The 112,330-nt window shown below is 67.0% G+C and carries 110 protein-coding genes and 7 tRNA genes (2 of these 117 cut by a window edge); 67 read left to right on the top strand and 50 right to left on the bottom strand.

What is annotated here, in order from left to right:
• Window positions 1-1,132: the 3' portion of an Asp-tRNA(Asn)/Glu-tRNA(Gln) amidotransferase subunit GatA gene (gene gatA, locus BSP_RS13010; protein ID WP_152950596.1), read on the top strand. The gene continues 347 nt to the left of window position 1, outside the view; the window shows 1,132 of its 1,479 coding nt (coding positions 348-1,479); the start codon falls outside the window, past its left edge; its stop codon occupies window positions 1,130-1,132.
• Window positions 1,133-1,197: 65 nt separating this feature from the next.
• Here the strand turns inward: gatA and BSP_RS13005 are convergent, their stop codons facing one another.
• Window positions 1,198-1,533 (bottom strand): hypothetical protein, encoded by a 336-nt coding sequence (locus BSP_RS13005; protein WP_227975967.1) that lies wholly within the window; start codon window positions 1,531-1,533, stop codon window positions 1,198-1,200.
• A gap of 97 nt (window positions 1,534-1,630) precedes the next feature.
• On the opposite strand from BSP_RS13005, the gene gatB reads away from it, so the two are divergent.
• Window positions 1,631-3,133, top strand: a complete 1,503-nt coding sequence (gene gatB / locus BSP_RS13000) for an Asp-tRNA(Asn)/Glu-tRNA(Gln) amidotransferase subunit GatB (RefSeq protein ID WP_054766106.1) — start codon at window positions 1,631-1,633, stop codon at window positions 3,131-3,133.
• A gap of 101 nt (window positions 3,134-3,234) precedes the next feature.
• Here gatB and BSP_RS12995 read toward each other — a convergent pair whose 3' ends face one another.
• Window positions 3,235-3,822: an RcnB family protein gene (locus tag BSP_RS12995; RefSeq protein ID WP_054766105.1), complete on the bottom strand. Its 588-nt coding sequence runs from the start codon at window positions 3,820-3,822 to the stop codon at window positions 3,235-3,237.
• A gap of 176 nt (window positions 3,823-3,998) precedes the next feature.
• Between BSP_RS12995 and BSP_RS12990 the strand changes: the two genes are divergently transcribed.
• Together BSP_RS12990 and BSP_RS12985 are read left to right on the top strand one after the other, a co-directional pair.
• A complete protein-coding gene (locus BSP_RS12990) occupies window positions 3,999-4,724 on the top strand; it encodes a glutathione S-transferase N-terminal domain-containing protein (RefSeq protein ID WP_152950595.1) in 726 nt (241 codons plus the stop codon).
• 172 nt (window positions 4,725-4,896) lie between these two features.
• A complete protein-coding gene (locus BSP_RS12985) occupies window positions 4,897-5,208 on the top strand; it encodes a sel1 repeat family protein (protein WP_152950594.1) in 312 nt (103 codons plus the stop codon).
• Window positions 5,209-5,227: 19 nt separating this feature from the next.
• On the opposite strand, the gene BSP_RS12980 is transcribed toward BSP_RS12985, so the two are convergent.
• Window positions 5,228-5,989, bottom strand: coding sequence for a polysaccharide biosynthesis/export family protein (locus BSP_RS12980; RefSeq protein WP_152950593.1), 762 nt, complete (start codon window positions 5,987-5,989; stop codon window positions 5,228-5,230).
• A gap of 121 nt (window positions 5,990-6,110) precedes the next feature.
• On the opposite strand from BSP_RS12980, the gene BSP_RS12975 reads away from it, so the two are divergent.
• Together BSP_RS12975 and BSP_RS12970 are read left to right on the top strand one after the other, a co-directional pair.
• Entirely contained in the window at window positions 6,111-7,550 is a 1,440-nt protein-coding gene (locus BSP_RS12975; protein ID WP_054766986.1) for a Wzz/FepE/Etk N-terminal domain-containing protein, read from the top strand.
• Window positions 7,551-7,615: 65 nt separating this feature from the next.
• A complete protein-coding gene (locus BSP_RS12970; RefSeq protein WP_152950592.1) occupies window positions 7,616-8,317 on the top strand; it encodes a hfsB in 702 nt (233 codons plus the stop codon).
• On the opposite strand, the gene BSP_RS12965 is transcribed toward BSP_RS12970, so the two are convergent.
• Genes BSP_RS12965 through BSP_RS12950 form a run of 4 tightly spaced genes read right to left on the bottom strand, consistent with a single transcriptional unit; the run spans window position 8,314 to window position 13,143 of the window.
• The gene (locus BSP_RS12965; RefSeq protein ID WP_152950591.1) at window positions 8,314-9,243 is read right to left on the bottom strand and encodes a glycosyltransferase; all 930 of its coding nucleotides are present in this window, start codon (window positions 9,241-9,243) and stop codon (window positions 8,314-8,316) included. The genes BSP_RS12970 and BSP_RS12965 overlap by 4 nt on opposite strands.
• Window positions 9,243-10,184, bottom strand: a complete 942-nt coding sequence (locus tag BSP_RS12960) for a glycosyltransferase (protein ID WP_152950590.1) — start codon at window positions 10,182-10,184, stop codon at window positions 9,243-9,245. The genes BSP_RS12965 and BSP_RS12960 overlap by 1 nt, the downstream gene beginning before the upstream one ends.
• Window positions 10,181-11,641 (bottom strand): lipopolysaccharide biosynthesis protein, encoded by a 1,461-nt coding sequence (locus BSP_RS12955; RefSeq protein WP_370513360.1) that lies wholly within the window; start codon window positions 11,639-11,641, stop codon window positions 10,181-10,183. Before BSP_RS12955 ends, BSP_RS12960 begins: the two co-directional genes overlap by 4 nt.
• Window positions 11,638-13,143, bottom strand: a complete 1,506-nt coding sequence (locus BSP_RS12950) for an exopolysaccharide biosynthesis polyprenyl glycosylphosphotransferase (RefSeq protein WP_152950589.1) — start codon at window positions 13,141-13,143, stop codon at window positions 11,638-11,640. Before BSP_RS12950 ends, BSP_RS12955 begins: the two co-directional genes overlap by 4 nt.
• Before the next feature lie 123 nt (window positions 13,144-13,266).
• Here BSP_RS12950 and BSP_RS12945 point away from each other — a divergent pair.
• Window positions 13,267-13,358 (top strand) — tRNA-Ser (locus BSP_RS12945).
• A gap of 63 nt (window positions 13,359-13,421) precedes the next feature.
• Here the strand turns inward: BSP_RS12945 and BSP_RS12940 are convergent.
• The 5 genes from BSP_RS12940 to BSP_RS12920 all read right to left on the bottom strand — a co-directional run bounded on the left by BSP_RS12940 (window position 13,422) and on the right by BSP_RS12920 (window position 20,915).
• Window positions 13,422-14,210, bottom strand: coding sequence for a phosphatase PAP2 family protein (locus BSP_RS12940; protein ID WP_152950588.1), 789 nt, complete (start codon window positions 14,208-14,210; stop codon window positions 13,422-13,424).
• A gap of 20 nt (window positions 14,211-14,230) precedes the next feature.
• Window positions 14,231-15,802 (bottom strand): alkaline phosphatase, encoded by a 1,572-nt coding sequence (locus BSP_RS12935; RefSeq protein ID WP_152950587.1) that lies wholly within the window; start codon window positions 15,800-15,802, stop codon window positions 14,231-14,233.
• Entirely contained in the window at window positions 15,799-17,109 is a 1,311-nt protein-coding gene (locus tag BSP_RS12930; protein WP_227975966.1) for a serine/threonine protein phosphatase, read from the bottom strand. The genes BSP_RS12935 and BSP_RS12930 overlap by 4 nt, the downstream gene beginning before the upstream one ends.
• Window positions 17,110-17,170: 61 nt before the next feature.
• Window positions 17,171-19,396, bottom strand: a complete 2,226-nt coding sequence (locus BSP_RS12925; RefSeq protein WP_152950586.1) for a TonB-dependent receptor — start codon at window positions 19,394-19,396, stop codon at window positions 17,171-17,173.
• A 268-nt stretch (window positions 19,397-19,664) separates the two neighbouring features.
• The gene (locus BSP_RS12920) at window positions 19,665-20,915 is read right to left on the bottom strand and encodes a TetR/AcrR family transcriptional regulator (protein WP_152950585.1); all 1,251 of its coding nucleotides are present in this window, start codon (window positions 20,913-20,915) and stop codon (window positions 19,665-19,667) included.
• Between the two features lie 252 nt (window positions 20,916-21,167).
• Between BSP_RS12920 and BSP_RS12915 the strand changes: the two genes are divergently transcribed.
• Window positions 21,168-21,605 carry a DUF2231 domain-containing protein gene (locus BSP_RS12915; RefSeq protein WP_152950584.1) on the top strand — a complete coding sequence of 146 codons (438 nt, stop codon included), beginning with the start codon at window positions 21,168-21,170 and terminating at the stop codon, window positions 21,603-21,605.
• Window positions 21,602-22,891 (top strand): sorbosone dehydrogenase family protein, encoded by a 1,290-nt coding sequence (locus BSP_RS12910; protein WP_152950583.1) that lies wholly within the window; start codon window positions 21,602-21,604, stop codon window positions 22,889-22,891. The genes BSP_RS12915 and BSP_RS12910 overlap by 4 nt, the downstream gene beginning before the upstream one ends.
• Before the next feature lie 21 nt (window positions 22,892-22,912).
• On the opposite strand, the gene BSP_RS12905 is transcribed toward BSP_RS12910, so the two are convergent.
• From BSP_RS12905 to BSP_RS12890, 4 genes are all read right to left on the bottom strand, one after another.
• Window positions 22,913-23,518: a biliverdin-producing heme oxygenase gene (locus BSP_RS12905; RefSeq protein WP_152950582.1), complete on the bottom strand. Its 606-nt coding sequence runs from the start codon at window positions 23,516-23,518 to the stop codon at window positions 22,913-22,915.
• Between the two features lie 65 nt (window positions 23,519-23,583).
• A complete protein-coding gene (locus BSP_RS12900) occupies window positions 23,584-24,750 on the bottom strand; it encodes a glutathionylspermidine synthase family protein (protein ID WP_152950581.1) in 1,167 nt (388 codons plus the stop codon).
• Window positions 24,751-24,753: 3 nt separating this feature from the next.
• Complete coding sequence (locus BSP_RS12895; protein ID WP_152950580.1) at window positions 24,754-25,509, bottom strand: PspA/IM30 family protein; 756 nt, start codon at window positions 25,507-25,509, stop codon at window positions 24,754-24,756.
• Between the two features lie 16 nt (window positions 25,510-25,525).
• Window positions 25,526-26,230, bottom strand: a complete 705-nt coding sequence (locus tag BSP_RS12890; protein ID WP_325100314.1) for a YjfI family protein — start codon at window positions 26,228-26,230, stop codon at window positions 25,526-25,528.
• A gap of 113 nt (window positions 26,231-26,343) precedes the next feature.
• Between BSP_RS12890 and BSP_RS12885 the strand changes: the two genes are divergently transcribed.
• From BSP_RS12885 to BSP_RS12850, 8 genes are all read left to right on the top strand, one after another.
• Window positions 26,344-26,991 carry a DUF2491 family protein gene (locus BSP_RS12885; RefSeq protein WP_054766085.1) on the top strand — a complete coding sequence of 216 codons (648 nt, stop codon included), beginning with the start codon at window positions 26,344-26,346 and terminating at the stop codon, window positions 26,989-26,991.
• A gap of 27 nt (window positions 26,992-27,018) precedes the next feature.
• The gene (locus BSP_RS12880; protein WP_054766084.1) at window positions 27,019-27,432 is read left to right on the top strand and encodes a DUF350 domain-containing protein; all 414 of its coding nucleotides are present in this window, start codon (window positions 27,019-27,021) and stop codon (window positions 27,430-27,432) included.
• Window positions 27,433-27,437: 5 nt separating this feature from the next.
• The gene (locus BSP_RS12875; RefSeq protein WP_054766985.1) at window positions 27,438-28,064 is read left to right on the top strand and encodes a DUF1190 domain-containing protein; all 627 of its coding nucleotides are present in this window, start codon (window positions 27,438-27,440) and stop codon (window positions 28,062-28,064) included.
• A 179-nt stretch (window positions 28,065-28,243) separates the two neighbouring features.
• Window positions 28,244-31,003: a TonB-dependent receptor gene (locus BSP_RS12870; protein ID WP_152950578.1), complete on the top strand. Its 2,760-nt coding sequence runs from the start codon at window positions 28,244-28,246 to the stop codon at window positions 31,001-31,003.
• Window positions 31,004-31,154: 151 nt separating this feature from the next.
• On the top strand, window positions 31,155-31,673 hold the full coding sequence (locus BSP_RS12865) for an RNA polymerase sigma factor (RefSeq protein WP_224760962.1): 519 nt from the start codon (window positions 31,155-31,157) through the stop codon (window positions 31,671-31,673).
• A gap of 84 nt (window positions 31,674-31,757) precedes the next feature.
• Entirely contained in the window at window positions 31,758-32,765 is a 1,008-nt protein-coding gene (locus BSP_RS12860) for a FecR domain-containing protein (protein WP_152950577.1), read from the top strand.
• Between the two features lie 80 nt (window positions 32,766-32,845).
• Entirely contained in the window at window positions 32,846-35,821 is a 2,976-nt protein-coding gene (locus BSP_RS12855) for a TonB-dependent receptor (protein ID WP_227975965.1), read from the top strand.
• Window positions 35,822-35,860: 39 nt separating this feature from the next.
• Window positions 35,861-37,687: a Ca2+-dependent phosphoinositide-specific phospholipase C gene (locus BSP_RS12850; RefSeq protein ID WP_054766080.1), complete on the top strand. Its 1,827-nt coding sequence runs from the start codon at window positions 35,861-35,863 to the stop codon at window positions 37,685-37,687.
• 129 nt (window positions 37,688-37,816) lie between these two features.
• Here the strand turns inward: BSP_RS12850 and BSP_RS12845 are convergent.
• The 7 genes from BSP_RS12845 to BSP_RS12815 form a co-directional block, all read right to left on the bottom strand.
• Window positions 37,817-37,906: transfer RNA gene (locus BSP_RS12845), tRNA-Ser, on the bottom strand.
• Window positions 37,907-37,993: 87 nt separating this feature from the next.
• Window positions 37,994-38,890 carry an NAD regulator gene (locus BSP_RS12840; protein WP_227976115.1) on the bottom strand — a complete coding sequence of 299 codons (897 nt, stop codon included), beginning with the start codon at window positions 38,888-38,890 and terminating at the stop codon, window positions 37,994-37,996.
• A gap of 55 nt (window positions 38,891-38,945) precedes the next feature.
• Complete coding sequence (locus BSP_RS12835; protein WP_054766983.1) at window positions 38,946-39,539, bottom strand: YfbR-like 5'-deoxynucleotidase; 594 nt, start codon at window positions 39,537-39,539, stop codon at window positions 38,946-38,948.
• Window positions 39,540-39,683: 144 nt separating this feature from the next.
• A complete protein-coding gene (locus tag BSP_RS12830) occupies window positions 39,684-40,496 on the bottom strand; it encodes a methyltransferase type 11 (protein ID WP_152950576.1) in 813 nt (270 codons plus the stop codon).
• Window positions 40,497-40,553: 57 nt separating this feature from the next.
• Window positions 40,554-41,414 (bottom strand): MoxR family ATPase, encoded by an 861-nt coding sequence (locus BSP_RS12825; RefSeq protein WP_152950575.1) that lies wholly within the window; start codon window positions 41,412-41,414, stop codon window positions 40,554-40,556.
• 64 nt (window positions 41,415-41,478) lie between these two features.
• Window positions 41,479-41,676 carry a hypothetical protein gene (locus BSP_RS12820; protein ID WP_054766076.1) on the bottom strand — a complete coding sequence of 66 codons (198 nt, stop codon included), beginning with the start codon at window positions 41,674-41,676 and terminating at the stop codon, window positions 41,479-41,481.
• Between the two features lie 11 nt (window positions 41,677-41,687).
• On the bottom strand, window positions 41,688-42,125 hold the full coding sequence (locus tag BSP_RS12815; RefSeq protein WP_054766075.1) for a hypothetical protein: 438 nt from the start codon (window positions 42,123-42,125) through the stop codon (window positions 41,688-41,690).
• Between the two features lie 157 nt (window positions 42,126-42,282).
• Here BSP_RS12815 and flbT point away from each other — a divergent pair, with 157 nt between their 5' ends.
• Together flbT and flaF are read left to right on the top strand one after the other, a co-directional pair.
• Window positions 42,283-42,705 carry a flagellar biosynthesis repressor FlbT gene (flbT, locus tag BSP_RS12810; protein ID WP_152950574.1) on the top strand — a complete coding sequence of 141 codons (423 nt, stop codon included), beginning with the start codon at window positions 42,283-42,285 and terminating at the stop codon, window positions 42,703-42,705.
• Window positions 42,665-43,030 carry a flagellar biosynthesis regulator FlaF gene (gene flaF, locus BSP_RS12805; protein ID WP_152950573.1) on the top strand — a complete coding sequence of 122 codons (366 nt, stop codon included), beginning with the start codon at window positions 42,665-42,667 and terminating at the stop codon, window positions 43,028-43,030. The genes flbT and flaF overlap by 41 nt, the downstream gene beginning before the upstream one ends.
• Before the next feature lie 245 nt (window positions 43,031-43,275).
• Here flaF and BSP_RS12800 read toward each other — a convergent pair whose 3' ends face one another.
• The 7 genes from BSP_RS12800 to BSP_RS12770 all read right to left on the bottom strand — a co-directional run bounded on the left by BSP_RS12800 (window position 43,276) and on the right by BSP_RS12770 (window position 49,306).
• A complete protein-coding gene (locus tag BSP_RS12800; protein WP_152950572.1) occupies window positions 43,276-43,914 on the bottom strand; it encodes an exopolysaccharide biosynthesis protein in 639 nt (212 codons plus the stop codon).
• A 101-nt stretch (window positions 43,915-44,015) separates the two neighbouring features.
• Window positions 44,016-44,204, bottom strand: a complete 189-nt coding sequence (locus tag BSP_RS12795) for a DUF3008 family protein (protein ID WP_152950571.1) — start codon at window positions 44,202-44,204, stop codon at window positions 44,016-44,018.
• Between the two features lie 29 nt (window positions 44,205-44,233).
• Window positions 44,234-45,397 (bottom strand): isovaleryl-CoA dehydrogenase, encoded by a 1,164-nt coding sequence (locus tag BSP_RS12790; RefSeq protein ID WP_054766071.1) that lies wholly within the window; start codon window positions 45,395-45,397, stop codon window positions 44,234-44,236.
• An 81-nt stretch (window positions 45,398-45,478) separates the two neighbouring features.
• On the bottom strand, window positions 45,479-47,320 hold the full coding sequence (locus BSP_RS12785) for a lysozyme (RefSeq protein WP_152950570.1): 1,842 nt from the start codon (window positions 47,318-47,320) through the stop codon (window positions 45,479-45,481).
• A gap of 69 nt (window positions 47,321-47,389) precedes the next feature.
• On the bottom strand, window positions 47,390-48,808 hold the full coding sequence (gene mgtE / locus BSP_RS12780; RefSeq protein WP_054766068.1) for a magnesium transporter: 1,419 nt from the start codon (window positions 48,806-48,808) through the stop codon (window positions 47,390-47,392).
• Window positions 48,809-48,873: 65 nt separating this feature from the next.
• Window positions 48,874-48,958: transfer RNA gene (locus tag BSP_RS12775), tRNA-Leu, on the bottom strand.
• Between the two features lie 96 nt (window positions 48,959-49,054).
• The gene (locus BSP_RS12770; protein ID WP_054766067.1) at window positions 49,055-49,306 is read right to left on the bottom strand and encodes a FliM/FliN family flagellar motor switch protein; all 252 of its coding nucleotides are present in this window, start codon (window positions 49,304-49,306) and stop codon (window positions 49,055-49,057) included.
• Between the two features lie 65 nt (window positions 49,307-49,371).
• On the opposite strand from BSP_RS12770, the gene lipB reads away from it, so the two are divergent.
• The 4 genes from lipB to BSP_RS12750 all read left to right on the top strand — a co-directional run bounded on the left by lipB (window position 49,372) and on the right by BSP_RS12750 (window position 52,918).
• On the top strand, window positions 49,372-50,088 hold the full coding sequence (gene lipB, locus BSP_RS12765; RefSeq protein WP_152950569.1) for a lipoyl(octanoyl) transferase LipB: 717 nt from the start codon (window positions 49,372-49,374) through the stop codon (window positions 50,086-50,088).
• 126 nt (window positions 50,089-50,214) lie between these two features.
• Entirely contained in the window at window positions 50,215-51,699 is a 1,485-nt protein-coding gene (locus BSP_RS12760) for a hypothetical protein (protein ID WP_152950568.1), read from the top strand.
• A 74-nt stretch (window positions 51,700-51,773) separates the two neighbouring features.
• Window positions 51,774-52,274: a peptide-methionine (R)-S-oxide reductase MsrB gene (gene msrB / locus BSP_RS12755; protein ID WP_152950567.1), complete on the top strand. Its 501-nt coding sequence runs from the start codon at window positions 51,774-51,776 to the stop codon at window positions 52,272-52,274.
• 47 nt (window positions 52,275-52,321) lie between these two features.
• Window positions 52,322-52,918: a hypothetical protein gene (locus tag BSP_RS12750; protein ID WP_227975964.1), complete on the top strand. Its 597-nt coding sequence runs from the start codon at window positions 52,322-52,324 to the stop codon at window positions 52,916-52,918.
• A gap of 61 nt (window positions 52,919-52,979) precedes the next feature.
• On the opposite strand, the gene BSP_RS12745 is transcribed toward BSP_RS12750, so the two are convergent.
• Window positions 52,980-53,054, bottom strand: a tRNA-Thr gene (locus tag BSP_RS12745).
• A gap of 110 nt (window positions 53,055-53,164) precedes the next feature.
• Here BSP_RS12745 and BSP_RS12740 point away from each other — a divergent pair.
• From BSP_RS12740 to BSP_RS12675, 14 genes are all read left to right on the top strand, one after another.
• Window positions 53,165-53,362, top strand: a complete 198-nt coding sequence (locus tag BSP_RS12740) for a hypothetical protein (protein WP_054766063.1) — start codon at window positions 53,165-53,167, stop codon at window positions 53,360-53,362.
• Between the two features lie 103 nt (window positions 53,363-53,465).
• Complete coding sequence (murA, locus tag BSP_RS12735) at window positions 53,466-54,758, top strand: UDP-N-acetylglucosamine 1-carboxyvinyltransferase (RefSeq protein WP_152950566.1); 1,293 nt, start codon at window positions 53,466-53,468, stop codon at window positions 54,756-54,758.
• Window positions 54,758-55,243, top strand: a complete 486-nt coding sequence (locus BSP_RS12730) for a DUF2948 family protein (protein ID WP_054766061.1) — start codon at window positions 54,758-54,760, stop codon at window positions 55,241-55,243. Before murA ends, BSP_RS12730 begins: the two co-directional genes overlap by 1 nt.
• Window positions 55,240-55,707, top strand: a complete 468-nt coding sequence (locus BSP_RS12725; protein ID WP_054766060.1) for a UPF0262 family protein — start codon at window positions 55,240-55,242, stop codon at window positions 55,705-55,707. The genes BSP_RS12730 and BSP_RS12725 overlap by 4 nt, the downstream gene beginning before the upstream one ends.
• 103 nt (window positions 55,708-55,810) lie before the next feature.
• Window positions 55,811-56,029, top strand: a complete 219-nt coding sequence (infA, locus tag BSP_RS12720; RefSeq protein ID WP_008261544.1) for a translation initiation factor IF-1 — start codon at window positions 55,811-55,813, stop codon at window positions 56,027-56,029.
• Window positions 56,030-56,046: 17 nt separating this feature from the next.
• Window positions 56,047-56,628: a nucleoside triphosphate pyrophosphatase gene (locus BSP_RS12715; RefSeq protein WP_054766059.1), complete on the top strand. Its 582-nt coding sequence runs from the start codon at window positions 56,047-56,049 to the stop codon at window positions 56,626-56,628.
• Window positions 56,625-57,656: a ribonuclease E/G gene (locus BSP_RS12710; RefSeq protein WP_152950565.1), complete on the top strand. Its 1,032-nt coding sequence runs from the start codon at window positions 56,625-56,627 to the stop codon at window positions 57,654-57,656. Before BSP_RS12715 ends, BSP_RS12710 begins: the two co-directional genes overlap by 4 nt.
• 3 nt (window positions 57,657-57,659) lie before the next feature.
• Entirely contained in the window at window positions 57,660-57,824 is a 165-nt protein-coding gene (locus BSP_RS12705; RefSeq protein ID WP_082382714.1) for a DNA gyrase inhibitor YacG, read from the top strand.
• Between the two features lie 63 nt (window positions 57,825-57,887).
• Window positions 57,888-57,963, top strand: a tRNA-Phe gene (locus BSP_RS12700).
• Between the two features lie 536 nt (window positions 57,964-58,499).
• A complete protein-coding gene (exbB, locus tag BSP_RS12695; RefSeq protein ID WP_152950564.1) occupies window positions 58,500-59,393 on the top strand; it encodes a tonB-system energizer ExbB in 894 nt (297 codons plus the stop codon).
• Between the two features lie 5 nt (window positions 59,394-59,398).
• A complete protein-coding gene (locus BSP_RS12690; RefSeq protein WP_054766056.1) occupies window positions 59,399-59,833 on the top strand; it encodes a biopolymer transporter ExbD in 435 nt (144 codons plus the stop codon).
• 14 nt (window positions 59,834-59,847) lie between these two features.
• Window positions 59,848-60,561, top strand: coding sequence for an energy transducer TonB (locus tag BSP_RS16535; protein ID WP_054766055.1), 714 nt, complete (start codon window positions 59,848-59,850; stop codon window positions 60,559-60,561).
• A 137-nt stretch (window positions 60,562-60,698) separates the two neighbouring features.
• Window positions 60,699-60,775, top strand: a tRNA-His gene (locus tag BSP_RS12680).
• Between the two features lie 110 nt (window positions 60,776-60,885).
• A complete protein-coding gene (locus tag BSP_RS12675; protein WP_054766054.1) occupies window positions 60,886-61,872 on the top strand; it encodes an aldo/keto reductase in 987 nt (328 codons plus the stop codon).
• 78 nt (window positions 61,873-61,950) lie between these two features.
• Here BSP_RS12675 and BSP_RS12670 read toward each other — a convergent pair whose 3' ends face one another.
• On the bottom strand, window positions 61,951-62,373 hold the full coding sequence (locus BSP_RS12670; protein WP_054766053.1) for a DUF2147 domain-containing protein: 423 nt from the start codon (window positions 62,371-62,373) through the stop codon (window positions 61,951-61,953).
• 175 nt (window positions 62,374-62,548) lie between these two features.
• A complete protein-coding gene (gene ligA, locus BSP_RS12665) occupies window positions 62,549-64,882 on the bottom strand; it encodes an NAD-dependent DNA ligase LigA (protein ID WP_054766052.1) in 2,334 nt (777 codons plus the stop codon).
• 117 nt (window positions 64,883-64,999) lie between these two features.
• Between ligA and BSP_RS12660 the strand changes: the two genes are divergently transcribed.
• The 15 genes from BSP_RS12660 (at window position 65,000) to gspM (ending at window position 81,623) form a co-directional block, all read left to right on the top strand.
• A complete protein-coding gene (locus BSP_RS12660) occupies window positions 65,000-65,968 on the top strand; it encodes a M20/M25/M40 family metallo-hydrolase (RefSeq protein ID WP_152950563.1) in 969 nt (322 codons plus the stop codon).
• Window positions 65,968-66,483, top strand: coding sequence for a hypothetical protein (locus tag BSP_RS12655; protein WP_054766050.1), 516 nt, complete (start codon window positions 65,968-65,970; stop codon window positions 66,481-66,483). The genes BSP_RS12660 and BSP_RS12655 overlap by 1 nt, the downstream gene beginning before the upstream one ends.
• A gap of 475 nt (window positions 66,484-66,958) precedes the next feature.
• Complete coding sequence (locus BSP_RS12650; RefSeq protein WP_227975963.1) at window positions 66,959-68,476, top strand: hypothetical protein; 1,518 nt, start codon at window positions 66,959-66,961, stop codon at window positions 68,474-68,476.
• 78 nt (window positions 68,477-68,554) lie between these two features.
• Entirely contained in the window at window positions 68,555-71,197 is a 2,643-nt protein-coding gene (locus BSP_RS12645) for a TonB-dependent receptor domain-containing protein (protein WP_054766980.1), read from the top strand.
• A gap of 189 nt (window positions 71,198-71,386) precedes the next feature.
• Window positions 71,387-72,238 (top strand): type II secretion system protein N, encoded by an 852-nt coding sequence (locus BSP_RS12640; protein WP_054766979.1) that lies wholly within the window; start codon window positions 71,387-71,389, stop codon window positions 72,236-72,238.
• Window positions 72,235-74,388 (top strand): type II secretion system secretin GspD, encoded by a 2,154-nt coding sequence (gene gspD / locus BSP_RS12635; RefSeq protein WP_054766048.1) that lies wholly within the window; start codon window positions 72,235-72,237, stop codon window positions 74,386-74,388. The genes BSP_RS12640 and gspD overlap by 4 nt, the downstream gene beginning before the upstream one ends.
• Before the next feature lie 4 nt (window positions 74,389-74,392).
• Window positions 74,393-75,889, top strand: a complete 1,497-nt coding sequence (gene gspE / locus BSP_RS12630; protein WP_152950562.1) for a type II secretion system ATPase GspE — start codon at window positions 74,393-74,395, stop codon at window positions 75,887-75,889.
• Window positions 75,889-77,106, top strand: coding sequence for a type II secretion system inner membrane protein GspF (gene gspF, locus BSP_RS12625; RefSeq protein WP_152950561.1), 1,218 nt, complete (start codon window positions 75,889-75,891; stop codon window positions 77,104-77,106). Before gspE ends, gspF begins: the two co-directional genes overlap by 1 nt.
• A gap of 13 nt (window positions 77,107-77,119) precedes the next feature.
• On the top strand, window positions 77,120-77,569 hold the full coding sequence (gene gspG / locus BSP_RS12620) for a type II secretion system major pseudopilin GspG (RefSeq protein ID WP_054766045.1): 450 nt from the start codon (window positions 77,120-77,122) through the stop codon (window positions 77,567-77,569).
• Window positions 77,538-78,086, top strand: coding sequence for a GspH/FimT family pseudopilin (locus tag BSP_RS12615; protein ID WP_370513359.1), 549 nt, complete (start codon window positions 77,538-77,540; stop codon window positions 78,084-78,086). Before gspG ends, BSP_RS12615 begins: the two co-directional genes overlap by 32 nt.
• On the top strand, window positions 78,079-78,459 hold the full coding sequence (gspI, locus tag BSP_RS12610; RefSeq protein ID WP_152950560.1) for a type II secretion system minor pseudopilin GspI: 381 nt from the start codon (window positions 78,079-78,081) through the stop codon (window positions 78,457-78,459). Before BSP_RS12615 ends, gspI begins: the two co-directional genes overlap by 8 nt.
• A 5-nt stretch (window positions 78,460-78,464) precedes the next feature.
• Window positions 78,465-79,064 (top strand): type II secretion system minor pseudopilin GspJ, encoded by a 600-nt coding sequence (gene gspJ, locus BSP_RS12605; RefSeq protein WP_224760955.1) that lies wholly within the window; start codon window positions 78,465-78,467, stop codon window positions 79,062-79,064.
• A 26-nt stretch (window positions 79,065-79,090) separates the two neighbouring features.
• Window positions 79,091-80,047: a type II secretion system minor pseudopilin GspK gene (gspK, locus tag BSP_RS12600; RefSeq protein ID WP_255478918.1), complete on the top strand. Its 957-nt coding sequence runs from the start codon at window positions 79,091-79,093 to the stop codon at window positions 80,045-80,047.
• The gene (gspL, locus tag BSP_RS12595; protein ID WP_152950557.1) at window positions 80,044-81,153 is read left to right on the top strand and encodes a type II secretion system protein GspL; all 1,110 of its coding nucleotides are present in this window, start codon (window positions 80,044-80,046) and stop codon (window positions 81,151-81,153) included. The genes gspK and gspL overlap by 4 nt, the downstream gene beginning before the upstream one ends.
• Window positions 81,150-81,623, top strand: a complete 474-nt coding sequence (gene gspM, locus BSP_RS12590; protein ID WP_054766039.1) for a type II secretion system protein GspM — start codon at window positions 81,150-81,152, stop codon at window positions 81,621-81,623. The genes gspL and gspM overlap by 4 nt, the downstream gene beginning before the upstream one ends.
• 26 nt (window positions 81,624-81,649) lie before the next feature.
• Here gspM and BSP_RS12585 read toward each other — a convergent pair whose 3' ends face one another.
• From BSP_RS12585 to BSP_RS12575, 3 genes are all read right to left on the bottom strand, one after another.
• Complete coding sequence (locus BSP_RS12585) at window positions 81,650-82,648, bottom strand: SMP-30/gluconolactonase/LRE family protein (protein ID WP_227975962.1); 999 nt, start codon at window positions 82,646-82,648, stop codon at window positions 81,650-81,652.
• Between the two features lie 73 nt (window positions 82,649-82,721).
• Window positions 82,722-82,797: transfer RNA gene (locus BSP_RS12580), tRNA-Thr, on the bottom strand.
• A 71-nt stretch (window positions 82,798-82,868) separates the two neighbouring features.
• Window positions 82,869-83,306 carry an HIT family protein gene (locus tag BSP_RS12575; protein WP_054766038.1) on the bottom strand — a complete coding sequence of 146 codons (438 nt, stop codon included), beginning with the start codon at window positions 83,304-83,306 and terminating at the stop codon, window positions 82,869-82,871.
• A gap of 115 nt (window positions 83,307-83,421) precedes the next feature.
• Here BSP_RS12575 and BSP_RS12570 point away from each other — a divergent pair, with 115 nt between their 5' ends.
• Complete coding sequence (locus tag BSP_RS12570; RefSeq protein ID WP_152951147.1) at window positions 83,422-83,778, top strand: phage holin family protein; 357 nt, start codon at window positions 83,422-83,424, stop codon at window positions 83,776-83,778.
• 21 nt (window positions 83,779-83,799) lie between these two features.
• Here the strand turns inward: BSP_RS12570 and BSP_RS12565 are convergent, their stop codons facing one another.
• Window positions 83,800-84,888 carry an ABC transporter ATP-binding protein gene (locus tag BSP_RS12565; RefSeq protein ID WP_152950556.1) on the bottom strand — a complete coding sequence of 363 codons (1,089 nt, stop codon included), beginning with the start codon at window positions 84,886-84,888 and terminating at the stop codon, window positions 83,800-83,802.
• A gap of 177 nt (window positions 84,889-85,065) precedes the next feature.
• Between BSP_RS12565 and BSP_RS12560 the strand changes: the two genes are divergently transcribed.
• The gene (locus BSP_RS12560) at window positions 85,066-87,687 is read left to right on the top strand and encodes a TonB-dependent receptor domain-containing protein (protein WP_152950555.1); all 2,622 of its coding nucleotides are present in this window, start codon (window positions 85,066-85,068) and stop codon (window positions 87,685-87,687) included.
• 65 nt (window positions 87,688-87,752) lie between these two features.
• The gene (locus tag BSP_RS12555) at window positions 87,753-88,100 is read left to right on the top strand and encodes an ArsC family reductase (protein WP_054766034.1); all 348 of its coding nucleotides are present in this window, start codon (window positions 87,753-87,755) and stop codon (window positions 88,098-88,100) included.
• Here BSP_RS12555 and BSP_RS12550 read toward each other — a convergent pair.
• Window positions 88,093-88,923, bottom strand: a complete 831-nt coding sequence (locus BSP_RS12550) for an endonuclease/exonuclease/phosphatase family protein (protein WP_191554106.1) — start codon at window positions 88,921-88,923, stop codon at window positions 88,093-88,095. The two genes, BSP_RS12555 and BSP_RS12550, sit on opposite strands and share 8 nt — an antisense overlap.
• A 13-nt stretch (window positions 88,924-88,936) precedes the next feature.
• A complete protein-coding gene (locus BSP_RS12545) occupies window positions 88,937-89,176 on the bottom strand; it encodes a DUF2188 domain-containing protein (RefSeq protein WP_054766033.1) in 240 nt (79 codons plus the stop codon).
• Between the two features lie 185 nt (window positions 89,177-89,361).
• Between BSP_RS12545 and BSP_RS12540 the strand changes: the two genes are divergently transcribed.
• The 9 genes from BSP_RS12540 (at window position 89,362) to BSP_RS12500 (ending at window position 96,830) form a co-directional block, all read left to right on the top strand.
• Complete coding sequence (locus BSP_RS12540; protein ID WP_054766032.1) at window positions 89,362-89,757, top strand: DUF6249 domain-containing protein; 396 nt, start codon at window positions 89,362-89,364, stop codon at window positions 89,755-89,757.
• A gap of 21 nt (window positions 89,758-89,778) precedes the next feature.
• Window positions 89,779-90,333 (top strand): RNA polymerase sigma factor, encoded by a 555-nt coding sequence (locus BSP_RS12535; protein ID WP_152950553.1) that lies wholly within the window; start codon window positions 89,779-89,781, stop codon window positions 90,331-90,333.
• The gene (locus BSP_RS12530) at window positions 90,323-90,724 is read left to right on the top strand and encodes a hypothetical protein (RefSeq protein WP_054766030.1); all 402 of its coding nucleotides are present in this window, start codon (window positions 90,323-90,325) and stop codon (window positions 90,722-90,724) included. Before BSP_RS12535 ends, BSP_RS12530 begins: the two co-directional genes overlap by 11 nt.
• A gap of 57 nt (window positions 90,725-90,781) precedes the next feature.
• On the top strand, window positions 90,782-91,618 hold the full coding sequence (panB, locus tag BSP_RS12525; protein WP_054766029.1) for a 3-methyl-2-oxobutanoate hydroxymethyltransferase: 837 nt from the start codon (window positions 90,782-90,784) through the stop codon (window positions 91,616-91,618).
• Window positions 91,619-91,697: 79 nt separating this feature from the next.
• Window positions 91,698-92,432: a tetratricopeptide repeat protein gene (locus BSP_RS12520; RefSeq protein WP_054766028.1), complete on the top strand. Its 735-nt coding sequence runs from the start codon at window positions 91,698-91,700 to the stop codon at window positions 92,430-92,432.
• A gap of 23 nt (window positions 92,433-92,455) precedes the next feature.
• Window positions 92,456-93,835: a PQQ-binding-like beta-propeller repeat protein gene (locus BSP_RS12515; protein WP_054766027.1), complete on the top strand. Its 1,380-nt coding sequence runs from the start codon at window positions 92,456-92,458 to the stop codon at window positions 93,833-93,835.
• 31 nt (window positions 93,836-93,866) lie between these two features.
• On the top strand, window positions 93,867-95,486 hold the full coding sequence (gene der, locus BSP_RS12510; protein ID WP_054766026.1) for a ribosome biogenesis GTPase Der: 1,620 nt from the start codon (window positions 93,867-93,869) through the stop codon (window positions 95,484-95,486).
• Between the two features lie 4 nt (window positions 95,487-95,490).
• A complete protein-coding gene (locus tag BSP_RS12505; RefSeq protein ID WP_054766025.1) occupies window positions 95,491-95,982 on the top strand; it encodes an NUDIX hydrolase in 492 nt (163 codons plus the stop codon).
• 221 nt (window positions 95,983-96,203) lie between these two features.
• Complete coding sequence (locus tag BSP_RS12500) at window positions 96,204-96,830, top strand: isoprenylcysteine carboxylmethyltransferase family protein (RefSeq protein ID WP_054766024.1); 627 nt, start codon at window positions 96,204-96,206, stop codon at window positions 96,828-96,830.
• 37 nt (window positions 96,831-96,867) lie between these two features.
• Here BSP_RS12500 and BSP_RS12495 read toward each other — a convergent pair whose 3' ends face one another.
• From BSP_RS12495 to rpsF, 11 genes are all read right to left on the bottom strand, one after another.
• Window positions 96,868-97,620, bottom strand: coding sequence for an SDR family NAD(P)-dependent oxidoreductase (locus BSP_RS12495; RefSeq protein WP_152950552.1), 753 nt, complete (start codon window positions 97,618-97,620; stop codon window positions 96,868-96,870).
• 88 nt (window positions 97,621-97,708) lie between these two features.
• A complete protein-coding gene (locus tag BSP_RS12490) occupies window positions 97,709-98,023 on the bottom strand; it encodes a hypothetical protein (protein WP_152950551.1) in 315 nt (104 codons plus the stop codon).
• A 9-nt stretch (window positions 98,024-98,032) separates the two neighbouring features.
• Complete coding sequence (purF, locus tag BSP_RS12485; protein ID WP_152950550.1) at window positions 98,033-99,538, bottom strand: amidophosphoribosyltransferase; 1,506 nt, start codon at window positions 99,536-99,538, stop codon at window positions 98,033-98,035.
• A gap of 27 nt (window positions 99,539-99,565) precedes the next feature.
• Complete coding sequence (locus BSP_RS12480) at window positions 99,566-100,162, bottom strand: CvpA family protein (RefSeq protein ID WP_054766020.1); 597 nt, start codon at window positions 100,160-100,162, stop codon at window positions 99,566-99,568.
• A 28-nt stretch (window positions 100,163-100,190) separates the two neighbouring features.
• Window positions 100,191-101,570: a DNA repair protein RadA gene (gene radA, locus BSP_RS12475; protein ID WP_152950549.1), complete on the bottom strand. Its 1,380-nt coding sequence runs from the start codon at window positions 101,568-101,570 to the stop codon at window positions 100,191-100,193.
• Between the two features lie 93 nt (window positions 101,571-101,663).
• Window positions 101,664-102,695: an alanine racemase gene (alr, locus tag BSP_RS12470; protein WP_152950548.1), complete on the bottom strand. Its 1,032-nt coding sequence runs from the start codon at window positions 102,693-102,695 to the stop codon at window positions 101,664-101,666.
• Between the two features lie 39 nt (window positions 102,696-102,734).
• Window positions 102,735-104,225 carry a replicative DNA helicase gene (locus tag BSP_RS12465; protein WP_054766017.1) on the bottom strand — a complete coding sequence of 497 codons (1,491 nt, stop codon included), beginning with the start codon at window positions 104,223-104,225 and terminating at the stop codon, window positions 102,735-102,737.
• A 160-nt stretch (window positions 104,226-104,385) separates the two neighbouring features.
• Entirely contained in the window at window positions 104,386-106,860 is a 2,475-nt protein-coding gene (locus BSP_RS12460) for a TonB-dependent siderophore receptor (RefSeq protein WP_152950547.1), read from the bottom strand.
• A 346-nt stretch (window positions 106,861-107,206) separates the two neighbouring features.
• Entirely contained in the window at window positions 107,207-107,791 is a 585-nt protein-coding gene (rplI, locus tag BSP_RS12455; protein WP_054766015.1) for a 50S ribosomal protein L9, read from the bottom strand.
• Window position 107,792: 1 nt separating this feature from the next.
• The gene (rpsR, locus tag BSP_RS12450; RefSeq protein WP_054766014.1) at window positions 107,793-108,071 is read right to left on the bottom strand and encodes a 30S ribosomal protein S18; all 279 of its coding nucleotides are present in this window, start codon (window positions 108,069-108,071) and stop codon (window positions 107,793-107,795) included.
• Between the two features lie 12 nt (window positions 108,072-108,083).
• Window positions 108,084-108,473, bottom strand: a complete 390-nt coding sequence (gene rpsF, locus BSP_RS12445) for a 30S ribosomal protein S6 (protein ID WP_054766976.1) — start codon at window positions 108,471-108,473, stop codon at window positions 108,084-108,086.
• Window positions 108,474-108,759: 286 nt separating this feature from the next.
• Between rpsF and BSP_RS12440 the strand changes: the two genes are divergently transcribed.
• The 3 genes from BSP_RS12440 to BSP_RS12430 all read left to right on the top strand — a co-directional run.
• Window positions 108,760-110,352 carry a carboxyl transferase domain-containing protein gene (locus tag BSP_RS12440; RefSeq protein WP_152950546.1) on the top strand — a complete coding sequence of 531 codons (1,593 nt, stop codon included), beginning with the start codon at window positions 108,760-108,762 and terminating at the stop codon, window positions 110,350-110,352.
• Between the two features lie 233 nt (window positions 110,353-110,585).
• A complete protein-coding gene (locus tag BSP_RS12435) occupies window positions 110,586-111,803 on the top strand; it encodes a hypothetical protein (protein ID WP_152950545.1) in 1,218 nt (405 codons plus the stop codon).
• Between the two features lie 107 nt (window positions 111,804-111,910).
• Window positions 111,911-112,330: the 5' portion of an enoyl-CoA hydratase-related protein gene (locus BSP_RS12430; protein WP_152950544.1), read on the top strand. It continues 480 nt past the right edge of the window; 420 of the gene's 900 nt are visible here — the first part of the coding sequence; it begins with the start codon at window positions 111,911-111,913; the stop codon falls past the right edge of the window.

Genomic DNA, 112,330 nt, shown 5'->3' with positions numbered 1-112,330 from the left:
GGTCATGCTGGGCAAGCTGAACATGGACGAGTTCGCCATGGGCTCGTCCAACGAGACCTCGGCCTTCGGTCCGGTCAAGAACCCGTGGAAATCGACCGGCTCCAACGCCGATCTGACGCCGGGCGGATCCTCGGGCGGTTCGGCCTCGGCCGTGGCCGCCGACCTGTGCCTGGCCGCCACCGCCTCCGACACCGGCGGCTCGATCCGCCAGCCCGCCGCCTTCACCGGCACGGTCGGGATCAAGCCCACCTATGGCCGCGCCAGCCGCTTCGGCATGGTGGCCTTCGCCAGTTCGCTGGACCAGGCGGGACCGATCACCAAGACGGTCGAGGATGCGGCCCTGCTACTGCAATCCATGTGCTCGTTCGACGCCAAGGATTCGACCAGCCTTGACGTCGCGACCCCCGACTGGACCCAGTCCGTCGGCCAGTCGGTCAAGGGCCTGCGCATCGGCGTGCCACGCGAATATGTCGTGGACGGCATGCCCGCCGAGATCCAGGCCCTGTGGGACCAAGGCGTGGCCTGGCTGAAGGACGCCGGCTGCGAGATCGTGGACATCAGCCTGCCGCACACCAAATACGCCCTGCCGACCTATTATATCGTGGCGCCGGCCGAGGCCTCGTCCAACCTGGCCCGTTATGACGGCATGCGGTTCGGGCACCGGGCGGATGACTTCAAGTCCCTGGACGACCTCTACGCCGCCTCGCGCGCCGAGGGCTTCGGCAAGGAGGTCCAGCGTCGCCTGACCATCGGCGCCTATGTGCTGTCGGCCGGCTTCTACGACGCCTACTACGTCAAGGCGCTGAAGGTCCGTCGCCGCATAGCCGAGGACTTCGACAATGTCTGGGGCCGGGTGGACGCCATCCTGACCCCCTCGACCCCGTCGGCCGCCTTCGCCCTGGGGGACAAGCAGATCGACCCCCTGACCATGTATCTGAACGACGTCTTCACGGTGACGACCAACCTGGCCGGCCTGCCGGGCCTCTCGGTCCCCGCCGGCGTCGATTCCAACGGCCTTCCGCTCGGCCTCCAGGTTATCGGCAAGGCCCTGGACGAGGCCACGGTCTTCCAGGTCGGCGCGGCGCTGGAACGGGCGGCGGGCTTCACGGCCAAGCCGGGCCAGTGGTGGTGAACTGATCTTCCCCCTCTCGCGGAGAGAGAGGGAGGGGCCGGTGATCAGGCCGGCCCCTGATGTCTTCAGGCTTCCGGCAGCGCCTTCAGGTCGGCGTCAATGGCCGCGATCTTCTCGTCGGTGATGGCTCCCTGGGAGTAGGGGGCGACCTGGCGCAGGGTCATGCCCTTGAACTGGCCGTAGGCGGGATGCTTGTCCATGCCGGGCAGGTGCTTTTCCAGCACGGCCTTGGTCGCCGGATCGTTCACCAGGGCCTCGATCGGGCTGTCGATGGTCGGATGGGCGTGATGCTCGGCATGAGCATGGTCTTGGGCCGGGGCCGGAGCCGGCGCGGTCTGCGCCGAGGCGGCGCCGATCAGCAGCAGGGAGGCCGCAGCGGCGGCGAACAGGGTCTTGGACATGGGATTCTCCATTGAGGCGACCGAAGTTGAGCGCGATTTCGCGACACCCTCAAGACAGCCTCTTTCTCGCCGCCGCCTAGGGCGCTAGGACGACCCCATGACCGACACTGTTCCGAACCCGAAAACCATCAAGGGCCGCACCGGCGATTGGGAAATCGTCATGGGGCTGGAGATCCACGCCCAGGTGGCCTCCAAGGCCAAGCTCTTCTCCGGCGCCGCCGTCGGCTTCGGCGCGGGGCCGAACGAACAGGTCTCGCTGGTGGACGCCGGCTTCCCCGGCATGCTGCCGACCCTGAACAAGCACTGCGTCGAACAGGCGGTGAAGACCGGTCTGGGCCTGCGTGCGCAGATCAACAAGCGCAGCCAGTTCGACCGCAAGAACTACTTCTACCCCGACCTGCCGACGGGCTATCAGATCAGCCAGCTCTATTACCCCATCGTCGGCGAAGGCGTGGTCGAGGTGGAGGCCGAGGACGGCAGCTTCTTCAACGTCGGCATCGAGCGGCTGCACCTTGAGCAGGATGCGGGCAAGCTGATCCACGACCTGTCGCCGACCGAGAGCTATGTCGACCTGAACCGGGCCGGCACGGCCCTGATGGAGATCGTCTCGCGGCCTGACCTGCGCACGCCGGAAGAGGCGGTCGCCTACGTCAAGAAGATCCGGACCATCCTGGTCTATCTAGGCACCTGCGACGGCGACATGGAGAAGGGCAACCTCCGCGCCGACGTGAACGTCTCGGTCTGCCGCGCCGGCAACTATGAGAAGTTCAAGGCCACGGGCGACTTCAGCTTCCTGGGCACGCGCTGCGAGATCAAGAACGTCAACTCGTTCCGCTTCATCTCCCAGGCGATCCAGTACGAGGCGCGCCGCCAGATCGAGATCCTCGAGGACGGCGGTTCGATCATTCAGGAAACCCGCCTGTTCGATCCGGTGAAGGGCGAAACGCGGTCGATGCGCTCCAAGGAAGAGGCGCAGGACTACCGCTACTTCCCCGACCCCGACCTGCTGCCGCTGGACCTGGAAGAGGCCTGGATCGCCGAGATCAAGGCGTCTCTGCCCGAACTGCCGGACGACAAGCGCAAACGTCTGATGAGCCAGTACGGCCTGTCCCAGTACGACGCCATCGTGCTGATCTCGGAACAGGCCAAGGCCGACTATTTCGAGGCCGCCGCTCAGGGTCGCGACGCCAAGCTGGTCGCCAACTGGGTGACGAACGAGGTGTCGGCGCGTCTGGCCGCCGACGGCAAGGACTTCAGCGAGAACCCGCTGCCGGCCGCCCATGTGGCCCAGCTGGTCGAACTGATCGAGACCAACGTCATCTCCTCCAAGATCGCCAAGGAGGTGTTCGACCACGTCTGGAACGGCGAAGGCTCGCCGGCCGAGGTGGTGGAGAAGCACGGCCTGAAGCAGGTGACCGACACCGGCGCCATCGAGAAGGCGATCGACGAGATCATCGCCGCCAATCCGGACAAGGCCGCCGCCGTCGCCGAGAAGCCACAGGCCCTCGGCTGGTTCGTCGGCCAAGTCATGAAGGCCACGGGCGGCAAGGCCAATCCGGCCGCCGTCAACGACATACTGAAGGCCAAGCTGGGGCTTTGACCTCCCGGCCCCGCCCCCGTTTGACGAAACCTCTGAAAAAGGCCCGGAGATCGCTCTCCGGGCCTTCTTCATTCGGACGGCGTCTTCAGGCCCGTGTCGGATCAATAGACGTTCGAAAGGACGCTGGCGATCAGACCCGTCGCGACGGCGACCAGCAGAATGTCGCTGCCGGCATGGACGTAGCGATAGCCGTGCGGCGCCGGACGCAGGCCGTAGAAATAGGGGTCGCGAACATAGTAGGTCCGATACTGGGGCGGCAGATAGGCGCCGGTCCGCCACCGATAGCCGTAGTGGCGCGGCTCGACGCGGTAGTAGCCGTAGCTGGGGGCGTACCAGTAGCCCGACCGAGGCCCGTTGTAGCCGCGGAACTCGGACCGACCTCGCCACCAGTCGCGATTGTTGCGGTCCCAGCGGTCGTTACGCCAGTCGCGACGATCATCCCGGCGTTCGACGCGATAATCGCGGCGGTCATCGCGGCGATCGTGGCGGTATTCCTGGCGATCCCGGTATTCGCCCTGACGCCAGTCACGTCGATCGTCGCGGCGTTCGTTGCGATAGTCGCGGCGGTCGTCCCGGCGGTCTTGGCGATATTCGCGCCGGTCGTCGCGGCTCTGCGCCTGGGCCATCATCGGAACGGCGGTAGCGGAGAGGGCGAGGGCGACGACGGCGGCCTTGGTGAGGCGTTTCATCAGCGTGCTCCAATCTGGGCCTTCCGCCGAGAGGACGAAAGCACCCGTTAATGACGTCAAAGTCCGGCTTTGCGTCTGAACGCCTCCTGAATGACCGTGTCAGGATTAATCGAGCGTACGTTGCGCAGGCGAGGCCGCCGACCCAGATGTCCGCAAGGCTCAATGGAGATCGTCTAATGAACGCGCCGATCCAGCTCTGGTACTGGCCCACCCCCAATGGGTGGAAGGTCTCCATCGCGCTGGAGGAGATGGGCCTGGCCTATGAGGTCAGGCCGGTGAACATCGGCGTCGGCGAACAGTTCGAGCCGGCCTTCCAGGCGATCAGCCCCAACGGTCGGATGCCGGCCATCGTCGATCCGGACGGGCCCGGCGGCGCGCCGATCTCGATTTTCGAATCCGGCGCCATCCTCCAGTACCTGGGAAACAAGTCGGGCCTCTTCTATCCGACCGACATGCGGGCGCGGGTAGAGGTCGATCAATGGCTGTTCTGGCAGGTCGGCGGCCTCGGGCCGATGGCCGGACAGACCCACCATTTCCGCCAGTATGCTCCGGCCATGATCAAGGATCAGCGCCAGATCGCCTACGGCGTCCGGCGCTATACGAACGAGACCCATCGTCTCTATGGCGTCATGGACCGCCGCCTGCGGGATCGGGACTATCTGGCCGGAGACTATTCCATCGCCGACATGGCCGCCTGGCCCTGGATACTGCCCAGTCTCCAAGGTCAGGATCTGGCCGAGTTCCCCCGTCTGGCGGCGTGGCTTGAGCGGGTCGGCGCCCGGCCGGCTGTCAGGGCGGGCAGGGCGGTGCTGGAAGACCGGCGCGGAAACGCCGGCGGGTCTGGAAAGGCGGCCGAAGCGGCGCGGGCTATCCTCTTCGGCCAGCGGGCGCGCACCGCGTAAACGACAGGTTTCCGAACGATTTCGGATTTATGAATCGAACCTGGAGTATTCATTCTCGCTTTACTGAAAAGTTCTGCACGAGCTTTCGGCGTTAACTTTAACTTCAAACCAGCGGTATTTGATGCGTCATCAGAGACGGACCCAGAAGGGCGTTCGTTCAGGAGATGTGGTGATGCAAGCGCAAGAAATGGCGCACGACCTGGCGGCCGGCGCGCAGACGGATGAACTGCCCCTGCCGACTGCCGACATGTCGGGCGACGAGCTGTTCAAGCTGGGCATGATGTATTCGGCCGGATCGGGCGGCTGTCCGATGGACCGGGTCTCGGCCCACATGATCTTCAACCTGGCGGCCATGAAGGGTTCGATCGAGGCGCGCGTTTACCGCCGCGAGATGAGCCAGGAGATGGATCGCGAAGAGATCGCCGAGGCCCAGAAGGCGGCGCGCCGTTACATCGACACCGGCGTGGTTCGTCTGGTCGCCTGACCGCAGAGACGGTTACGCCTCAGAAGCTGGCGTAACCCGCGCCGTTCGAGCCGTTGATCGAATAGCTGAAGCCGATCGGCATGGCCGAGCGCACCTGGGTGAAGAAGGCGGCGAGTTCGCCAAGGGTCGAACGCGGCACGAAGATGATGTCGCCGCGCCTCAGGGCGACGACCTCGCCCCGCCGGGGACGCAGATCGATCACCCGCATCATGCGCGCACCGCCAGGGCCGCGCCGGATCAGGGCCGCCCGTTCCGCCTTGCCTGTGGGCAGCAGGCCGCCTGCCTGAATGACGGCCTGGTGCGCGTCCAGGTCTCCGACCATTTCGATCACCCCCGGCGTGCGGACCTCGCCATCCACCCAGACCCGAATGGGCCCGGCCTGGCGCAGGGTCACCTCCACCGTCGGGCGCAGCAGTTGCGACCCATAGGCCGCAGACACCGCCTGTTCCAGCTCAGAGAGACTCCGATCCGCCGCCATGACCTGACCGATCAGGGGCAGGGCGACGCGGCCGTCCGGTCCGACCTTCAGCGTTCGCGTCAGTTCGGCGGCGGTGGGCAGGGCCACCTCGATCTCATCGCCGGGATAAAGCAGATATTCTGGCTCTTCGTCGGTCCAGTCGGCGAAGGGGATGTTGGGAAAATCCCCGCGGCTGGAAGGCTGGATCCTTTGCGCGCGGTCGCTGGGGCGGGGCATTCGGCCCGCAGCCCCGCCGCCGCATGCCGCCAGGGTGGCGGCGGCCGATCCGAGGGCCAGCAGGAACAGTCGGCGATCTGACGTCATGGAATCGGTTGGTCCGCCGGGAAAGAGGATGGATCACAGCCTCGCCCCTTATGGGTAACCGATGGTTAACGCCGGTCAGCGAAAGGTGGCGTCGATCAAGAGTTTCCTGGATTCGCTCGCCATGCGTTCGACGGCCTATGTCACGACCCGACCGCGCTACGGCGTGCTGGACGTCGTCGGACTGCTGTTCCGCGAACTGCTCTTGATGGTCGTCGTCTTCCTGCTGATCTTCGCCTTGGGAGCCGCCGCCGTCTTCACCTTGAAGAAGACCTATACGGCCCAGGGCGCCGTCTTCGCAGGCGTCGGCCAGGAATATGTCTATCAACCCCGTGTGGGCACGGCCGAACGGGGGCAGGCGCCGCAGGGCGACGAGGTGGCGAACTCCGAAGCGGCCATCCTCAGTTCGGGCCAGGTGCGCCAGCGCGTCATCGACGCCTTGGGCCCCCAGGTCATTTTGGGCAGGGCGCCCAAGGGCGCGCCGGAAAAGTCGAAGGCGGCGGCCAGCAAGGTGCTGGGCTCCAGCCTGCACGTCGCGACGGCGCCGGGCAGCGCGGTCATCCGCGTCAGCTACAAGGCGGATGATCCTCAGCAGGCGGCTCGCATCCTGAACAGCGTGATCGATCAGTATCTGGCCTATCGTCGCGAAGTCTTTCAGGACAAGACCCCGGCCATCGCCAGCCAGCGCCTTGCGTTTGAAGAGGATCTGAACGCTGCGGACCGGGCCTATGAGCAGTTTCTGACGTCGAACGACATCGGCGACTTCGCCGCCGCAAAGGCCACCTTGGCCGCGACCTATCAGACGACCTTCGCCGACCGGATGGCGACGCAGAGCCAGTTGAACCAGACCAGCCAGAGGCTGAGCACCTTGGTGGCGCAGCAGGCCAATACGCCGGCCGAGGTCGCCCTGCAGCAGGATCTGAATATCTCGGCCCAGGATCAGGTGCTGCAACTGCGCACAGAACGTCAGCAGCTGCTGTCGCGCTATCAACCCGACGCCCAGCCGGTGAAGGACATCGAGGCGCGGATCGCCCAACTGCAAGCCTATGTCGCCAGCGGGACGGCGGTCGGGCCTAAGGAGGTTCGTACCGGACCCAACCCGGTCTGGACCGAGCTGGAGACGACCCGAATCAACACCCAGGCCGACCGTGACGCCCTGGCGGCCCGGTTGGCGGCGCTGGATCGGCAGCTCTCGGACATCCGGTCGCGGCAGGCGCGGCTGACGGCTCTGGAGTCCGAGAATGCGACCCTGGCGGGCAATCGCGAGGTCCTGACCGCCAATATCCGCGAGTTCCAGCAGCGCGAAAGCCAGAGCCGAGCGGACAACGCCCTGGTGGCGGCCGGCGCCGACAACGTCACCGTCATCGAGCGGGCCCAGCCGCCGGCGACCGGCAAGAGCCTGAAGGCGCCGGCCCTGGCCGCCGTTTTCCTGTTCGCCGCCTTCACCGCCCTGTGCATCGGCCTGCTGAGGATTTTCACGCGGCGGGGATTTTCGACGCCCGACTCGGTGCGCCGTACTCTGGACGTGCCGGTCCTGGCGGTCGCCCCCGCCAAGGCGCACTAGGTCGGTGGGGCTTGGGCGGGCGGCCATGATACTGTGGCGCGTGGTGGAGCGCGCGTAGCGATTCGATGGTCGATCTGACGTCCGAAATGGCCGGTCTGTGGGCGGCGCTGGGGCCGGCCCCGGCGCATCGCGCCCGGGTGATCCAGTTCGCCGCCGCCACGACCGGCGAAGGCGTCTCGACGGTCACGCGCGAATACGCCCGGCTGGCCGCCGTGCGGGCGCGAAAGCCGGTCTGGTTGGTGGACGGCGATCTGGCGCAGCAAGGGCAGCTTGAAGCTATCGCCGCCGAACCGGACCGGTTCGGGCAGCTGGGCAAGCCGGCCCAGGCCTCGCCCGATGGCTCCAGCTTCTTCGCGGTCACGCCGGCGCCGACGGGGCGGGACGGCAAGCCGGTTCCGCCGGCGCGCCTGCTGACCGCGCGGCCCTGCCTGGGCGGACGGCTGTGGACGACGCGGTTTCACATGGAGGCCCTGCGCTCGGGGCACCGCATCGAGGCGGTGGGAGAGCCGCGCTACTGGGACGCCCTGAGGCCGCACGCCGACACCATCGTCATCGACAGCCCGGCGGCGGACCGCAACGACATGGCGATCATCCTGGCGCCCTTCGTCGACATGACGGTTCTGGTGGTCGCGGCGGGCGGGGCGAGCGCGAGCGCGCCGGTGATCCTGCGCGACGAGATCGAGGCTGTCGGCGGTCGTATCGCCGGGGTGGTCATGAACCGTTCGACCTATAAGCCGCCAAAATTCCTGTCCCGGCTGGCGGGCTAAGCGGCTTTGCGAAGCATGGCCGCGCCGTAGAGCTTTGGCTCGAACCCTTTTGTCCAGAAGACCTTGCCCAGGCCGCGCGCCATGCGGTCCAGGGTCTCGGCGCGGGCGGGGCGGCGGAGCAGGGCGAGGATCAGGGAGGCGAGGCCCCAGACGGCGGTTTGGGCGGCGCCGATCAGCATCCAGCGGGCGACGTCGGGCCAGTCGCGGCGGGCGGCGGCCATCTGGCTGGGGCTCTGGCCATAGGCGAAGGCGCGCAGCAGGGCGTAGTTCAGGGTGGCGCGGTCGGGGGGGGCGAACTCGTCCACCCAGGCGTCGGCGGCCCAGCCGAAGCGGCCGCCGCGCGCCTGCAGGGCGGTGAAGAGGCGGTCGTCCTCGCCGCCGGTCTCGTTCATGGCCGTGTCGAAAGGGGCGTCGCCGGGCAGGGCCGTGGCGCGGACCATCAGACTGTTGCCGCAGCCGTGGATCTGGTCCGTCAGGCCGGTCTGGGTCGGGCCGTCGCGGCCGAAGAAGCGCTCCAGATAGGCGGTGGTCCAGCCCGTGCCCTGGGGTACGCGGCCCCGGATCGGGCCGAACAGGACGTCGGCGCCGGTCTGGGCCTGGGCCTGCAACAGGGCGGCCAGCCAGCCGGGGGAGGCGGCCTCGTCGTCGTCGAGAAAGGCGATCAGGGGGGCGTCGGTGGCGGCCAGACCGACATTGCGGGCGGTGGCGACGCCGGGGACGGGGGCGTGGGCGTAGATCAAGGGAACCGGCGCCTCGGCTCGCAGCCGCTCCACCACCGCCGAGGCCGAACCGTCGGGATCATTGTCGGCGACGACCACGGCGGCGATCCGGTCCAGCGACCCGACCTGGGCGAAGACCGAGCGCAGGGCGCGCTCCAGCATGGCGGGGCGGCGCAGGGTGGGGATGAGGACGGCGACGTCCCGCATCAGATCGCGTCCGCATAGACGGCCGCCCGGTACAGGCGCAGGGCGAAGGCGCGGGTGCGGGTCGGCAACAGAGGCGACAGGGCCGCGCCCCTGGCCATGCGGCGGATCAGGGGCAGGGACGGCAGGCGTTTCAGGGCGCGGGCGGCCTTGTAGCTGGGGTAGGTCTGGACGATCTCGGGGTGCAGGGCGACGACGCGGGCGAAGTTGGCGGCGCCCTGGTCGAACTTGCGCGCCAGGTCCGGCACAGTGTCCAGGCCCATATGGGTGGCGGGATTGTCGATGTGGACCACCTGGAACCGGCGGGCGACCCGCATGGCCCATTCGACGTCCTCCCACCCCCAGCCGGTGAAGCCGGGGTCAAAGGATTCGACGGCGAAGACGTCGCGACGCACCAAAAGATTGGAGGTGTAGACGTATTTCTCGGGCGTTCTGGCGCGCTCGGCGGCGCGAACGCACTCGCTGGCGCTGGACAGGGAGCGGTGGACGGCGAAGCGACGGTCGCGCGGCGCCTGTTTCAGCGAAAAGCCGCCGAAGGCCACGGCCGGGTCGTCGCGCGCGATCAGCTCGATCCAGGTCTGGAGAAAGCGCGGGCTGTCGGGCTTCATGTCGCTGTCGAGGAACAGCCAGGAGCCGGCGCGGGCGGCGATGGTCAGCCGGTTGCGCCCCCGCGCCCGGCCTTCATTGGCGGACAAGGTGACGAGGCGGGCGGGCAGGGCCAGGGCGTCCAGCGTCGCCTTCAGCCGGGCGGTCAGAGCGGCGTCGCCCGTGCCGTCGTCCAGCAGGATCAGTTCGACCCGGCCGGCGATGGCGGCGCCTTCCGTATCCAGCCGGCGCAGCAGGGGCTCCGGATCGTCGCCCAGGAAGGGGATCAGCACAGACAGTTCGGGCCGGGCGCCGACCCAGCCGGAGTTGTCGTGGATATCGGCGCGGGAGCCGCTCATGTCGTCGCGCTCCGTCGGGCCTTGATCAGTCGGTTCAGCACGTCGCGCACCCCTGCGGCGTTCAGCGTCAGCGCCAGGGCCGCATAGACCAGTCCGCCGACGCTCGCGTCCAGCATCAGTTCGATGAAACCGCCCAGCGGCGGAAGGCGCCAGACCACCAGGGCCATGCCGGTCGAGGCCAGGCCGCAACGGATCAGGGCCTCCCACGGAATGGGCAGGGCGATGGCGCGGCGGCTGATCAGCAGACAGGCGACCAGGCCTATGGCGAAGCTGAGGGCCGTGGCGACGGCGGCGCCCAGCACGCCGAGACGAGGGATCAGGATCAGGTTCAGCCCGATGTTGGCGACGGCGGGGACGGCCATGGTGACCAGCAGCAGGCCGGTCTTCTTGCCCAGGGTGAAGCCGAAACCGAAATAATAGGCGATCAGGCCGGACAGAAAGGCCGAGGCCGCGATCCATGGCGTGACGAGGGTCGCGGCGACGCGCAGCTCGGGGCCGATCATCAGCTCGGCCAGGGGGCGGGCCACCAGGGCCAGGCCGACGGCGGCGGGCAGTCCGATCAGGATCAGGGTCGAACCCTGTTCCAGCGCCGTCTGGCGCAGGGCCTCGCGGCCGCCGCGCTCCAGCGCCATGACCATGGCCGGCGCGCCTGCCGCGCCCAGCCAGATGAACATCACATCCAGGGTGCGGTTCGCCAGACTGTAGCTGGCGTGATAGGCGCCGACCGCCGCCGCATCCAGGAAGGCCGCCAACAGGAACCGGTCGGTCGAGGCCAGGAGCAGGGCCAGGGTCAGCGACGCGGCGATGGGATAGCCGTAGGCGGCGTAGGCCTTCAGCCGCGCGCGATCCACGGTTCCGCCAGCCGACTGGCGCAGCTCGCCCGGCAGGATGAAGGGCAGGGCGAACAGGGGGGCGATCATCAGCCCCAGCATGGGAGAAGCGGCGCCCGCGCCGGCCAGGGCGAACCCGGCCCCGACCAGAAAGCCCAGGACGGCGACGGCCATGTCGACGGTTGCGGCCTTGGACACCTCGCCGGCCGCGCGATACCGCTCCTGCGCCAGCTTGGCCAGGTTGCGGATGGGCGCTCCGGCCAAGCCGAAGGCCAGGGCCAGTTTGAAGGCCGGGCTTAGGGGCAGAAGCCAGACGACGAGGGCGGCGACGGGCGTGAAGACGGCGATGACGGCGAAGGATGTGCGGTACAGGCTGGCGAAATGGGTCGCCAGGCCGCCCGGCGTGCGCTCGGCCGCCCAGAAGCGGGCCATGGCCGCCTCCAGCCAGCTGAAGCTGACGGTATGGGCCAAACTGATGACAGAAAAGGCCAGGGCGTAGCGGCCGAAATCCTCGGGGCTGAGCAGGCGGGTGAAGACGACGATGGTCAGGAAGCCGACCACGCCCTGAACGATCTGGGCCGGCAGATAGCCCCAGACGCCGCGCCAGAACATGCGTTTCTCGCTCACCTGACGGCGGTCCGGTCGCCCAGCAGAACGGGCACGGTGATCAGGAGAATCCACAGGTCCAGCCAGAAGGACTGGCGCTGGATATAGTCGATGTCCAGCTCGACCCTGCGGCGCACCTCGGCCTCGGTGTGAACTGGGCCGCGCGAGCCCTTGACGGCGGCCCAGCCGGTAATGCCGGGCTTGATGCGGTGACGATGGGCGTATTCGGCCACGAGAAGGGCGGATTCGGTCTCGCCGGTCTTCATGCCGATGGCGTGGGGCCGGGGACCGACCAGAGACATTTCGCCGGACAGGACGTTGAAGATTTGGGGCAGCTCATCCAGGCTGGTGGCGCGGATGAAGCGGCCGACGCGGGTGACGCGGTCGTCGTCGGCGGCCACCTGGCGGCTTGCGGTGGGGTCGGCGGCGGCATGGCGCATCGAGCGGAACTTCCACACCACTATGGTCTCCTGGTTGAAGCCGTGTCGCCGCTGGCGGAAGAAGATCGGCCCAGGACTGTCCAGACGCACCGCCAGGGCGATCAGCATCATCAGAGGCGCCGAGGCGATCAGGGCCACGCCGCCGATCACCAGATCCTGAAGCCGTTTGACGAAGGCCCGGCGCTCGTCGCTGGGCGTGCTGCCGAGCGGCGCCAGGCGGCCCCCGGCCAGCCGCTTCAGCGCATCGTCGCGGCCGGCTTCGGAATCGACCAGGATGGCCAAGGGCGTGGGGAGAGTCTCCAGCCGACGGGCCAAGTCGCGCCCGCGCGGCCCGGCCTCAGGGTCGATGGCCAGTACGATATGATCGACATAGGGCAGCATCCGGTGGCTCAGCAGGGCGTCGGCCCGGCCCAGCACGGGCACTCCGGCCAGCCGGCTGGGCGAACGCGCCAGCCGATCGTCGAACACGCCCAGGACGTTCAGGTCCCGCCGCTCCAGCGCGCGTTCGATCAGGGCCTGGGCGTTTCGGGTGGCTCCCACGATGACGATGTTGGGCGACAGGGCGCCCTGGCGGCGCCAACGCCCGACCAGGATCAGCCACAGACCGTGCAGACCGGTCAGGGCCGCCGCCGCCGTCAGGCCCCAGGGGATGACCGGACCCAGGCCGTCGCCTTGCAGCGCCCAGCCAACAGTCACGGCGGCCGCGATCGCCAGGGCCAGGGCCGCGAGCACCGCCGCCAGATGGACCAGGGGCGACCGCTCCGGCTCGAATCGATACAGGTCCAGGCCCCGCAGCAGGGCCAGAACCGCCGTCACTCCGACGGCGAGGGGCAGGACAGCGCCGACCGGCAGGGTTCGCAGATCGATCGACTCCAGCGCCCACAGGACGAGCGCCGCCAGGCCGACGGCGACCGTCACGTCGAGGGCCCGAAACCAGTGGGCGGCCAGGCGCACGCTGGAGCGACGGCGCGCGTTCAGCCAGACCTCGGGCCGGAACGGACCCCGCTGGGCGCGCGCCTCGCCCGCGTCGCCCGGCGGCGTCGCGGCGGCGGTCGCGGCGAGAGAGGAGGCGCAGTCAGGCATGGATATCCGTGGCGTCGTACAGCCGCCACCCTGCACGCTCGGCCCTCTATGTGACGTTAACATCGTCGTTTCGCGCGAAGCGGATTGCACGACGCATCAGGCTCCGCTATCGAGCCCTTCGCTGGAGACGTGGCCGAGTGGCTGAAGGCAACGGTTTGCTAAATCGTCGTACCCCGTAAGGGGTACCGAGGGTTCGAATCCCTCCGTCTCCGCCACCTCCTTGGAAGCATGAGTGAAACGGAAGCTCGCCCCGGAGCTGTTCGCCTGCGTCCAGTCCGTCAACGCGCCGCTTCTAGACGCGCCGTCTCCAGTTCATCGCGGGCTATGCTGAAGTCGGCCTGGAAGGCGGGATTCGCCTTCAGGACGGCGACTAGGGCGGCGCCGACCAGGCGGCCGGCCTCGACGTCGCTGGCGTAGTGGACGCCGCAGATCATTCGGCTGTCGCCATAGGCCAGGCCGCGGGCCAGGACGGCGTCGGCGCGGTCCGGCGCCATTTCGGCCAGGATCAGGGCCCAGGCCCAGCCCAGTGCGGCGTGGCCGGAGGGGTAGGAGCCGCTGTTAGCCAGCCAGGGCTCGGGCGGGAAACAGGTTTCGGCCGGTTCCGCGACGAAGGGGCGAGGGCGGAAGAAGCCGCGTTTGGCGGGGGTCTGGATGGTCTCCAGATCCCCCAGCATCCGGCCCAGGAGCCGGGTCACGGTCGGCATGCGCGTGGGGTCGAACCGGATGCCCAGGGCTTCGTCAAAGACGCGCGGGGCGGTCGGCGTCTCGATCTCATTGTCGGCGCGGGCCTGATACCAGCGGGGCGTGTCCTTCAAGGCGCGGGTGGCGCGGTACCGGTCGACGTCATCCTGATCGCGCAGCGACCCCGCCTCCGGCGGGGGCGGCAGGAAACGAGAGGCGTCAGGGGCCGCGCCTGCGGTCAGATAACCCTTCGGGTGATCGCGGAAGCCGGTCCAGAAGGTCGGGGCGGGAGAGGGGCTGGAGGCGCATCCGGCCAGCGCGATCAACGGGGCGAGCGCCAGGGCCGCCGCGACGGCGCGGCCGCGCAGGGACAGGATTCGAATCATGAAATCAACTCTGGACGGGATCAGGCCGGCTGGGCCCCGGGGCGGCCGTCCTCGACGACCCAGCGCTTCAGGGTGGAGACCGACGCCTTGGGATCGCGCACGTCGCTGATCGCCTGATAGCGGGTGATCATCCGCTCCGGAGTGATGTCCATCGCCATATAGCCGCGCACGCGGCTTTCGAAGAAGCGGATGTGCGGATTGGCCGGCATGGCCGCCATCAGCCCCTCATAGGGCGGGCCGCCGGAGGTGATGGAGGTGCCCACGAACTCGGTCGCCACCACCGGCGAGGTCTCGTCGCGGCTGTCCAGCAGGACGTCATTGGTCCAGAAGGAGTGATAGTCGCCGGACAGAACCACGGGATTGCGCGGCTTCAGCTGATGCAGGGCCTGGGTCATCCGGTCGCGGGCGGCGGGGAAGCCGTCCCAGGTGTCGGTCCAGTAGCGGGTCTCGCCATTGGGGTTTTCGAACCGGAGCCCGGCCATGACCAGGTCCTGGCCCAGGATGGTCCAGCGCGCGTCGCCGCCCCCGAGACCGTCGTACAGCCAGCGTTCCTGTTCGAAACCCAGGAAGGTGCGCGACGGGTCGATGCGGTCCAGGCACAGGCTGTCGGGGACGATCTGCCCCTTGGCCCCGCCTTCGTCGACGCAGGCCCCGCGCGACCGATACTGGCGTCCGTCCAGCATGAAGAACTCGGCCAAACGGCCGTAGCGGACCCGTTTGTGGATCGGCATCTGAAGGCGGCGGTCAAGCCGCGTGCGACGGATCGGCATGGCTTCATAGAAGGCCTGATAGCCGGCGGCGCGGCGGCGCAGGAAGTCGTCGGGCCGCCCGCCCTCGTCGGGCCAGACGCCGGAATAGTTGTTCAGCACCTCATGGTCGTCCCAGGTCACCAGACAGGGAGCGGCGGCGTGAAGACGTTGAAGGTCCGGATCGGTGCGGTGCAGGGCGTAGCGGTTGCGATAGCCGGCCAGGGTGGTGGCGTCCTCAAAGCCGTAGTGTCGCACCACATTGGCCGCTCGCGCGCCGGTGCGGGTGTATTCATAGATATAGTCGCCGAGGAACAGGGTCAGGTCCGGCGCCTCGTCGGCCATATGGCCATAGGCGCTGAAATAGCCGACCTCCCAGTTCGAACAGGAGGCCACGGCCAGTTTCAGCCGATCCACCTCGGCGTGGGGCGCCGGCGCCGTGCGCGCCAGGCCGACGGGGCTGCGCTGACCGGCGGCGGTGAAACGGTACCAATAGGGGCGGCCGGGAAGCAGGCCCTGGACCTCGACATGGACCGAATGGGCCTCGGCGGGCTGGGCCGTGGTCCGGCCCGCAGCGACGATGCGCTTGAAACCTTCGTCGGCGGCGACCTCCCAAAGAACCTCCATCGGATCGCCCAGCCCGCCCATGCCGTCCGGCGCTATGGGATCGGCGGCCAGGCGGGTCCACAGGACGAAGCCGTCCGGCCAAGGGTCGCCGCTGGCGACGCCCAGGGGGAACAGATCGGCGGCGCCCGCCTGGGCCCGGCCGAACCGGAGGACGACCGGCGCGGCGACCAGCCCCCCGATCAGGGCGCGGCGCGACAGTGGATCGTTCAGGCCGATCATCGCCCGGCCTCGTCGGCGCCGGGGCCGAAGCGGGTGCGGAAATCTTCCAGGCGGATGACGAAGTCGTCGGCGGCGACGAAGGCGTCGTCCGTCATTTGGGGCTGTTCATTGGGCTTGTAGCGACGGGCGTATTCGGCCTGGTCGGACGCATAGACCCCATAGTAGGTCGAATAGGTGCGGACTCGCACGGTCGGGACATCGCCGCCCATGTCGAAGATCATCAGCCGCAGCCAGCCGTCGCCGATCCCCGGCGCGCGGCCCGGCGCCAGGCCGGCGTCGAGCGCCGTCTGATTGCGGTCCTGATAGTCGGACAGAAGCTGATAGACGGCGCCGCCCTGTCGATTCAGGTCGGTGCGGAAGGCCTGGCCGTTATGATGGCCGCTCAGGACCATGAAGATCTGCGGATTGCGGCTGATCAGCTTGTCCCACACCCCCTGGGCGCTGTTGTCGAAGGGGTCGAGGGCGTTCAGATCGACGACCGGATGGGCGCGGCGCTGGCCGGTCTTGTCGATGAAGTCGTGGGTGGTGATCAGGGTCGGCAGGCCGGGATGGGCGTGGATGACCGTCTCCGCCCATTTCAGGCTGGCGTCGGACGGCGCCATCTGCAGGCCGATGTGCAGGAAGCGATAACCGCCCGCCTCGAAGACCTGGGCGCTGTCGGCGCCGTCGTCATGAGAGGCCACATACCAGGGCCGGTCCTTGAAATATTTCGAGGTCGCGCCGAAGGCCTGGGTGAAGGCGGTCAGGCCGCCGATGTGGATCATGCCCAGACGACGCAGGTCGCCCGGCGGCACCGTCAGATCCTGGGGCCACTGCTCGTCCCACCATTGGCCGTCATAGTCGTGGTTGCCTGACACGACAGAGAAGGGCAGGACGCCGTCGATCCGGTCGTAGGCGGCGATGGCCGCCGGGATTTCGACATTCCGCACGCCGTCCGCCCAGGCCGCGACGCCCGCGCCTGCCGGCGCTGGGCGAGGGCGGAAGCCCCGGGCCGCATGGTCCGGGTCGATGTCGATGATCGGGTGCTGCCAGACATCGCCCACGGCGGTCGCGAAGACGATGTCGCCGCCGCGCGACACGGCGTTGTCAGCGATGAATTGAAGCTGCTGATCCATCAGGTCGCGGGCGTCGAAGGCGAAGCCCTCCGCACGCTGATGGGTGAAGTCGACGTAGTTCTGAGTGTCGGGAATGACGGCGATGGTGAACCGCTGCGGCGCCGGTTCGGCCATGACGGCTCCGGCGGTCAAGGCGGTTAAGGCGGCGAGGGCGGCGGCGGTCCCGCCCAGACGTTTCCAGGGGAATTGCAAGGCGTGTCTCTCCCAACGAAGAAGGGCGGGCTTCGGCCGACCGACCGAAGCCCGCAAGGCGTCAGTACCGATAGCTCAGGCGCACGCCCCAGGTGCGGGGCGGGTTCGGCGAACCGGTCGAGGCCGAGATGAAGCGGTTGCGCGACTCCTCGGAATAGTCGTCCGTCAGATTGTTCACATAGACGCCCAGGGCGTAGTTCCCGTCCATCGGCCGCACCGTCAGGCCGGCGTTGACCAGCCAGAAGGAGTCGATGATCGAGTTGGCCGAGGTGCTGAACTTCTCGTCACGGAAGGCGTAGTTGGTCTGGGCCTCCACGCCCCAGTCGCCCATCCGCCAGTCATAGGCGATCGAACCCTTGTAGTCCCATTTGGGGAAGGGCAGACGTTCGCCGGCCCGGTCGCTGTAGACGATGGTGTTGTACTCGCCCGTCACCTTGTCGCGCGCCGCCTCGGTGGCGGTGGCGTTGACGAAGAAGAACTCGTCGTATTCGCCGTACTTGTAGGCGAGGGCCTGGGTGACGGTCAGATTGGGGAGGGGACGCCAGACGGCCTCGATCTCTGCGCCCTGGATGTGGGACTTGGGCACGTTGATCATACGGCCCACGCGGCCCGTGCGGGTGTAGAGGATGCCCTGCAGCTGCTGATCGCGATAGTCGTAGTAGAAGGCGGCGGCGTTGAACTGAAGCTTGCGCTGGAAGAAGCTGGACTTCAGCCCGGTCTCATAGGCGATCAGCTCCTCGAACTTGAAGGGTTCCAACTGGTCCGGCAGGCCGCTGTTGTAAGTGGTGAAACCGCCCGACTTCACGCCACGCGAAACATTGGCGTAGGTCAGTATGTCGTCGCTAAGGGTGTATTCGACGCCCAGTTTGCCGGTCCACTCGCCCATCTCTTGCGACTTGGAGGTGGTGGCCCGGACGGACGGGGTGGGGGCCAGGACCTCGGTCTTGAAGTTGTTCAGTTCGCGGGTTTCATCCTCATAGCGCAGGCCGCCGACCAGGGTCAGGCGGTCGGTCAGGCGATAGTCCACATTGCCGAATACGCCGGTGGTCTCGACCTTCTGGCCGTAGGTGGTGCTCATCCAGAAGGCCAGGCTCTTGGCTTCGGAGAAGTCCGAATAGAAGCCGCCGTCCACGGATTCATTGGCGTGATAAACGCCGGCCAGCCATTGGATCCGACCGCCGGCCGGCGAGGCCAGGCGGACCTCCTGGGACGAGGTGTCGATGTCGTTGAAGAAGAAGGTGCCCGCCTCATTCGACGCGGTGGCGTCCCAGTCGTTGAACTCCTTGCGGTCGAAGGTCTCATAGCTGGCGATGGCGGTCAGGGTGGCCCAGTTCAGATCCTGGTTCAGCCGCAGGCTGACGCCCTTGCCCTCATTGTCCCGGAAGGGCTTGGCGTTGGGCGAGGCGCCGATCAACTGAGCGAAATAGGGCGAGATGCCCCAGCCGGTGATGCGGTGATCGGTGTCGATCGGATAGACCCGCCCGCCGCCGGCGGTGAAGGGGGTGGTGATCAGACGCAGGCCCCGCCCGTCGGACTCGTCGCGGCTGTAGTGCAGGTTCAGATCGACGTCGGTCTGGGCCGAGGGACGCCAGGTCAGGCGCAGGCGCGCGGCCTTGGTGTCCTTGTCGCCCAGGCTCTCGCCGGTGTCGCGATTATACTGCCAGGCCCCGCCCGATTCAGCCGCGACCGAAAGGCGGGCGGTCAGGGTATCGACGACGGGGCCGGAGACATAGGCTTCCATCTTGGCCGCGTCATAGCTGCCGTAGCTCAGGTTCAGACCTGCGGCGACATGGTCGGTCGGGGCGTTGGTGATGACGCTGACCGCGCCGCCCGTCGTGTTGCGGCCGTAAAGCGTGCCCTGTGGGCCACGCAGCACCTCGATACGGGCGATGTCGTACAGCAGCCCTTGGGTCATCACGCCGTAAGGATAGGCGACTTCGTCCACATAGATGCCGACGGTCGAGGTGTTGTTGGCGGCGTAGTCGGTCAGGCCGACGCCGCGGATGCGGAACTGGGGCTGGCCGCCGCCCAGCTGGCTGTCCACCTCCAGGCTGGGCACGGTGTTTTCCAGATCGTTCACGGTCTGGATGTTGCGGTCGTCCAGCGTTTCGCCGGACACCACGGTCAGGGCCACGGCGACCTTCTGCGACGATTCGGAGCGACGCTGGGCCGTGACGATGACGTCATCGACCGAGGCCGTTTGAGAGGCGGTTTGGGTTTGGGCGGAGGCGGGCAGGGCCGCCGCCGTGAGGACGGCGACCGAGGCGCCGAGAAGAAGACGTTGCATGTTGACCATCCATCGGGCGACGCGCGGGGCCCCCACCCTCGCGTGTCGATGTGTTGCTGAAGGTCGTCGAACAGCCGTTTGGTCGCCTCCTGATCGAAGCGGGCCCTGACCCTGGGGAGAAGTCCGGCCGCATCGTCGCGTGGAAAAACAACTGTTCGACAACGATGCGGCATTAGATTGCGCGCGCAATGCTTTTATGAAGCTTGTTAGAACTGTTCTTGTCAGCCCTCGTCAGGGCTGGGCGTGCACGACGATAACGTGTGTTCTGTCACGTGCGACGCGCAACCAGCCGGGTTGCGGCCGTCTTGAGCGCCGCCTCGTCGAGGGGCTCTCCGGTCGCCCGAGCGGTCAGGGCGGCGGCCTTGATCCAGAGGGCGAACCGCGTCGCCGCCAGCCGATTGAGATCGAAGTCGGCCGGCCAGACGCCGGCCTGATTGTAATAGGTGCCTCCGCCTTCGGGACCGCGCAGCAACATGGCCAGGTCACGCAGCGCGGGGTCGCGCCGCGCCTCCATGCACACGCCCGCGATCAGCCTGGCGTATCGGACGTAGAAGCCCTCTGCCTGGGGCGTGATGGCGACTGTCGGCGCCATGAGCCGCGCCCAACGCTCCAGGTCCGCCGACGCCGGGTCGCCTTCTGGACGTTGACCGGCCAGATACAGCGGCATGTCACGGAAGACGCTGTGCCAGACCGCATCCAGGACGAAGCGGCGCATGTCGGGCCAGTGATAGGCGATGGTCGAGGTTGAGGTCCCCGCCACGGCGCTCACGGACCGGTTGGTCAGGGCGCCCAGACCCCGCTCCAGTATCTGATCCGCCGCGATATGCAGAAGCTTCAGCTTCATGGAGTCCGGCTCCAGTCCGGCTGCCGGCGCCTGGGGTATGATCAGGGTTTCCCTGTGCCAGAGGGTCGCGGTCGCCGGCCTTTCAGTCTCGCCGAAGGCGCGGTCGACGAGGCCGCCCAGACCTTCGGACGCGATCACCTCATAGTCTGCGCGTTCGCCCAGGGCTCCGGCGTAGAACTGCTCCATCGTGGTCCAGGCCACGATGATGGAGGCGAAATCGACCAGCCGGGGATCAGCCGCCAGATAGTCGGCCCACGCCGTCTCCCGCATCGCGGCCCAGCGCCGAATGAGATCGCGACGCTCGGCGCAGGCGTCTCCGTCGATCAACAGCGCCTCCCAGATCCGCGCGAAACCGGCGCTGTCGGAGGCGCGCAGGCGCAGATAGTGCCGCAACAAGGCCAGAAGGGCGTCTCGGCTGGGCGGCAGGCCGGCGACGGGGGCGAAGAAGGCGGCGTGAAAGGCCGCGTCCTGCCGCAGCGCCTCTTCTCCCACCGCCTGGATCAGCCCGGCCTTCGATCCGAAGAGGTTGACGATGACCGTCGTGCTCTTGCCGACAGCGTGGGCGAGGTCGCGCATCGTGAGGCTGTCGAGCCCGTTGGCCGCCGCCTGGGCGATGGCGGCCTCGATGATCTGAAGGGCGTCGGCGGCCCGGCCGGGCGCTTGGACTTGAGACATAGGTTTCAATGAAGTCTCGAGGATGAGCTGTCGAGTGCGCGGCGCGACGTTCGGGGAAGACGGCCTTGTCTTCAGCGACGAAGCGTCGCGGACCGAGCGCGGCTTAATCTCGGATTGTGTAGCGGAGATGATGGCGGCGGCGACAGCCTTTCCGCCCAGGGCCGCGCTCCCTCGATGATCTGATGAAACCAAATTCCTCGACGGAGGATTGGGCTCGGACAGACGAAGGCTGGACGAGGAGATTGAAGGTCGATGATCGCCGCCACAGGGTCGGAGCGCCCCGCCCATAATCCACTCCACGCCATACTGCTGTGTTTTCCGATCGCCCTGTTCACCTCGGCCCTGATCAGCGACATCGCCTATCTGCGGACCGCCGAGATGCAGTGGTCGAATTTTTCGGCCTGGCTGATTGTCGGCGCCCTGGTTTTCGGCGGCGTCGCAGGACTGTGGGCGATCGTCCAACTGGTTCTGGCCTGGCGCACCCCTCAGCGGCTGGCAACCCTGACTTATGTCGTCGCCTTGGCCTTGGCTTGGCTCTGCGGCCTGATCAACGCCTTCAAGCACAGCCAGGACGCATGGAGCTCGGTCGGGGCCCTGGGCCTGACTCTGTCCATCCTGTCCACCCTCTTCGTCCTTGTCGCAGGGTGGTTCGCCTATAGCGCCGCGCCGGTTCGGGGAATTGCACGATGATCAGACACCTTCTCGGCGCGACCGCCGTGCTCCTGGCCCTGACGGCTTGCAGCCGCAGCGATCCCAACCTCAGACAGACCGGTCCCAATCCCGATCTACCGGCCCAAAACCAGACCCTGATTCCACCGATGAAGATCGCCGAGCCCGTGGGCTGGAACGGCGACCGGCCCGCCGTGCCCGCCGGCTTCGCCATCACGCCCCTGGCGACCGACCTGAAGATTCCGCGCCAGATTCTTGTTCTGCCGAACGGGGACATTCTGGTGGCGGAAGGGTCGGGCGGCCATGCGCCCAAGCTGCGTCCCAAGGACGTCATCGCCGGCCTCATCAAGGCCAAGGGCAAGAGCAGCGTGAAGGGCGGGGATCGGATCACCCTGCTGCGCGACGCCGACGGAGACGGACAGGCCGAACTGCGCACGACCTTCATCGACAATCTGGATGCGCCCTATGGCCTGGCCTTCGTCGACGGCGCCCTCTACGTCGCCGAGCAGGGCGCCTTGCTGCGCTTTCCCTATGAGCCTGGACAGACGCGGATCACAGCGCCCGGCGCGGTCCTGACCGAGCTTCCCTCGGCCATCAACCACCATTGGACCAAGTCCCTGACCTCCAGCGCCGACGGCCAGACCCTTTACGTCGGCATCGGATCCAACAGCAATGTCGGCGAGCGCGGCATGGCGGTGGAGCAGGATCGCGCCGTGGTCTGGGCGATCGACCGGCAGACCGGCACCCACCGGATACTCGCCAGCGGCATTCGCAATCCGACGGCCCTGGCGATCGAGCCGACCACCAGCGCTCTCTGGGCCGTGGTCAATGAGCGCGACGAGTTGGGCCCGCAACTGGCTCCCGACTATCTGACCTCCGTGCGGCCCGGCGCCTTCTACGGCTGGCCCTACAGCTATTGGGGGCAGAACGTCGATCCGCGCGCCCATCCGCAGCGGCCGGACAAGGTGGCCGAGGCGGTCAAGCCCGACTACGCCCTGGGATCCCATGTCGCGGCCCTGGGCCTGAGCTTCACCACCAACGGTGGTTTCGGCGGCGCCTTCAGCCAGGGCGCCTTCATCGGCGAGCACGGCAGTTGGAACCGTCAGGACCTGTCCGGCTACAAGGTGATCTGGGCGCCGTTCAACGCCGGTCGTCCGGCGGGCCAGCCCGTCGATTTCGCTACGGGCTTCATCAAGGACGGCAAGGCGAGGGGACGGCCGGTCGGCGTCACCTTCGACCCTCAACGTCGCATCCTGCTGATCGCCGACGATCTGTCGAACACCGTCTGGCGGGTCGCGCCGCAATAAGGCGGAGACGGTCGGCGGGGTTCAGGCCGCCGCCGACCGATCCGGTCCGAAATGCGCCTCCACCAGGGCGCGCACGCGGGCGAAGGCGGCCGCGGCGCCGGCCGTCGCCCGAGCCTCTTGAGCCTGCGTCATCTCCGCCGCGTCCAGGGCGGCGGTGAAGCTGCGCCAGTGGTTGGCGCGACCGTCCGGCGAGGCGGCCAGATGCCGGGCGCCGAACGCCTCTGACAAGCCCAGGCCGGCCGCCGCCTTCAGCAAGAACGCCGCGCCCAGGTTCGATCCCTCCGCCACATAGAGCCAGCCCAGCGCCGTGGGAATGTCGGCGATCTGATCCTCAAACACGGGGTTGTCAGACTCGACGCCAGGTTCGGCCTCCAGGTCGGCAAGGTCTGCGATCACCGCGTCGTACCTTCGCCGCGCCGCCAGATCCGGGATCAGGGCCGTCAGAGCCTCGTTCTGATAGAGGGCCGCCACGTCGCGGTGGAACAGCTGCTGAATTCGCAGAAACTCCGCATATCGCGCGCGACTTTCGAAGGGGTGAGCGGCCATGACGGCGTCGTCCAGGCCCTGATGCACGCCCTGCGTCGCCGCCTTCAGTCGTTTGGCTCGGCTCTTTTCAGCTTCGATCATCAGCAGCTGCCATCCAGGCGTGGGTCTGAGAGTGGTGCGAGCCGATCGCTGTTTCCGGTTGAGCCTCAGTCACGGATGAAGTGCGGGACAAAGCGTGAGGTGTCGCGGGTGATCCGGCCCACATCCTCGCGCAGGCTCATGCCCGCCGGTTCGTCGCCGACGACCCAGGAGCCGACGATGACGTGGGCGTCGTCGAACCGGGGCGTGTCGTGCAGGGCCTGACGGATGAAACGGCCCTGGCCGTAGCCGCCGTCCACGACCGTCTCCGCGCTGACGCCCTGGTCGATCAGTTCGACATTGGCGCCCTCGCGGGAAAACAGCGGCTTGCGGACGTAGGAGTCCCCGAGAGCAGCCTGCGCCGGACCGCCCTCGAAATAGGCCTCCAGCAGATTGGGATGGCCTTTGTGGCGTTCCCACAGCAGGGGCAGGATCGCCTTGTTGGACAGAATGCTCTTCCAGGCGGGTTCAAGCACCCTGACGTCGGCGGTCGGCAGGGGGGCGGCGTAGTCGTCGCGCAGCATCTGCTCCCAGGGATACAGCTTGAACATAGCCTGGATGATCCAGTTCTCATGGTCGACGAAACGGCCGTCGGCGTTCAGGCCGATCTGGTCGATGGCGACGAACTGGGGCTCAAGCCCGGCCTGCTGGGCCAGGTCTTCGAGGAAGCGCACCGTCTGGCGATCCTCCACGAAATCGGCGTCCGACGAGAAATGGACGAAGCCGCCGTTCGGGAAGATGGCGCGGAAGCGGGCGACCAGTTTTTCGTGCAGGCTGTTAAACTGGTCGGCCTCGGCGGGCAGGACGCCGGCCCGGATCTGATCCTCCAGCCACAGCCACTGGAACGCCGCCGTCTCATAGACGCTGGTCGGGGTGTCGGCGTTGTATTCGTACAGCTTGGCCGGTCCCCGGCCGTCATAGGCGAAGTCGAAGCGGCCGTAGAGGGACGGATCCCCGCGCGTCCAGCTGGCGGCCACATAGTCCCGCATGGGTTCGGGGATATCCAACTGCTCCATCAGCCGCTCGGACTGGACGGCCTCCTTCACCAGCTCCAGGCAGAGGCCGTGCAGTTCGGCGGTCGGCGCCTCGATCCCGTCCTCGACCTCCTCCATGGAGAAGGCGTAGGCCGCCGTCTCGTCCCAGTAGATTTCGCCGTTGATGTGGCGCCAGGTGAAGCCCAGGCGCTCGGCCGTGGCTTCCCAGTCGGGGCGGGGATCGAAGCGCAGACGCTCCATGGATCAGGCCGGGTCCTTGTCGGGCGTGGCCACGCCTGGGGCGGATTGGCCGATGCGGGGCGTGACCACGGTCACTTCCGGCTGGCTGAGGCGGGCCAAAACGTCGTCGGCCGACGAATGACCGGGCAGGATGCCGGCCTCGCGCAGCTTGGCGTCCAGATCAGCGCCGGTGCGGCGATCTTCCAGGGCCTGGCTGGCGTTCAGCTTTTCTTCCTGGATGGCCTGGCGCTGCTTGATCCGTTGCAGACTGTCCGCCGCCGAGCCGATGCGCGAGTGGGCGCCGGCCGAGTTCAGGGCGACCGAGGTCTGGGCCCGCTGGACCGAGTCATTGACCTTGACGATGTCGATCTCGCGACGGAGCGTCTCGATCTTCTGGTCGGTGGCGGCGATGGCGGTGCGCAGACGCGTCTCGGCCGTCTTCATGTCCTCGATCAACGGGCTGCGGCTGTTGATCTCGACCTCCAGCTCGGCGATGCGGGCGGCGACCTCGCGGGCCAGATCGGTCTTGCCTTGAGCCAGGGCGGTGCGGGCCGAGCTTTCGTACTTGGCGATCTGGTCGCGGAAGCTGGCCATCTCGTTTTCGGCCATGCGGCGACGCGCCACCAGGCCGGCCAGGTCGTCGCGCGCCTTGCCCTGGGCGTTGTCGGCGTCGCGGATTTCCTGATCGAGAATCTTCAGGGCGTTGGCGTCGACGACGCCCTGGGCCGCATCATGGGCCGTGCCGCGGAACAGGGCGGAGAGTTTTCTGAGCATGGACATGGTCGGGTCTTTCGGATCAGGCGGCTTCGGCGCCGAAGGTTTCGCGCAGTTCGGTGGCGTCGATCGCATTCTCGGCCAGGGTGCGCAGTTCGATCAGTATGGTCTGGAGCGTCGTCTTGCACGACAGCTCGCCCATCAACTCATACACGTCCTCGCCGCCGACGTTGGTGATGGCGAAGTTCGACAGGGGCACCACCCGCTGGGCCTTCAGGAGAAACTCGTTGAAGGCATGGCGATCGGTCTGTTCCGACACCGGCCACAGCAGGACCGAACAGACGATCTGGGCGCCCCCGACGCTGAGATAGACCGGCAGGTCGCCATATTCATGCATGGTGGCCAGCAGTACGGGGTCCGCCCCCTCCAGCACGCGCAGGGTCATTTCGCCCTCGCGCACCAGGGGGGACTGGTCCAGCGCCGCCTTGATGGCGGGCACGGTCCAGGGGGTTTCGATCACGGCGTCCATCTGATGGTCGTCTCCAGGGGTGAAGGAATCGGAAGTGGGGATCCGGCGGCGCCCGGCAAGCTCCGGGCCGCGGGTGGAGTCCGTGACGATGGCGCGGACGGCGGCCTTGACGTCGTCGCGCGCGGCCTCCGGCACCCAGAGCTCCAGCTTGACGAGGCCCGCTTCCCGGCGCGCCTGTCGCCACGCGCGAATGCGGTCGTTGGCGGCGGAAGAGTGCGGGGTGCGGCTGGGCATGGCGTTACATGAAACGTGTAACATGAACGCTTGACAGGATGCAAGATCGGGCTGAGGTTGCGCGTATGAACCGCTTCGTTCCGTCGCTCTTGCGTCCGAGGCTCGCCCTTGGCGTCCATGGGGCCTAGATAGTCGCCATGTTCAAGAAACTCTTCGGATCGTCGAACAAGGCTGAGCCCGCATCGAAGCTGGCGGCGGTGCGCAACATCACCGTGGGTCGGACCGTGTCGCTGGACCCGTTGGCCTGGCGGCGGCTGGGCGAAGAGACCCGTTTCGCACTGGATCGCGACGTGCTCGACATCTCGGCTCAGGGGCTGATCAGTCTGGAAAGCGGCCAGTTCGTCCATCGCTTCTACACCGACGACCACGTCATGCTTCAGGCCATGAGTGACGACGAGGCGGGGCTGGAGAACTATGATTTCAGCCTGTTCGTGCCCTGGACCTCGGCCTATCCGCCGGGAGAGCGGGAACGGCGGGTCTGGCGCGACCGGCTGTCGGCGCCGGTCTTCCACGGGGCGGCCGAGGACCTGCCCGACTATCCGCGGTTCTGGTTCTCCGAGAGCGACGCGATCCAGCCGCCGGTCACCCTGTGGGAGACCATCTGGGACGACCGGGCCGCAACCAAACCCTACGCCAAAATCTTCCAGACCTGCATGCTTTATGCACGCGAACTGGCGGGCGGGCGCGAACTGATGATCGCCCTGGAGCAGCAGCCCGAGGGCGGCGAGACGACGCACGAAATCATGATCGGCATTCCGCTGGAAATGGCCGAGTTCCGCGCCTGAGGGCGTGTTTGAAGAGGGGAAGACCGAATGTTCGACTGGTTCCTGTTTCAGCAGGGGGCGATCGCCTTCCTGATCGCCTTCGCCGTGGCGGGCGGCTTCACCCTGGCGTTCAAGCTGGTCTACCAGTGGGTCACGCCGTACCACGAGCATACGCTGATCCGGCAGGGCAATACGGCCGCCGCCATTGCGTTGGGCGGCGCCCTGATCGGCTATGTCCTGCCGCTGGCTTCCGCCTTGTCGCATACGGTCAGTCTGATGGAGTTCGCCGCCTGGGCCCTGCTGGCCGGGGTGATCCAGATCGTGGTCTTCGTCACCATCAGCCGCCTGGCCTTCCGCAATCTGGTGGCCCGGATCGAGGCGGGCGAGATCGCGGCGGCGGTGTACCTCGCCTCAGTCTCGATCTGTGTCGGCCTGCTGAACGCCGCCTGCATGACGTCGTGACCGCCATGACCGATCGCAAGCCGGAAGCCGACCTGCCCCAGACCAAGACCCTGCGCCAACTGAAACGGTCGCGCGCCCTGCATATCGGCGGCCTGATGGCCACTGCGAGCTTCTCGCTGGCCGCCTGCGACGCGCCGGACGCGCCGGCGCCTCGCGCCGCAGCAGAACCGGCCTTGGCCTACGCCTCCCTGGATGAATGCCGTGCGGCGGACGTCATACCGGACGCGCAGTGCGACGCCGCCCTGGCCAAGGCGCAGGAGGATGCCGCCCGCACAGCCCCCCGCTACGCCACGCGCGAGGAGTGCGAGGGCCAGTGGGGCCCGTCGCAGTGCCAGCCGAGCAATCAGGGCGGCGGGTCGTTCTTCACCCCGCTGCTGGCCGGCTTCGTCATCGGCCAGATGCTGGACGGCGGGCGCTACTACGGGGGCGGCCCGCTGTATCGAGACCGCGAGGATCGATATGTGAACGGATACGGCGGCGGCTATGCCTATCGCGACTACCGGACCGGTCGGATGGTGACGACGCGCGAAAACGGAGATGTCGTGAAGCAGGCGCCGACGCGGGTACAGAGCCGGACCACGGTCGTCTCGCGCGGCGGCTTCGGCGGCGGGGGGCGCAGTTTCGGCGGCTGAACTCGTCCCTTCGCCAGAATCGGACGACGGCCCGCAGGTTGCGCCTGCAGGCCGTTTTGCTTGTGTGAGAAGGTCGAACGCGACAGGGCCGTGAAGTTTGAATGAAAAGGCCTGTCACACATTGAGGGGGCCTGAGAGCCCGTCGTTGAAGCGCCTAGAACTCACTGGGGGCTACTCACATGAAGAACCGAATTCTGGGCACGACGGCCTTCGCCGTGGTCGCTGCAACGCCGTTCGTCGCCTTGGCGCAGACCGCCGAACCGGCCGCCGTCGCGAGCCAGGCCACAGCCACTCTGGACGAGATCGTCGTCACCGGCTCCTATCGCCGCAGCCTTGAAGAGGCGGTCGACATCAAGCGCAAGACGGTCGGCTTCTCGGACTCCATCGTCGCCACCGACGTCGCCAACTTCCCCGAACAGAACCTGGCCGAGGCACTGCAGCGCATCCCAGGCGTCACCATCGAACGCAACCGCGGCCTGGGCCAGCGCGTCAACGTGCGCGGCCTGCCCAGCGATTTCACCTTCGTCAGCATCAACGGCCTGGCCACCGCCTCGGGCAGCGGCGGTCGTGACGTCGAGTTCGACATCTTCGCCTCGGAAATCATCCAGCAGGTGACGGTCCAGAAGTCGCCGCGCGCCGCCGATGAAGAAGGCGGCATCGCCGGTTCGGTCAATATCTCGACCGCCCGTCCGTTCGATTACGCCGGTCGCCGGGTCGTCGGTTCGGTGGAGGGCGCCTACAACTCCATCTCCGAAGAGATCGATCCCAAGATCGCCTTCCTGGCCAGCGACACCTGGGGCGACTTCGGGGCCCTGGTGTCCTTCTCGACGGCCCGCCGCACCAACCGCACCGACTCGGAATCGGGCATCAACTTCCGCCCGATGTCGCGCTTCCTGGCGACCTCGACCGGCGCCCGGGGGACCCAGGCGGCGGCGGTTCTGCTGCGAGACGCCGGCATCGCCATTCCGAACCGGTCCGACACCAATGTCACCAACCGGATCATCTTCCAGGACAAGGTCGGCGACCGCGCCTATCTGAACACCCAGGATCAGTGGGGCGGCACCGTCTCTCTGCAGTATCGCCCGTCGTCGAACTTCAGCCTGGCCTTCGACGCCATGGTCGGCAGTTACGACACGACCGAGGACGAGTATGATGCGGCTGCCTATTCGGCCTCCAGCCGCTCGACCCTGGAGACCATCCACGAGTTCGACAAGACCACCCTGGCCGACTACGGCATGGTGGTGCTGCGCGACGTCTCCTACACCGCGACCCAGCACGAGATGCTCAGCAAGGAGCGTATCAACGAAACCGACTACCAGCAGTTCGGAACCGAGCTGCACTGGAGCGGCGACAGCTGGAAACTGCACGCCATCGCCGGCTATTCCGGCGCCGAGAAGACCCTGGACTACGCCAATCTGAAGCACGTGGCCTATGCGCCGTCGCGGACGCGTTGGACGGCCGAAGGCGGCGAGACGATCCAGAGCGTCAACCCGGCCTCGATCGACATGTACAACTCGCCTTCGCGCTATCTGTTCGAGGCCTATGAGACCACCTACGAAGAGATCAACGACGACAAGTACGCCGCCCAGATCGACTTCACCCAGTACGTCGACTTCAGCTTCTTCCCGGCGCTGAAAAGCGTCCAGGTCGGCGCGCGCTATACGGACAAGTCCAAGGAGCGCCAGTACGGTTCGCTGAACATCCAGGGCTCCGGTGCAGGCAAGGTCGACTATGTGGGGCGCCCGATGTCGCAGAGCGAACTGACGCCGATCGGCGATCTGGTGCCCGGCGGCGACTACAGCATCCGCGACCTGAACTGGAGCCAGGTCTCGAACGACTACGCCCGTCGCACCTTCCGCTATGACGGCTTCTTCACTCCCTTCAACGTCGGCGACTACTACGAGGTGACGGAAGAGGTTCTGGCCGCCTACGCCATGGCTGACCTGGAGTTCGCCCTGGGACCGGTGCCGGTCGCCGTCAACGGCGGCGCCCGCTACATCGACACCTCGATCACCTCTTCGGGCTATCACCAGATTCAAACGCCGACCGGCGGCACCACCTATACGCCGGAGCCGGTGTCCAGCGACGGCAGCTACGACAAGGTCCTGCCCAGCCTGAACATCACGGCCGACCTGACCGACAGCCTGATCTTCCGCGCCGCAGCATCCGAGACCCTGATCCGTCCGGCCCTGACGGACCTGGCCTACAAGCGCACGGCCAGCTGGAACTCGTTCCGCTTCACCGACGGCAACCCCAACCTGAAGCCGACCTACGCCAAACAGTGGGAAGCCGGTCTGGAACAGTATCTGGGCGACGGCGGCCTGCTGGCGGTCTCCTACTTCTGGAAGGAGATCGAGGGCGTGGTGCGCCAGGCCCTGACCGGCACGGTGCCGAACGTCACCAAGTACAACGCCAACGGCACGATCGACGGCGTCTACACCTTCGACGTCTACCAGCCGATCAACGAGCCCGGCTCCTACGAGGTCAGCGGCGTGGAGCTGGTCGCCGTCGTGCCCTTCGGCCAGTTCTTCTCGCCGCTGGAAGGCTTCGGGATCAACGCCAACTACACGGCGCTGGACAGCTCGCTGACCGGCTCCTCGACTCTTGGCATCCCGACGCCGCCCATTGGTCTGGCCGACAACACCTACAACGTCACCCTGTTCTACGAGAACGACAAGCTGCAGGCCCGCGCCTCCTACAACTACAAGGACGAGTATGTCGAAGCCATCGGCTACGAGATGTACCCGATCACGCGCGAGGGCTATGGCCAGGTCGATCTGTCGGCCAGCTACCGCGTGACCGACAGCCTCCAGATCAATGTGGAAGGCATCAACGTCACGGACGAGGCGACCAAGGGATACACGATGGATCCCTCCTTCCCGACCATGTACGAAAAGTCGGGACGCCGTATCAACTTCGGCCTGCGGATGGAGTTCTGATCCATTCCCACAAGCGAACCTCATGTCGAAAGCGGGGGGCGACCGACGTCGTCCTTCGCCTTCCCCGGCCCAACCCGCCGGGACAGAGGCCGGCGCGACGCCCCTTCCGCGAGGAGGGGGCGTCTTCGCTTAGTCGCGTCTGAGTGTCCAGGTGAGCGGGGCGACCATGTCGCTTGATCAGGTCTTCGCCGGCCTGCGGCGCGATCTCATGGCCTATGTCCAGCGCCGCGGCCTGTCGGCCGAGGACGCGGAGGACGTGGCCCAGGAAGCCTTCACGCGTTTCCACCGCGCGGGCCACGATCTGACGGGACCGGACGCCCGCCCCCTGTTGTTCGTCATCGCCCGAAACCTTCAGGCGGATCGGTGGAAGGCCGCCGGTCGGACGGGGGTTCGGGGCACGGACGACATCCACGCCCTCGACGCTTCGCCGCGCGCCGTGGCGAGCGAGGCGCCTGCCGCCGACCAGCAGCTGATCGGCCGAGAGAATCTGGCTGCGGCCGCCCGCGTCATCCGCGCCCTGCCGCCGCGAACCCGAGACGCCTTTCTATTGCACCGGTTCGAGGACCAGACCTACGTCCAGATCGCCAAACGTCTGGGCGTGTCGGTCAGCATGGTCGAAAAACACATTGCCGAAGCTCTCCGTCAGCTGAAGATTTCACGCGATGGCTGAGGGGTTCGCTGAAACTGTCGTTGTGAGTCTTGAAGGCGTCGGCGCCCCATCCCCCCGCCGCGTCCCGGAGCGTTCTGTTTGCGCATGATCCAGCGCCTGACATCCCTGTTTGATCGTCGGCCGCTGACCGCCGAATCCTGGCTGGCGCGCATGCGACGGCCGGACGTCTCCGCGCGCGACCAGGCGGCCTTCCTCGAATGGCTGGAGGCGGACGACGCTCATCTGGACCAGTACGAGGCTGCGAAGAGCGGTCTGGCGGAACTCTCGCCGTTGGGCGATGTCTTTGCGCCCGATCTGGCGCGTCTGCGGGGACGACGGACTGTCGTGTCCCAGAGACGTCTGCTGATCGCCGGCGGGCTGGCCACAGGCGCGGTGGCGGCGGTGGCCGCCGTCGCTCTGGTCCTGCCCGGCGCTGGCCAGGAGCCCGCCGTCGCGGCCGGTCGTGTTTACGCCAGCGCGCCGGGCCAGATCACGGATGTGACGCTGGAAGACGGGTCGCGCGTCACCCTGGATTCCGGCACGCGGATCCAGGTCGCCTATGGCCGCGACGCCCGCCGGGTGACCCTGATGCAGGGCGCGGCCTATTTCGACGTCGCCCACAATGCCGAACGACCCTTCCAGGTCGCGGTCGAGGATCGCTACGTCATCGTGACAGGGACGCGGTTCGCGGCGGCGTTGAGAAACGACCAGGCGGAGGTGTCGTTGCTGGAGGGACGGGTCGCCGTCGGGCGGACCGACGTCGGCCGCGCCCGCGCGCTGGAGCGCGCCGTCGCCCTGGCTCCGGGGCAGCAGGCCGTCTTCAAACGGGGCGTCAACCGCGTCAGTCTTCGTCGGATCGACGTCGAGGCGGCCACCGCCTGGCGCGAGCGCAGACTGGTCTTCCACGATGCGCCCCTGTCGGTCGTGGTCGAAGAGGCGGGGCGCTACGCAGGCGCGCCTCTGGTGATCGCCGACCCCGCCCTCGCCGAGATGCGCGTGACGGCGGTTTTGCCCCTGACGGACGAGGCGAAACTGATCGACCGGCTGGACGCCCTGTTGCCGATCTCGATCGAACGTGGCGAAGACGGCCGGGTCCTGATCCGCGCCGAATAGGTCTATCGCAGAGCTGTCACGCAAGCGCGCTAAGCGTTGCGTCTTCGTTGTTCGCTATCCTGTCTCAAGGCGCCGTTCGCTTGAAACCGCCCGCACGATCGACGCCGTTCGATGCGCTACGGGGAGGCGTCGCCGCCGCCGCTCTGGCGATCGTCGCCCTCGGCGGCTGGGCCCCGGCCGCCCGGGCGCAGGATCGCGCGCAGGTTTTCGACATCCCCGCCCAGGACGCGCGTCGCGCCTTGGTGCAGCTCTGTGTTTCGGCGGGCTGTGACCTGGCCTTTCTGACGCCCATGGGCGAGGCGCGGCGCACGCGAGCGGTTCGCGGGCAAATGTCCTGGCGCGCTGCGGCAGACCAGATGCTCCAAGGCACCGGCTTGCGGCACCGTTTCATCGGCGACCGGGGCCTGCGGGTCTGGATGGAAGCCCAAAAGCCCGCCGAGATCCCGGCCGTTCCCGCCGCAGAGCTGGAGTCGATCACGGTCGTGGCGCGGCTGTCGGAGCAGATCGAGGAATCCTTGCGACGCAAGGCGGCGGCGGACGTCATCCTGGACAGCGCGTCCGCGACCCGGATCGGCGAACTTCCGGCCGCGAATCTGGCCGAGGCCTTGCAGCGGGTCCCCGGCGTGGCCATCGAACGCGAGGTGGGCGAGGGGCAGTTCGTCAGCGTTCGGGGGCTGGGGCCGCTGTTCCAGTCGGTGACCCTGAACGGAGCGCCGGTCGCCTTCAACGAGAACATCCGCAACTCGACCCAGAGCGGTCGGCAGTTCCGCTTCCGCGCCCTGTCGGCCGATCTCCTGGCGGGGGCTCAGCTCACCAAGTCGGCGACGCCCGATCTGATCGAGGGCGGGATCGGCTCCAACATCGACATCGAGACGATCGGCGGCCTGGACGGCGATCCCTTCCTGAGCCTCAGGGCGGGCGCCTCCGTCGAGGCGCGAACGGGCCGGCCGGAAACAGACGTCTCCCTCGCGGGCCGGTTCGTGTCCGAAGGCGGCGCATGGGGTTTGGTCGGCGGCCTGTCCCAGGAGGGGCGGTCGGTCCTCTACGACCGTTTTCAGGTGGGACGCTATACGCCGGTCGTCGTCGAGGGGCAGCCGGCGGTCGCCCCCAACGATGTGAGGACGACGGTCGAGCACGAGGATCGGCTGAGGCGAAGCCTCTTCCTAGGTGGAGAGTGGCGGGCCTCCCCTTCACTCAGGCTGCGGTTCGACAGCCTCGTCTCCACCTTCGACAACACCATTCGCGAGGACCGGATCGCCTATGGGCTCGGCGCCCTTCTGGAGACGCCCGGCGCCATGGCCACGGTCACGGACGGCGTGGTCACGGCCGGCTCGATCCGGGCGGGCGTGATCGACAACAACACGGAGTTCTCCGCCCAGGCGCACCTGAACATCGTGGTGTCGGGCAGGGCGGATGTGGTGCTGGGCGATTGGAGCCTGACGCCGCGTTTCAGCCTGTCCCGCGCACGATCAAAGCTGGATACGCCGCTGGAGAGGATCTCCTTCCGTTCGTTACAGGCCCCCGCCTATGTGTTCGATGTCAGCGGAGCGGCGAGCGGGCGAAAGGCCGTGCTGCTGACTACCGATCTCGACCTGTCCGACCCGACCGGCTTCGCCTTCAAGCGTTTGGGCGTTCGCGCCATCGAATCCGTCGACGAGGACCTGACGGGCCTCCTCGATCTGCGGCGTCCCGTGTCCGTCGATCTCGGCAGGACGGTCCTGACCGAAATCGCCTTCGGCGCCCAGATCAGCGATCGGTCCCGCGATTACCAGAGACGCGACCGTGAGGCCGCGCTTCGGCCGGGCGCCGTTATCACCCCCGAGTTTCTCGGATTTCGCGTGGCCGACGACGTGTTCGATTCCCTGATCGACCGGCATCCGGGATCCTGGATCGCCGCCGACTTCGACCGGTTTCAGCAGGCCTTTCACATCCCCCGGGAAAGCGAGGAGTTGGCGGTCGGGCCCGACGCCCTGGCTCCCACGGGCGCCGACCTGCAGAACTCCTATCGCGTCGGCGAGCGTGTCGGGGCTCTTTACGGGCGAACGGATTTCGAGGGAGAGGCGGGCGGCGCCCCCTTCTCGGGCAATCTGGGTCTTCGTCTGGTGACGACGCGCACGGCGGTGGACGGCGCCTTTCTGAACGCCGGCGACAGCGGCAGCGCCGCCATTCGGCCGGTCTCCAAGCTGGGGACCGACACCGCCCTGCTGCCCAGTTTCAACATCGCCTTCGATCTGGATCGGGGCCGGCGCCTGCGGCTGGCGGCGTCCCGCACGATGACGCGGCCCTCGCTGGCGGACCTGCGCCTGGCGACCGTGCCCGCCAGCTCCCTTGTCTCGAACATCTATGAGCGCGGGCAGGCAGAGATCGACGCCCCGTCGCCCGGCTCGATCTTCACCGGGGTCGGCGGCAACCCGGATCTCAGCCCCTATATGTCGACCAATCTCGACGCCTCGTATGAGTGGAGCTTTCCGCAAGGCGCGCTCAGCCTCGCCGTCTTCCACAAAAGCATCGACGACTTCATCGGCCTGGTGGACGCGCCCGAGATGCTGGTGTTCGAGACCCGCGCCGGTCCCCTGGTGCGGGCCGAGGTGATGATGTCGCGGCCGGCCAATCTGGGGCGCGCGATCAGCCGGGGCGTGGAGGTGGGGCTTCACCGGCGGCTTCCCTCCGGCTTCGGCCTGTGGGCCAGCGGCACCTTCACCGACGGCCACGGGCCGGGCGGACGCAGCCTGGCGGGGGTGTCGCGCTTCGCCTATTCCATCAACCCCTTCTTCGAGCGCGGGCCGGTCGTGATCGGCCTGTCCTGGTCCTGGCGGTCCGCCTTCCGGTCCGAGGCGGACATGCAGGGGGGAGGGGTGGCCGACTTCACCGTCGGCCCCGCCGGCTATCTGGACGCTCAGGCCTCGTTCGAGATCGGGTCCGGCGGCACCCTGGTCGTCGCCGCCTCCAACCTGACCGATACGACCGACCTCGCCTACGAATACGACACGCGGCGCCTGCTCCAGCTGGGCCGCGTCGGCCCCAGCCTGACCGCCAGCCTGCGCTGGTCGCTGTGATCCCTTTTCCCTTCTGCCTGTGACTTCCGAGGATTTTCGATGCTCAATCTGATGGCGGCCCTTATGGCCGGCTCCGCTCTGGCGGGCGCGGCGCCGGCCTGCGACCTGACCGCAGCCGATCTACGCGCGGCCGGCGGCGACCCCTGCGCCCCGGCCTGGATGGATCGCAATCTGGGCATGAACGATCTGACGGCGGTGGGCACCCACAACAGCTACAAGCTGCCGATCCCCTCCGCCGAACTTCAGGCCATGATCGCCGTCAATCCCGGCGCCGTGGCTCTGGACTATTCGCATCGCCCCCTGACGGAACAGCTGGAAGCCGGGGCGCGCCAGATCGAGATCGACGTGCTGAACGATCCGCAGGGCGGGCGCTACGCCCATCCCCTGTCGGCCCTGGGACGGCCGGGCCAGGGCGCGCCGGTCAGCGCCGCCTTCGCGGAAGCCATGGCCCGGCCGGGCTTCAAGACCCTGCACATGCCCGACGTCGACTTCCGCAGCACCTGCCTGACCTTTGTGGCCTGTCTGACGGAGATCCGCGACTGGTCGCGCGCCCATTCGGACCATGCCCCCATTCTGATCATGCTGAACGCCAAGACGGGCGGCCCGGCCATGCCCGGCGGAACGACGCCGCTGGATTTCGACGCCGCCGCCTGGGACGCCCTGGACGCCGAGGTGCGGTCGGTGTTCGACGCCGATCACCTGATCACGCCCGACCGGGTCCAGGGGCGTCACGCCACCCTGCGTGAAGGGGTTCTGGCCGGAGGCTGGCCGCGGCTGGGCGCGGCGCGCGGCAAGGTCTTCTTCGCCCTGGATGAAGGCCCCGAGAAGGTCGCCGCCTATCGCGGCGCGCGGCGTTCGCTGGAAGGTCGGATCTTCTTCGTCAACACCGACGAGACCTCGCCGGCAGCGGCCTATCTGACGTTGAACGACCCGGTGGCCGATCAGGCGCGCATTCGCGCCGCCGTTCGCGCCGGCTTCATCGTCCGCACCCGCGCCGACGCCGACACCCGGGAGGCGCGCACGAGCGACGTCTCCATGCGCAGCGCCGCCTTCGCCAGCGGAGCGCAATATGTGTCTACCGACTATATGACGCCGGATCCGCGCTTCCCCGCCTATGAGGTGCGGCTGACCGGGGGCGCGGCGGCTGTCTGCAATCTGCTGCGGACTGAAAAGCGGTGCGACGGGCTCGCCGTGGAGCTGACCGACGAAGGGGCGGCGCGCGGCTATCTGGCGCCGACGGACCGCCCGGATCTGACCCAGGTGCTGGCTCCGCCGCCCCCGCCGGGTTCGCCCCGCGCCGTCGCCGACCAGGGCGTATTCCGTGAGACCCGCGCCCTGCAGGGCACGCCGCGCTGGGCGCTGGCGACCTCGGACGTGTCGGGCGAGATCTATGACGACTTCGCAGAGGCCCTGGGCGTGCGACTGACGCCGGACGCCGCGCCCGTGCTGACCGCCCTTCTGAACCGGGCGGGCAATGACCGATCCGTCGTGGGCGACGCCAAGACCCACTGGGGCACGAAACGGCCCTATATCGGCACGGACCAGCCGATCTGCGAAGCCAAGACCGACCATCTGGCCGGCAATCCCGACTATCCGTCCGGCCATTCGGCCCACGGCGCCCATGTGGCCATGATCCTGGCCGAACTGGCCCCCCAGCGCGCGAACGAACTGTACGCCCGCGGCCGCGCCTACGCCGAGAGCCGCTACATCTGCGGATCACACAGCTACAGCGCCGTCGAGGCCGGCCTACTGTCGGGCATGATCATCTATGGGGCCGAACAACGCTCCGACGTCTTCCGTCGCGACATGGAGGCCGCCCGGGCCGAGGTCCAGGCGGCGCTCGCTCGCTCAGGTCAGGTGCAGTAGGGGACACAGCTCCGCCGGTCGAAAGTCCGGCGGAGTCTCTGGAATTAGAGATCGAAGCGACGCGCGTTCGGCAGGAAAGCCGTCAGTTTTCGGGGGTGCGTCCGGCTTGGCCTGGAGGCGGCAGGATGATGGCGGAGAGGGTGGGATTCGAACCCACGGTACCCTTCCAGGCACGCCGCATTTCGAGTGCGGTACATTCGACCACTCTGCCACCTCTCCGCGGCGCATCAGTCGCTTGGTCGAGCGAGCGGCTTCTCTAATGGCAGAGCGGCGGCGCCGCAAGCTGTCTGTGAAAGAAATCCGAACCTATCTTTGCGCCGGCAGCGACAGTCCGGGCGCGGCGCCGGTTTCCGGGTCCAGGCCCTTGAATCGAAACAGCTCGGCGGGGCGGCCGCCCGTGGCCGACGACATCCGGCCGGTGGGCTCGACCAGGCCTGCCCGCTCCACAGCGCGGCGGAAGTTCTGCTTGTGCAGGGTGAGGCCGGAGACGGCCTCGGCGGCCGCCTGAAGCTCGGAAAGGGTGAAGGACTCAGGCGTCAGGTCGAACAGGACGGGCCGATACTTCAGCTTGCTGCGCAGCCGACCAAGGCCCGTGGCGAGAATGCGCCGGTGGTCGGAGCCCATGACGGCGCCGGGGAGGGGCGGGACGTCGTGCGGCGTCTGTCGGGCGTCGCGCCAAGCCTCCGCAACCAGGCGCGCCTCATAAAGAAGTTCGTAGCGCTCCAGAACGCGCTCCTCATTCCAGCGATGATCCGGCGTCAGGGCGAAGAGGGCCCGGGCGCGGCCCAGGCGGCGTTCATCCGCCCCGGCCCAGCGAAAAAGGGCGTCGATCACCGAGCCATGCAGAGTCGATCGGCCGCAACGCCGATCCTCCCAGGGGAAGATGTCGAAGACGGGGGTCCATTGGGCGTCATGGGCCGGCGGAGCGGCGGCTTCCGAGGTCAGGGCCAGATAGCCGACCGACACCTCGCGCATCTGGTCGGGGCCGGGCGCTGCGCGGGGCGAGGCGCGGCCCGCGTCGCCGAAGGTGTAGAGCTGTTCGACGAAGCCGAGCCGGAACCCCGTCTGATCGGTCACGAAGTCGCGCAGCGCGCGCTCAAAGGTGCGGTCCCGCGCCGGGTCGAAAGGCCCGAACGGCAGGGCGCGGACGCCGTCTTCCGTCTGGGTGGTCAGGACCACGGCACGACGGTCCTTCAGCGTCATGACGACGGCCGACAGACCGATTCGCACGCCTTGATCCGTCGGCCCAGTCACAGCTCTATTCCGTGTGCCAGGCGTCGTCGGCGGGCAGAAGGCCCACGGCCTTGGCCAGCACCTGGTACCGCTCCAGATAGCGCGCCTGGGCGAGAGAGGCCGGCAGGGGCTCGATGGTCAGGCTGTATCCGGGCGGGGGCGCGCCGAAGAAGCCGAGCGATTCCTTCTCGCTGAAACCCGCCAACTGCGTCGCCTCGAAATAGGCGCAGGCCTTGTCCGCCTTCTTGATCAGGGTCTTGATCGTTTGGGGCGTCTTGGGCGGCAGGCCGTAGCGGACGTGGATGGCGGCTTCCAGCCGCGCCTCGAAATCCTTGTAGCCGGAGCCCAGGGCCGCCTTGAACGGCGAGATCATGTCGCCGATGACATATTCGGAGGCGTCGTGCAGCAGGGCGGCGAGGCGCCATTTGGGATCCAGCCCCGGCTTGATGTGGGCGGCGATCTCCTCGACCACGACGCTGTGCTGGGCCACCGAAAAAGCGTGCTCGCCGATGGTCTGGCCGTTCCACCGCGCAACCCGGGCCAGGCCGTGGGCGATGTCCTCGATCTCAATGTCAAAAGGAGAGGGGTCGAGCAGATCCAGGCGTCGGCCCGACAGCATGCGCTGCCAGGCGCGGACTTCGGTCTTCTTCTTGGGGCGCTCGGCCAAATCGTCGATCCTGCTCGCTGGTGGGCTGGTCAGGTGACGCAAAGCGCCGTCAGGATCAAGGCGTCCGGCCGTCGGCGCTTGTTTTCGGCGTGGATTTCAGTCTCCGACGTTCAGGGCGACCAGATCCTTGGCCGTTTCGAACACCCGGTCGTGCCGTGACTTGGAGCGAACCGTCGCGATGACGAGCGGGCCGCCAGCGGGCCCACGCGCCTCGAAGCCGACCTGACGCCATGCGCCCGCCGGCACGTCGTCGTCCGCCAGGATGAAGCTGGCCCGCGTGGCGTCCCCTGGCGCCTGAGTGCGAATCTGGGTGGTTTCGCCGTTAGAGTCGATCTTGACGCTGCTCTTTTCGGTGCGGACGCCTTCGCCGTCCTTGGACTGGATGTTGATGCCCGCGATGCGAACGCTCGCGCTGTCGCCCCGGGTCTCGATCTGAAGCCCCGGAAGCTTGACCGAGGCGTCATCGCCCTTGGCCTGGATGTTCACGCCGGGCGCGGCGACAGTGGCCTCTTCCGTACCGTTTTCCGTCTGGCGGGCGTCGATACGCATCGCCGCCTGGGGCATGTCCGACGAGACGCGGCGTTCATATTCGCGCAGCACGTCCTCGGCGGACCGATCTTCAAGCTTGACCAGATAGAGCACCACCTCGGCGCCGCGGGGGCCGCCGTAGGTGCAGGCGGCCCCGCCCGGGTCAGCAAAGCCCTTGCGCGTCAGCACGCCCAGCGTTTCGGGGCATTTCAGACCTTCGACGACCTTGAGCACGCCGGGCTCTACGTCGTTGGAGGCGCTGGTCGTGGTGGTCTTGGTGATCCGAACCGCGTTTTCGCCGTCACAGGCGACCAGGCCTGCACCGAGCCCGACGATCGCCACGCCGGCGGTCAGCAAACGATACGGGAGTGTAACGCTCATGGTCTCTATTTTTGAGCCATCGAAGAGAGTGGTCCAGTGAAATCGCGGTAATGCCGCTCAGCCGCCCGGGCGCGCGCCGTCTCTGCGGCCCAGGAAGGCCAGGCGTTCGAACAGGTGAATGTCCTGCTCGTTCTTGAGCAGGGCGCCGTGCAGGGGCGGGATCAGCTTGTTGGGCGTCTTTTCGCGCAGGGTTTCCGCGTCAATGTCTTCGACCAGCAGCAGCTTCAGCCAATCCAGCAGTTCGGAGGTGGAGGGCTTCTTCTTCAGGCCGGGCGTGTCGCGGATCTCGTAGAAGGTCTTCAACGCCTCCGAGACCAGGCGCGGTTTGATGCCCGGAAAATGGACGTCGACGATGGCCGCCAGGGTCTCGGCGTCGGGAAAGCGGATATAGTGGAAGAAGCAGCGGCGCAGGAAGGCGTCCGGCAGCTCCTTCTCATTGTTCGAGGTGATGATGACGATGGGCCGGACCTCGGCGCGGATCGTCTCGTCGATCTCCTGAACATAGAACTCCATCCGGTCGAGTTCCTGCAACAGGTCGTTGGGGAATTCGATGTCCGCCTTGTCGATCTCGTCGATCAGCAGGACGGGGCGCGTCGGGGATGTGAAAGCCTCCCACAACTTGCCCTTCTTCAGATAGTTGCGGACGTCCTGAACCCGCGCCTCGCCGAGCTGGCTGTCGCGCAGCCGGCTGACGGCGTCGTACTCATAGAGTCCGTTATGGGCCTTGGTGGTCGATTTGACGTGCCAGGTGATCAGGGGCGCATCGAAGGCCTTGGCGACCTCATAGGCCAGCACGGTCTTGCCCGTTCCCGGTTCGCCCTTGATCAGCAGCGGACGTTCCAAGGCCACGGCCGCATTGACGGCGACCTTCAGGTCGGCCGTTGCGATATAGCGATCAGTGCCTTCAAACCGGCTCATGAAAAAACCCGCCTCGTGAGTGCCACGAAGCGGGTTAGCCGATCGGCAATCGCCTGAACAGCGATCAGGTGATATGTTTTGGCGAGATGGGATCGCTGGCGGGGAAGGTCTCTTCCACGCTCTCGTCGATCAGCGCCTCCTCGCGCCCTTCTTCCGGATTTACGCGGTGTTCCAACTGGTCGGGCTTGCCTTCGCGCGGTTCGACCCTTTTGGCGTGGGGTGTGTCCGTCGAGGCGTCTTGTTTAGCGTTCGCGTCCTGCATGTGCGCTCCTTTCAGGATTCTTGCGTGCGGGCGTCGTCGGCGCCGTAGCCGAGCTGTTCGATATCGTCGTCGTCGAGGCGTCGCGCCTCCCAGTGCGCCGCACTGGCCTGGGCGCCGCGCTCATTTTCCATCAGGCCCGAGTAGACCAGTTCGACTTCGCCCTCGGCCGCCAGATCATTGCTGTCGGCGTCGGACTGATTGACCTTTTCGCCGTCCATGCCGAGCAGGGCGTCCGCCTCGCGCTCGATCCCGTCCAGGGCCAGTTGATCGTCGATGTCGAGGTCGTCCTCGTCGAAGGCGTCTTCGTCCGCATCGCCGTCGGCCTGGGTGACGTCAAGAATTTGGTCAGCCTCATCCAGCAGAAGGTCGCCTTCGCCTTCATCGTCCAGATGGGTTTCGTCAAAGACCTCGGCCTGTCCCTGATCGTCCTGATAGTCCATGTCGGGCATGGTCGCCTCCTGTCTGGTGACGAAACGTCGCCCCGAGGCAGGTGTTCCGCGCAGGCTGGGAACAAGGGATGATTAACCCTCAGCCTTTAAGGTTTCGAATCGTTAGGGGCGGTCCATCTTCGATCGGTTCCGACCTGCTGAAGGAGTTCGGTCGTCAATGGCTTTGAAACTGTCGTTGAAACCCGGCGAAAAATTCGTGTTGAACGGCGCGGTGGTTCAAAACGGCGACCGTCGCGGCGTTCTCATCCTGCAAAACCGCGCCAGTGTTTTGCGTGAAAAGGACATCATGCAGGCCGATGAGGTCACGACCCCTGCGCGCCGCATCTATTTCCCGATCATGATGATGTATCTGGACGAGGCGTCGGCGTCGAAATTCTACGACGAGATGGCCCTCCGCATCACCGAATTCATGGGGGCGACCAAGAACCCGGACGTCTTGGCCGAATGTGTCGCCGCCTCGCGCTATGTGCTGCAACGCGAATACTATAAGGCCTTGATGGCCGCCCGTAAGATTGTCGATTACGAAGAGAAGGTGCTCAATGTCGCTTCAGGCGTACGCAGCGGCGGCGACGCGGGCTGAGACGCCGCGCGACCTGGAATACCGCCTGTTCGGTCAGGTCACGCGCGCCCTGGTCCAGGCGTCCAAGTCTGATGAGCGTGATCTGGCCACCCGGATTGACGCCTTGGATTGGAATCGCCGTCTTTGGTCGGCCCTGGCGGCGGACTGCGGCGATTCCGCCAATGCCCTGCCTCAGGCCGTGCGCGCCCAGATCATCTCGCTGAGCCTGTTCGTCAATCGCCACTCTTCACTGGTCATGCGCGGAGAGGAGTCGTTCGAGGATCTGATCGACATCAATCGCATGATGATGCAGGGCCTGGCGCCGGGCGCGCAGCAGGCGGCCTGACGGCTGACTTCACGAAATCGCGAAGCCTATTGGCGCAAAGCCTTGAGGCGTCTTACCTTTCGAGTCCCTGTTCAACAGTCGAAAGGAGGTGATCCAGTGTCTCATTGTCATCAATCGCGTGCGGTGGCCGCGACCCTGGTCCTCGTCGGAGGCCTGGCCTGATCCTTTCGGGCTGAGTTGCGGTCCGGCCGTTCGCGGTCAGACAATGAAGGGCCGTCGCGGCGACGCGGCGGCCCTTTTGTCGTTCAGGGCAGAACGCCCGAGAACCATCCGGCCGCGTGATGGGCGATCTCTGACACCGTGTGCCAGATGAGGAACAGGTACAGACCGCAGGCCCCGGTCGCCAGTGCGCCCAGAAGAATGGCCACACCGTCTCTCTGCATCATGCCCAGGGCGAAGAAGACCAAGGCGATGCCCGGCAGGGCGTCTCCGAACGGGATCGGCAGGGCCATGATCAGCGCCAGCAGGACGCAGACGAGGCCCGTGATGGTATCCGCGACTTCGCCTGTCAAAAGGGGGAGGCGCGGCTGGGTCAGGTTTTCGACATAGCGCACCGTCTTCATGATCCGCGACACCCCGGCGCGATAGGCGGGACGGCTGATCGAGGTGCGCAGCGCCCAGCGCGGCAACCAGATCGAACTGCGCTGAAAGGCCAGTTCCAGCGCCATCAGGATGATGGGTACGGCGAACACCGCCTTGCCGCCCGGCGGCCACGGCAGCAGGGCCAGCATCGACAGGATCAGTATCATGGCCCCGAAGCCCCGTTCGCCGAAAGCGGCGACCAGCTCTTCCAGCTTCAGTTTGGGGTCGTCGCCTTCGCCCAGTTCCTCGATCACGTCGGAGAAGAGCCGCAGGTCGTCGTTCGGCTTGTCTTGGGCGGGCATCAGCGGCGGGCTCGGCGAAAGGAGTTCGCCCATTTAGGCGCACAGAGGTTTCACCGCCACTTACGGAACGGCAACAATGCCGAAGAATCGCGCCGAACCGGCTATTTCTTGGCCGCGTGTTCGGGTTTGCCCTTGCGTTTGGTGTGGGCGAAGTCTTCCAGCTGTTTTTCCGTCATGGACTCGGCCATGGACTTGGACGCGCCCTTCAGCTCCGACTTGGGCGTGTCGCCGCGCTTGGCCGACAGGGCGGCGCCGGCGGCCTTCTGCTGGGCTGCGGATTTTGCGGGCATGGGTGTCTCCTTCCGTCCGAAAGAAGCCGTCAGCCGCCCAGCAGTTCCCGACCGATGAGGAAGCGACGGATCTCGTTGGTGCCGGCGCCGATGTCATAGAGTTTGGCGTCTCGGACCAGACGTTCGACAGGCCACTCCTTGGTGTAGCCCGCGCCGCCCAGGGCCTGAACGGCCTCAAGCGTGACCTTCACGGCGTTTTCGGACGCCAGCAGAATGGCGCCCGCAGCGTCATAGCGGGTGGTCAGGCCGGCGTCGCAGGCGCGGGCCACCGAATAAACGTAGGCCCGGGCGCTGTTCAGGGCGACGTACATGTCGGCCACCTTGCCCTGCATCAGCTGGAAGCTGCCGATCGGCTTGCCGAACTGTTTGCGGTCGCGGACATAGGGCAGGACCACGTCCAGGGCGGCCTGCATGATGCCCAGTGGGCCGGCGGCGAGGACTGCGCGCTCATAGTCCAGGCCGCTCATCAGCACGCCGGCGCCGCCGCCGACCGGGCCCATGACGTTCTCCTCGGGCACTTCGCAGTCCTCGAACACCAGTTCGGCGGTGTCGGAGCCGCGCATGCCCATCTTGTCCAGCTTCTTGGAGACGCTGAACCCCTTCATGCCCTTTTCGATGAGAAAGGCGGTCACCCCGCCGTTGCCGTCGCCCGTGCGGGCATAGACCACCAGGGTCTCGGCGTGGGGGGCGTTGGTGATCCAGAATTTGGTCCCGTTCAGGACGTAGCGGTCGCCCCGCTTTTCGGCCCGGGTGCGCATGGACATGACGTCCGAGCCGGAACCGGCCTCGGACATGGCGAGCGATCCGACGTGTTCGCCGCTGATCAGCTTGGGCAGATATTTCTGTTTCTGCTCAGGCGTGCCCCAGCGGCGGATCTGGTTGACGCACAGATTGGAGTGGGCGCCGTAGCTGAGGCCGATCGAGGCCGAGGCGCGCGACACCTCCTCCATCGCCACCACATGTTCCAGATAGCCCAGGCCCAGGCCGCCGAACTCTTCCTCGACCGTGATGCCGTGCAGGCCCAGTTCGCCCATCTCGGGCCAGAGTTCGCGGCGGAAGCTGTTCGTTTCGTCGATCTCGGCGGCCAGGGGCGCCAGGCGATCCGCCGCCCAACGCGCGGTGGTGTCGCGAATGGCGTCCGCGTTCTCGCCGAGGCCGAATTCCATGGATTGGGGTGCGAAGGGAATGCTCATGCCCTTGGGCGTAGCATCGCGCACGGCCTTTCGCAAAGCGTAGGATGACCTGTCCGTTTCAGCCTGTGACGATTCCGTCCGTCAGGCCGTCGGATCCGTCGGGCGGCCCCAGCGCTGAAACAGATTGTAGCCCGACACCCCGACGCAGGCCAAGGCGATGATCGCCAGAACCCAGCCGATGACGGCGGTCTCGCCCCCCGTCGAGTTCGACGCCTGTCGGAAGGCCGCCATGGCCGCGCCGAAGGCCAGCATGCCTATGCCGCCCATCACCAGGAAGGTCGCGGTTTCGCTCCAGTCGAACCGTTTGTCGGGCGTCGCCTCCTGGTCGATCGACGGATGCAGGCCGTCCTCCGGTTGGACCTCCGCGTCGAACAGGGCGGTCTGATCGAGGTCGGTGAATCCCGTCGCATCGGTCGCGGCGTGGGGAGGCGGAGCGGCCTCCAAACGCCCCGCCGACGCCTGCTCGCTGTCCGGCTCGGCGGGCGGCTCGGTCGGGGCGATCAAGAACATGGGCACCTGAACCGTCTGTTCCTCCACGTCGGGCGCATCGGCGGATGCCAGGGTCGGCGTGGGGCTCGGGGCGTTGGACGGCTCGAAGGCGGGCTGATCGACGGAGGCCGCTTCCGCCTCGGCGGCCGGCGCCGCCACAGCCTCCTCCGGAAGGCTCACGCCGTCGTCGTTCGCCGGCTCCGCTTCTGCGGCAAGGGTCTCAAGCGGGACGGGCGTCAGCGCCGCCGGGACGGCTGAGGCGGAGGCCGCCGGGGGCGACGGGGGGGGCGAGGAGAGGAGGGCGAGCGGTCCGGTCACCCGAATCGCGTAGGGAGAATAGAAGACGGCCGCGCTGGGCGCCGGGCGGGCGGCAGGGGACGCTGAAGCCGGCTCCGATGAGGCAGGCTCGGGTTCGTCCGACGCTGTGGGCTGTTCGAGGGCCGGAGCGACGAATTCTCCTGCGTCGGCCTCGACCGGGGGCTCGCTTGTTTCCGCCTCACCATCTGAAGATTCGGCAGGCCTAGGCACGGCCCTGGCCTCTTCGGGTTCCGCCTCGACGGCCGGCTCGTCCAGAAGAAGCGCAACAGAGGATTCGGCAGGGGGCGAGGCGGAGTCTGCGCACGGCTTGCCCGCATCGACCAAAGGTTCGACCGTCGTCACCGGCTCGGCTTCCACCGGTTGAGCTTCGCCGTTCGCCATGGGGGTTTCGGCGTCCTGGCTCGCAGGTGCGTCCGCGGCGTCGTCTGCAGGATGAGACGCCTGATCGGGACCTTCGTCGACCTCTTCATCCGCTTGCTTGAGATCCGACTCGTTCAGCAGGGCGGATATTGCGCTTTCCCACGTCATGGGCTCCGACGCGTCATGGGCCGGAAAAGGCGCGACATCGACCGCGTCGAAACCGATCGAACCGGCCGCCTCCGTCGTCTCCAAGATCGTCGCCGTCGCCGGGGGCAGGGGAGCGGACAGCAGATCGGCAAGGGAGACCGGGGCGTCCGGATTGGCGACGAACAGGGCCCGTTCGGTCGCGCGGCGACGCGGGGGCGACAAGGGGCCGCCGTCGTCGATCCAGGCGGCCAGGGCTTCGGCCGCAGCCTGGGTCTCACCCGCGTTCAGTCGCCTCAAGACCTCGGAGGAGCGGAAGCGATCCACCCCGATGGAGAAGACGAAACTGGCGAGGGCGTCGTACTGGTGCTGGTTCAGCGGCGCCTGGACTTCGTCGATCGCCTTGACGACAGGCAGCAGGTCGTACTGCAACAGCAGTTCAGCATCGACTTCCGAAACGGTCAGCCCCTCGCGGGCGGACGCCGTATGGCCGTAACCGATCATCCAGCGGCCATCGTCGCGCTGGATCGCCCGAGGGCGGAAACCCTCGAAGCTCTTGATCAGAATGACACCCTCGCGGGAGATCTTGGTCGGTTTCAACGTGTCTGACACAGGTGTTGCCCCAAAGCGAGACGACGGCTCGGCCCTGAGCCGTCCCGCAGCAAGCCTGGGGCCAAGCGTTTACAACAGAACGATCGTCGCAAGACCCAGGAATATGAGGAAGCCGAAGAAATCGGTCGTGGCGGTCACGAAAACCGCCGAGGAGACGGCGGGGTCGAACTTCAGCTTCGACAGGGTCAGGGGCGTCAGAACCCCGATACAGGCCGCGACCAGCAGGTTCAGGATCATGGCGGCGGCGATGACGACGCCGATCTTCCAGTCCTCATCTCGGAACCAGATCCCCGCGGCGACGCCGATCAGGGGCGCCAGGATCAGGCCGTTGGCCAGGCCCACGACCAGTTCGCGGAAAAACGTGCGGGTGGCGTTGGCGGAGTTCAGTTCGCGGGTCGCGAGGGCGCGGACAGTGACGGTCAGAGCCTGGGTGCCTGCATTGCCGCCGATGGCCGAGACGATGGGCATCAGGACCGCCAGGGCCACAATTTGTTGGATCGTGCCCTCGAACAGGCCGATCACGCTGGCGCCCAGGGCGGCGGTCGCCAGGTTGATGGCCAGCCAGGGCACGCGGCCGCGCACGATCTCGGTCACGGACGAGCCGCGATCCTCGTCGGAGACACCGGCCAGACGCAGGATGTCCTCGCGGTTCTCTTCCTGAATGATGTTGACGATGTCATCGACAGTGATCTGGCCGACCAACCGGCCGGCCGCGTCCACGACCGGCGCCGAGATCAGATGGTATTTTTCGAAGATGTAGGCGACCTCTTCCTGGTCCTGATCGACCGCGATCTCATTGATCGGCTCCATCAGGTCGGACAGGGCGGCGCTGCGGGGGGCGCGCAACAGGCCGCTAATCGGCACCCCGCCGACGGGGCGGTTCAGCGGATCGACCACATAGATGTCGAAGAACAGCTCCGGCAGGTCGTCGCCCTGTTTGCGGATATGGTCGATGGTGTCGCCCACGCTCCAGAACTGGGGCGCCGCCATCACCTCGCGCTGCATCAGGCGGCCGGCGGACTCTTCCTCATAGCCCAGGCTGCTCTCGATCGCGGCGCGGTCGACGTCGGGCATGGCGGCCAGGACGCGTTCGCGCTGGTCGTCTTCCAGATCCTCGACCACGGCGGCGGCGTCGTCGGAATCCAGTTCCTGTAGGGCCTCGGCCAGGGTGCCGTGCGGCACCCGCTCCAGCACTTCTTCCCGAATCCCGTCGTCCAGCTCCGGCAGGGTCTCGGCCAACAGTTCCGGCGGCAGCCACAGCACCACGACCGCGCGGTGCTCAGCCGTCAGGAAGCCCATCAGATCGGCGACGTCGGCGGGGTGCAGATCCTCCAGCAGCGACCGCAGTCGCATGCCGTCGCCGTCGTCGGCGGCGTCCACGACTTTTTCGACGAATTGGGGCGTGAGGACATAGTCCTCGTCCAGGGCGGCGTGGTCTTCGGTTTCAGGCGCTTCGGCTGGAGCAAAGGCGGTGTCCGTGGTGCTCACGTGGTCGCCTCCCTTGGTAGAATGTCCAGCCGTAGTTAGCCGATGAATCGCCCTGTTTAGCCAGATGGTGCGGTCGAGAAGACTCGAACTTCCACGGGTTGCCCCACAGCGACCTCAACGCTGCGCGTCTACCAATTCCGCCACGACCGCTCGCATCGGAGCGGCGGCGAATAGACGAAGCCGCTGGAAAAGGAAAGTCTCTCTTTTGAGCCGAGCGCGCTTTGTGCGGTTGACGCCGTTCGGACGTCAGGCCGCGCCGGCCATGAAGTCATAGACGTCGGCGGGCCGGGTGACGGTGATGGCGATCCGGTCTTCGCGAATCTCGATCTCGCCGCGTGCGACGGGGTGGTTGTTCGCCAGGATCCAAACCTCGTCGCCCTCGGAGGCATCCAGCGGAATCACCGCGCCCCGACCCATCTTCAGCAGTTGGGACATCGGCAGCACCATACGCCCCAGCACGACTGAGATTTCGACGTTGACGGCGTTGATCTGGGACACGGGCGCTCTCGTTCACTAAGAGGTCGTCCCTTGCGGAAACGCCTCCGCCTGCACATTGAAGCCTTATGCTTGCCGACCCGTTAAGTCCTGACCTTAAGAAGCTGCGTCGCGGCGACGGCCGCCCGGTCGAATGGACCGTCTCTTCGACCTATGTCGATTACGCCGCCGCCGAGTCGTTCATGGAGGCTCGCGTCGCCGCCATCGCGGCGGGGGAGGCGGCGGAGCTGGTGTGGCTCTTGGAGCATCCGCCCCTCTATACGGCCGGAGTGTCGGCCAAGGACGAGGATCTGCTCGATGCGGCGCGCTTTCCCGTTCATCGCACGGGGCGCGGCGGGCAGTTCACCTATCACGGACCGGGTCAGCGCGTGGCCTATGTGATGCTGGACCTGAACCAGCGCGGCAAGGACGTGCGCGGTTTCGTGCGCGGGCTGGAGCAATGGCTGATCGGCGCCTTGGACCGGTTCGGCGTGGAGGCCGGGGTGCGCGAGGGCCGGGTCGGGGTCTGGGTCGAGCGCAAGGGCGCCGGCTGGTCGCGCGAGGACAAGATCGCCGCCATCGGGGTCAAGGTCCGCAAATGGGTCAGCTTCCACGGGATCAGCCTGAACGTGGAGCCCGACCTGGAGCATTTCGGCGGCATCGTGCCGTGCGGCATCCAGGAGCACGGGGTGACCAGCTTGGTGGACCTGGGAATCCTGGCAACGATGGACGAGGCGGATGCGGCGTTGAAGAACAGCTTCCGACAGATATTCGGTCCGGTAACGGAAAGTTCCCCGCCACTCTGAGCCGTATCGGCGCTCGGCGAGGGATGCGACAATCGCGCCAAAGGGCGCCGATGGGGGTTGGCAAGCCCGGCGGCCATAAGGTTTAACGGCGCCACCTCGCTTTAGAATCCGAGCCCAGGAGCCTCCATGAACCGCTTGATCGCCGCCGCCTCGGCCGCCGTCATGTCCCTCAGTCTGGCGGCTGGAGCCGCATCGGCCCAGGATTTCCGCGCACTGGCCCAGCAAGACCTTCAGGCCGCCCGCGACGCCCTGGCCGCCAACCATCCGGCCGCCGTCATTCCCGGCGCGCCGGGCGAAGCCTTCCGAAACTGGATCGACGCCGGTTATCAGGACGCCCTGGGCCGCGTCGGCCGCGTCAACAGCGGGGACAGCCACGCCTATCTGTTGCGCTACTATGCGAACGGATTCCGCGATTCCAACACCGCGATCCGGCCGACCTATGAAGGGCAGGGGCCCTTCTTCGCCATCGGCTGGCCGGGCCTGACGACGGCCTGGCGCAACGGCGAATATGTGGTCTCCTACGTCAAGCCGGGCGTTCGAAACCTGCCGCCTGTCGGCTCGACCCTGGTCAAGTGCGGCGACAAGACTGCGGCCGAGTTGGCCGAAGAGCGGCTGGACCGTTGGGAAGGCGATCTGACGACGGAAGCCGGGCGCGTCCGCACCGCCCCCTATCTGCTGTGGAACCGCAACAACCCCTTCACCGGCGGCGTGCCGTCGCTGTGCAGCTTCAAGGTCGGGCGCCGAGACCGCGAGTTCCAGATGCAGCCGCAACCCGCCGACGCGGCGTCGCTGGAAGCCGCCTATCGCGCGACCGTCTATGTGCCGCCGGCGACGCCGCTGGCCGTCGAGACCGTCAACGGTCGTCCCTGGGTCCATGTCCACAGTCTGGCCGACGACGCCGGCTGGGACGCCTTCTTCGCCGCCGTCGAGGCGCAGCTGCCGGCCATTCGCGGATCGCAGGGCCTGGTGATCGATCTGCGCGGCGCCGACGGGTCGTCGCTGAACGCCACCAGCCGCGGCTACGGCTTGGCCAATCGCATCTGGACGCCGGAGTTCACCGTCAGCCGCCAGCCGGAAGCCGGCTCCATCACCTATCGCGCCACCCCGGCCAATCGCCAGTGGTTCGTCGACACCTTGGGCCGCATGCAGGCCGATCCTCGCTTCGTGCAGGAATCCAGCGCAGTGATCGACCAGACCCAGGCCATCGTGGCGGCCTTCGATTCGGCCCTGGCGGCCAATCAGGCGACCTTCACCATGCCGGGTCGTCCGTCCGTGCCGGACACCGGCGCGGCCAATCCGGTCGCCGGACCCGTGGTCGTTCTGGTGGACGCCGGCTGCAGCGGGGGCTGCCTGGACACCCTGGATCTGCTGACCCGCCTGCCGAACGTGCGTCTGGCGGGATCAACCACGGCTGAGGACACCATCTTCATCGAGCCGACCGTGCTGCGTCTGCCGTCGAACTACGCGGAGCTGACCTATGGCCATAAGGCCTGGACCACCCGCCAGCGCGGCAATGACGCCCCGTACACGCCGACGCAGGGCCTGGCTTACTCGGGTGATGCGGCCGACGAGACGGCCGTGCGCGCCTGGGTCGCCAGCCTGTTCCAATAGGACGTCTCGGCGATCGGATCTGAAGGGGGCGGGTCGGGGTGGAACCTCGGCCCGCCCCTTCCTATTTCGGGGTCATGACCGATATCGACCTTTCCGATTCCCTAGCCCCCCGACGCTCCTCGGCCGGCTATGATCTGACGCCGCCCGATGATCAGGAACGCGCCCGGCTGGAGGCGGACCTGAACCCCGAGGAGAAGCGCGTCCTCCTGTCCCACGGCACAGAGGCGCCGTTCTGCGGAACCCTGCTGGGCGAAAAGCGCGCGGGCGTCTTCTGTTGCCGGGAATGCGGCCTGCCCCTGTTCCGCAGCCGCACCAAGTTCGAAAGCGGAACCGGCTGGCCCAGCTTCACCGAACCCGTCGATCCGGCCCACGTCCATGAGGTGCGCGACACCAGCTACGGCATGATTCGCATCGAGACCCAGTGCGCGCGCTGCGGCAGCCACCAGGGCCACGTCTTCCCCGATGGTCCGCCGCCGACGGGAAACCGCTATTGCATCAACTCGGTCGCTCTGACCTTCGTGCCCGAAGGCGAACCCTTGCCGGACCCGTTGCGACGGGGCGACGGAAACGCCTGACCATGGCCGCAATCGGCGTGCTAGGATGAGGCGGAAGGAGACGGCCCATGCTGATGGCAGGACTTGTGGCGAGCTTGGCGCTCGCAGCTTCGGGCGCAGGCGCGGACGGCGATCCTGACGGCGTCGTCGCGACCGCCCCGACCAACGCCCCGACCCTGGCCCAGGCCATGGCCGCCGCCCCGGAAGCCGCTGCTCCTGCGCCGACCGCGCAGGACGCTCAACCCCATGGGATGACGACGGAACAGCAGATCCAGGCCTGGCTCAGCAACCGAACGCCCGGCGTCGATTTTCAGGAGCCCCTCCCTGAAGGCCCCATGGACGACCGCCAGATGCACGGCATGGTCGAGGCGGGCGTCGGCACCGGCGGCTATCGCAGCTATGGCACCGCCGTCTCGATGCCGATCGGCGAAAACGGGCGTCTGGACCTGGCCTATCGCGAGGGGCGCAACGAACCCTGGGGCTACGGCTATGAGGCTTACGGCTATGGACTTCGGGGGCCTGGTTTCTATCCGCCTTACGGCCGGGTGCGCGGCTACGGCGGCGATTCGAGCCGCAAGTCCCTGTCGATGGGCTTCAGCTGGAGCAAGGACCGGGACGCTGAAGACGGCGCGGCCTGGCCGCGAGGCGCGACGGCTTCGGACTGAAGCGGCGCGGCCTTCCATCAAGCAAAAGGCCCGGCTTTCGCCGGGCCTTTTTCGTCTCAGATGGTGCCGCCGGGGGGAATCGAACCCACGACCTCAGCCTTACCAAGGATGCGCTCTACCACTGAGCTACGGCGGCCCCGACTGAGGAAGCGGCCGTATAGCCAAACCGTTCGGGGGAGGGAAGCGGCTTTTTGACGATCTGAAAGAAAGTTTGGACAAGCCCCGTTATCACGGCATTCTAAGCCCATGACTCGTCCGCCGCACGACACCGACACCCCGCCCGTCGAGACCTCGCCCAGCTTGACGCCAGAGGCCGGCGCGCCGTCCGAGGCGGCGCGGGCCAAGGCCGAACGCGCCATTCGCCTGGCGGCGGCCCTGCGCGCCAACCTGCGACGCCGCAAGGCGCCCGCCCGAACCCCGGCGGCGCCCAAGGACAGCAACTGAAAGTCATCGCCCGGCGGACGCTCCGCCCTTTGGCAAGCGCGCGCCGGCTTGCTAGAGAACCCTCCCCCCGAGGCGTTTCCTTCGGGCGCGCTTCAAGGACGTCATGGACAGTATCGCCATTCAGGGCGGCGCTCAGCTCTTCGGGGAGATCCCCGTCAGCGGCGCCAAGAATTCCGCCATCAAGCTGATGGCCGCCTCGATCCTGACGGATCAACCCCTGCTGCTGACCAATATGCCGCGGCTGGCCGACACCCGCTTCTTGGGTCAGTTGCTGCGCCAGTTCGGCATTGAGGCGACCGAGCGTGACGGCGCCGACGGGCAGGAGAGCCTGTTCCACGCCAAGACCCTGACATCGACCTTCGCCCCCTATGATCTGGTGCGGCAGATGCGGGCCTCCTTCAATGTGCTGGGGCCGCTCTTGGCCCGGACCGGCGAGGCCAAGGTGTCCCTGCCCGGCGGCTGCACCATCGGCGCCCGCCCGGTGGATCTGCATCTTCAGGCGCTCACGGCCCTGGGCGCTGAGATCGAGCTGGAGGAAGGCTATGTGACCGCCAAGGCGCCGTCCGGCCTGAAGGGCGCCGAGATCGAGTTTCCGTTCGTCTCCGTCGGGGCGACCGAACACGCCCTGCTGGCCGCCGTCCTGGCCCAGGGCACGACCGTGCTGCGTCGCGCCGCGCGTGAACCCGAGATCGGCGATCTGGCGCGCTGTCTGACCGCCATGGGCGCCAAGATCGAGGGGATCGACACCGACGTCCTGACCATCACCGGCGTCTCGTCCCTGACCGGGACGACCTGGTCGGTGATTCCCGACCGTATCGAAATGGGCTCCTACGCCGTCGCCGCCGCCATGGCCGGGGGCGAGGTCCGGTTGACCAAGGCCAGGGCTGATCTGATCGGCGCCCTGACCGACAAGATGATCGAGGCCGGAGTCGAGGTGTCGCCGACGGAAGACGGCGTTCTGATCAAGCGCGATCCCAAGGTCCGGTTGAAGGCGGTCGATGTCGAGACGGCGATCTATCCGGGCTTCGCCACCGATCTGCAGGCCCAGTTCATGGCCCTGATGACCACGGCAGAGGGCGTCAGCACGGTGCGGGAGACGATCTTTGAGAACCGCTTCATGCATGTGCCGGAACTGGCGCGGCTGGGCGCCGAGATCTCCGTCCATGCGGGCGAGGCCCGTGTGCACGGCGTCGAGGCGCTGCACGGCGCCCAGGTCATGGCCACCGATCTGCGCGCCTCGATGTGCCTGATCATCGCCGGCCTGGTCGCCGAAGGCGAAACGACCGTCGGTCGCGTCTATCATCTGGATCGCGGGTTCGAGCGTTTGGAACAAAAGCTCGGCGCCTGCGGCGCAGAGATTCGGCGGATCAAGGGTCACAGCGAAGGGATGGAGTGATGACAGCGGAGATCGACGGCGCCCTGTCCGAAGCCAAGACGGCGGTCGAACCGCTGCGTCTGCTGGCCGAGGACGCCGACGATCTGCAGATCATCTCGGCCGCCCTTCAGGACGCCATACTCCGGCCGATCGACATCGTCTGGGAAAAGGGCGCCCGCACCCTGACCATCGCCTTCAGCCGCTTCTGTTGGGAATGCGGCGGAACCCGCGTCATGTCCGCCATGCAGTTCGGCGATGTCATGGGGGTAAAGAGCCGGCGGTTGCCGCGCAACCCGGACGCCTCGCTGGAACTGCTGGCGCTCGACTTCATCCCGACCGAGGCGCCGAGCGGTCGGGTCATACTGATGTTCGCCGGGGGCGGTGATCTGAGAATCGACGTCGAATGCCTGGACGCCGTCGTCACTGACATATCCGAGCGCTGGCCGGCCCGAATGGCGCCGACACATTTGGACGACGCAGGGCTGGACGAAGGGAAGACGGTATGAGCGCCCCCCACAAGCTGGCGTCCGTCGAGCTGGACGCCGCCACCCTGCCGGCGGCGACGGCCGAGATCGAGCACGAGCGGCGCGTCGCCATCTTCGATCTGGTCGAACGAAACAGTTTCGAACCCGTCGGCGCAGAGGGCGGGTCCTACCGGCTGAAGCTGTCGCTTCAGGACAATCGTCTGGTGTTCGACGTCACGGGCGAGGCCTTCGCCCGCACCTACGCCATCAGCCTGACGCCGCTGAAGGGCGTCATCAAAGACTATCTACTGATCTGCGACAGCTATTATGAAGCCCTGCGCGGCTCCTCGCCCAGCCAGATCGAATCTGTCGATATGGGTCGAAGGGGACTGCATAACGAAGGGGCGGAACAGCTGATGAACCGCCTGGAAGGCAAGATCGCAGTCGATCAGGAGACGGCGCGGCGGTTGTTCACCCTGCTGTGCGCCCTCTACCGTCGCGGCTGACCTCGACTATCTTGCCGTTTTGAGGCATTAGGCCCCTCCATTCCGCCCCTCGCGCCCGCCCGGCGTGGGGCTGAACGCATATCAACCGGGCGCGAGAGGCCGCATGGCTAAGGAAGAACTGCTCGAGTTTCCCGGCACCGTCAGCGAACTGCTGCCGAACGCCACCTTCCGCGTGACGCTCGAGAACGACCACGAGATCATCGCCCACACCGCCGGCAAGATGCGCAAGAATCGTATCCGCGTGCTGGCGGGCGACAAGGTCCTGGTGGAAATGACCCCCTACGACCTGACCAAGGGTCGCATCACCTACCGCTTCAAATAAGGAGCGGCGTCGTTTTCGTGTCGGAAGGGCGTCTGGAGCTTGTGCTGGCCTCGTCCAGCCCACGCCGCATCGAATTGCTGGCGCAGGTGGGAATCAAGCCGGATCACATCGACCCTGCCGATATCGACGAAACCCCGCTGAAGGGGGAGACGCCGCCGCGTCTGGCCGAGCGGCTGGCGACCTCCAAGGCCCAGGTGGTCGCTTCGCGTCGCCCCCAGGCCGTCGTTCTGGCCGCCGACACGGTGGTCGCGGTCGGTCGTCGGTTTCTCGAAAAGGCGGCGGACGAGGCCGAGGCCGCACGTTTCCTCAAACTGCTGTCCGGGCGCAACCATCGCGTCTTCACAGGGGTGGCGGTGGTGCGCGACGGCAGGACGGCCGTACGGGTCAATGAGACCCGCGTCACCTTCAAACCGCTGTCCGATCATGAGATCGCGACCTATGTTGCGACGGGCGACTGGCGCGGCAAGGCCGGGGGCTACGGCATCCAGGGCCCGGCCGGCGCCTTCGTTCAGCGGATCGTCGGCAGCCATCCCTCGGTCATGGGGCTGCCCCTGTACGAAGCCGTCCAACTGTTGCACGGCGTCGGCTGGCGCGCATGAGCGGCGCGGTCGAGGTCTTCCTCGACGACACGCCTGGCGAAATCCGCGGCGTGGCGTCCCGGAACGGCCGCTACACCCATCTGATCATCCATCGCGACGACGACGTCGCTCAGTGCCGTTTGGGCGCGCGGGCCGTAGGCCGTGTGACCGACGTCATTCCAGGCCTTCGCGGCGCCTTCATGGACCTGGGCGCCGGCCCGCCGGCCTTCCTGCCGCTGAATCGGAAGGATCGCGTCGATCAGGGCGAGCGGTTGGAGGTGGTGGTGATCGCCGAACCCCGCGCCGGCAAGGGGCCGGTCGTGCGTCGTCTGGGGCCGGGGGAGGGCGCGCCGCGTCTGCTGCAAGCCGCGCCCGGCGTGGCGGAACGTCTCCAGGCCCTGGCTCCGAATAGTCACTTGATCGAGGGCGTCGCCGCCATCGACGCCGCTGTGGAAGCGGAGGAAGAGGCCTTAGCCGCCCGATGGGGCAGCGCGGCCCATGGCGTCGATCTCGCCTTGGAAAGGACGCGCGCCCTGGTCGCCGTCGACATCGACTATGCGCCCAGTCCCGGTCGAGACGCGCGGCAGGGGCGGGCGGCCGCCAACCGAGAGGGGCTCCATCAGGCCGCGCGGCTGATCGGTCTCAGACAGTGGGGCGGGCTGGTGGTCATCGACCTGGTCGGGGACGGGCAGGACGCGGAGGCTCAAGCCCGCATCGCCCGCGCCGCCTTTTCCGATGAACCGCAGGCCGTCTTCGGCCCGATCAGCCGGTTCGGCCTGCTGCAGATGTCGCTGCCCTGGCGCATGACGCCGGTCGAGGAACGACTGTTCGACGGCGGCGGACCGTCGGTCGCCACGCGCGCCCTGGCCTTGGTTCGGGCGCTGCGTCGGCGGCTGCTGAGCGAAACGACGACGCCGAGGCTGAGCGTCCGCTGCGCGCCCGAGGAGGCCGCCTTGGCCGCGCCCCTGATCGCCCGGCTGGGGCCGAGGGCCGGCCTGCGGTCCGACGACGCCCTGCCGCCCGGCCGGGGCCATATAGAAGAAGGCTGAACCATGAGCGCCTGTCCCATTTGCCGAAAGGCCGAGGCCGATCCCAAATATCGGCCCTTCTGCTCGCGCCGCTGTTCAGAGGTGGATCTGCAACGCTGGTTCAGTGGGGCTTACGTCATTCCGGTTCCCTTGGAAGAGGGGCTGAAGGAGGATGACGAAAAGGACTGAAACGGCGCTGGACAGTGCGAAAAGTGTCGCCTATAGACCCGCCTCTCGCGACGCCGCGTCGGCGCCTGGATAGCTCAGTTGGTAGAGCAGCGGATTGAAAATCCGCGTGTCGGTGGTTCGAATCCGCCTCCAGGCACCATTTTCCCTTCGGGGCTTCCCAGATCTCATATCTTTTCCCGGCAAGCGCCTTCATGCGTGCGATCGTCGCGTGCAATCGGCGACTCGCGGGGCGGATGACCTGCGGAAGGCTGCTGAAAGAGTTAAAAACTGCGCCGAGGCGCGTTTTCGAACAAGCTTCCCCTAATCTACAGATTAGCATCACAAAAATGTCGTGCTGCGCCATTCTGGGCGCGACAAAAGGGCGAGATTCTCATGAACCTTCTCCCCAAAGGCGAAATCCGGCTGTTGTCCCTTGACGCTCCGGTAAGGGTTCGTCAAAGGGGTTGGGACGCCCTCCCATTAAGGCGTCAAACGGATTCTAGGAGGCGTGTTCTCCCGCGGTTCGAACATCGGAGGCAGTACGGGCGACCGCATATGTCTCCATCCAAGAATTCAGCGGCCGGCGATCCCGCAGGGACATGGCCTCTGAAGGAAACATTTCAGGTTGGGGGGCGGCCCTTTGACACGGCCGCACCTTTGGTTCCACGAGTCAGACCAAGCAGGAACTGGCGAACTATGCTGAACAGCAAAAAGACGAACATCCTTCTCGCCGCGGCCGGCGCGGCCGTCCTGATGGCGAGCTCGCCGGTTCTGGCCCAGGCCCAGGCCCCGGCCGAGCCGACCCCGGCCGCCGCGCCCGCCGAAGCCCCGACGGCCATGGCTCCGGCCGCCGATGCGGCCAACCCCTCAACCGTCGGCGAATCCGTCGGCGGCGGTCATTCGGGCGGCATCACCCCGATCTCCATGTTCATGGAAGCCACGATCATCGTTAAGGTCGTGATGATCGGCCTGCTGCTGGCCTCGATCCTGTCGTGGACCCTGCTGCTCATCAAGCTGTTCGAGTTCGGCGCCCTGAACCGCAAGACCGACAACTTCCTGGAAAACTTCCGCGGCGCCCGCACCATCGCGGACATGCGCGCCGTCGCCACCCAGGAAGAATATGACGGCAACCCGCTGGCCGACATGGCCGCCGCCGCCACCGACGAAATCGAAATGTCGCGTCAAGCCGGCCTTTCGGTCACCGGCGACCACCTGGACAACGCCATGGGCCGCGCCACCGCCGCCGTCGCCGCCGTTCAGTCGGGCCTGGCCAAGCGCCTGTCGGGCGGTCAGCAGTTCCTGGCCTCGGTCGGTTCGACCGGTCCGTTCGTCGGTCTGTTCGGCACCGTTTACGGCATCATGAACTCCTTCATCGGCATCGCGGAATCCAACACGACCAACCTGGCCGTCGTTGCTCCGGGTATCGCCGAGGCCCTGCTGGCCACCGGTATCGGCCTGTTCGCCGCTATCCCGGCCGTGGTCTTCTATAACTACTTCAACACCCGCATCGCCGCCTACGGCACCCGCGCCGACGGTTTCGCCGCTGAGCTGCTGAACGGCATCTCGCGTCAACTCGACAAGGGGGCGTAAGACGGATGGCCGCCAAGATTAAATCAGGCGGCGGCGGCAGCCAGGTCGAGGCCAACAGCGATATCAACGTCACGCCTTTCGTTGATATCATGCTCGTCCTGCTCATCATCTTCATGGTTGCGGCTCCGCTCGCATCCGTGTCGGTGCCGGTAGAGTTGCCGATCGCCGTCGCCAAGGCGGCCCCGAACCCGCCCAAGCCGGTCTATATTTCGATCCAGAACGACGGCGACGTCTTTGTGGGCGACTTCCAGACCAGCATCGGAACGCTGGGAGAAGATCTGACGAAACAGATCGGCTCCCGGAACCCGGCCGATGAGCGGATCTTCATTCGGGCTGACCAAAACACCCGCTACGGCGACTTCATGCAGGTCATGAACGCCTTGCAGGATAACGGCTTCTACAGCGTTGCACTGGTCGGCGAAGACCAGGCGACGAGCTAGATGGCGGAGATAGTATGACAGACGTCACTTATCATCGCAGTCGTTACGACGTACCCAAGGCCAAGGGCTTCATGGGGGTTTCCTACCCCGTGCTGATCGTGTGCCTGCTGATCGTCACCCTCCTGTTCGCCCTGCTGATCTTCTTCCTTCAGCAGTCGAAGTTTAAGCTCAAGGAGTTCAACTACGTCGACGAGTCCGTCGAGGTCGAGTTGGTCGAGCCGGTCCCGCCGCCTCCGCCGCCTCCGCCGCCGCCGCCTCCGCCGACGGACACGCCTCCGCCGCCGAAGCTTCAGGTTCGCGTGCCTGCGCCCGTCCCGAACATCGTTCCGCCTCCGCCGGTGAACATCACGCCGACGAAGAAGGAAGATCGGGTCGAGTACACCGGTCCGCCCGTCGTCGTTCCCGGCCCGCCGCCGCCTCCGGCTCCGCCGGCGCCGGTTCGGCCTTCGACGATCACCAGTGTCAGCTGGTCGCGGCAGCCTCGTCCTGAATTCCCCGCCCGAGCCCAAGAGCGTGGGATTGAGGAAGGCACGGTCGTGTTGCTGTGCTCGGTTCAAGCCAACGGGTCGGCCACGAACTGCAGCATCGTTTCCGAAACGCCTGCTGGCGCGGGCTTCGGTCGTGAAGCCCTGTCTTCAATGCGGTCGGCGAGATTTTCGCCGGGCACAGTTGACGGGGTTGCCCAAGGCGGCCAAGCGCGCTTCACGGTTCGCTTCCGCCTTCAGTAAGCTGGCCAGCCAGAACCAGACGCCCCGGAGAGCCATCTCCGGGGCGTTTTCTTTTGTCCCGCGTCGCCACGAAATCGCATCAAGCCGCTTGATCCCCTGTCGCAGGACCGGTAGAGAACGCGCCTCGCGATGCGCGGGCCGCCTTAGCTCAGTTGGTTAGAGCGCCGGTTTGTGGAACCGGAGGTCCTCAGTTCAAGCCTGAGAGGCGGTACCATCGCAGAGGCCGGGCGGGCTTGATGCCCCGGCCTGTAGCTCCCATCTCCTGATCGTCGGCCTCCATTTTCCGTTTTTGGGCCGATCCCCCACATCGACAGGAGAGCGCAGATGAAGACGCGCAAACTGGGTCCAAGCGGACCCGAAGTCTCGGCCATCGGCCTGGGCTGTATGGGCATGAGCGCCTTCTACGGCGGCGCCGACGAGGCCCAGTCCACCGCCGTCATCCACCGGGCCCTGGACCTGGGCGTGACCCTGTTCGATACGGCCGAGATGTATGGGCCCCATACGAACGAGATCCTCCTCGGCAAGGCGCTGAAGGATCGGCGCAACCAAGCCTTTATCGCCACCAAGTTCGGCATCAATTACAACGCGGACCGGTCGAAGCTGATGGTGGACGGCAGCCCCGCCAACGTCCGCCGGGCCATTGAGGGCAGTCTCCAGCGGCTGGGCGTCGATCACGTCGATCTCTACTATCTCCACCGGGTCGATCCCGACACGCCGATCGAAGAGACGGTCGGAGCGATGGCGGAGCTGGTGACCGAGGGCAAGGTCCGTTTCCTGGGGCTGTCAGAGGCGTCGCCTGAGACCCTGCGCAAGGCCCACGCCACCCATCCGATCACGGCGCTTCAGACGGAGTATTCGTTGTGGAGCCGCGAGCCCGAAGACGAGCTGTTCGCCGTCACGCGCGAGCTGGGGATCGGTTTCGTGCCCTACAGCCCGCTGGGCCGGGGCTTCTTGTCCGGCGAGATCAGGTCGGTGGACGATCTGGCCCCCGACGACTTCCGCCGCACCAATCCGCGCTTCATGGGCGAGAATTTCCAGAAGAACCTGGATCTGGTCGAGGCGGTGAAGGCGATCGCGGCCGACAGGGGCGTCACGGCCGCCCAACTGGCCCTGGCCTGGGTCCTGGCTCAGGGGGACGATCTGATCCCCATTCCCGGCACCCGCCGCGTCGCGACCCTGGAGCAGAACGTCGCCGCCGTGGACCTGGCGCTGACGCCCCAGGATCTGGCGCGAATCGACGCCGTCTTCCCCAAGGGAGCGGCGGTGGGCCATCGCTACGCCGAGGCGGCGCGGGCGGCCCTGAACCGCTGAGGTTCTGGCTCTGAACGCCATGAAAAGGCCCGGCCGGAGCGATCCGGCCGGGCCTTTGCTGTTCTGCGCCGAAGAGGATTACTGGATGCGGGTCCAGGTCTGGGTCTTGCACAGGGGAGCGACGACACAGCCACGCAGGTTCAGGCTGTTGTCCCCGTTCATGGTGATGGTGCCGCGATAGGTGCGGCCGTCAGCCGGATTATAGACGGAGCCGTTGCGCCATTCCGTGGGGCCGCCGGTAAAGCCCGAAAGCATGGGCAGATTGCGCAGGGTCCGGCCCCGCAGGCTGGCGTCGCGATTGTGCTCGTCGCGCACATTGGGGTCGGCGCGGATGTGGTTCGACGTCACCAGCGTCCCGCACAGGGCCTGGCCGCAGCGGCTGATCCGCACCTGGCCGCCATTGGTGGGGGTCTGCCACAGGCCAGTCGGATCGCCGGCCAGGGCGGGGGAGGCGAGGGCGGTCGCCAGGGCGGCGGCGGCCAGCATGATCTTGGTCTTCATCGTCGTTTCCTCTGTTCGGGTCGGCGACGCCGCCCGTTGGGCGCAAGGTGATCCCGGTTTTGGATCAAAACAAGGCTCTGCCGATCACCTTATCGCCAACAAAAACCGGACCTTAGGGAAGCTTTCGGCGGCTGGAGCAGCGGGCGTTCCGCGCGCGGACCGGCTAAGCCCCCACCTATCCCCCGATCAGAGCCAGCCACTCGTCCTCGGTCAGCACCCGAACCCCGTGCTTTTCGGCGTCCTTGAGCTTGGACCCGGCGCCGGGGCCGGCGACCAGGTAGTCGGTCTTTTTCGAGACGGAACCTGAAACCTTGGCGCCCAGGCTTTCGGCGCGGGCCTTGGCTTCGTCGCGGGTGAAGCGTTCCAGGGCGCCGGTGAAGACGACGGTCTTTCCCGCGACCGGGGTGTCGGACTTGGGCCGTTCGGCGTCGAGGATCTGGGTCAGTTCGGCTTCGAGCGCGGCGACGACCTGAAGATTGTGCGGCTCGTGGAAGAAGTGGGCCAGGGCCAGGGCCGCGACGGGGCCGACGCCGGTGACGCCGGCGATCTGGTTCAGGATTTCGGACGGGGCTTCCTCACGCGCCACGCGGGCCAGTTCGACCAGGCCGGACCAGTCCTGAACCATCGTCGCCAGCGAGCGGCGGGCCGGGGCGGCCATGCCGGGGAAGGCCTGACTGATCTTCATGTCCATCGTCGCCTCGGGCCAGGGATCGACGGCGGGGGGCGTCGCCTCGGCCATCAGGGTCAGGACGCGGGGCGATATGGCGTGGGCGGAGGCGAGCGTGGTCCAGGCGTCGGACGGCACACCCGAGGCGGCCTGGACGCAGGCGGCCTTCAGCGCGGACCAGCTTTCGAAGGCCCGAGCCAGGACGATGGAGGTCTGTTCGCCGATGTCGCGTATGCCCAGGCCGAACAGGAACCGGTCCAGCGCAATGACGCGCCGGGCGTCGATGCCGGCGACCAGGTTGCGGATGCTGGTCTCGCCATAGCCATCTTCGCGCTCCAATTCCTTCAGCCGGTCCGCATCGCGCGCCAGGCGGAAGATGTCGGCGGGCTCCTTGATCCAGCCGCGGGCGTGGAAGGCGACCAGCTGTTTCTCGCCCAGGCCTTCGATGTCGAAGGCGCGGCGGCTGACGAAATGCTTCAGCCGCTCGACGATCTGGGCGTCGCAGATCAGGCCGCCGGTGCAGCGGCGCTTGACCTCGTCGCCCTCCCGCACGGCCTCCGAGCCGCAGACCGGGCATTTGTCGGGGAAGACATAGGGGACGGCGTCGGCGGGCCGCAGGTCCGGGACCACGCCCAGAATCTGAGGAATGACGTCGCCGGCGCGTTGCAGGCGGACGGTGTCGCCGACGCGGACATCCAGACGTTCGATCTCGTCTTCATTGTGCAGGGTGGCGTTCCTGACCACGACCCCGCCGACGGTGACGGGGTGGAGCCGGGCCACGGGGGTCAGGGAGCCGGTGCGGCCGACCTGGATGTCGATCCCCTCCAGCACCGTGGTCGCCTGTTGCGCCGGGAATTTGTGGGCGATGGCCCAGCGGGGGCTTCTGGCGACGAAGCCCAGGCGACGTTGCCAGTCGATGCGGTCGACCTTGTAGACCACGCCGTCGATGTCATAGCCCAGGGTCGCGCGGTCGCGTTCCAGTTCGCGATAGACGGCGATCAGGCCCTCGGCGCCCTCGACCCGGCGCGAGCGGGCGTTGACGGGAAAGCCCCAGGCCTTGAGCTTTTGCAGGGCCTCCCACTGGGTCTCGGCGAAATCGCTGGAGTGTTCGCCCCAGGCGTAGGCGAAGAAGTTCAGCGGCCTTTTGCCCGTGATCCGGGCGTCCTTCTGGCGAAGGGAGCCCGCAGCGAAGTTGCGGGGGTTGGCGTAGGTGCGGCGGCCCTCGGCCTCGGCGGCGGCGTTGAAGGCGGCGAAGGCGTCATTGGGGGCGTAAACCTCGCCCCGGATCTCGATCCGGTCGGGCCAGTCGTCGCCGGCCAGGGCCTGTTTCACATCGGCGATGGTGTTCAGATTGGCGGTCACGTCCTCGCCCGTGCGCCCGTCGCCGCGCGTGGCGCCGAGGGTCAGCCGGCCGTCCACATAGAGGAGGTTGGCGGACAGGCCGTCGATCTTGGGCTCGGCGACGAAGGCGATGGGTTCGTCGGCCGGCAGTTTCAGGAAGCGGGCGATGCGGGCGACGAAGTCGCGCACCTCCCCCTCGTCGAAGGCGTTGTCCAGCGACAGCATGGGGACGCCGTGGCGCACCTCGGCGAACTGGCTGGAGGCGACGGCGCCGACCTTGTTCGACGGGGAGTCGGGGCGGACCAGATCGGGAAAGGCGGCCTCGACCGCCAGATTCCGGGCGCGCAGGGCGTCGTAGTCCGCGTCGGAAATCTCGGGCGTCGCTTCATTATAGAGGGCGTCGTGGCGAGCCATTTCGGCGGCCAGCCAGGCCAACTCCTCAGCCGCCGTCTCGGCGGTCAGGTCTTCGACGGGCGGAAAGGCGGGAATCGCGCTGGACATGTCGAACTCCCTATCATCTGTTTCAAAGCATGCGCAGCGTCAGGTTCATCCCGTCAACGCGGCTGACGGCGCCGCAGCGCCGCGCTAAGTTGCCGTATCGACCCCGTGGAGCCGCCCATGCCGACCGTCCGTTCTTTCGTCAGCGCCCTCATGACGGCGGGCCTCGCGCTTGGGGCGGCCGGCTGTGTCACGCCGACCGCGACGCCGGCCGGCCAGCCGGTCGCCCCGCTCGCCTCCGTCTATGATCAGCTGTTGGCGGACGTGCGGATCCTGTCGTCGGAAGAGATGGAGGGGCGCGACACCGGCTCGACTGGCGGAGAGCGGGCCAGGGCCTATCTCGTGTCGCGGCTGGAGGCCCTGGACGTGGCGCCGGCGCCGTTCGGGCGGCTGCAGCCGTTCGAAGCCATGGGCGACTCGCCCAACGGGCCGACGACCTATCGCGGCGTCAATATTCTGGGGCTGATCCCCGGCCGCCGGGTCAGCGACCGCTATATCGTCGTGTCGGCCCACTATGATCACGTCGGCGTCCACGGCGGTCGAATCTACAACGGCGCCGACGACAACGCCTCCGGCGTCGCCACCGCCCTGGAGCTGGCCAAGCGGCTGAAGGCCGAGGCGCCGGAGCACAGCGTTCTGCTCGTCTTCTTCGACGGGGAAGAGCGCGGGCTTCTGGGGGCGAAAGAGCTCGTCAAGGCCCCCCCCATGCCCCTGTCCGCCGTCGCCCTGAACCTGAACTTCGACATGACGGCGCGGGCCGAGACCGATGGGCGGCTATGGGTCACGGGGACCTATCAGAATCCGAGTCTACGCCCGATCCTGGAGCCGATCGCCCCGGTAGGGCCGGTCCGCCTCGCCTTCGGCAAGGACACGCCGCAGGACGAGGGAGAGGACAATTGGGTGGACGCCTCCGATCACGCCCCCTTCCATGAGGCCGGGGTTCCCTTCCTCTATATGGGCGTCGATTATCACCCCGACTATCATCGCCCCAGCGACGACTTCGAGCGGATCAAGCCGGAGGTCTTCGCCGCCTCGACCGAACTGGCCATCGCCGGATTCCGGGCTCTGGACCGGTCGTTGGATCGCTGATGCGGCGCCTGGGCGGGATTCTTCTCTGTATTGCAGCCCTGGCGGCGTGCGAAGGCCGGGAGGGCGGAGTGCGTCGGGGGACGGAGACCGCAGAGCGGGCGCCGGTTGAGGCGGCCTTCCGTCACCATCTGAGCGGCGACGTCTCGGGCCAGTATCGGCCGGTTGGGGGCGGGGCTGCACCGGGGGAGTTGGCCGGGCTGTTCGTCGGCCAGATCGCGGCTTTTGAAGCGTGGGAGCGGGGATCGCGGGCGGGCGCGCCTTTGATCCTGACCCTCGCCGGCTCGGACGGCTCGCCGCCGGTGTCGCTGCAGGCCTATGAGATCACGGACGATAGGCTGCGGATGACGGGAACCGCTGCGCGCGGAGAGGCGGTGCGTCTGGATCTGCGGATCGACCAGGGCGCCCTGGCGACCGCCAGACGCAATCTGGGCGACCAGACGCCGGTTATGAGCGGGGCCGTTCAGGTGGGCGATCGCCGGTTCCCCGTCAGCCTGACGTGGTGGAACGGCGACTGATCAACCGAGGGCCCGCGCCGCCAGCCAGGCCGCGCCGGCGATCGTCAGCCAGATGAAGGCGCCGACGGCGCCAGCCAAGATGATCGACCCGCGTCGCCGCCCTGGGTCGGCGGCGCGCCGGTCTTGCGCGGGACGTGGAGGTCCGGATTTTATTTCGGGATCGCGCGACACGTTGCAACCTAAGATAGATTTCCAGATTGGGTCAAGGCCAGACCGAAGAAGGCGCGCCGCCGCAGGGCCTTGGACGAGAGCCAGTGATCCGAAGGCAGATCGTTTGTCGTAAAATGGATCGCAATCCGCAGCAAAAGCTCCGCTGAAGCTTCACGCAACAGCGCATGCGCCTTCACACAGCATCCCTAATGACTCCACTCGGGCAGGAGGGGCGATCACGTCTTTGCGGCCGGGCATGGGCTCGGGCGCCCCCTGTCATAGCTCTTTGACCAGACACGGTGGACTGACGATGACCGGCCTTCAGATGAAAACCCTGCTCGTGACGGCGGCCAGCGCCCTCGCGCTCGCCGCCTGCGGCTCGGCGGAAGTGGCTTCGCCCGGCGAAGGCAACTTCGGCAACGGCGGCAACAACGGCGGCAACAACGGTGGCGGCAACACGCCGGCCCCCGGCACGCCCGCTGCGGATTGCCCGACCGGCCTGGCCAATGTCGGCACCATCGCCAACGGCTCGCTGCGCGTTTGCCAACTGCCGCAGCAGATTCTGGGCAACCTCAGCCTGGCCGTCCGCGCCGGCACCATCTATTCGATCAGCGGCCGCACCGAGGTGGGCACCGACCGCGGCATCGATCCCGCCTCGACCACGGGCACGCAGGGCATCCTGACCATCGAACCGGGCGTCAAGATCTTCGCCTCCAGCGGCGGTGACTATCTGCTGGTCAACCGCGGCTCACAAATCTACGCCGAGGGCACCTCCACCAAGCCGATCATCTTCACCAGCCGCCAGGACGTCGAGGGCACGGCCACGGCGACCTCGCAAGGTCAGTGGGGCGGGATCGTCCTGGCCGGCCGCGCGCCCCAGGCCAACTGCCAGCTGACGGCGCCGGTCACCTGCACCGGCCAGGTCGAGGGCACCAACGCCTTCTACGGCGGCAATACGGCGACCGACAACTCTGGCCGTCTGCGCTACGTTCAGATCAAATATTCCGGCTTTGAAATCTCGACCGGCAACGAGCTCCAGGCCCTGACCCTGGCCGGCGTCGGCTCGGGCACGACCCTGGAATATATCCAGTCGTACAACAGCTCGGACGACGGCATCGAGATCTTCGGCGGCAATGCCAACCTGAAGCACATCGTCATCAACGGCGCCGACGACGACGGTCTGGACACCGACACCGGCTGGCGCGGCGGCGCCCAGTTCGGCATCGTGACCCAGCGCGCGCCGAACTCGACCAGCCGGTCGGCCGGCTTTGAATTCTCTTCGGCGCCCAAAACCACTGCCTATGCGGCGCGTTATTTGTCGCAACCCAAGATCGCCAACTGGACTTTAGTCGGCCGCAACGCCGCCAGTGACGTCCACACGGTCATGCACTTCGACACCGGCACCCAGCCGACGCTCATGAACATCGTCGCCACCTCGACGACAGGTTCGGTCGCCGGCTGCTTCGATATTGAGGATGCCGACACCCAGACCAGCTTCGACGGCAATGCCTCGCCTTCGCTGCGCTCGATCTACATGTCCTGCTCGGTCTCTTATCGTCCGGCCAACGTCGCCCGCTCGACGGCGGTGTTCACCAACGCCCGCAACACCAATGTGACGGCGGCGGGAACTTCGACCCTGACGGCCCCGGCTTCCGGCACGACCATCGCCAACCAGAACCTGGCCTTCATCAACGGCGCCAACGAAAACGCCGTGACGGCGATCGATCCGAAGACGGTCTACAGCTTCTTCGACAGCGTGAACTACATCGGCGCTGTGCGGAACGCCCAGGACACCTGGTGGCAGGGTTGGACCTGCGGCCTGACGGCCGGCTCTCCCTGCTGATCACGACGGCGCCGGCGGCGGCCTTTGAAAGGTCGCCGCCGGTTCTTCGCGTTTCCTGACCCCTTCAAGGCGCAGACCATGAATAGACTTACTCTGACCCTGAGCGGGGTCCTTCTCGCCACCAGCGCGCTGATCGCGCCTGGTCTGGCGTTCGCCCAGACGGCTCCGACCACGCAGACCCCGGCCGAGCAGGTCGAGGAACAGGCGACCGACGTCGGCGAAATCGTCGTCCTGGGTCGCTACATTCCCGAGCCCAACCGTGAAAGCTCCGAAGTCGCCGCCTTCCTGACCTCGGAAGACCTGGAACGCACCGGCGACAGCAACGCCGCCGCCGCCCTGACCCGCGTCACCGGCCTGTCGATCGTCGAGGGCCGGTTCATCTACGTCCGCGGCCTGGGCGAGCGCTATTCGTCGGCCCTGCTGAACGGTTCGCCCCTGCCCAGCCCCGAGCCGCTGCAACGGGTCGTGCCCCTGGACCTGTTCCCCTCCAGCATTCTGGACGGGGTGACGGTCCAGAAGACCTATTCGCCCAACTTCCCCGGCGAGTTCGGCGGCGGTGTGATCGATCTGCACACCATCGACGCCCCGAACGAGCCCTTCTTCAACATGAAGCTGTCGCTGGGCGGCAACACGGAAACGACCGGCAAGGAGAGCCTGATCTATTACGGGTCGCGCACCGACTTCACCGGCTTCGACGACGACACCCGCGACGTCCCTGGCGCCATCCGCATCGCCTTCGACCAAGGCAAGCAGATCAACACCGCCAACTTCTCGGCCGCCCAGCTTCAGGTCATGGGGCAGTCGTTGGAGAACGCCCCGCTGCGCCTGCTGCAACGCGAGAAGACCCCGATCGACGGCGGCGTCGAGCTGGCCGGCGGGTTCTCGCAGGACACCGGCCTGGGGACGCTGGGCCTTATCGCGGTCGCCGGCTACGACAACAGCTGGCGTGCACGCCGGGGAGTTCAGCAGGAAGGTCAGTTCCAGGGGGACGCCCTGGAGGTCGCTTCCTCCAGTGACGTCGAATCGAATCAGAACGACATCCGGTTGAACCTGCTCGGCGGCCTGTCGCTGAAGACGATCGATCATGAGCTGAAGTGGACCAACCTGTACGTTCGCAACACCACCAAGGAAGCCCGTTCGGTCGCCGGCCCGGACTTCGACGCTGGTAAAAGCATCATACGCAACGACTATACGGAATGGTTCGTGCGCCAGCTGTTCACCAGCCAACTGGCCGGCGAACACCAGTTCATGGACGGCGCACTGGAGATCGACTGGCGGGCCGCCTACGCCAAGACGTCGCGGGACGCGCCTTATGAAACGCGGTTCCAATACGGCGTGGACGCCGCCGGCGACTACATCCACAACGTCCAGGGCAATCTGATCTCGTTCAGCGAACTGGACGACGACATCGTCTCGGGCGGCGTGGATGTGGCCTACACCCTGCCGCTGTCCTCGATCCGCGAGGCGATCATCAGCGCCGGCGTGGCCTCGTTCGACAACAATCGCGAAGCCGCCCGCCACGATCTGCAGTTCGAAGCCGTCAACGGACTGACCGACAGTCAGCGTCACGCGCGGGTCGATTATCTGTTCTCGGACTACAACATCAATCCGAACACGCTGCAGCTGCGTGAAATCGCCGGCAGCAACGGCGCCAGCGCCTATGACGCCGAGCTTCAGGTCAATGCGGCCTATGCGATGATTGATGCGGAGATCATCCCGCTGGTTCGCACGACGGTAGGCGTCCGCTTCGAGGACGGCCAACAGAGCGTCACCCCGCGCGACGTTTTCGGCGGCGCCTCGACCTATAAGGCCACCGAAATCGAGGAACAGTATTGGCTGCCCTCCTTCACGGCCACGTGGAACTTCGCTGAGGATCAGCAACTGCGGTTCGGCGCGTCCAAGACGATCGGTCGCCCGCAGTTCCGCGAACTGGCCCCCCAGGCCTATACCGATCCGGAAAGCGACCGCATCTTCATCGGCAACCCCTACCTGGTGGACACCGAACTGCTGAACCTCGACGCGCGGTATGAATGGTACTTTGCCCGCCAGCAGTTCATCACGGCCGGCGTCTTCTACAAGGACATGGACAAGCCGGTTGAATCCGTCATCGTCGACGTCGGCAACCAGCGCCAGCAGTCCTTCCTGAACGCGCCCAAGGCGACCATCATGGGCGCCGAGGTCGAGGTGAAGAAGTATTTCGAGTTCCCCGACCAGCCCATGGCCTTCATCGCCAACAAGCGTTGGTTGGTCCAGGCCAATTACACCTACTCCGACTCTGAGGTGAAGGTGAGCTCGGGCGATACGGTGCTGACCCTGGGCGGCGCCGGTACGCCGGAACAGGCTTCCTTCTTCATTCAGGACGGCAGCCGTCTGCAAGGCCAGTCGGATCACGTCGCCAATCTGCAACTGGGTTGGGAAGACGATACGGCCCGGTCGCAGGCGACGATCATCCTCAACTATGTCAGCGATCGCATCACCGCCCGCGGCGCCGGCATCGGTTCGAGCCGCGAACCGGACTTCATCCAGGAGCCGGGCGTCTTCCTCGACTTCGTGTATCGCAAGGACTTCACCGTCATGGACCGCGACATCGGCTTCGCCCTGGAACTGCGGAACCTGCTGGGAACCGACTTCGACGAGTACCAGGAGCGGGGCGCCAAGATCCGGGTCAACAACTATGACCTGGGTCAGAGCGCCTCGGTGAGCCTGACCGCGCGCTTCTGATCTGTCAGAACCGCAAGCCATCGACGGCCGGGAGGCGAACGCCTCCCGGCCGTTTCGATCTAAATGTCCGTACACAGTGGAACTGTCACGAGAAGTTATCCGCGTCTTCACACTTCGGTGAGGCCCGCATACGGACGATTGTTCTACACGCCATTCGCGGCCGTCGGGGGCCGGCACGGGCTTGGCGTCGTGATTGCTGACATCCGCAACCTCAGCCTCTCCGCCGCCCTGGACAGGGGGCGTCGTCTGCCGCTGCGCCGCCTCGTGGAACTCCTTCTGATCGCCCTGCTGCTGGTGCAGGCCGGCCGTCTGATCTGGCTGTTCGCCGCGCCCAGGCCCCAGGCTGAGGCGCCGGCCGCCGCCGCCGCGGCTAGGCCTGTCGACGTCAGCATACTGTCGCGGTTTGACGCCTTCTTCCGCACCGGAGGGCAGGGGGCCCTGGCCGGCGCCTCGGGCGCGGAGGCCAGTCAGATGCGTCTGTTCGGCGTCCGCGCGGGCGGCGTGGGCGGCGGCTCGGCCATCATAGGCCTGGCTGACGGGCGTCAGATTTCCGTCGGCGTCGGAGAGGAGGTCGAGCCCGGACTGGTGTTGCAGTCTGTCGCTCCCGACTTCGTGACCCTGGCGCGGGGCCAGTCCCTGACCCGGTTGGAGTTTACGGATGCGCCTGCCGGGGCCGCGTCGCCCCCGCCGCCGCCCTCGACCCCCCAGATCGTGACCCCGCCCGCCGCTTCCCCCGCCTCGAACGCGGCCGCAGCCGCAGTCGTCAATCCCCAACGCCTGATCGCTCAGGCCGCTTTGCGCCCAAGGCTGCAGGGGCTGGGCGTCAAAGGCCTGACCGTCTCGTCCGCCGGAGACGGGTCGGAGCTTCGCAGCGCGGGTCTTCAGGCGGGCGACGTCATTCTGTCGGTCAACGGCGTGGCCCTGAACAGCCCTCAAGCGGTCGGCGCCCTGAGAAGTCAGCTGGCCGACGCTTCCTCTGCCGAAATCCAGTATGAGCGCGGGGGGCAGACCCGCACCACCACCATAAGGACGCGACCATGACCGTCTCTCTGCGCCACCGGCTGATGCGCTCCGGCGTCGGGGCGCTGGCCCTGGTTCTGGCTTTTCAGGCGCCGGTCGCGGCCTCGCCGGTCCTGGCCCAGGAGGCGCGCCAGACCCTGAACGTCCAGGGCGCCGACATTCGCGCCTTCATCCAGGACGTGGCCCGCACCACCGGCCGCACCTTCATCGTCGACCCGGCCGTGACCGGTACGGTGACGGTGACCAGTGAGCGCCCGCTGGGTCGGGCCCAACTGTTTGAAGTCTTTTTGTCCACCCTGCGGGCCAACGGCCTGGTGGTGACGCCGACCCAGTCAGGCGCCTATCGGATTAGTCCCGCCCAGGGCGCGGCCCAGGGACCGTCCACCGTCGGGGCCGAGCGGTTCTCGACCGAGGTCTTCCAACTGCGCAACATTGACGCGGCCTCGGCTGCGGAGACTATTCGGCCCCTGGTCGGGGCTCAGGGCCAGGTTCTGGCCAATCCGGGCGCCAACAGCGTGGTGGTGGCCGATTTCTCGGACAATCTGGCGCGCATCCGCTCGCTGATCGGCCGGATCGACGTGGATCGGTCCAGCTATGAGGTGGTCGCCCTGGAGAACGCCTCCGCGCGCGAGATCGCCGGGGTGCTGCAACAGGTGATGGCCGCGCCCGGGGGCGGGCAGGGCATGGTGACGGTCACGCCGGTCGAAAGCTCCAACTCCATCGTCCTGCGCGGCGACGGCCAGGCCCTGGCGCGGGTGCGCGGCCTGATCCATGACCTGGACGGCCGGTCGAGGGCGAACCAGGATGTGAACGTCGTTTTCCTGGAACACGCCAACGCCGAGCAGCTTCTGCCGGTGTTGCAACAGGTGGTGGGCCAGCCCGTGACGGCCTCCAACAGCACGAGCCAGGGCTTGCGCACCGCCGCGACCGGATCGACGACCAGCGCCTCCAGCGGCCTGTCGCGCGCCGCCGCCAGCTTGGGGAGCGGAGACGCCGAGGGCGGCGCCATCGGCTCGTCCTCCGTCACCGCCACCGGCCAGCGCGCCACCATCGCCCGCTTCCCCGGCGCCAACGCCCTGGTGATTTCCGGGCCGGCCGACATGCAGCGCACCTTGGCCGACGTCATCCGTCGCCTGGACGTGCGCCGCCAGCAGGTGCTGATCGAGGCCATTGTGGTCGAGCTGAGCGACAACGCCGTGCGCGAACTGGGCGTCCAGTGGCTGTACGGCGGTGAGAACGGCGTCGGCCTGACCAACTATACTGACAACGCCACCCCGCTGGTGAAAATGGCCGGCGGCGCCTATGCGGGGCAGCTGGACGAGGACGATCCTCTGCGCGAACAGCTGCAGACCCTGGCCTTGAACAGTCTGGTGGGCGCCAACGGCTTCGTCGGCGGCGGCGGGTTCGAGGTCGGAGACGGCCTGTTCGGCTTCATCATCAATGCGGCCAAGACCGACAAGGGCTCCAACCTGCTCCAGACCCCGTCCATCATGACGCTGGACAACGAAGAGGCCACCTTCCTGGTCGGACAGGAGGTGCCGATCACCACGGGCCAGACCCTGCTGGACGGAAACTCCAACCCCTTCACCACCACCGACCGCAAGGACATCGGGGTGCGGTTGACAGTCAAACCTCAGATCAACGCCGGGGGCTCCATCACCCTGACGCTGCGTCAGGAGGTGTCGGCCATCAATGGCGGCCTGACCAGCAGCACGACGGATTTGGTGTTCGACAAGCGCGAGCTGCAGACGACCCTTGTCGTCGATGACGGCGACATTGCGGTGGCCGGGGGGCTGCTGGACCAGAACGACATCATTCAGGCGGACAAGATCCCCGGTCTGGGCGACCTGCCGGGAGTCGGGGCCCTGTTCCGCTCGAACAGCCGTCAGCGCGGCCGAACCAATCTGATGGTGTTCCTGCGCCCCACCATCATCCGCACCCGCGAAGAGGCCCAAGGGTTGGCTGCCGACCGTTGGGGCTATATCCGCGACCAGCAGCAGGCGGTTCAGCCGGATCGCGAGCCCAGCCTGGACGCTCTGGTGCGGGACTATATGCGGACCCAGGCTCCGGCCGCCCCGGCGACGGGCGAGCCGATGGTGATCGCGCCCACCGGCGTGACCGCGCCTGTGGCCCCGGTCGAGGCCGCGCCCCTGCCGTCGGCGGGATATTGACGCCATGATCACCTTGGTCGGCCCAAGCCTGCCCTACGGCTTCGCCAAACGGCACGGCGTCCTGCTGCTGGACGCCGGCGATGTGGCGCGGGTGGGTCTGCGCGAGGGCGCCGACCCCAAGGGACTGATCGAGGCGCGGCGGGTGCTGGGTCGGCCGCTGGCGGTTGAGCCCCTGAGCCAAGCCGCCTTCGACCGGCAGCTGTCCGAGATCTATGCGGGCGATCATCTGGCGGCGGCGGACGGCGAGGATCTGGACATGCCCGCCGGCCTGGACAGTCTGATCGACGACATCCCGGCGGCCGCCGACCTCCTGGACACGGCCGACGACGCCCCGGTGATCCGACTGATCAACGGGATCATCGCCGAGGCGGTGCGGACCGGCGCCTCGGACATCCATCTGGAGACCTATGAGAGCGCGCTTCTGGTGCGGATGCGGATCGACGGTGTGCTGCGCGAGGCCCTGAGCCTGAATCCGCGCATCGCGCCGCTTCTGGTCTCGCGGATCAAGGTCATGGCGCGGCTGGACATCGCCGAGAAGCGGGTGCCCCAGGACGGCCGCATTCCGTTGGCCCTGGGCGGCAAGACGCTGGACGTGCGGGTCTCGACCCTGCCGTCGCGCGGCGGCGAACGGGTGGTGATGCGGATTCTGGACAAGGATCAGGCGGGCCTGACCCTGGACCGCCTGGGCATGGCGCCCGACGCCCTGGCCGCCTTCCGCGCGGCCCTGGCCGAGCCGAACGGAATCATCCTGGTCACCGGGCCGACCGGTTCGGGCAAGACCACCAGCCTGTATGCGGGCCTGGCCCTGTTGAACGACCAGACGCGCAACATACTGACAGTCGAAGACCCGGTCGAATACGCCATCGACGGTGTCGGCCAGACCCAAGTCAACACCAAGGTCGGCATGACCTTCGCTGCGGGCCTGCGGGCCATTCTGCGCCAGGACCCGGACGTGGTCATGGTGGGCGAAATCCGCGACGTCGAAACCGCCGCCATCGCTGTCCAGGCCGCCCTGACCGGCCATCTGGTCCTGTCCACCGTCCACACCAACGACGCGGCGGGGGCGGTGACGCGTCTGCGCGACATGGGGGTGGAGCCCTTCCTCCTGGCCTCGACCCTGCGGCTGATCGTGGCCCAGCGGCTGGTGCGCCGTCTGTGCGAACACTGTCGCATCCCCGAGGTCGCCGACAAGAAGACCGCCAAGCTGATCGGCGCCAAGGCCGGGGTCACGGTTTGGCGCCCGCAGGGGTGCAGCCACTGCGGCGGCTCCGGCTATATCGGTCGGATCGGCCTTTATGAGGTGATGAAGGTCGGCAACCGCCTGCGTCGCCTGATCGCCGCTGAGGCGGACGAGGACGCTCTGGTCGCCGCCGCCTTCGATGGGGCAGGAACCCTGGGGCATCGGGCGCGGGCCCTGGTGCTTGAGGGTGTCACCTCGGTCGAGGAGGCGGTGCGCGTGGCTCGCCAGGAAACGGCGGCCGACCCGGCGGAGGCGGCCTGATGGCGGGCTTCGACTATGTCGCCGTCGATGCGGTCGGCCGGACCGTGTCCGGCGCCCTGACGGCGGCGGACGAGACGGCGGCGAGGGGACAGTTGAGCCGTCGCGGCCTGATGGCGTTGGAGCTGACGCCGGCTCGTGTCGGGTCGCGGGGCGAACGGCCCGCACAGGGCGGCGCCGGCGTCCGTCTGGGGGCGAAGACCTTGGCCCTGACGACCCGGCAGCTGGCGACGCTGATTTCCGTCTCTCCGGTCGAGGAGGCGCTTCGGACGTTGGCCCTCCAGGCGGATCGGCCGGCCGTGCGTCGCGTGCTGGAAGGCGTTCATGCCGGGGTGATGGAGGGGCGGCGGTTGTCCGACGCCATGTCGGTGCAGGGCCGCGCCTTTCCGCCGCTCTACCGGGCCATGGTCTCGGCCGGCGAACAGTCCGGCGCACTGCAACCCATTCTGGAACGGCTGGCTGACGGGCTGGAACGCGACCAGCAGGTGCGGGGCAAGGTGATCACGGCGATCGTCTATCCCGCCGTCTTGGCGGTGGTAGCGTTGGGCGTCATCGCGGTGCTGATGACCTTCGTCGTGCCCAAGGTGGTCGATCAGTTCGAAAGCATGAACCAGACCCTGCCGCTGTTGACCCGGATGTTGATCGGCCTGTCGACGCTGATGCGGCACTGGGGCTGGCTGCTGATCCTGATCCTGGCGGCCCTGATCGGCGGGGGCGTGGCCGCGCGGCGCCATCCTGCAACCCGTCTGCGCATGGATGAGGCGATGTTGAGATTGCCGGTCGTCGGCCGGCTGACGCGCGACCTGCACGGCGCGCGCATGGCGCGGACCCTGTCGACCATGATTCAGGCCGGCCTGCCCGTGCTGGAGGGGCTGACGATCACCGCCCGAACGGTGTCGAACCGGGCCCTGAGACGCGCGACGGAGACGATGGCCGAGGCCGTGCGCGAGGGCGGGGGCCTGTCGGCCGCCATGCGCCGCGCCGGCGTCTTTCCGCCGCTGCTGGTCTATATGACCGCTTCGGGCGAGAGCAGCGGCCGGCTCGAGCCCATGCTGGAGCGCGCCGCCGACTATCTGGAGCGCGAGTTCGCCACCTTCACCGCAGTGATGCTGAGCCTGCTGGAGCCGGCCATCATCGTCGTCATGGGCGGGGTGGTGGCCCTGATCGTCCTGTCGATCCTGCTGCCCATTCTTCAGATCAACACCCTGGCGATGGGGTGAGGAGCGTTTAGTGATGACTTCAGAAAATCAGAACAAGCGGCGGAAACGTCAAGGTTTCACCCTGGTCGAGCTGATGGTGGTCATCGTCATCATCGGCCTGTTGGCGACGGTCGTGGCCATCAATGTCCTGCCCAGCCAGGACCGGGCCATGGTGGCCAAGGCCAAGGCGGACATCGCGGTTCTGGAACAGGCGATCGAGACCTATCGCCTCGACAATCTGAACTTCCCCACCGATCAGCAGGGGCTGCAAGCGCTGGTGTCGGCGCCGGCCGGCCTGGCCCAGCCGGAACGCTATCGCCAAGGCGGCTATGTGCGTCGTCTGCCCGAAGATCCTTGGGGCAATCCCTATCGCTACCGCCGCCAGAGCACGCACGGCCAGCCGTTCGACGTCTTCTCCCTAGGGGCGGACGGGAAGGAAGGGGGCGAGGGCAATGATGCGGACCTCGGCAACTGGCAGGGCTGACCGCGCTCAAGCAGCGCGCCGCCGCGCGGCGAGCGGTAGCGCCAAAGAATGCGCTCAAGCAGCGCGCCGCCGCGCGGCGAGCGGTAGCGCCAAAAGAAAATCCGGCTTCACCTTGGTCGAGCTGATGGTCACGATCGCGGTGATCGGGCTGGCGGCTGGGGCGGTGGTGCTCTCCATGCCCGATCCTCGACCGGCCGTCGGGGTGGAGGCCGAACAGTTCGCCGCTCGGCTGGCGCGCGCCCGAGAAGAGGCGATCATGACCAACCGTCCGGTGGCGGTCGAGGCGGACGGCTCCGGCTATCGGTTCGCGCAGTTCGACGGGGCGACCTGGACGCCGCTGAACGGCGTCTTCACGCCTCGAACCTGGGCGGAGGGCGTCGCGGCGTCCGCCGGTCCTGTTCGCATCGTCTTCGATCCCACGGGAATCGCCGATCCGGCGCAGGTTCGGCTGAGCCGCGACGAACAGGTCCGCACCATCTCGATCAACGGCGCGGGCGAGGTGTCGATCAATGGTTGAGGCTGTCCGATCGTCAGCGGCGGGCCGCGCCGGCTTCACCCTGATCGAAATGCTGGTGGCGTTGGCGGTCTTCGCTCTTGCGGCGATGGCCCTGTTGAATCTGTCGGGAGAGGCGACACGCTCGGCGGTCCGGCTGGAAGCCCGGACCCTGGGCGGGGTCGTCGCTGAAAATTTGGCGGCAGAGGCCATGCTGGCGTCCAGCCTGCCGACCGGTGAAACCTCGGGCCAGGTCGAGTTGGCGGGCCGCGTCTGGCGCTGGCGGCGGGTGGTGACGGGAACCGAGGTTCCCGGCCTGGGCCGGATCGACGTTCGCGTCTTCACCGACGAAGGCCAGGTCGCCGACCGGGTTCTGTTCCGCGCGGCTGCGGCATGAGGCGCGTGGGCCACAGGCTTGGGAGGCGCGGCGGCTTCACCCTGGTGGAGGTGCTGGTCGCCCTGGCGATCTTCGCCCTCCTGGCCGGGGCGGGCGCCCTGGTGCTGAGCCAGACGATCGACACCCGGTTCGCTCTGCGCGCCGAGACCGACCGGATCGGCGATCTTCAGCGCATGCGCGCCCTGTTGAAGGCCGACCTGGCCCAGGCTGCGCCGCGCCGCGTTCGCGCCCCGACCGGGCGGCCTCTGCCGCGCGCCCTGATGGGGCAGGAGCAGCCCGGCGATCCGATCCTGACCCTGGTTCGGAACGGCTGGTCCAATCCCGGCCAGGCCCCGCGGGCGTCGTTGCAGAGGGTCGAATATCGGGTGGTGGAGGGGCGTCTGGAGCGGCGGGTCTTCCCCTATCTGGACGGCGCGCGCCCGGGACCGCCTCAAGTCCTCTGTCGCGGGGTCAAGGACGCCGCCGTGACCTTTATTCAGGATGGGTCGGAAGCCCAGGCCTTCATCACCTCCAGCGACCGACCGCTGCCCGATGCGGTTCGTATCGTCATGACCCTGGACGGGGTGGGACGGCTGGAGCAGCTTTTTCTGGTCGCATCGGCATGAGGCGGGGGCGGACGTCGCGCGAAGGGATGGCCCTGCTGACCGTCCTGCTGCTAGTGGCCGTCATGGCCGCCGTGGCGGTCGTCCTGTTGGACGACGTGCGCTTTTCCGTGCGTCGCACCACCAACGCCGACGTCCAGGCCCAGGCCCAGTGGTACGCCGCCGGGGCCGAGAGCCTGGCCCGTCGCCAGATCGCCGACCTGATCAAGGCCGATCCGCTGCGCACCCCTCTGGAGCCGCGCTGGAACGGCCGGGTGCTGAACTTCCCGATCGAAGAGGGGACGATCCGCGCCGTCGTCACGGACGGTCAGGCCTGTTTCAACCTGAACTCGCTGGTCTATGGCCAGAGGGAAGATCTGTTCGCCCGGCCCGAGGGCGCGGCCCAGTTCATCGCCCTGGGGGCCGCCCTGGGCGTGTCGCGCGCCCGGATGGCCGCCGCCGCCGCCGCCCTGACCGACTGGATGGACGCCGATGCGGAGGCCGCGCCGGGCGGGGCCGAGGACGCGCGTTACGCCGGCCTCGCCACGCCCTACCGGACCGGCGGAATCATGCTGGCCGACGTCAGCGAGATGCGGGCGGTCGCCCACATCGACGCCGGTCTCTATGATCGGCTTCGACCCTATGTCTGCGCCCTGCCGACGGCCCAACCGGCCAAGTTGAACGTCAACACCTTGACGCCGGATCAGGCGCCGCTTCTGACCATGCTGACCGGGGGCGCGGTCGGGGTTCAGGGCGCGCGGGCCGCCATCGCCGCCCGACCGCGCCAGGGCTGGGCCTCTACGGACGCCTTCTGGGGGCAGCCGGCCCTGCAAACCTATTCGCCGGATGATCAGACCCGTGAGCAGGTGACGCTGGTCACGCGCTATTTCGATCTGACGGTCGACGTCGACTATGCGGGCGGTCGCGCCGTCCGAACCGCCTTGATCCACGCCGCGCCCGACGGCGCGGTGCGCACCGTCATTCGCCGCTGGACCCCTGAAGAATGAGCCAGACCCGTATCGTCATCATCCCGCCGGCCGCCTCCATGCCCGCGCCCTTCCTGACCTTCGACGAAGGCGGGCGGGTGTTGCAGCGCGGGTCGCTGTTGCTCGAAGACCCCCAGACGACGCCCGATGTCCGCACCGTCGCCGTGGCGCCGGGCGCTGATGTTCTGGTGCGCTGGCTGGATCTGCCGGTCGGCGGCGCGGCTCAGGTGCGGGCCGCTGCGCGCTGGGCCTTGAAGGACGAACTGGCCGGCGATCCCGAAAGAACGGTCGTGGCCGTGGCGCCGGCGGCGCGCGGCGAAGAGACCGCCCCACGACTGGTCGCCGCCGTCAGCGCGGGTCTATTGGAAGCCTGGATCGACTATCTGGCCGCCCTTGGGGTTCGGCCGGTCGCGGTCACGCCCGACTGTCTTCTTGCGCCGCCGCCGTCGGGCGATGAACTGGTCGCCGCCGCCTTCGGCGGGGATACGGCCCTGCGGGGTGAAGGCTTTGCGGCCACAGTGCAGTCCGATCTGGTGGACCTGATCGCCGGCGATCGCCGCCTGGTGCGGATCGAGGACGCCGAGACCCTTGAGCGCTGGCTGGCCGCCGCCGCCGTCGCGCCGGCCGTCGATCTGCTGTCGGGCCAGGAACGCAAGCGCGAGCCGGGCCGGGGGGACTGGCGTCTGGCGGCGGCCTTGGCGGCGGCCCTGCTGGTCTCGCCCCTCATCCTGACCGCAGCGGGCGGCTTGCGCGATCAGGCCGCAGCGCGGGACGCCGAACGCCAGACCCTGGCCTTGATCGAGGCCCGGCTGCCGGAGGCGGCCGGCGCCCCCGATCCCGTTCAGGAGGCGCGTCGGTTGATCGACGTCGCGCCGCCGCCGGGCGGGCTGGCGGCGGTCTCCGCGGCCTTGTTCGCGGCAGTCGAACAGGTGGAGGGGGCCGAACTGGACAGTCTCAGCGCCGGGCCCGGCAAGGGGGTGCGGGCGACGCTCAGCTATCCCGCCTTTTCGGATCTGGACGCGATCCGCGCGACCCTGACCGCCTCTGGGCTGTCAATGACGGACCAGTCCACGGTCGAGGACGGCGGTCGGGTGGTCAGCGAAGTGATCATTGGAGGGATGCAATGAACGGCCTGATCGCTCAAGCCGCCGCCTGGTGGGACGGCCGCACCTTGCGCGAACGGCGCATGCTGACCGTGATGGGCGTGGCGATCGCCGCAGTCCTGGCCTGGTTGCTGATCGTTCGGCCGCTGGCGAGTTGGCGCGATGAGGCCGCGCGGACGCGCGCGACGGCCGAGGCCGAACTGACGGCCATCGAGCGCGGGACGGGGAGCCTGGCCGTCGGCGAGGCGAAGACAGGAGAGGTCGACGTCTCCGCCGCCGTCGCCGAGGTCGAGGCGGCGACCGGATTGACGCCCCAGATGGGGATGTCGGCCGAGGGGGGGCTGGGGTTCAGCCTGACCAATGTGTCGACCACCGCCGCCTTCGGCTGGCTGGCGGCCCTGCATGACCGCAAGGTCGAGGCGACGACCCTGAATGTGGTCGAGAACGCCGACGCCACGATCAGCCTGGAAGGGACGCTGACCGCCGCGCGGTGAACCCGCCGCGCCGTGAACCCGCCTCGTCAGCCCCGCGTCAGGGTCTCAAGCCGCAGCAGTCGGTCGCCGGCGGTGATGAACAGGGTGCGGCCGTCTTCGCCGAAGGTGCAGTTGGCCGCCGCGCCCGCCGTGTCGATCAGACCCAGGCTGCGGCCGTCCGGCGTCAGCACATGGACGCCGCCCGGACCGGTGGCGAACAGGCGTCCGTCCCGATCGACCGCCATCCCGTCCGGCAGGCCCGGCGCCGAAGGGCCGGCCAGGGCGGCGAAATCCTTGAACACCCGGCCGCCCCTGATCCCGCCCGCGCCGTCCAGCTCATAGGCCATCAGGACCGGTCGCGCCGGATCGGAGACCGAGACATAGAGGGTGCGCTGATCCGGGGACAGGGCGACGCCGTTGGGGAAGGTCAGATCATCGACCAGACGATGCAGGCCGCCGTCGGGATCGAGCCGGTAAACGCCGTTCTCCGCCATCTCCTTCAGCGGCGAACGGTCCATGTCCTTGAGACCATAGGGCGGGTCGGTGAAGAAGATCGCACCGTTCGACGCCTGGACCAGATCATTGGGGGAGTTGAACCGCGCGCCGCGGTAATGGGTCGCCAGCAAGGTCTTGACCTGGGTCGCCAAATCCACGCGGGCGATCGCCCGATTGCCGTGATCCGCCATCAGGATCGTCCCCGCCGGACCGGCGATCAGGCCGTTCGACCCCGGCTCGCGGAAGACAGACGGGTCGGGTCCGTCATAGCCGGACGGCGCCATGAAGACCGACAGGCCGCCTGCTCGTGACCAGCGATGGATACGGTTCTCCGGCACGTCGCTGAAGAGCAGATAGTCCCCGTCGGCGATCCAGACCGGGCCTTCAGACCAGGTGAAGCCCGACGCCAGACGCTCGAGCCGTGCATCCGGAGCGACCACCCCGTTTAAGGCCGGGTCCATACGGCGGACGCCGCCCGCCGTCACGGCGAGGGAGGAGCAGCCCGCAGCGGCGAGACCGCCGACGAGCACCAGACGACGAGAAGCAGGCAAGACGCACTCCTGAAAAGAGCGGACACTGTAGCGATCCTCAGGTCCAAGGCCATCCGTCTTCAAAGAAGGGGAATGGTGCCGGTTGCAGGAATCGAACCCGCGACATCCAGTTTACAAAACTGGCGCTCTACCAACTGAGCTAAACCGGCCGCGTCCGTAGGACGGAACTGCGCGCCTTATGCGGACGGATCGCGCCGGACGCAAGACGCCTCGCGCGGCCTCAGTCCAGGGCGGCGGCGATCCTGTCCGCGAGAGGCTGAAGCGTGGCCGCATCGGCCATGGGGGCGTGACCGTGGCCCTTCATCGGTCGGTCCGCCCAGCGCGGGACGATGTGGAAATGCAGATGGAAGACTGTCTGGCCGCCGGCGTCGCCGTTGAACTGCATGATCGACAGGCCGTCTGGCGACAGCGCCTTTTCCACTGCGCGCGCCGTGCGTTGAAGCGCCGCCGTCATATGGGCCAAAACGTCGGGCTCGACCTCCAGCAGGGTCCGCGCCTGGGATTGTTTGGCGATGATCAGGACGTGGCCCTCCGACTGAGGAAAGACGTCCATGAAGGCCAGAACATGGTCGTCCTCCCAGACCTTCACCGAGGGCAGTTCGCCGCGAAGGATTTTGGCGAAGACATTGTCGGGATCATAGGCGCCGTGAAGGCTCATCTGCAGTCTCCGTGTCGGATCGGATCGTTCCGCGAATCTAGCAGGCGCGACGGATCGAGGGGAGCCTTTTGCCCCGATGGCGCGTTATGGTGACGCTTCCAGCCCTGAGGACATCATGATCCGCTTCATCATTCAGGCCGTCGTCACCATGATCGGCCTTTGGCTGTCGGCCCAGGTGGTGCCCGGCGTCGCCTTCACCAACAACGGCTCTCTGATTGCGGCCGCCCTGATTCTGGGCCTGGTTAATGCGGTGGTGCGGCCCTTCATGGTGATCATCACCTTCCCCATCACCGTCGTGACCCTGGGCCTGTTTCTGCTGGTGGTGAACGCCGCCATGATCGGCCTGACCGCCATGTTCCTGGGCGGTTTCGCCGTGAACGGCCTGTGGGCGGGGATCGGCGCCGCCATCGTGACGGGCGTGGTCAGCTGGATCGCCGGCGCCTTCATCGGCGACGAGGAAAAGCGCGGCTGAAGCCGCGCGGTCCAGCCTCGGTCACAGGCGGGGCAAGGCGCAACCCTCTGCGTCGAACAGATGGACGTCTGCGGGCGCCGCCGACAGGCTGACGGTTTCGCCGATCGTCAGACGGCGCTCGCCGGGCGTCTGGACCGTCAGGGTCTCGTCAGAGGCGGGATGTTTCAGATGGGCCATGGTGACTGCGCCCAGGGTTTCGACGAACAGGACCTGGGCCGACAGGCTGTCGCGACCGCCGTTCAGGACGATATGTTCGGGCCGTATCCCCAGGGTGACGGCGGCGCCCGGCTGGGCGGTCGAGGCGTCCACCGCCGCCCGCACCCTTTCGCCTCCAGCCGTCTTGACGACCGCGCCTTCTCGCGAAGCCTCGACGATCTCGGCCTTCAGAAGGTTCATCTTCGGGCTGCCGATGAATCCGGCGACGAACAGATTGGCCGGATGCTGATAAAGCGCCATCGGCGCCCCGACCTGTTCGATCCGTCCCCCGTTCAAGACCACGATGCGGTCCGCCAGGGTCATGGCCTCGACCTGATCATGGGTGACGTAGATCATGGTTGTCTTGAGCTCGCCGTGCAGCCGCGCGAACTCGTAGCGCATCCGCACCCGCAGTGCGGCGTCCAGGTTGGAAAGGGGCTCGTCGAACAGAAACACCTGGGGCTCGCGCACGATGGCGCGGCCGATGGCGACGCGCTGCCGCTGGCCGCCGGACATGGCCTTGGGTTTGCGGTCCAGATAGTCGGTGATGCTCAGGGCCTCGGCCGCCGCGCGCACGCGCCGATCAATCTCGCCCTTGTCGGTCTTGGCCAGTTTCAGTCCGAAGGCCATGTTTTCATAGGCCGTCATGTGCGGATAAAGGGCGTAGGACTGAAAGACCATGGCCACGCCGCGATCCGAGGGCGACAGGTCGTTGACGCGGCGGCCGCCGATCCAGACGTCTCCCGTCGTCGCCTCTTCCAGCCCGGCGATGGTCCGAAGCAGGGTGGATTTGCCGCATCCGGACGGGCCGACGAAGACAACGAATTCGCCGTCCGCGATCTCCAGATCGACGCCCTTCAGCACCTCTACGGCGCCGAACGCCTTCTTCACGTCGATCAGACGGACGTCCGCCATGCTTCTTCCCTAGGTCGCTGCGTTTTGGCCCACCGTAACCGGTTACATGGCGGGATCAATGGGCGAGGTTCGGTTCGGCTGGCGTAGTGGGGCAAATCTGCAAAACTGCAAAATCGGGCCTTCACAAGCCGCGCGGTGTCGGTAAAACCCCCGGCTGGGACCACGGGGAAGACCGATATGACGAAGCGCAGACTCTGGATGGCGACCACCGCCGCCGCCGGCTGGGCCGTCGCCGTCGCGGGTGCGGCCCAGGCGCAGCAGCCCGCTCAGGTGGAAGAGGTCGTGGTGACGGGGTCGCGTCTGGCCGGGGGAGATCGGGTTGCGCCGGTGGAAACCGTGAACCGCACGGTGATCGCCGCCGCAGGAGTAGGCGATGCGGGTCAGCTCACCCGACTCGTGACGGCCAATTCGGGCTCTGAGGCGCAGGTCGATCAGCTGAATCAGCCGCAAAGCTCGGGCACGGCGCAGTTCAATCTGCGAAACCTCGGCCTGGGTTCGACCCTGGTCCTGGTGGACGGCCAGCGTTGGACCTCCAGCGCCGTGGTCGCCACCGACGGTTCGGCCTTCGTGGACATCAACGCCCTCGTCCCCCAGATCGCCCTGGAGCGAATCGAAGTGGTCAAGGACGGCGCCTCGGCCGTCTATGGATCGGACGCGGTCGCCGGGGTCGTCAACTTCATCATCCGCACCGCGGTCGATCATCCGGAGTTGAGCGCCCGTTACGCCTTCGCCGACGGATCCGAAGAAACCCTGGTCCAGGGGCTGGGCGGCTGGACGCTGCTGGGCGGCGATCTGACGGTCGCAGCGTCCCGCTTCCACCGTTCGGCCCTTAGTACGGATGAAAGGGATTTCGCCCAGGCGCAGACCTATGGCCGGGCCCCTTGGACCGCCGTGACCAGCTACGGCCAGCCCGGCTCCTATTACCGGCCCAGCCGCCGCGCCTATTCGCCCGATCCGAGCTGCGGCGACCCCGCCTTCCAGTCCGCCTATCTTAACTCAGCGTCCGACGCCTTCTGCCGGCTGGACTATTCGGACTTTTTCGACCTGGCTCCGGAAGAGACGCGGACCCAGGTTTTCGCCGATTATCGACGCCCTGTGGGGGACATGCGCCTGTCCTTGCAGGCGGCGGGCTCGGCCAGTTCGACCACGGCGCGCCAGACGCCGTCCCTGCCCATTCTGGCGCGGTCCCTGAGCGTCCCGGCGTCCCATCCCGACAATCCGTTCGGAGAAGACGTCCTGTTTCGCGGTCGGCTTCTCGGCGCCGAGGCCGGGGCGTCGAAGGCTCAGTTCGACTATCGCACCTGGCGGGTCGCCGCAGGGCTGGACGGCGATTTCTCCGGCGGCTGGGGCTGGAGTCTGGCCGCCACGGCCAGCCGCCAGCACGTCGCCTATGACAAGCCGGACGTGATCGGCAGCGCCCTGCAGAACGCCTTGAACGGCCTGGGCGGTCCGGGGTGCGACCCGGCGACGGGGACGCCCGGCGTCGGCGCCTGCCGATATTTCAACCCGTTCGGAAGCGCCTATCTGGGGACCGGCGCGCCCAATAGCGCCGCCCTGATCGACAGTCTGATCGGCTCTGCGGGTCTGCGCGGCGCCGCCAGCCTGACGACCGCCGACGCCTCGACCTCGGGTCAGGCCCTGGGCTGGGACGGCGGCTCTGTCGATCTCGCCCTGGGGCTCCAGTATCGCCGCAGCGCTTTCCGCCACGACTGGAACGACCTCGTCAACCGCGGCGACCTGCTGACGGCCGGCTATTCGCCGGACTTCGACGGCGACCAGCAGGCTTTGGCCGCCTATGCCGAGGCGCGCCTGCATCTGGGAGACCGGATCGAGGCCCAGCTGGCCGGCCGCTATGAAGCCTATGACGGGGAAGGCCGGTTCAATCCCAAGGCGGCCGTTCGCTGGGAGGTGCTGGACGCCCTCGCCCTGAGGGCGTCCTGGGGCCAGGGCTACCGGGCGCCCTCGGTCTACGCCCAGTCCGGCGCCCAGGCGGCGCAGCCTTCGGTGCTGGATCGCGGCGCCTTCGTCTTTGTCAACACCCTGACTTCCGGCGATCCGGACCTGAAGCCCGAAAAGTCGGAAAGCCTGACCTTCGGCGCCCAGTGGCGTCCGCTGGGCGGGCTGGAGCTGTCCCTCGACGCCTGGCGGTTCGACTATAGGGATCAGGTGGTCAAGGAATCGGCCCAGGCCGTGATCAACCAGGCGGCGGCCGATGATTTGGCGGGACGGACGGGCACGGACGGCCAGTCGCGTCTGACCCGGTCCGCGAGCGGGGCCCTGACCTTCGTTCAGCTCTATTTCATCAACGCCTCGTCGATCGAAACTCAGGGGGTGGATCTGTCGGCCCGCTACGGCCGCGATCTTTGGGGCGGACGGGCGTCGGCGGCGGCGGACTGGACCTATGTCGACCGCTACGACATCCGCCTGAATGCGAGCGCCGGCGCCGTGTCCGGCGTGGGGTCCACCAATCTGAACAACATCGGTCGATCCTTGCCGCGCAATCGGGGAGAGTTGGTTCTGGACTGGCGCGACGGAAGGCAGGCTTTGACCGGCCTTGTTCATTATACGGCGGGCTACGCCAACGACCGCAGCGGGATCACCGACGCCTCGATCGCCAGCCAAACGACCATCGACCTGCTTTACACCCGCTCCGTCGGGACCGACATCGACCTGACGTTGGGCGCGGTCAATATCGCCGACAAGGCCCCGCCTCTGGCCCAGTTCGCCTTCGGATACGACCCCGTCGTGGCCGACCCACGTGGTCGGGTGATCAGTCTGGGCTTTACCAAGCGCTTCTGACTGCTTCCGACCCATCTGGCGCGGCCTTCTTTCCTCGGCTAAGGCGCGGGGTGAAGGAACTCGCCATGACCCCGACGCTTTACGGCATACCCAACTGCGACACTGTCAGAAAGGCGCGCGTCTGGCTGGAACAGCATGGCGTCGATTATGTTTTCCACGACTATAAGAAGGCGGGGATCGATCCCGTGCGCCTGGGCGGCTGGGTCGATGAACACGGCTGGGAGGCGGTGCTGAACCGCGCCGGCACGACCTTCAAGAAGCTGCCAGATTCCGACAAGGCGGGCCTGAACCGAGACAAGGCCGTCGCCCTGATGATCGCCCAGCCGTCGATGATCAAACGGCCCATCCTGGACCTGGGGGATCGGCGGCTGGTCGGGTTCAAGCCAGAGCTTTACTCCCAGGTCTTCAGTTGAAGGCGACGGTCGCGGCGACCCCGAAATGGTCTGACGGATATTCTCCGCCGGTGGGCTGAACCCCGAACAGATGGGCGGCGGCGGGGGTGAAGAAGGTCCGCTCCACGAAGATGTGGTCGATGACCCGGTTCGGGTGCCCCTTGGCCGGATTGAGGGTCGTCTCGGCCGCGCCGGCGGGCAGGGCGCTGATGAAACGCGGGCCGGTCAGAGCCGCCAATCCCGGATCGTCCTGGGCGGCGTTGAAATCACCCATGACGATCAGCGGCGTCCCGTCCTGAGGCAGCCAGGACAGCAGATGACCGATCTGGCGGGCGCGCACGGCTCCGGCGTCCTGCTGCCAAGCCAGGTGGGTCACGACGACGTCGACGGGCCGGCCGCCGACGGACAGGCGCAGACGCAGGGCCGTGCGATAATCGTCCAGGGGCTCCAGCCGCACCGAATCGCGCGCCAGTACGGGCAGGCGAGTCAGAAGCGCGCTGCCGTAGCGGCGCCGCGCGCCTTCGGGATCGGTGGAGACGAAGGCGACCTGATAGCCGCCCAGTTCGCGCGCCAGGGTTTCGGCCTGATTTTCCAGCCCCTTGTCCGCGTCCTCCAGCACCTCCTGCAAGGCGATGACATCGGCGTTCTGAGCCCGGAGAGCCGCGATCAGAAGCGGCCGCCGCGCGGGCCAGTTCCCCATGTCGTGCCAGATGTTGAAGGTCGCCAAGGTCAAGGACGCGGTCGGCTCTGGAGCGGAGGACCGTCCGCCCAAGCCGCCGTCGGACGCGCAGGCGGCGAGCGGCGCGGCGGCTGCGGCGGCGAGGAGGACGCGGCGTGAGATCAAGACCGTCTTCGCCTCAATCTTCGACATCGGTGACCGGCCGGTCGTGGCCGTCCGCCGTTTCAGTCACCCAGCGACCGTCGGCCGTTTCATATTCGATGGCGGCGTTCTCGTCCGGAACCTTCTGTTCCCGCGAGGCCTGGACGGCCGCGGCCTTGGCCGCCTCATGCGTGGGATAGGTTTCGGAATAGGTGTCGCCGACCCTATAGGCCCAGCCCCCGTCGTGTTCGACGATCCGGTAGACGACATGGGCCATGGGGCGCTCCTTAGAATGACAATGAAGACGACCCTAGCGGCCTCGGCCGGATGCGTCAGCCGCCTTCGTGAGACAGCTTACCGATATTTCATCTGGGCTCCCGCATCCGTTTGAGCGGGCCGGCGCCTCTTGTGATCAGAAGGCCGCCGCATCAGGCTGTCACAACGGATCAAAGAGAGTTTGTCATGGAACTGACGCCCATCTTCATCGTCTTCATCGTCTTCGGCTCCATCGTCGCCGTGATCGTGGGTCCCTCCTATCTGAAAAGCCGCGAGCGCACCGAGATGCAGCTGACCGTCCGCCATGCTGTGGACAAGGGCCAGACGCTGCCGCCCGAACTGATCGACGCCATGACCAAGGACGTGCAGAAAAGCCTGCCGTCGCGGACCAAGGACATTCGCAAGGGCGTTCTGAGCCTGGCGGCCGGAGCAGGCTTGGCCGGTTTCGCGCTGATAATCGGTTCGGCGCACCGCGACTTTGGCTCAAACGGCCAAGAAGTCTTGCTCGGTCTGTCCTGCATCCCCGCCGCGATCGGGATCGCCTTCATCATCCTGGGCTTCTTCAACCCGAACAAGGCCTGACGTCGACCGGAGGGGGACGTCATGAGCAAGTCCTTACGCGATCTGCACGACGTGGAGCTGGCCGCCCAGGCGGCGGCCGGCGGACGGCGGGAATATGGCGAACTGGTCCGGCGGCACGGTTCGGCGGTTCGGGGGCTGCTGCGCCGCATGGGCGCGGCGCCGTCCCTGGCCGACGACGTCGCCCAGGACGCCTTTCTGCAAGGTTTTCAGCGCTGTTCGGAATTTCGGGGGCAGGGGACCTTTGCGGGCTGGATCAAGAAGATCGCCGCCCGCCTCTATCTGAAGCGCGTCGCCCGCGAAGCCCGCTATGTAGCCGAGGCGGAGGCCGATGAGGCGGCGCCGGCTCAGGATCAGGCCGGCTCCATGGATCTGGACGAGGCGCTGAGGACCCTCAGCGAAACGGAAAGGGTCTGCGTGTCCCTGTGCCACGGCGCGGGGATGTCTCACCCGGAGATTGCGGCAGCCATGAATTTGCCACTCGGCACGGTGAAGTCACATGTCAAACGTGGTCTGGATAAACTCCGCGCGCGGTTGCAGCCCGTGGCGGCGGACGGGAGGTCGCTCCATGTCGGCTGACGAATTCGATCCGATGATCGAGCGCCTTTTTTCGCGCACTCCGACTCTGGCGGACGAGGCGCTGTTCGTGGCCACCTTGCAGGCCCGGCTGGAGAAGCGGTCGCGCTGGCGCGGTCTGGCTCTGACGGCGGCCGGCTTGGTCGGCGGCGTCCTGGCCGTGCGGGAGGGCGTGAACTTCAACTTCAGCGGCGACCCCGACACGACCCTGACGCAGGGGGTGCGGACCGCCGCAGCCGCGGCCCAGGGCGCGGCCCAGACAGGCTTGGACAGCCTGGGACTTGGGTCGATCGACCTGATGGGCGGCTCAGGCATGCTGGCCTTCTGGATCGCGGCGGGCGCGGTGGCGGCCCTGCTGGCGGCGGGAGCTGTGAAGCTGTCGCAGGACGTCTGAGGGTGACTTGCGTCCTCGGCGCGCCTATCTGACGCCCCTCAGGTCAGGAGGCGCCCGATGTCCGTTCATGTTCAAGAGACCGTCAAACGGATTTCGGTCCCCGACATCGCGGGACGAAAGGGCGGCGCGCCGATCGTTTGCCTGACCGCCTATGACGCTCCGATGGCGGGGCTGCTCGACCCCCATTGCGACGTTCTTCTGGTCGGCGACAGCGTGGGGATGGCGGTGCACGGCCTGCCCAACACCGTCGGCGTCACCCTGGACATGATGATCCTGCACGGTCAGGCGGTGGTGCGTGGATCGTGCCGGGCCCTGGTGGTGGTCGACATGCCCTTCGGCTCCTATGAGGGAGGCAAGGAAGCGGCTTACGACAACTGCGTGCGGGTGATGAAGGAAACCGGCGCCCAGGCGGTCAAGCTGGAGACCAGCGTCGAATTGGCCGAAATCGTAGCCTTTCTGGTGAGGCGGGGCATTCCGGTCATGGGGCATGTCGGCCTGCGCCCTCAGGCGGTGCTGGCCGAGGGCGGTTTCCGAGCCAAGGGCCGTACAGACGTCGAGCGGGATCGGGTCCTGGCGGAAGCCAGGGCCACGGCCGAGGCCGGCGCCTTCTGCATCGTCATCGAGGGCGTCGCCGAATCGCTGGCGCGCGAGATCACCGAGACCCTGGACGTTCCCACCATCGGCATCGGCGCCTCGGCCGCCTGCGACGGCCAGGTGCTGGTGGTCAACGACATGCTGGGCCTGTTCGACTGGGCGCCGAAGTTCGTGCGGAAATACGCCGATCTGCGCACCGAGATCGACCGCGCGGCCGCCGCTTTCGCCAATGATGTGAAAACCCGCCGTTTTCCTGCCGAAGTCGAGACCTACTTCTCGAAAAAGCCGGCTTCGCCGTAACGGACGACGTTGCGGGCGAGGGGCCGACCTTCTAGGGTCCGCGCCGGTTTGCTTTTTGCGATTTTGGGGCGACGTTTCCGTGGTTGATGTCTTCGAACAGGTCGAGGAGGAGCTTCGCTCCGACCGGTACAAGCGCCTGGCCCGCACCTGGCTGCCCGTCGTGGGCGCCGTTCTGGTGGTTGCCCTTGTCGCCGCCCTGGGCTGGTGGGGCTGGGACAGCCTGAACTCGAGCAAGGCCGCCAAGGCCGCTGAGGCCTATGATCGCGGCATGGAGGCCCTGCGGGCCGACAAGCCCGTCGATGCGCGCGCCGCCTTCGAAGAAGCGGCCAAGGAAGGCAACGGCGCCTATAAGGTCATGGCCCTGCAACAACAGGCGGGGCTGGCGGTCAGCGCCAACAAGATTCCGGATGCGGTTCGCCTGTTTGACGAGGCGGCCAAGGCATCGGGCGATCCAATCCTTTCGGACCCGCCAGCCCTCAAGGCCGCCTTCCTGGTGATGGATACGGCGCCCCTGGCCGATCTGGAGGCGCGGTTGACGCCCCTGGCCGAGGACGATCGCCCGCTGCACGCCTTCGCCCAGGAAGCCCTGGCCCTGGCGCGCCTGCAACACGGCAAGACCGATGAGGCGCGTGAAGCCTTCGTTCTTCTGCAACTGGGCCAGGACGTGCCCGACGACGTCCGCCAGCGCGCCAATATCGCCGTGGCCACGATCGACGCGGGCACGGCCGGCGCCCTCAAGGCCATCGTCGATGCGGCCAAGTCGGCGCCTCCGCCGGCCGCCCCCGCTCCGTCCACCGCCCCCGCTCAACAGTGACGACCCCCGACAGGACGCCCCCGATGAACCGAGTTCTGAAAGTCGCGCTGATCTGCGGCGTCGCCGCCACCATGGCCTCCTGCGGCGCCGTCAGTCGCAACCTGCCCTTCGGTCTGGGCAAGAAGGGCGATCCCAAAGCGACGGCGTCCGAAGGCCAGCGCATCTCGGTGCTGGAGTTCGAACAGCAGCTGGCGCCCTCGGCGGCCTTGTCCGGTCGGACCTATTTCCTGCCGGGTCCGCAGGCCGCGACGGCCTGGACCCAGCCGGGCGGCACGGCGGAAAACCTGGTCGAACACGTCATCGCCGCGCCGGACTTCAAGATCGCCTGGAAGCGCGACATCGGCCGCGGGTCGGCCCGCGTCGGCAACGTCATGGCGCCTGTCGTCGCGGCCGACGGCAAAATCTTCGTGCTGGACGGCGAATCGACCGTCTCGGCCGTTTCCGCCGACACGGGCGCGGTTCTGTGGAAGACCGACGTGAAGAACGGCGAGCGCGACCGCAACGGCGGCTTCGGCGGCGGCGTCGCCGTGGCCGGCGGCAAGGTCTTCGTTTCCTCCGGCTATCGCTCCATGACGGCGCTGGACGCCAATACCGGGGCCGTCGCCTGGACTCAGCCGGTGGACGCCCCCATTCACGGGGCGCCGACGGTGGTCGGTTCGCACGTCTTCGTCGTGGACGTGGACAGCCAGCTGTTCGCCTTCGACGTCGACACCGGCGCCCAGGACTGGACCTATCGCGGCATCGCCGAGCCGGCCCGTGTGATGCGCGCCTCCAGCCCGGCCGTGACCGGAAACACCGTCATCGCCCCCTTCGCCTCGGGTCAGCTGGTGGCGCTGAGCGCCCTGAACGGCCAGTCCCTGTGGGAACAGACCCTGTCGCGCACCAGCCGCACCAGCGCCCTGTCCGAGGTCCGCGACGTGGCCGGTCGCCCCGTGATCAGCCGCGGCATGGTCTTTGGCGTCAGCCATTCGGGCGTGCTGTCGGCCCTGGACCTGCGCTCGGGCCAACCCAAATGGCAACTGCCGGTCACGGGCGTGAACGCGCCCCTGCCGGTCGGGGACGTGGTCTTCGTCGTGTCCAAGTCCGGCGAGCTGATCACCGCCAATCGCGACACCGGCCAGATCTACTGGACTCGCGAGCTGAATGAAGGCCGCGCCCGCAAGGTCGGCGGCTTCCTGCGCTTCGGCCGTCGCACCATCACGCCGCAGTGGTCCGGCCCGCTGCTGGCCTCGAACCGTCTGGTGATGGTCAACTCCTACGGCGAAGCGGTCGCCTTCGATCCGAAGACGGGCGTCGCTCAGACGACGTTGAAGCTGGGCGCGCCCGCCTATATCGCGCCTGCGGCCTATAACGGCGCCCTTTATGTGCTGACCGACACCGGTCAGCTGATCTGTATCCGCTGATTTTCAGCCAGAATTACGTTAGAAGGCCGACATGGCTCTGAAGGTCGCCATCGTCGGCCGCCCCAATGTGGGCAAATCGACACTGTTCAATCGTCTCGTCGGCAAGCGCCTCGCGCTGGTCGACGACCGGCCCGGCGTGACCCGCGACCGGCGCTATGCCGACGGCAATATCGGCGACATGGACCTGACGCTGATCGACACGGCCGGCTATGAGGACGTCACCGACGAAAGCCTCGAGGCGCGGATGCGCGAACAGACTGAGGCGGCCATCGACGACGCCGAACTGATCCTGTTCATGATGGACGCCCGCGAAGGCGTGACTTCGCTGGACCGGATCTTCGCCGAACGCCTGCGCAAGGTGCACAAGCCGATCATCCTGCTGGCCAACAAGTCCGAGAGCCGTGAGAGCGGCGGCGGCGTGGGCGAGGCGCACGCCCTGGGTTTCGGCGAGCCCGTCGCTATCTCCGCAGAGCACGGCGAGGGCATGGCCGACCTCTACGCCGCCCTCCGCGCCGGTTCGGAGGACATCTTCGTCGAGGAGATCGACGAGCCGGACAAGCCGATCCGTATCGCCGTGATCGGCCGGCCCAACGCCGGCAAGTCCACCCTGATCAACCGTCTGATCGGCGACGACCGGCTGCTGACGGGGCCGGAAGCCGGGATCACCCGCGACTCCATCTCGGTGGACTGGACGTTCGAGGGCAAGAACATCCGCCTGATCGACACGGCCGGGATGCGGCGCAAGGCCCGTGTTCAGGAGAAGCTGGAGAAGCTGTCGGTCGCCGACACCATCCGCGCCATCACCTTCGCCGAGGTGGTGATCCTGGTCATGGACAAGGACGACGCCTTCGACACCCAGGATCTGCAGCTGGCCGATCTGGTCGAGCGGGAAGGCCGCGCCCTGGTCTACGTCGCGTCGAAATGGGACCTGGAAGACGAACCCCAGTCGCGGCTGGCCAAGCTGAAGACCTTGGCGGAAGACAAACTGCCTCAGTTGAAGGGTTCGCCCTTTGTGGCCCTGTCTTCCCACTCGGGGCGGGGCGTCGATCGGCTGATGCCGGCGGTGCTTCAGGCCTATGACACCTGGTCGGTCAAGGTGAAGACCAAGGATCTGAACACCTGGCTGTCCATGGCGACCCAGCGGCACCCGCCGCCCGCCGTGGACGGCAAGCGGATCAAGCCGAAATACATCGCCCAGACCAAGGCCCGTCCGCCCACCTTCGTGCTGATGGCCAATCGGGCCGAGGCCATGCCGGATCACTACAAGCGCTATCTGGTGAATTCGATCCGGGAGAGCTTCGACCTGCCGGGCACGCCGATCCGCCTGAACGTCAAGTCCAGCGGCGCCAATCCCTATGCCGAGGGCGGCGCCAAGTCCGGCCCGGAACGCTACAAGGGCGACGCCAAGACCGCGCCGCGCCGCGTCAAGAAGGCCGAGAAGGAAGAGGCCTTGTCCAAGCTGCCCGGCAAGGCGCTGGAGCAGAAGAAGACCCGCAAGGCCCAGCCCAAGGTGCTGGGCGGCCTGAAGGCCAGCGCGTCCAAGAAGGCCGGATCGTCTGTTGCGATCCAGAAGGGCGCGCGCGGCGGGGCCCGTCAGGTGTCGCGCTCAGGCCGCATCCGCACCGGCCAGAAGGGCGGCGCCAAGAAGTGACCTCATGAGCGAGGTCGCGTCCGTCCTTCCCGACCGGCCGACCTCGCGCTGGCTGATCCTGGACGGGCAGGGGCGGGTGCTGCTGTTCCGCTTCGCCTTCGCCGACGGCCCCCTCGCCGGATCCGAATTCTGGGCCACGCCGGGCGGCGGCTGCGATCCGGGCGAGACCTACGAGGACGCCGCCCGCCGCGAACTGTTCGAGGAGACGGGCCTGATCGTCGCTGATCCGGGCCCCCAGGTCGCCCGCGTCCGCGTCAGCTTCCGCCTGCCCGACGGCCGCATGGCCGACGTCGATCAGCGCTTCTTCCTGCTCCGCAGCGACGACTTCGACCTGTCCTCCGCCGGCTGGACCGAGACGGAGCGGCGCGTCCTGGCCGAGCACCGCTGGTGGAGCCTCGACCAGATCCGCGCCTCCACCGAGACGATCTGGCCCCAGGAACTGGCGGACATTCTGGAGCGGCTGACGCCGATGGCGAGGGGTGTTGATCAAGGCTAGGGTCTTGGTCCGCCTCGTTCGCCATGCCCGCCCTGATCGTCGCCATCCTGCTGAGCCAGCCTGTGGATCAGACAGGCTGGGCGCGGGGCAAGCACGGGAATTGCGGCTGTCTGAAGTTCCCTCCGATGGCGTCCTTTTTCGAGAGGGATATTCGTTTGCAATCATAGGGCTTGCAGCAAGGCCCACTGCGGCGCTTGATCCCTGGAGGATAGGAGAACACCATGACGACATCCCCGATCTTCGATCTTCAAGCGGTGCAAAAGGTGCGTAAGGGCGCCGTGCTCGTCGCCCTGCTGGGTCTGGTGGGCCTGACGATGGTGTCCCAGTCCGCCACGGGCCTGGACAGTCCGCTTCACGAGGGCGTCGAGGCCGTGGGTCTGGCCGCGATCGTCTTCGCCATCGTCGGCCGGGCCTGGTGTTCCCTCTATATCGGAGGGCGCAAGAAGGCCGAGATCGTCTCGCGCGGCCCCTATTCGATCAGCCGCAATCCCCTCTATATCTTCAGCTTCTTCGGTGCCTTCGGCGTCGGCGCCCAGAGCGGCAGCCTGACGCTGGCGGTGCTGTTCACCCTCGCGTCCGTGGCGGTCTTCTATCTGACCGTTCGCCGCGAAGAGGCATGGCTGGGCGCGACCTTCGGCGCCGCCTATGCCGATTACAAGGCGCGGACGCCTCGTTTCCTGCCTGACTTCTCCCTCTGGCGGGACGAGCCAGAGCTGTCGGTGCGGCCCAACTTCTTTCTGACCACGATTAGAGACGGGCTGGTTTTCCTGCTCGCCATACCGCTGTTTGAGGCCGTCGACCTGGCCCAGGCCCAGGGCTGGTTGGCTACGCTGGTGCGCCTACCCTGATTGGCGGCGATCAGAAGGGCTCTGGCCTCGCATGACTTCAGACCAGAGCTTCCGTCGTTAACCCGGCCTTCCAGTCACGGAATCGGATCGTCGGCGGAGGCGTCAGGTCGCCTCGCGCCAGTTCGACCACCAGGGGACCGATTTCCGATGGATGGGGCACGGTCTGCGGGTCTTCTCCGGGGAAGGCCTGGGCGCGCATGGCGGTGCGCATTCGGCCCGGATCGACGATGCTGACGCGGATCGGGGTGCTCTCCACCTCGTCCGCCCAGGCCTTGATCAGAGCTTCGGCGCCTGCCTTGGTGGCGGCGTACATGCCCCAGAAGGCGCAGGGCGTCGTCGCCACGCTGCTGGTGAAATGGATCGCCCGCCCGGCGTCCGAGGCGCGCAGCAGCGGCTCCAGCGAGCGGATCAGCCGGTAGACGGCCGTGAAGTTGACCTTCTCCACCTTGGCGAACTCGCGCGGGTCGGCGTGGGCCACCGGCGTCAGGCCCGACGGCCCCATGGTCGCCGCCGCCTGGACCCAGACATCCAGCTTCTTGAACCGTTCGAAGATCGCTCCGCCCAGCCGGTCGATGCCGCCCCCGTCGACCAGGTCAAACGGGACCAGGGTGGCGTGTTTGCCGGTGGCGGCGAACACGGCGTCATCCAGCTCTTCCAGTCCGCCCTGGGTCCGGGCCGTTGCGACCACGTGCGCCCCGGCCTTGGCCAGGGCGAGGGCGCTCTCATAGCCGATGCCGCGCGAGGCCCCGACGACGAGGGCGATACGGTCTTTGAGGGGCAGGTCTGACATCCGCCATGATTAGCGTGCGTTTGCGGCGGCCGCCAAGCGGGATCGAGCGTGCGGCGATCACAGGCTGAAGCTGACGCCCTGATGTGACTCAGTTTCCGCCGAACGCTGCTTTAGCGAGGCCGTATGACGCCTTAGTGGCGACCAAGATCATCACCAAACCGACGCCCAGCCAAACCATCGACGGCACGCGAAAGCGGCGCTTGCCGAAGAGCAGATGCCCGGCGCCCACGCCCGTCGTCAACCCAGCGAGGGTCGAAGGCGATAGTGCGGACTGGTTTGCCGCCAGGATCAGGTTCAAGACGAAGAACATCCCGACAATCGCCAGAAGGCGGTCGCCAAGCCTGATCAGGACGAGCCTCCCCTCCTGCAGTTGGCTGTTTTGAACTGGGTTGTGCGCCATCAACCCGTGATATCATGCGCTGACCAGCAGCGAAAGCTGTCGGGCTGAAAACTCCCGGCCGCCTTCCTCGATCTCCCGGTCCAGCAGGCGGGTGGGGTAGTCGCCGGTGAAATAGTGGTCGGTGAACTGGGGGGCTTCGTTGTTGCGGCCGGGCTCGCCCATTGCCTGATACAGGCCGTCGATGGACAGGAAGCCGAGGGAATCGACCTCCAGCATTTCGCGCATCTCCTCCAGCGTCTTGTTCGCCGCCAGAAGTTGCGCCCGTTCGGGCATGTCGATGCCGTAGAAGTCGGGGAAGAGGATCTGCGGGCTGGCCGAACGGAGGTGGACCTCCTTGGCCCCGGCCGCCCGGACGGCGCGAACCAGTTTGACCGAGGTGGTCCCCCGCACGATGGAGTCGTCGATCAGCACGACCCGCTTGCCGGCTAGGGCAGACTTGTTGGGGCTGTGCTTCATCCGCACGCCCTTCTGCCGGGCGCCCTGGCTGGGCTGGATGAAGGTGCGGCCCAGATAGTGGCTGCGGATGATGCCCATCTCGTAGGGGATGCCGCTCTCCTGGGCATAGCCCAGGGCGGCGGGCACGCCGGAATCGGGCACCGGCACGACGATATCGGCGTCCACGCCCCATTCGCGGGCCAGGCCGCGTCCCATCTCCTTGCGGACTTCATAGACCGAACGGCCGTTCACGACCGAGTCGGGACGCGAGAAATAGACGTATTCGAACAGGCAGGGGCGAGCGGCGCGCGCGGGGAAGGGTTTGATCGATTCGACGCCGTTCTCGTCGATCACCACGACCTCGCCGTGTTCGACGTCGCGCACGAAGGCGGCGCCCATCATGTCCAGGGCGCAGGTTTCCGACGCCAGGACCCAGGCCTCGCCTATCTGGCCCAGCACCAGGGGGCGGATGCCCAGAGGGTCGCGCGCGCCGATCATCTTGTGACGGGTTTGGGCCACCAGGGCGTAGCCGCCCTCGATCCGCGCCAGGGCGTCGATGAAGCGGTCGACGATCTTGGCCTTACGGCTGCGGGCGATCAGGTGAAGGATGACTTCGGAGTCCGAGGTCGATTGGAAGATGGCGCCTTCGCTGACCAGCTGGCTGTGCAGGGATTTGAAGTTGGTCAGGTTGCCGTTGTGGGCGATGGCGATGCCGCCCTGGTCCAGGTCGGCGAACATCGGCTGGATGTTGCGCAGGAAGGACCCGCCGGCGGTGGAGTAGCGAGTGTGGCCGACAGCCGCGCGACCGGGCATGCGCGTCATCAGGTCGGCGCCGCCGAAGGCCTCGCCCACCAGCCCCTGATGGCGTTCGGTGTAAAAGCGTTCGTCCTTGATGCTGGCGATGCCGCAGGCTTCCTGGCCGCGATGCTGAAGCGCATGCAGGCCCAGGGCGACGACGGCGGAGCCTTCGTCTTCATCCGCGCCCCAGACGCCGCAGACACCGCACTCCAGACGGAGCTGATCATCCTCCGGCTCGCGCCAGTGCTCGCGGTGAACGACGGGATCGGCGATATGGTGGCGCATCGTGGGGCTCCGATGACCGGGGGAAACTTACGGGGCGGCTTCGCGCGGCGAGTTAGTCTCGGATTGCGTCCGAGGCAAGGCTTCGTCGTTCGAAAACCCTTTGCGCACGGATGAATCCACCACAGGCGTGATCGCATCGGCGCCGCGCCCGATGCCGGGCAGGACGATCTGAATGGCGCGGGCGCCGACGGCGCTGACCTTATAGAGCGCCGCCTGGGTCAGCCATTTCGGTGTCCGTTCGCCCGGCATGGCGGCCACGATGACCAGATGGACGGCGCCCAACAGGACCAAGGCCCGCCCTGCGCCGACGAACACTCCGATGAACCGGTCGATTCCTCCCAACTGCGGATGGGCCTGGGCCTGTTTGGACAGGAAGGAGCCGAAGATGCGGATGCCGAAATAGACGACCATGAAGGTCACGATCGCCGCCAGGATCGTCCCGGCCCAGTCGGGATTGACCAGGGCCCGCCCCAGCATGGCCGTCCAGGGCAGGGTCACCAGGGCGATCAGCGCCGCCAGCAGGGCGCTGAGCAGGGTGATGATCTCGCGCACGCCGCCGCGCACCCAACCGGCGGCGGCGGAGAACAGGATCACCACTATGGCGAAGACGTCGTAACCGGTCACTCAGAGGTCCAGAAACTGTTGCGCCCGTCTAATAGCGGTTTTGCGAGATTCGTTCGACCACATCCGTCAAACGCGTCGCCGACGTCACCTTGACCCCGTTTGTCTTCCCCGCGCTCTGGGGCAGGGGCGGGCACAGCAGATGGTCGAAGCCCAGCTTCTGAGCCTCGCGCAGCCGCGCCTCGGCTCGGCCCACGCTGCGCACCTCGCCCGACAGGCCGATCTCGCCGAAGACGACGCAGCCCTGGGGCAGGGGCATGTCCAGGGCCGAGCTGATCAAGGCCGCCGCCGCCGCCAGGTCCGCCGCCGGCTCGTTGATCCGCAGCCCCCCGGCGACGTTCAGATAGACATCTTTGTCGCCGAAGCCCAGGCCGCACCGGGCCTCCAGCACCGCCAGCAACATGGCCAGGCGACCGGAGTCCCAACCGACCACCGCCCGCCGCGGCGTGCCATAGGCGGACGGCGCCACCAGGGCCTGGATCTCGACCAGAACGGGCCGCGAGCCTTCGATCCCGGCGAAGACGGCGGCGCCGGGCGCCCGGTCCTTGCCTTCGCCCAGGAAGAGGGCCGAGGGATTGGCGACTTCGCGCAGGCCGCTGTCGCCCATTTCGAACACCCCGATTTCGTCGGTGGCGCCGAACCGGTTCTTGCCCGCGCGCAGAATGCGGAACGGATAGCCGCGCTCGCCCTCGAAGGTCATGACGGCGTCGACCAGGTGTTCGACCACGCGCGGCCCGGCCACCTGGCCGTCCTTGGTGACGTGGCCGACCAGGACGACGGCGATCCCTTGCGTCTTGGCCAGTCGGACCATTTCGCCGGCGCAGGCCCGGACCTGGGTGATGGAGCCGGGCCCGCTCTCATGAACGTCGGACCACAGGGTCTGGATCGAATCGACGATGACGATGTCGAACTGTTCGCGCTTCAGCGTGCCCAGGATGTCGCGCAGCGCCGTCGCCGCCGCCAGATTGACCGGCGCCTGGTCCAGCCCCATCCGCTTGGCCCGCGCTCGGATCTGCTCGACGGCCTCTTCGCCCGAGATATAGGCGATACGCCCGCCGCGAAGCGCCGCCTTCGCCGCCACCTCCAGCAGCAGGGTGGACTTGCCCACGCCGGGATCGCCGCTCAGCAGTATGGCCGAACCCGGGACAACGCCGCCGCCGCAGACCCGGTCGAACTCGGCCACGCCCGTCGTGATGCGGGGCGGTTCGGGCGTGTCGGACTGAAGGGTTTCAAACTGCAGGCCGCGTCCGCGCGCCGAAGCGGCCGCCGAAGGCTTGATCGCGCCCGGCGGCGCGGAACGGCTCTCTTCGGTCAGGGTGTTCCACTGCCCGCACGATGAACACTGACCCGACCACTTGCCGTGGACCGAGCCGCAGGACTGACAGACGTAGAGGGCGGAATCGCGAGCCATGGACTTCCTTAGCAGAGACAGCCGACGTCGGGTGACGGGCCGAGCTTTGCGCCTTCATCGTCCTCTTCTACGTCAGTCGCGGTCGCATTCGCCTCAATAGGCGCGGGGCACCCGGTCGCTGATTGCAGTCAACAGTTCATAGCTGATGGTCCCGGCCGCGGCCGCCGCCTCATCCAGATGACGGTTCGCGCCGAAAAGCTCGACCCGATCGCCGACCGCGACGTCCAGGCCGGTGATGTCCAGGGTACAGACGTCCATCGACACCCGGCCCAGCAGAGGGCGGATCTCGCCCGACACCCAGGCGGCGCCGCCTTGTCCATAGGCCCGCATGACGCCGTCGGCATAGCCCGCAGCCACCACGGCCGCTCGCACGGGACGGTCAGCGACGAAGCCTCTGGAATAGCCGATGCTTTCCTCCGCCCTGACGTCTCGGACCTGCAAGACCTCGGCGGTCAGGGTGGCGACGGCGGCGATCCTGTCGTCCGGCCGACCCTGCGGCCCGCCGCCATAGAGACAGACGCCGGGGCGCACGGCGTCGAAGCTGTAGTCCCGCCCCAGAAAGCAACCGCCCGAATTGGCCAGCGATCGCGTGATGCCCGGATATCGCGCGGCCGCCGCCGTGAAGGCGTCGCGCTGGCGCCGGTTCATCGGCTGGTCCGGTTCGTCGGCGCAGGCCAGGTGGCTCATGATCAGATCGAGGCCCTCGAACGGCTCCGGCGCGTCTTCGGGGCGGAACCCCAGCCGGTTCAGGCCGGTGTCGATCTGGATGCCGCAGGCGCCGCCGCCGACCTGGCTCCAAGCCTGCATCTGTCGGGGCTGGTTCAGCACTGGACGCAGGTCCGCCGCCTTCAGCACGCCGGCCGCCCCGTCGTGGCAGCCGTCCAGCACATAGATGACCGGCGCATCGCCCAGCGCCGCCCGCAAGGCCAGGCCTTCATCGGCGCGGGCGACGAAGAAGGTCCGCGCCCCCTCGGTCATCAGCCGGGTCGCACAGGCCTCGGCGCCCAGCCCGTAGGCGTCGGCCTTGACCACCGGATGAACCGGCGCGCCGGTCACGGCTTCCAGCGTGTGGAAGTTGCGGGCCAGGGCGTTCAGATCGACGGACAGCAGGGCGGGGGAGGGCATGGCGGCCTTATGGCGCAAGTCGGCGGTTAGGGAAGAGCCCTATTCGTAGCTGACTTCCTCATAGCCGTGCGCCAGGTTGCCGAAGCGGACCGTGTCGGCGTCGAAGGCCAGTTTGACGATGCCGATCGGGCCGTGGCGCTGCTTGCCGATGACGACCTCGGCCTGGCCTTGCAGCCGGTCCATGTCCTGCTGCCATTGCAGGTGTTCCTCAGTGCCTTCGCGCGGCTCGGCCCGGCCCAGATAGTAGCTCTCGCGATAGACGAACATCACGCAGTCGGCGTCCTGTTCGATCGAGCCGGACTCCCGCAGGTCCGACAGCTGGGGCCGCTTGTCGTCGCGCTGTTCGACCTGACGCGACAGCTGCGACAGGGCGATGATCGGGACGTTCAGCTCCTTGGCCAGGGCCTTGAGGCCGCCGGTGATCTCGGACACTTCCTGAACGCGGTTCTTTTGCCCGCCGCCTTCGCCGGTGGTCACCAGCTGCAGATAGTCGACGATGATTAGGTCCAGCCCGTGCTCCATCCGCTTCAGCCGCCGCGCCCGGGCGGCCAGCTTGGAGATGGAGATGCCGCCGGTGGCGTCGATGTAGAGGGGCGCCTCGCCGATTTCGACCGCCGCATCGCGCAGCTTGCCGAAGTCCGAAGCGTCAATCTCGCCCTTGCGCAGCTTGTCGGAGGAGACGCCGGACGCATCGGCCAGGATCCGCATGGCCAACTGTTCGGCGCTCATTTCCAGCGAATAGAAGGCGACCACCCCGCCGTTGACCGTCTTGCGGCCCTCCGGCGTCGGCTCCCATTGATAGGCGCGGGCCACGTTGAAGGCCATGTTGGTCGCCAGAGCCGTCTTACCCATCGACGGGCGTCCGGCGAGGATCAGCAGGTCGGACGGGTGCAGGCCGCCCAGTTTCCGGTCCAGATCGTGCAGGCCGGTGGCCAGACCGGCCAGCTTGCCCTCGCGCTGATAGGCTTCCGCCGCCATCTGAACGGCGCCGGACAAGGCGTGAGAAAAGCTGACGAAACCGGACGAGGGCTTGCCCGTCTCTGCCAGCGAATAAAGGGTCTGTTCGGCCTGTTCGATCTGTTCGTCAGCGGGGACGTCCGGATTGGGCGCCTCCTTGATGATCTCGCCGCCGATGCGGATCAGGTCGCGGCGCAGGGCCGTGTCATAGACGACGCGGGCGTAGTCCGGGGCGTTGGCCGCCGGCGGGGCCCGGTCCACCAGATCGGCGAAATAGCGCAGGCCGCCGAACTCCTGAAAGGCGGGGTCCTGTTTGAACCGCTCCATCAGGATGGTCGGCTCGGCCAGCATGCCCTGACGGATGTGATCCTCGATGGCGTCGAACAGCCGCTGGTGGAAGGGCTCGTAGAAGTGGGAGCCGCGCAGACGGTCGCTGAGACGCTCGAACACCCCGTTGTCGAACATCAAGGCGCCGAGCAGCGCCTGTTCGGCCTCCAGGTTATGAGGCATGGAGGCGACGCCGTTGGAGTCCAACGGGGAGGACGAGAAGGGCAGGGGGGCGAAGGCGTTCATTGTCTTAACGCTCTATCCCTCACACGCGCCTGCGTCAGTCGCGGACGCCGCCGCGACGGTGGACAGATCGTCCCCCCTGTGGGTGAAGTGAATCCGTCGTCTGCGGGGCTCGTGGATTCGACGCCGGGGCGCGCAACTGAGCGCGCCCCGGCCGAACGCCTCAGAAGCTGTAGCTGAGACGAGCGTACAAGAACCGCCCGTTGAAGCCGAAGGGCGAATAGCTCGGGAAACCGACCGAGCCGGTGGCGCCGTTCAGAGTGGTCGGCGTGTAGGTCGGGTATTCGTCGAACAGATTGTTCGCCCCGACGGCCAGACCGACCCCGTAGGGGAACTGATAGCGGGCTTCCAGATCGAAGAGAGTGTGGTCGCCGGTCTCATAGTCCAGTGTCGAGGCGTTATTGGCGACCAGGACGCTGGCGTAGTAGGTCGCCTTGGCCGAGACCGCCCAATCGCCCAGGGTCCAGTCCAGTCCTCCAACCACCTTGGTCTTCGGCGTGCCATCCTCGAAGGCCAGAATGTTGGACCGATCGAACAGGAAGTTGGGAGAAACGGGGATCGACAGGCCGGCGGGCGTGCCCGGCGTCTTGTCTACTGTCGTCTCATTGTAGTTCCCCGCCAGGGTGAAGTCGAAGCGTCCGAAATCCGTCGGCAAGCGATAACGGCCGACGACATCGACCCCCTGGGTGGTGGTGTCCACCCCGTTCAGGAAGAAGCGCGCCGCGCTGACCCCAAAGGGCGCCAACAGGGTCTGGACCGCCGTAGTCGTGGCCGCCGACTGGCTCGGGCGGGTTGTACCCAGGCTTTCCGAATAGATGATCCTGTCCTCCACCTCGATCTGATAGGCGTCGACCGTCAGTTCGAAGCCGCCAGAGCGGAATACGGCGCCCAGCGAATAGTTGATCGAGGTTTCCGGCTCTAGCGGCTTGGAGCCGAGAGCCAGGGCGACCGGATCATCGACGCGGAAGGTCCCGGCCTGGATCAGGCTGGTGGTGGGCACCCCGCCGATGACCTGTGTAACCAGATTGGTCGCCGTATAGCTGAAATACTGTTGCTGAAGCGCGGGGGCATGGAAGCCTGTAGAAACCGCGCCGCGCAGCGCGAAGGCGGGCGAGAAGTCATAGCGCGCCGAGATCTTGCCGGTGAACTGGTCGCCGAAATCGGAATAGTCCTCGTAACGCCCGGCGACGCCGAAGGTCAGGGCCGGGGTCAGCCGACCTTCCAGATCAACATAGGCGCTCCAGTTGTTGCGGTCTTCATCGGCCTCGTTCGAGGGGGCAAAACCAGGGAAGCCCTGGGCGCCCGCGCCGCCTGTCCCGCCCGTTCCGCGATTATAGGAGGCCGGTTCGCCAGCGTAGACTTCGAAACTTTCGGTCCTGTATTCGAGCCCGAACGCGACGTTCAGCGGTTCGATCAGTCCGGCCTCAAGCGGTTTCACGCCATCGATGCCCAGGGTGAGCTGGTCATATTTCAATCCGCCCGCGTTGAACTCTCGCTTGGACCCCGCCCCGTATGAGGCGTTCAGGGAGTTGGTGACGCGGTAATCCAGCGAGTTGCGGCCATACCCCACCGACAGGTCCCATTCGATCCCGGCCGCCTCGCCCTTGACCCCGCCGTACAGATTGCGATCGACGATCTCGGTGTTGATCAGAGGCAGAAAGCCGTTCGGATAGATGGCGACGACATTGTTAGCGTTGTTGTAGGCGCGGGCGGTGGCGCCGGATTCGCTTTCCTTGTGCTGGATTCCGCCGAAGGCGTAGACTTCCCAGTCCGCACTGATCGGTTTTCCGGCGTTGAACCACAGCGACTGCGACTCCACGGCCGGGTCGCCGAACCGGCCCAGCACAGTGGTGGTCGAGGTGTTGCCGACGACGGCCGAGGGGGCTGCATAGTCGGAGCGGTTGGTCGGATCGCGTTTTTGCAACTCGCCGGATACGGTGACGAAGCCGTCCTCGCCCAATGGCAGGCCGACCCATCCCGACAGAGAGGTCTGTTCACCGTCCGTCGCCTCGTGCGATCCGCGTGCGGTGTCATATTCGGTGTCGTAGCGACCGTAGTTCAGTGTCAGTCCGCCGCCTTCACGCGCTTGGCGCAGGCGCAGGTTGATCACGCCGGCCATGGCGTCCGAGCCGTACTGGGCCGAGGCGCCGTCGCGCAGCACCTCGACCGACCCCAAGGTCACGGACGGGATGGTGTTCAGGTCGAAGGCGGTCGAGCCCCGCCCCAAGGCGCCGTTGACGTTGACCAGGGCGCCGACGTGGCCGCGTTGGCCGTTGATCAGCACCAGGGTTTGATCGGGCGCCAAGCCGCGCAGGGTCGCGGGACGAACATGGTCGGAGCCGTCGGAGATGGCGGGGCGTGGAAAGTTGATCGAAGGGGCGGCTGCGGCGAGGGCGGCGGCTGTTTCCGTGCCCGTGCCGGTGCGGGTCAGGGTCTCGCCTGTGATCACGTCCACAGGCGCTATGGTGTCGAGCCTGGTCCGCCCCGCCGTGCGCGTGCCGGTCACGACGATCTCGCCGATATCCGCCGCATCATCGGTCGAAGGCGGCGCCTCTTGGGCGAAGGCGCACGGCGCCGACATCAACGCGCTGGTGGAGGCGAAGGCCAGCAGAACGGAACGACCGGAAATCAGCGTCATGACTATCCCCAATGACAGCGACCAGTGGTCTTGGACGGCGACGGCCGCGATAACGACGTCCAGGGCTTAGTCGGCGCAAAAAATCACTAGGAAACAGCCAAAAATCCAGCCCAATTGGAATGTGTTCATCGCTAGAGTTGATGGTCAAGGCAAGGTTGTGCGCATGGCGTTCCCTCATGCCGAAGTGGGACAATCTGTTGCAAACTTGTCATACGATGGGCTCGCGCCCAGAGCTTGGTTCGGATCGCTCGGCCAGCAAAAAGGGCGCGCTCCGTTCGGAACGCGCCCTTGATGTCTCGACGATTCGCCATGGATCAGGGCGGGCCCCAATCCGGCGGGGTCAGGATCAGGCTTCGTCGCCGAAGCCTTCCTGTTGACCGGCGCCGCCTTCGATCAGCTCCTGGGCCGATTGCTCGGCGGCCTGGCGCTCATCATCGAACTGGCTGCGGATCACGTCCTCGCCCTTGGCTTGGCGCTCGGCCTCGTCCATGGAACGGGCGATGTTGATCTTGACCGTAGCGCGGACCTCGGCGTGCAGGCGGACCGGCACTTCGTGGACGCCCAGGGTCTTGATCGCCGTGTTCAGGACGACCTGCGAACGTTCGACCTTGCCGCCTTCGGCCTGGATGGCCTCGGCGACGTCGCGACCGGCGACCGAACCGTACAGTTGGCCGGTTTCACCGGCCTGACGGATCATGATGTAGGTCTGGCCGTCGATCTTGTCGGCGATCTTCTGAGCCTCGGCCTTGTTCTTCTCGTTGCGCTGCTCGATGGCGGCGCGGTCGAGTTCGAAGGCCTTCAGATTGGCGGCGGTGGCCCGGCGGGCCTTGTCGCGCGGCAGAAGGAAGTTGCGGGCGAAGCCGTCCTTGACAGTGACGACGTCGCCGATGGCGCCGAGGTTCTCGACGCGTTCCAGCAGAACGACCTTCATCTTACTTCACCACATACGGCAGGAGGGCCAGATAGCGGGCGCGCTTGATGGCCTTGGCCAGTTCGCGCTGCTTCTTCTGGGAGACGGCGGTGATGCGCGAAGGCACGATCTTGCCGCGTTCGGAGACGTAGCGCTGCAGCAGCTTGACGTCCTTGTAGTCGATCTTCGGCGCATTGGCGCCCGAGAACGGGCAGACCTTGCGGCGACGATAGAAGGGGCGGCGGCCGGCGGAGCCGGAGCCGGCCGGGGCGCCCGGGGTGGGGGCAGTCGTGTCGGTCATGATCCGGTTTCCTTATTCGGCGTCTGCGGCGTCGGCGTCGTCACGCGGGGTGCGCTCGCGTTCACGCTCGCGTTCGCGCTCGCGGCGGGCCAGAAGCGGCGACAGTTCCAGGTCCAGTTCCTCGACGCGGACGGTCAGCCAGCGCAGCACGTCTTCGTTGATCGACAGCTGACGCTCGACCTCGGCCATGGCGGCGGGAGGGGCGTCGACGGCCAGCAGCGAATAGTGAGCCTTGCGGTTCTTCTTCACGCGGTAGGTCAGGTTGCGCAGACCCCAGTACTCGATCTTGGCGACGGAGCCGCCGCCTTGCACGATCAGGTCCTTGATGGTGTCGTTCAGCGCTTCGGCCTGTTGCGCCGAGATGTCCTGGCGCGTCATGACCGTGTGCTCGTAAAGAGCCATGCGGTAGTCTCCCTTGTAGGCGTCGGCGCGGAAACGACCGGGTAAGTCGATCTCCACGATGGCTCCTGGCGCGGCGGCGGGACCGGTTGTCCAACCCTTTGGCGTTCCGCGTCAGGACCGAAGCCCTGGAAAGCGGGGGCGTATAGGGGAAAAGGCGGGAACTGGCAAGGACGGCGGGCGTCGGGGGTGAAAAGCGCCTGTGAGCAGGAGGCGAGCCTTCACCGCGCGCCTCGGCGCACTTCTCACTCACTAGCGCTTTTCGCCAACCGCCCCTAAACCACCCCCCATGCCGAAGCTGACGTCAGCGGTCGATCCGCAAAGCCCCAAGTACAAGTCCCTGCACGCGCATAACAGCGCCCTGGTCGCCGAACTTCGCGACCATGTGGCCAAGGCCGCGCGCGGCGGCTCCGACAAGGCGCGCGAGCGTCACGTCGCCCGCGGCAAGTTGCTGCCGCGGGATCGGGTGGAGCGGTTGCTCGACCCCGGTTCGCCTTTCCTGGAGATCGGCCAACTGGCCGCCCACGGCATGTATGACGGCGAAGCGCCGGGCGCCGGCGTCATCGCCGGGATCGGGCGTGTCTCAGGGCGCGAGGTCATGATCGTCGCCAACGATCCGACGGTGAAGGGCGGCGCCTACTTCCCCATGACGGTGAAGAAACACCTGCGCGCCCAGGAGATCGCCGAGCAGAACCGACTGCCGTGCGTCTATCTGGTCGACTCCGGCGGGGCCAACCTGCCGCACCAGGCCGAGGTGTTTCCCGACCGCGACCATTTCGGCCGCATCTTCTTCAACCAGGCGCGGATGAGCGCCAAGGGCGTCGCCCAGATCGCCTGCGTCATGGGCCTGTCCACCGCCGGCGGCGCCTATGTGCCGGCCATGTCGGACGAGACCGTGATCGTGCGGAACCAGGGCGCCATCTTCCTGGCCGGCCCGCCGCTGGTGAAGGCCGCCACCGGCGAGGTCATCTCGGCCGAGGAACTGGGCGGGGCCGAAACGCACGGCCGCCGCTCGGGCGTGGTCGATCATGTCGCCGAGAACGACGAACACGCGCTGGAGATCGTGCGGTCGATCGTCGCCAATCTGAACACGACCAAGGCCGTGGAGCTGGATGTGCGCGAACCCCGCGCGCCGGCCTTCGATCCGGCCGAACTGTATGGGCTGATCCCGGAGGACGTCCGCGCGCCCTATGACGTGCGCGAGGTGATCGCCCGTCTGGTCGACGGGTCGGAGTTCGACGAGTTCAAGGCCCTTTACGGCTCCACCCTGGTGTGCGGCTTCGCCCGCATCTGGGGCTATCCGGTCGCCATCCTGGCCAACAACGGCGTCATCTTCTCCGAGAGCGCCCAGAAGGGCGCCCACTTCATCGAACTGGCCTGCAAGCGCAAGATTCCGCTGCTGTTCCTGCAAAACATCTCGGGCTTCATGGTCGGCGGCAAGTATGAGGCGGGCGGCATCGCCAAGGACGGCGCCAAGCTGGTGACGGCCGTCGCCTCGGCCGAGGTTCCGAAGTTCACCGTCCTGATCGGCGGCAGCTTCGGGGCCGGAAACTACGGTATGTGCGGCCGCGCCTATTCGCCGCGCTTCCTCTTCACCTGGCCCAACAGCCGGATCGGCGTCATGGGCGGCGAACAGGCGGCCAGCGTCCTGGCCACCGTCCATCGCGACGCCGAGACCTGGTCGCCCGAGGAGGCCGAAGCTTTCAAGGCGCCGATCCGTCAGAAGTATGAGGACGAAGGAAATCCCTATTACGCCACCGCCCGCCTGTGGGACGACGGCGTCATTGATCCTGCGCAAACCCGGGATGTGCTCGGTCTGGCTATATCGGCGAGCCTGAACGCCCCGATCCCGGAGACGACCTTCGGCCTGTTTAGGATGTAGCATAAGACGGCTGTACTTCTCGCAGGGCGCCTCATATCGTCGGTCTATCAGATTTGGGGATCTTTATGCCGACGGTTACGCCCGCCCAAGTTGCAGCCAAGCTGGCTCCAATCCTTCGCTTGCATTCTCAGGATCCGCATCGGCCGATAGCTGTCGAGACATTTCTCAGCCGCTGCCAGTTGGTCAGCGGTAGCGGAGAACTTTCATCCGGGGGCGCTGACTTACCCTCAGGCATGTCCGTTCTCGACGCCGGGCCGATGACTCCGGATAAGTTGAAAGCGGGATCCTCCAGCACTGCCTTTGGCGGTGGAGAGATCGACAATATTTCATTGTTTCCTCTTCCGGCTGCGCCGGGCTCAGCACCGGTCGCTGATTGGAGCTGGGTGTCGCTTTGGCAGGGTTATTTCAGCGATATAGGCGAGCTTCTCCCCTCGTCTCCGTCGGTGATCCCCGTATCCGACCCTCATTTCTATAACTATCAGCTCGAAACGTTCTTAGGTCAGCATGGACCTACAAATAGAACGATCACCGCGCCGATGTACGTCCGCATCGCAATGCGTGACGACTACTATCTTATTTCTTACTTCGGCTTCTTTGCATATAATGGGGGCCTGGGTCCGCAGACGTCTTACGCCTCACGGCCGCTGGGTTCGGGCTCCGGATTCGGCGCTCACATAGGGGACTGGATTCGTCTCACCGCCAAGGTGAAGATCAATCAGGACAAGGTGTCGTTGCTCTATGTCGATTATGAAGCCCATGGCGATCCCAACATTGTCACATCTTCGAATTTTTCAGACCTGACGCTTGACCAAGTGCCTCGTCTGAACGGCTATGCGGCTTGGCACAGCCATGAGCTTTACACGACCGCCGGCGTCCATATGAGGACGGAGACCGGCTTTACGGCGAACGATTATACAGACGATGTGGGGCCAGTCTGGGACACGGCGCCGAACCTCACCTTCATTTCCGATGACGGCCCAGCATGGGTTTTCTACAACGGCCTGTGGGGCGCCAACATCACCGTGTCCGGCTTCATTCAAAACTATCTCAAGAACGGGCCGCAGGGGCCGGCATTCCACTGGTATTGGACCTCCGAAACGAAAGACGGCCAGTCGCCGATCGTGCAGTGGAGGGACAATCAAGCTCCGCAACTGCCTCCCACCACCGGCGTGAACTGGAGTCTCTCGCCAGGGACTTACGTCTATCCACGCACGCCGATTACGGCCTCGTGGGCGGCTGTGCCACAGGCCACATCATATGTGCTCAACCTGTATAGGAACGACGCCTGCATTCTGACAACAACAGTGTCCGGCACGCAGTTCACCTATAATATAACCGGCCCCGATATGTACTTCAGTCTGACCTTGGAAGTCATCGCCATGGGCCTCAACACCCAGCCAGGCGTGCCGTGTCGGTCCAGCTCCTTCTATTGCGGCAACTCCACGGGTTAGTTTCCCGTGAAGGCTGAGCGAGTTGGCGATCGAATCGAGGAGGGTTGCGTTTCCGTTTGACGTGGAGCGCGTTAGGCTCTCGTATATCGAATATCCGAGATCAAGACATGGCCGAGCAACCGAACGACGCCGACATCAACGCTCTGGACGTCACCGACGCGGAGGCGGCGGAGATCAACAGCATCGCCCATCCCCTGGTCGCGGACGCCGCGCCGGACGCCAATGACAATCTGGTTCGGATCGACGCCACCACCGACGGCGTCGTCTTCGTCACCCTCAACCGGCCGGAAAAGAAGAACGCCTTCGACGCCGCCACCATCGCCGCCCTGCATGAGGCGTTCGAGACCCTGCACGGCGCCGACCATGTGCGCGCGGTCTTCATTCGCGGGGCGGGCGGAACCTTCAGCGCCGGGGCCGATCTGAACTGGATGCGTGACGCGGCGGACTGGTCCGAGGCCGACAATCGCGACGACGCCCTGGGGCTGGCGCGGATGCTGAAGGCCCTCCACGACGTCCCCGCTCTGACC

Source organism: Brevundimonas sp. Bb-A (assembly GCF_009394735.1).
Taxonomy (GTDB): Bacteria; Pseudomonadota; Alphaproteobacteria; order Caulobacterales; family Caulobacteraceae; genus Brevundimonas; species Brevundimonas aurantiaca.
This window is presented reverse-complemented; position numbering and strand designations above follow the sequence as displayed.

Coding starts and splice junctions, on each gene's coding strand:
- BSP_RS13005 (WP_227975967.1), bottom strand. CDS start 1,533: ATGTCCAAGACCCTGTTCGCCGCCGCTGCGGCCTCCCTGCTGCTGATC.
- gatB (WP_054766106.1), top strand. CDS start 1,631: ATGACCGACACTGTTCCGAACCCGAAAACCATCAAGGGCCGCACCGGC.
- BSP_RS12995 (WP_054766105.1), bottom strand. CDS start 3,822: ATGAAACGCCTCACCAAGGCCGCCGTCGTCGCCCTCGCCCTCTCCGCT.
- BSP_RS12990 (WP_152950595.1), top strand. CDS start 3,999: ATGAACGCGCCGATCCAGCTCTGGTACTGGCCCACCCCCAATGGGTGG.
- BSP_RS12985 (WP_152950594.1), top strand. CDS start 4,897: ATGCAAGCGCAAGAAATGGCGCACGACCTGGCGGCCGGCGCGCAGACG.
- BSP_RS12980 (WP_152950593.1), bottom strand. CDS start 5,989: ATGACGTCAGATCGCCGACTGTTCCTGCTGGCCCTCGGATCGGCCGCC.
- BSP_RS12975 (WP_054766986.1), top strand. CDS start 6,111: ATGCGTTCGACGGCCTATGTCACGACCCGACCGCGCTACGGCGTGCTG.
- BSP_RS12970 (WP_152950592.1), top strand. CDS start 7,616: ATGGTCGATCTGACGTCCGAAATGGCCGGTCTGTGGGCGGCGCTGGGG.
- BSP_RS12965 (WP_152950591.1), bottom strand. CDS start 9,243: ATGCGGGACGTCGCCGTCCTCATCCCCACCCTGCGCCGCCCCGCCATG.
- BSP_RS12960 (WP_152950590.1), bottom strand. CDS start 10,184: ATGAGCGGCTCCCGCGCCGATATCCACGACAACTCCGGCTGGGTCGGC.
- BSP_RS12950 (WP_152950589.1), bottom strand. CDS start 13,143: ATGCCTGACTGCGCCTCCTCTCTCGCCGCGACCGCCGCCGCGACGCCG.
- BSP_RS12940 (WP_152950588.1), bottom strand. CDS start 14,210: ATGATTCGAATCCTGTCCCTGCGCGGCCGCGCCGTCGCGGCGGCCCTG.
- BSP_RS12935 (WP_152950587.1), bottom strand. CDS start 15,802: ATGATCGGCCTGAACGATCCACTGTCGCGCCGCGCCCTGATCGGGGGG.
- BSP_RS12925 (WP_152950586.1), bottom strand. CDS start 19,396: ATGCAACGTCTTCTTCTCGGCGCCTCGGTCGCCGTCCTCACGGCGGCG.
- BSP_RS12920 (WP_152950585.1), bottom strand. CDS start 20,915: ATGTCTCAAGTCCAAGCGCCCGGCCGGGCCGCCGACGCCCTTCAGATC.
- BSP_RS12915 (WP_152950584.1), top strand. CDS start 21,168: ATGATCGCCGCCACAGGGTCGGAGCGCCCCGCCCATAATCCACTCCAC.
- BSP_RS12910 (WP_152950583.1), top strand. CDS start 21,602: ATGATCAGACACCTTCTCGGCGCGACCGCCGTGCTCCTGGCCCTGACG.
- BSP_RS12905 (WP_152950582.1), bottom strand. CDS start 23,518: ATGATCGAAGCTGAAAAGAGCCGAGCCAAACGACTGAAGGCGGCGACG.
- BSP_RS12900 (WP_152950581.1), bottom strand. CDS start 24,750: ATGGAGCGTCTGCGCTTCGATCCCCGCCCCGACTGGGAAGCCACGGCC.
- BSP_RS12895 (WP_152950580.1), bottom strand. CDS start 25,509: ATGTCCATGCTCAGAAAACTCTCCGCCCTGTTCCGCGGCACGGCCCAT.
- BSP_RS12890 (WP_325100314.1), bottom strand. CDS start 26,230: ATGTTACACGTTTCATGTAACGCCATGCCCAGCCGCACCCCGCACTCT.
- BSP_RS12885 (WP_054766085.1), top strand. CDS start 26,344: ATGTTCAAGAAACTCTTCGGATCGTCGAACAAGGCTGAGCCCGCATCG.
- BSP_RS12880 (WP_054766084.1), top strand. CDS start 27,019: ATGTTCGACTGGTTCCTGTTTCAGCAGGGGGCGATCGCCTTCCTGATC.
- BSP_RS12875 (WP_054766985.1), top strand. CDS start 27,438: ATGACCGATCGCAAGCCGGAAGCCGACCTGCCCCAGACCAAGACCCTG.
- BSP_RS12870 (WP_152950578.1), top strand. CDS start 28,244: ATGAAGAACCGAATTCTGGGCACGACGGCCTTCGCCGTGGTCGCTGCA.
- BSP_RS12860 (WP_152950577.1), top strand. CDS start 31,758: ATGATCCAGCGCCTGACATCCCTGTTTGATCGTCGGCCGCTGACCGCC.
- BSP_RS12850 (WP_054766080.1), top strand. CDS start 35,861: ATGCTCAATCTGATGGCGGCCCTTATGGCCGGCTCCGCTCTGGCGGGC.
- BSP_RS12840 (WP_227976115.1), bottom strand. CDS start 38,890: ATGACGCTGAAGGACCGTCGTGCCGTGGTCCTGACCACCCAGACGGAA.
- BSP_RS12835 (WP_054766983.1), bottom strand. CDS start 39,539: ATGCTGTCGGGCCGACGCCTGGATCTGCTCGACCCCTCTCCTTTTGAC.
- BSP_RS12830 (WP_152950576.1), bottom strand. CDS start 40,496: ATGAGCGTTACACTCCCGTATCGTTTGCTGACCGCCGGCGTGGCGATC.
- BSP_RS12825 (WP_152950575.1), bottom strand. CDS start 41,414: ATGAGCCGGTTTGAAGGCACTGATCGCTATATCGCAACGGCCGACCTG.
- BSP_RS12820 (WP_054766076.1), bottom strand. CDS start 41,676: ATGCAGGACGCGAACGCTAAACAAGACGCCTCGACGGACACACCCCAC.
- BSP_RS12815 (WP_054766075.1), bottom strand. CDS start 42,125: ATGCCCGACATGGACTATCAGGACGATCAGGGACAGGCCGAGGTCTTT.
- flbT (WP_152950574.1), top strand. CDS start 42,283: ATGGCTTTGAAACTGTCGTTGAAACCCGGCGAAAAATTCGTGTTGAAC.
- flaF (WP_152950573.1), top strand. CDS start 42,665: ATGTCGCTTCAGGCGTACGCAGCGGCGGCGACGCGGGCTGAGACGCCG.
- BSP_RS12800 (WP_152950572.1), bottom strand. CDS start 43,914: ATGCCCGCCCAAGACAAGCCGAACGACGACCTGCGGCTCTTCTCCGAC.
- BSP_RS12795 (WP_152950571.1), bottom strand. CDS start 44,204: ATGCCCGCAAAATCCGCAGCCCAGCAGAAGGCCGCCGGCGCCGCCCTG.
- BSP_RS12790 (WP_054766071.1), bottom strand. CDS start 45,397: ATGAGCATTCCCTTCGCACCCCAATCCATGGAATTCGGCCTCGGCGAG.
- lipB (WP_152950569.1), top strand. CDS start 49,372: ATGCTTGCCGACCCGTTAAGTCCTGACCTTAAGAAGCTGCGTCGCGGC.
- BSP_RS12760 (WP_152950568.1), top strand. CDS start 50,215: ATGAACCGCTTGATCGCCGCCGCCTCGGCCGCCGTCATGTCCCTCAGT.
- msrB (WP_152950567.1), top strand. CDS start 51,774: ATGACCGATATCGACCTTTCCGATTCCCTAGCCCCCCGACGCTCCTCG.
- BSP_RS12750 (WP_227975964.1), top strand. CDS start 52,322: ATGCTGATGGCAGGACTTGTGGCGAGCTTGGCGCTCGCAGCTTCGGGC.
- BSP_RS12740 (WP_054766063.1), top strand. CDS start 53,165: ATGACTCGTCCGCCGCACGACACCGACACCCCGCCCGTCGAGACCTCG.
- murA (WP_152950566.1), top strand. CDS start 53,466: ATGGACAGTATCGCCATTCAGGGCGGCGCTCAGCTCTTCGGGGAGATC.
- BSP_RS12730 (WP_054766061.1), top strand. CDS start 54,758: ATGACAGCGGAGATCGACGGCGCCCTGTCCGAAGCCAAGACGGCGGTC.
- BSP_RS12725 (WP_054766060.1), top strand. CDS start 55,240: ATGAGCGCCCCCCACAAGCTGGCGTCCGTCGAGCTGGACGCCGCCACC.
- infA (WP_008261544.1), top strand. CDS start 55,811: ATGGCTAAGGAAGAACTGCTCGAGTTTCCCGGCACCGTCAGCGAACTG.
- BSP_RS12710 (WP_152950565.1), top strand. CDS start 56,625: ATGAGCGGCGCGGTCGAGGTCTTCCTCGACGACACGCCTGGCGAAATC.
- BSP_RS12705 (WP_082382714.1), top strand. CDS start 57,660: ATGAGCGCCTGTCCCATTTGCCGAAAGGCCGAGGCCGATCCCAAATAT.
- exbB (WP_152950564.1), top strand. CDS start 58,500: ATGCTGAACAGCAAAAAGACGAACATCCTTCTCGCCGCGGCCGGCGCG.
- BSP_RS12690 (WP_054766056.1), top strand. CDS start 59,399: ATGGCCGCCAAGATTAAATCAGGCGGCGGCGGCAGCCAGGTCGAGGCC.
- BSP_RS16535 (WP_054766055.1), top strand. CDS start 59,848: ATGACAGACGTCACTTATCATCGCAGTCGTTACGACGTACCCAAGGCC.
- BSP_RS12675 (WP_054766054.1), top strand. CDS start 60,886: ATGAAGACGCGCAAACTGGGTCCAAGCGGACCCGAAGTCTCGGCCATC.
- BSP_RS12670 (WP_054766053.1), bottom strand. CDS start 62,373: ATGAAGACCAAGATCATGCTGGCCGCCGCCGCCCTGGCGACCGCCCTC.
- ligA (WP_054766052.1), bottom strand. CDS start 64,882: ATGTCCAGCGCGATTCCCGCCTTTCCGCCCGTCGAAGACCTGACCGCC.
- BSP_RS12660 (WP_152950563.1), top strand. CDS start 65,000: ATGCCGACCGTCCGTTCTTTCGTCAGCGCCCTCATGACGGCGGGCCTC.
- BSP_RS12655 (WP_054766050.1), top strand. CDS start 65,968: ATGCGGCGCCTGGGCGGGATTCTTCTCTGTATTGCAGCCCTGGCGGCG.
- BSP_RS12650 (WP_227975963.1), top strand. CDS start 66,959: ATGAAAACCCTGCTCGTGACGGCGGCCAGCGCCCTCGCGCTCGCCGCC.
- BSP_RS12645 (WP_054766980.1), top strand. CDS start 68,555: ATGAATAGACTTACTCTGACCCTGAGCGGGGTCCTTCTCGCCACCAGC.
- gspD (WP_054766048.1), top strand. CDS start 72,235: ATGACCGTCTCTCTGCGCCACCGGCTGATGCGCTCCGGCGTCGGGGCG.
- gspE (WP_152950562.1), top strand. CDS start 74,393: ATGATCACCTTGGTCGGCCCAAGCCTGCCCTACGGCTTCGCCAAACGG.
- gspF (WP_152950561.1), top strand. CDS start 75,889: ATGGCGGGCTTCGACTATGTCGCCGTCGATGCGGTCGGCCGGACCGTG.
- gspG (WP_054766045.1), top strand. CDS start 77,120: ATGACTTCAGAAAATCAGAACAAGCGGCGGAAACGTCAAGGTTTCACC.
- BSP_RS12615 (WP_370513359.1), top strand. CDS start 77,538: ATGATGCGGACCTCGGCAACTGGCAGGGCTGACCGCGCTCAAGCAGCG.
- gspI (WP_152950560.1), top strand. CDS start 78,079: ATGGTTGAGGCTGTCCGATCGTCAGCGGCGGGCCGCGCCGGCTTCACC.
- gspK (WP_255478918.1), top strand. CDS start 79,091: ATGGCCCTGCTGACCGTCCTGCTGCTAGTGGCCGTCATGGCCGCCGTG.
- gspL (WP_152950557.1), top strand. CDS start 80,044: ATGAGCCAGACCCGTATCGTCATCATCCCGCCGGCCGCCTCCATGCCC.
- gspM (WP_054766039.1), top strand. CDS start 81,150: ATGAACGGCCTGATCGCTCAAGCCGCCGCCTGGTGGGACGGCCGCACC.
- BSP_RS12575 (WP_054766038.1), bottom strand. CDS start 83,306: ATGAGCCTTCACGGCGCCTATGATCCCGACAATGTCTTCGCCAAAATC.
- BSP_RS12570 (WP_152951147.1), top strand. CDS start 83,422: ATGATCCGCTTCATCATTCAGGCCGTCGTCACCATGATCGGCCTTTGG.
- BSP_RS12565 (WP_152950556.1), bottom strand. CDS start 84,888: ATGGCGGACGTCCGTCTGATCGACGTGAAGAAGGCGTTCGGCGCCGTA.
- BSP_RS12560 (WP_152950555.1), top strand. CDS start 85,066: ATGACGAAGCGCAGACTCTGGATGGCGACCACCGCCGCCGCCGGCTGG.
- BSP_RS12555 (WP_054766034.1), top strand. CDS start 87,753: ATGACCCCGACGCTTTACGGCATACCCAACTGCGACACTGTCAGAAAG.
- BSP_RS12545 (WP_054766033.1), bottom strand. CDS start 89,176: ATGGCCCATGTCGTCTACCGGATCGTCGAACACGACGGGGGCTGGGCC.
- BSP_RS12540 (WP_054766032.1), top strand. CDS start 89,362: ATGGAACTGACGCCCATCTTCATCGTCTTCATCGTCTTCGGCTCCATC.
- BSP_RS12535 (WP_152950553.1), top strand. CDS start 89,779: ATGAGCAAGTCCTTACGCGATCTGCACGACGTGGAGCTGGCCGCCCAG.
- BSP_RS12530 (WP_054766030.1), top strand. CDS start 90,323: ATGTCGGCTGACGAATTCGATCCGATGATCGAGCGCCTTTTTTCGCGC.
- panB (WP_054766029.1), top strand. CDS start 90,782: ATGTCCGTTCATGTTCAAGAGACCGTCAAACGGATTTCGGTCCCCGAC.
- BSP_RS12515 (WP_054766027.1), top strand. CDS start 92,456: ATGAACCGAGTTCTGAAAGTCGCGCTGATCTGCGGCGTCGCCGCCACC.
- der (WP_054766026.1), top strand. CDS start 93,867: ATGGCTCTGAAGGTCGCCATCGTCGGCCGCCCCAATGTGGGCAAATCG.
- BSP_RS12505 (WP_054766025.1), top strand. CDS start 95,491: ATGAGCGAGGTCGCGTCCGTCCTTCCCGACCGGCCGACCTCGCGCTGG.
- BSP_RS12500 (WP_054766024.1), top strand. CDS start 96,204: ATGACGACATCCCCGATCTTCGATCTTCAAGCGGTGCAAAAGGTGCGT.
- BSP_RS12495 (WP_152950552.1), bottom strand. CDS start 97,620: ATGTCAGACCTGCCCCTCAAAGACCGTATCGCCCTCGTCGTCGGGGCC.
- purF (WP_152950550.1), bottom strand. CDS start 99,538: ATGCGCCACCATATCGCCGATCCCGTCGTTCACCGCGAGCACTGGCGC.
- radA (WP_152950549.1), bottom strand. CDS start 101,570: ATGGCTCGCGATTCCGCCCTCTACGTCTGTCAGTCCTGCGGCTCGGTC.
- alr (WP_152950548.1), bottom strand. CDS start 102,695: ATGCCCTCCCCCGCCCTGCTGTCCGTCGATCTGAACGCCCTGGCCCGC.
- BSP_RS12465 (WP_054766017.1), bottom strand. CDS start 104,225: ATGAACGCCTTCGCCCCCCTGCCCTTCTCGTCCTCCCCGTTGGACTCC.
- BSP_RS12460 (WP_152950547.1), bottom strand. CDS start 106,860: ATGACGCTGATTTCCGGTCGTTCCGTTCTGCTGGCCTTCGCCTCCACC.
- rplI (WP_054766015.1), bottom strand. CDS start 107,791: ATGAAGGTCGTTCTGCTGGAACGCGTCGAGAACCTCGGCGCCATCGGC.
- rpsR (WP_054766014.1), bottom strand. CDS start 108,071: ATGACCGACACGACTGCCCCCACCCCGGGCGCCCCGGCCGGCTCCGGC.
- rpsF (WP_054766976.1), bottom strand. CDS start 108,473: ATGGCTCTTTACGAGCACACGGTCATGACGCGCCAGGACATCTCGGCG.
- BSP_RS12440 (WP_152950546.1), top strand. CDS start 108,760: ATGCCGAAGCTGACGTCAGCGGTCGATCCGCAAAGCCCCAAGTACAAG.
- BSP_RS12435 (WP_152950545.1), top strand. CDS start 110,586: ATGTCCGTTCTCGACGCCGGGCCGATGACTCCGGATAAGTTGAAAGCG.